General features: G+C 71.8%; 94 protein-coding genes and 1 pseudogene. 48 read left to right on the forward strand and 47 right to left on the reverse strand.

Going from position 1 to position 114,613, the window contains the following annotated elements:
* Positions 1-573 precede the first annotated feature (573 nt).
* Positions 574-1,698, reverse strand: a complete 1,125-nt coding sequence (locus AB0B58_RS28710; protein ID WP_360229823.1) for a hypothetical protein — start codon at positions 1,696-1,698, stop codon at positions 574-576.
* A 319-nt stretch (positions 1,699-2,017) separates the two neighbouring features.
* On the opposite strand from AB0B58_RS28710, the pseudogene AB0B58_RS28715 reads away from it, so the two are divergent.
* Both AB0B58_RS28715 and AB0B58_RS28720 read left to right on the forward strand, forming a co-directional pair.
* A pseudogene (locus tag AB0B58_RS28715) lies at positions 2,018-3,259 on the forward strand (IS256 family transposase).
* Positions 3,256-3,456 carry a hypothetical protein gene (locus AB0B58_RS28720; protein ID WP_360229825.1) on the forward strand — a complete coding sequence of 67 codons (201 nt, stop codon included), beginning with the start codon at positions 3,256-3,258 and terminating at the stop codon, positions 3,454-3,456. The pseudogene AB0B58_RS28715 and the gene AB0B58_RS28720 overlap by 4 nt, the downstream one beginning before the upstream one ends.
* A 294-nt stretch (positions 3,457-3,750) precedes the next feature.
* On the opposite strand, the gene glpK (AB0B58_RS28725) is transcribed toward AB0B58_RS28720, so the two are convergent.
* Together glpK (AB0B58_RS28725) and AB0B58_RS28730 are read right to left on the reverse strand one after the other, a co-directional pair.
* Positions 3,751-5,244, reverse strand: a complete 1,494-nt coding sequence (glpK, locus tag AB0B58_RS28725) for a glycerol kinase GlpK (protein ID WP_360229827.1) — start codon at positions 5,242-5,244, stop codon at positions 3,751-3,753.
* A 20-nt stretch (positions 5,245-5,264) separates the two neighbouring features.
* A complete protein-coding gene (locus AB0B58_RS28730; protein WP_360229829.1) occupies positions 5,265-6,020 on the reverse strand; it encodes an IclR family transcriptional regulator in 756 nt (251 codons plus the stop codon).
* A 126-nt stretch (positions 6,021-6,146) separates the two neighbouring features.
* Between AB0B58_RS28730 and AB0B58_RS28735 the strand changes: the two genes are divergently transcribed.
* From AB0B58_RS28735 to AB0B58_RS28760, 6 genes are read left to right on the forward strand one after another with little or no spacing between them, the layout of a single operon-like run.
* Positions 6,147-6,986, forward strand: coding sequence for an MIP/aquaporin family protein (locus tag AB0B58_RS28735; protein WP_360229831.1), 840 nt, complete (start codon positions 6,147-6,149; stop codon positions 6,984-6,986).
* A complete protein-coding gene (gene glpK, locus AB0B58_RS28740) occupies positions 6,979-8,496 on the forward strand; it encodes a glycerol kinase GlpK (protein WP_360229833.1) in 1,518 nt (505 codons plus the stop codon). The genes AB0B58_RS28735 and glpK (AB0B58_RS28740) overlap by 8 nt, the downstream gene beginning before the upstream one ends.
* A gap of 41 nt (positions 8,497-8,537) precedes the next feature.
* On the forward strand, positions 8,538-10,235 hold the full coding sequence (locus tag AB0B58_RS28745; protein WP_360229835.1) for a glycerol-3-phosphate dehydrogenase/oxidase: 1,698 nt from the start codon (positions 8,538-8,540) through the stop codon (positions 10,233-10,235).
* Complete coding sequence (locus AB0B58_RS28750; protein WP_360229837.1) at positions 10,210-11,286, forward strand: alpha/beta fold hydrolase; 1,077 nt, start codon at positions 10,210-10,212, stop codon at positions 11,284-11,286. The genes AB0B58_RS28745 and AB0B58_RS28750 overlap by 26 nt, the downstream gene beginning before the upstream one ends.
* A gap of 60 nt (positions 11,287-11,346) precedes the next feature.
* Entirely contained in the window at positions 11,347-11,871 is a 525-nt protein-coding gene (locus tag AB0B58_RS28755; protein WP_360229839.1) for a cysteine dioxygenase family protein, read from the forward strand.
* A gap of 33 nt (positions 11,872-11,904) precedes the next feature.
* A complete protein-coding gene (locus AB0B58_RS28760) occupies positions 11,905-13,158 on the forward strand; it encodes a hypothetical protein (protein ID WP_360229841.1) in 1,254 nt (417 codons plus the stop codon).
* Here AB0B58_RS28760 and AB0B58_RS28765 read toward each other — a convergent pair.
* From AB0B58_RS28765 to AB0B58_RS28800, 8 genes are all read right to left on the reverse strand, one after another.
* Positions 13,064-14,302, reverse strand: a complete 1,239-nt coding sequence (locus tag AB0B58_RS28765) for a glycoside hydrolase family 3 N-terminal domain-containing protein (protein WP_360229843.1) — start codon at positions 14,300-14,302, stop codon at positions 13,064-13,066. The genes AB0B58_RS28760 and AB0B58_RS28765 overlap by 95 nt on opposite strands.
* Before the next feature lie 72 nt (positions 14,303-14,374).
* On the reverse strand, positions 14,375-15,529 hold the full coding sequence (locus AB0B58_RS28770) for a hypothetical protein (protein ID WP_360229845.1): 1,155 nt from the start codon (positions 15,527-15,529) through the stop codon (positions 14,375-14,377).
* Positions 15,530-15,627: 98 nt separating this feature from the next.
* The gene (locus AB0B58_RS28775; protein ID WP_360229847.1) at positions 15,628-16,044 is read right to left on the reverse strand and encodes a DUF1801 domain-containing protein; all 417 of its coding nucleotides are present in this window, start codon (positions 16,042-16,044) and stop codon (positions 15,628-15,630) included.
* Between the two features lie 93 nt (positions 16,045-16,137).
* Positions 16,138-16,467: a DUF3349 domain-containing protein gene (locus tag AB0B58_RS28780; protein ID WP_360229849.1), complete on the reverse strand. Its 330-nt coding sequence runs from the start codon at positions 16,465-16,467 to the stop codon at positions 16,138-16,140.
* Positions 16,468-16,475: 8 nt separating this feature from the next.
* Entirely contained in the window at positions 16,476-16,778 is a 303-nt protein-coding gene (locus AB0B58_RS28785) for a hypothetical protein (protein WP_360229851.1), read from the reverse strand.
* An 11-nt stretch (positions 16,779-16,789) separates the two neighbouring features.
* Positions 16,790-18,052, reverse strand: a complete 1,263-nt coding sequence (locus tag AB0B58_RS28790; RefSeq protein WP_360229853.1) for an inorganic phosphate transporter — start codon at positions 18,050-18,052, stop codon at positions 16,790-16,792.
* Positions 18,053-18,185: 133 nt separating this feature from the next.
* Positions 18,186-19,487, reverse strand: a complete 1,302-nt coding sequence (locus AB0B58_RS28795) for an aspartate aminotransferase family protein (RefSeq protein WP_360229855.1) — start codon at positions 19,485-19,487, stop codon at positions 18,186-18,188.
* Between the two features lie 17 nt (positions 19,488-19,504).
* Positions 19,505-20,899, reverse strand: coding sequence for a PLP-dependent aminotransferase family protein (locus AB0B58_RS28800; protein WP_360229857.1), 1,395 nt, complete (start codon positions 20,897-20,899; stop codon positions 19,505-19,507).
* 262 nt (positions 20,900-21,161) lie between these two features.
* Between AB0B58_RS28800 and AB0B58_RS28805 the strand changes: the two genes are divergently transcribed.
* The 8 genes from AB0B58_RS28805 to AB0B58_RS28840 are packed head-to-tail and all read left to right on the forward strand — an operon-like array spanning position 21,162 to position 29,530.
* Positions 21,162-22,001, forward strand: coding sequence for a nitrilase-related carbon-nitrogen hydrolase (locus tag AB0B58_RS28805; protein ID WP_360229859.1), 840 nt, complete (start codon positions 21,162-21,164; stop codon positions 21,999-22,001).
* On the forward strand, positions 22,001-23,404 hold the full coding sequence (hydA, locus tag AB0B58_RS28810; protein ID WP_360229861.1) for a dihydropyrimidinase: 1,404 nt from the start codon (positions 22,001-22,003) through the stop codon (positions 23,402-23,404). The genes AB0B58_RS28805 and hydA overlap by 1 nt, the downstream gene beginning before the upstream one ends.
* 8 nt (positions 23,405-23,412) lie before the next feature.
* On the forward strand, positions 23,413-24,897 hold the full coding sequence (locus AB0B58_RS28815; RefSeq protein WP_360229863.1) for a CoA-acylating methylmalonate-semialdehyde dehydrogenase: 1,485 nt from the start codon (positions 23,413-23,415) through the stop codon (positions 24,895-24,897).
* Positions 24,898-24,902: 5 nt separating this feature from the next.
* Complete coding sequence (locus tag AB0B58_RS28820; protein ID WP_360229865.1) at positions 24,903-25,913, forward strand: TIGR03842 family LLM class F420-dependent oxidoreductase; 1,011 nt, start codon at positions 24,903-24,905, stop codon at positions 25,911-25,913.
* On the forward strand, positions 25,910-26,770 hold the full coding sequence (locus AB0B58_RS28825) for an ABC transporter permease subunit (protein ID WP_360229867.1): 861 nt from the start codon (positions 25,910-25,912) through the stop codon (positions 26,768-26,770). The genes AB0B58_RS28820 and AB0B58_RS28825 overlap by 4 nt, the downstream gene beginning before the upstream one ends.
* Complete coding sequence (locus AB0B58_RS28830) at positions 26,767-27,579, forward strand: ABC transporter ATP-binding protein (RefSeq protein WP_360229869.1); 813 nt, start codon at positions 26,767-26,769, stop codon at positions 27,577-27,579. Before AB0B58_RS28825 ends, AB0B58_RS28830 begins: the two co-directional genes overlap by 4 nt.
* Entirely contained in the window at positions 27,576-28,340 is a 765-nt protein-coding gene (locus AB0B58_RS28835) for an ABC transporter permease (protein ID WP_360229871.1), read from the forward strand. Before AB0B58_RS28830 ends, AB0B58_RS28835 begins: the two co-directional genes overlap by 4 nt.
* Positions 28,341-28,390: 50 nt before the next feature.
* A complete protein-coding gene (locus tag AB0B58_RS28840; RefSeq protein ID WP_360229873.1) occupies positions 28,391-29,530 on the forward strand; it encodes an ABC transporter substrate-binding protein in 1,140 nt (379 codons plus the stop codon).
* A 56-nt stretch (positions 29,531-29,586) separates the two neighbouring features.
* Here AB0B58_RS28840 and AB0B58_RS28845 read toward each other — a convergent pair whose 3' ends face one another.
* From AB0B58_RS28845 to AB0B58_RS28865, 5 genes are all read right to left on the reverse strand, one after another.
* Positions 29,587-30,363: a hypothetical protein gene (locus AB0B58_RS28845; RefSeq protein ID WP_360229875.1), complete on the reverse strand. Its 777-nt coding sequence runs from the start codon at positions 30,361-30,363 to the stop codon at positions 29,587-29,589.
* A gap of 92 nt (positions 30,364-30,455) precedes the next feature.
* Positions 30,456-31,223 (reverse strand): hypothetical protein, encoded by a 768-nt coding sequence (locus AB0B58_RS28850; protein ID WP_360229877.1) that lies wholly within the window; start codon positions 31,221-31,223, stop codon positions 30,456-30,458.
* Positions 31,224-31,319: 96 nt separating this feature from the next.
* Positions 31,320-33,398, reverse strand: a complete 2,079-nt coding sequence (locus AB0B58_RS28855; RefSeq protein ID WP_360229879.1) for a PQQ-dependent sugar dehydrogenase — start codon at positions 33,396-33,398, stop codon at positions 31,320-31,322.
* Between the two features lie 12 nt (positions 33,399-33,410).
* Positions 33,411-34,334, reverse strand: a complete 924-nt coding sequence (locus AB0B58_RS28860; protein WP_360229881.1) for a sugar phosphate isomerase/epimerase — start codon at positions 34,332-34,334, stop codon at positions 33,411-33,413.
* Between the two features lie 351 nt (positions 34,335-34,685).
* Positions 34,686-37,004 carry an EAL domain-containing protein gene (locus AB0B58_RS28865; RefSeq protein ID WP_360229883.1) on the reverse strand — a complete coding sequence of 773 codons (2,319 nt, stop codon included), beginning with the start codon at positions 37,002-37,004 and terminating at the stop codon, positions 34,686-34,688.
* A 211-nt stretch (positions 37,005-37,215) separates the two neighbouring features.
* Here AB0B58_RS28865 and AB0B58_RS28870 point away from each other — a divergent pair, with 211 nt between their 5' ends.
* Positions 37,216-37,839 (forward strand): HAAS signaling domain-containing protein, encoded by a 624-nt coding sequence (locus AB0B58_RS28870; protein WP_360229885.1) that lies wholly within the window; start codon positions 37,216-37,218, stop codon positions 37,837-37,839.
* Between the two features lie 22 nt (positions 37,840-37,861).
* Here AB0B58_RS28870 and AB0B58_RS28875 read toward each other — a convergent pair whose 3' ends face one another.
* The 8 genes from AB0B58_RS28875 to AB0B58_RS28910 all read right to left on the reverse strand — a co-directional run bounded on the left by AB0B58_RS28875 (position 37,862) and on the right by AB0B58_RS28910 (position 47,101).
* Entirely contained in the window at positions 37,862-38,263 is a 402-nt protein-coding gene (locus tag AB0B58_RS28875; protein WP_360229887.1) for a hypothetical protein, read from the reverse strand.
* Positions 38,260-39,519, reverse strand: a complete 1,260-nt coding sequence (locus tag AB0B58_RS28880; RefSeq protein ID WP_360229889.1) for an ROK family transcriptional regulator — start codon at positions 39,517-39,519, stop codon at positions 38,260-38,262. Before AB0B58_RS28880 ends, AB0B58_RS28875 begins: the two co-directional genes overlap by 4 nt.
* Positions 39,520-39,664: 145 nt before the next feature.
* Positions 39,665-40,762, reverse strand: coding sequence for a sugar-binding protein (locus AB0B58_RS28885; protein ID WP_360229891.1), 1,098 nt, complete (start codon positions 40,760-40,762; stop codon positions 39,665-39,667).
* Positions 40,763-40,837: 75 nt separating this feature from the next.
* On the reverse strand, positions 40,838-42,136 hold the full coding sequence (mmsB, locus tag AB0B58_RS28890) for a multiple monosaccharide ABC transporter permease (RefSeq protein ID WP_360229893.1): 1,299 nt from the start codon (positions 42,134-42,136) through the stop codon (positions 40,838-40,840).
* Positions 42,133-43,680 carry a multiple monosaccharide ABC transporter ATP-binding protein gene (gene mmsA, locus AB0B58_RS28895; protein WP_360229895.1) on the reverse strand — a complete coding sequence of 516 codons (1,548 nt, stop codon included), beginning with the start codon at positions 43,678-43,680 and terminating at the stop codon, positions 42,133-42,135. Before mmsA ends, mmsB begins: the two co-directional genes overlap by 4 nt.
* Before the next feature lie 197 nt (positions 43,681-43,877).
* Positions 43,878-46,058, reverse strand: a complete 2,181-nt coding sequence (locus AB0B58_RS28900) for an MMPL family transporter (RefSeq protein WP_360229897.1) — start codon at positions 46,056-46,058, stop codon at positions 43,878-43,880.
* A 1-nt stretch (position 46,059) separates the two neighbouring features.
* On the reverse strand, positions 46,060-46,599 hold the full coding sequence (locus AB0B58_RS28905) for a helix-turn-helix domain-containing protein (protein ID WP_360229899.1): 540 nt from the start codon (positions 46,597-46,599) through the stop codon (positions 46,060-46,062).
* Between the two features lie 82 nt (positions 46,600-46,681).
* The gene (locus tag AB0B58_RS28910) at positions 46,682-47,101 is read right to left on the reverse strand and encodes a MarR family transcriptional regulator (RefSeq protein ID WP_360229901.1); all 420 of its coding nucleotides are present in this window, start codon (positions 47,099-47,101) and stop codon (positions 46,682-46,684) included.
* Positions 47,102-47,186: 85 nt separating this feature from the next.
* Here AB0B58_RS28910 and AB0B58_RS28915 point away from each other — a divergent pair, with 85 nt between their 5' ends.
* From AB0B58_RS28915 to AB0B58_RS28930, 4 genes are all read left to right on the forward strand, one after another.
* Positions 47,187-48,983, forward strand: a complete 1,797-nt coding sequence (locus AB0B58_RS28915; protein WP_360229903.1) for an ABC transporter ATP-binding protein — start codon at positions 47,187-47,189, stop codon at positions 48,981-48,983.
* 131 nt (positions 48,984-49,114) lie between these two features.
* Positions 49,115-49,438 (forward strand): hypothetical protein, encoded by a 324-nt coding sequence (locus tag AB0B58_RS28920; RefSeq protein WP_360229905.1) that lies wholly within the window; start codon positions 49,115-49,117, stop codon positions 49,436-49,438.
* Between the two features lie 10 nt (positions 49,439-49,448).
* On the forward strand, positions 49,449-49,610 hold the full coding sequence (locus tag AB0B58_RS28925) for a nucleotidyl transferase AbiEii/AbiGii toxin family protein (RefSeq protein ID WP_360229907.1): 162 nt from the start codon (positions 49,449-49,451) through the stop codon (positions 49,608-49,610).
* Complete coding sequence (locus tag AB0B58_RS28930) at positions 49,607-50,140, forward strand: nucleotidyl transferase AbiEii/AbiGii toxin family protein (RefSeq protein ID WP_360229909.1); 534 nt, start codon at positions 49,607-49,609, stop codon at positions 50,138-50,140. The genes AB0B58_RS28925 and AB0B58_RS28930 overlap by 4 nt, the downstream gene beginning before the upstream one ends.
* 31 nt (positions 50,141-50,171) lie before the next feature.
* Here AB0B58_RS28930 and AB0B58_RS28935 read toward each other — a convergent pair whose 3' ends face one another.
* Positions 50,172-50,540, reverse strand: coding sequence for a CU044_2847 family protein (locus tag AB0B58_RS28935; RefSeq protein ID WP_360229912.1), 369 nt, complete (start codon positions 50,538-50,540; stop codon positions 50,172-50,174).
* 133 nt (positions 50,541-50,673) lie between these two features.
* Between AB0B58_RS28935 and AB0B58_RS28940 the strand changes: the two genes are divergently transcribed.
* Complete coding sequence (locus tag AB0B58_RS28940; RefSeq protein WP_360229914.1) at positions 50,674-52,596, forward strand: peptide deformylase; 1,923 nt, start codon at positions 50,674-50,676, stop codon at positions 52,594-52,596.
* Between the two features lie 61 nt (positions 52,597-52,657).
* Here AB0B58_RS28940 and AB0B58_RS28945 read toward each other — a convergent pair whose 3' ends face one another.
* The 5 genes from AB0B58_RS28945 to AB0B58_RS28965 form a co-directional block, all read right to left on the reverse strand.
* Positions 52,658-53,617 (reverse strand): helix-turn-helix transcriptional regulator, encoded by a 960-nt coding sequence (locus AB0B58_RS28945; RefSeq protein WP_360229916.1) that lies wholly within the window; start codon positions 53,615-53,617, stop codon positions 52,658-52,660.
* Between the two features lie 102 nt (positions 53,618-53,719).
* Positions 53,720-55,045, reverse strand: coding sequence for an NAD(P)/FAD-dependent oxidoreductase (locus AB0B58_RS28950; RefSeq protein WP_360229918.1), 1,326 nt, complete (start codon positions 55,043-55,045; stop codon positions 53,720-53,722).
* Between the two features lie 10 nt (positions 55,046-55,055).
* The gene (locus AB0B58_RS28955) at positions 55,056-56,999 is read right to left on the reverse strand and encodes a propionyl-CoA synthetase (protein WP_360229920.1); all 1,944 of its coding nucleotides are present in this window, start codon (positions 56,997-56,999) and stop codon (positions 55,056-55,058) included.
* A 50-nt stretch (positions 57,000-57,049) separates the two neighbouring features.
* The gene (gene pulA / locus AB0B58_RS28960; RefSeq protein WP_360229922.1) at positions 57,050-62,428 is read right to left on the reverse strand and encodes a pullulanase-type alpha-1,6-glucosidase; all 5,379 of its coding nucleotides are present in this window, start codon (positions 62,426-62,428) and stop codon (positions 57,050-57,052) included.
* A 194-nt stretch (positions 62,429-62,622) separates the two neighbouring features.
* Entirely contained in the window at positions 62,623-63,459 is an 837-nt protein-coding gene (locus AB0B58_RS28965; protein ID WP_360229924.1) for a siderophore-interacting protein, read from the reverse strand.
* Positions 63,460-63,670: 211 nt separating this feature from the next.
* Here AB0B58_RS28965 and AB0B58_RS28970 point away from each other — a divergent pair, with 211 nt between their 5' ends.
* Entirely contained in the window at positions 63,671-64,912 is a 1,242-nt protein-coding gene (locus AB0B58_RS28970) for an FAD-dependent oxidoreductase (RefSeq protein WP_360229926.1), read from the forward strand.
* Positions 64,909-65,109, forward strand: coding sequence for a hypothetical protein (locus AB0B58_RS28975; RefSeq protein WP_360229928.1), 201 nt, complete (start codon positions 64,909-64,911; stop codon positions 65,107-65,109). Before AB0B58_RS28970 ends, AB0B58_RS28975 begins: the two co-directional genes overlap by 4 nt.
* Before the next feature lie 6 nt (positions 65,110-65,115).
* Here AB0B58_RS28975 and AB0B58_RS28980 read toward each other — a convergent pair whose 3' ends face one another.
* Positions 65,116-67,455 carry an FdhF/YdeP family oxidoreductase gene (locus AB0B58_RS28980; protein WP_360229930.1) on the reverse strand — a complete coding sequence of 780 codons (2,340 nt, stop codon included), beginning with the start codon at positions 67,453-67,455 and terminating at the stop codon, positions 65,116-65,118.
* Positions 67,456-67,626: 171 nt separating this feature from the next.
* Here AB0B58_RS28980 and AB0B58_RS28985 point away from each other — a divergent pair, with 171 nt between their 5' ends.
* Together AB0B58_RS28985 and gabT are read left to right on the forward strand one after the other, a co-directional pair.
* On the forward strand, positions 67,627-69,063 hold the full coding sequence (locus AB0B58_RS28985; protein WP_360229932.1) for a gamma-aminobutyraldehyde dehydrogenase: 1,437 nt from the start codon (positions 67,627-67,629) through the stop codon (positions 69,061-69,063).
* Between the two features lie 2 nt (positions 69,064-69,065).
* Positions 69,066-70,349 carry a 4-aminobutyrate--2-oxoglutarate transaminase gene (gene gabT / locus AB0B58_RS28990; protein ID WP_360229934.1) on the forward strand — a complete coding sequence of 428 codons (1,284 nt, stop codon included), beginning with the start codon at positions 69,066-69,068 and terminating at the stop codon, positions 70,347-70,349.
* Here gabT and AB0B58_RS28995 read toward each other — a convergent pair.
* Positions 70,323-71,528, reverse strand: a complete 1,206-nt coding sequence (locus AB0B58_RS28995; RefSeq protein WP_360229936.1) for a saccharopine dehydrogenase C-terminal domain-containing protein — start codon at positions 71,526-71,528, stop codon at positions 70,323-70,325. The two genes, gabT and AB0B58_RS28995, sit on opposite strands and share 27 nt — an antisense overlap.
* Positions 71,529-71,763: 235 nt before the next feature.
* On the opposite strand from AB0B58_RS28995, the gene AB0B58_RS29000 reads away from it, so the two are divergent.
* The 7 genes from AB0B58_RS29000 (at position 71,764) to AB0B58_RS29030 (ending at position 78,647) form a co-directional block, all read left to right on the forward strand.
* A complete protein-coding gene (locus AB0B58_RS29000; protein WP_360229938.1) occupies positions 71,764-72,219 on the forward strand; it encodes an Lrp/AsnC family transcriptional regulator in 456 nt (151 codons plus the stop codon).
* Entirely contained in the window at positions 72,216-73,586 is a 1,371-nt protein-coding gene (locus AB0B58_RS29005; protein WP_360229940.1) for an aspartate aminotransferase family protein, read from the forward strand. Before AB0B58_RS29000 ends, AB0B58_RS29005 begins: the two co-directional genes overlap by 4 nt.
* Positions 73,571-74,884, forward strand: coding sequence for an FAD-dependent oxidoreductase (locus AB0B58_RS29010; protein WP_360230013.1), 1,314 nt, complete (start codon positions 73,571-73,573; stop codon positions 74,882-74,884). Before AB0B58_RS29005 ends, AB0B58_RS29010 begins: the two co-directional genes overlap by 16 nt.
* A 96-nt stretch (positions 74,885-74,980) precedes the next feature.
* Positions 74,981-75,190 carry a hypothetical protein gene (locus tag AB0B58_RS29015; RefSeq protein WP_360229942.1) on the forward strand — a complete coding sequence of 70 codons (210 nt, stop codon included), beginning with the start codon at positions 74,981-74,983 and terminating at the stop codon, positions 75,188-75,190.
* Entirely contained in the window at positions 75,183-75,902 is a 720-nt protein-coding gene (locus tag AB0B58_RS29020) for a BNR repeat-containing protein (RefSeq protein WP_360229944.1), read from the forward strand. The genes AB0B58_RS29015 and AB0B58_RS29020 overlap by 8 nt, the downstream gene beginning before the upstream one ends.
* Before the next feature lie 121 nt (positions 75,903-76,023).
* Positions 76,024-77,379: a glycoside hydrolase family 43 protein gene (locus AB0B58_RS29025; RefSeq protein ID WP_360229946.1), complete on the forward strand. Its 1,356-nt coding sequence runs from the start codon at positions 76,024-76,026 to the stop codon at positions 77,377-77,379.
* 173 nt (positions 77,380-77,552) lie between these two features.
* On the forward strand, positions 77,553-78,647 hold the full coding sequence (locus AB0B58_RS29030; RefSeq protein WP_360229948.1) for a methyl-accepting chemotaxis protein: 1,095 nt from the start codon (positions 77,553-77,555) through the stop codon (positions 78,645-78,647).
* 23 nt (positions 78,648-78,670) lie between these two features.
* On the opposite strand, the gene AB0B58_RS29035 is transcribed toward AB0B58_RS29030, so the two are convergent.
* Both AB0B58_RS29035 and AB0B58_RS29040 read right to left on the reverse strand, forming a co-directional pair.
* Positions 78,671-79,093, reverse strand: a complete 423-nt coding sequence (locus tag AB0B58_RS29035; RefSeq protein ID WP_360229950.1) for a hypothetical protein — start codon at positions 79,091-79,093, stop codon at positions 78,671-78,673.
* Positions 79,094-79,141: 48 nt separating this feature from the next.
* Positions 79,142-81,529, reverse strand: a complete 2,388-nt coding sequence (locus tag AB0B58_RS29040; protein ID WP_360229952.1) for an alpha-amylase family glycosyl hydrolase — start codon at positions 81,527-81,529, stop codon at positions 79,142-79,144.
* 327 nt (positions 81,530-81,856) lie between these two features.
* On the opposite strand from AB0B58_RS29040, the gene AB0B58_RS29045 reads away from it, so the two are divergent.
* Entirely contained in the window at positions 81,857-82,258 is a 402-nt protein-coding gene (locus tag AB0B58_RS29045; protein ID WP_360229954.1) for a hypothetical protein, read from the forward strand.
* A gap of 10 nt (positions 82,259-82,268) precedes the next feature.
* Here the strand turns inward: AB0B58_RS29045 and AB0B58_RS29050 are convergent, their stop codons facing one another.
* Positions 82,269-82,682 carry a hypothetical protein gene (locus tag AB0B58_RS29050; protein WP_360229956.1) on the reverse strand — a complete coding sequence of 138 codons (414 nt, stop codon included), beginning with the start codon at positions 82,680-82,682 and terminating at the stop codon, positions 82,269-82,271.
* Between the two features lie 391 nt (positions 82,683-83,073).
* Between AB0B58_RS29050 and AB0B58_RS29055 the strand changes: the two genes are divergently transcribed.
* Entirely contained in the window at positions 83,074-84,186 is a 1,113-nt protein-coding gene (locus tag AB0B58_RS29055) for a glycosyltransferase (RefSeq protein ID WP_360229958.1), read from the forward strand.
* Positions 84,183-85,262 carry a glycosyltransferase gene (locus tag AB0B58_RS29060; protein WP_360229960.1) on the forward strand — a complete coding sequence of 360 codons (1,080 nt, stop codon included), beginning with the start codon at positions 84,183-84,185 and terminating at the stop codon, positions 85,260-85,262. The genes AB0B58_RS29055 and AB0B58_RS29060 overlap by 4 nt, the downstream gene beginning before the upstream one ends.
* A 20-nt stretch (positions 85,263-85,282) precedes the next feature.
* On the opposite strand, the gene AB0B58_RS29065 is transcribed toward AB0B58_RS29060, so the two are convergent.
* The gene (locus tag AB0B58_RS29065; RefSeq protein ID WP_360229962.1) at positions 85,283-86,398 is read right to left on the reverse strand and encodes a CaiB/BaiF CoA-transferase family protein; all 1,116 of its coding nucleotides are present in this window, start codon (positions 86,396-86,398) and stop codon (positions 85,283-85,285) included.
* 70 nt (positions 86,399-86,468) lie between these two features.
* Between AB0B58_RS29065 and AB0B58_RS29070 the strand changes: the two genes are divergently transcribed.
* Entirely contained in the window at positions 86,469-87,119 is a 651-nt protein-coding gene (locus AB0B58_RS29070) for an acetoacetate decarboxylase family protein (protein WP_360229964.1), read from the forward strand.
* Positions 87,120-87,129: 10 nt separating this feature from the next.
* On the opposite strand, the gene AB0B58_RS29075 is transcribed toward AB0B58_RS29070, so the two are convergent.
* The 3 genes from AB0B58_RS29075 to AB0B58_RS29085 all read right to left on the reverse strand — a co-directional run bounded on the left by AB0B58_RS29075 (position 87,130) and on the right by AB0B58_RS29085 (position 91,035).
* On the reverse strand, positions 87,130-88,572 hold the full coding sequence (locus AB0B58_RS29075) for an NAD(P)/FAD-dependent oxidoreductase (RefSeq protein ID WP_360229966.1): 1,443 nt from the start codon (positions 88,570-88,572) through the stop codon (positions 87,130-87,132).
* Between the two features lie 98 nt (positions 88,573-88,670).
* Complete coding sequence (locus AB0B58_RS29080; protein WP_360229968.1) at positions 88,671-89,294, reverse strand: helix-turn-helix domain-containing protein; 624 nt, start codon at positions 89,292-89,294, stop codon at positions 88,671-88,673.
* A gap of 64 nt (positions 89,295-89,358) precedes the next feature.
* A complete protein-coding gene (locus tag AB0B58_RS29085) occupies positions 89,359-91,035 on the reverse strand; it encodes a GMC family oxidoreductase (protein ID WP_360229970.1) in 1,677 nt (558 codons plus the stop codon).
* Positions 91,036-91,084: 49 nt separating this feature from the next.
* Here AB0B58_RS29085 and AB0B58_RS29090 point away from each other — a divergent pair, with 49 nt between their 5' ends.
* Genes AB0B58_RS29090 through AB0B58_RS29105 form a run of 4 tightly spaced genes read left to right on the forward strand, consistent with a single transcriptional unit; the run spans position 91,085 to position 96,412 of the window.
* Entirely contained in the window at positions 91,085-91,885 is an 801-nt protein-coding gene (locus AB0B58_RS29090) for an alpha/beta fold hydrolase (protein ID WP_360229972.1), read from the forward strand.
* A gap of 18 nt (positions 91,886-91,903) precedes the next feature.
* Complete coding sequence (locus AB0B58_RS29095; protein ID WP_360229973.1) at positions 91,904-93,058, forward strand: acyl-CoA dehydrogenase family protein; 1,155 nt, start codon at positions 91,904-91,906, stop codon at positions 93,056-93,058.
* Positions 93,048-94,271 carry an acetyl-CoA C-acetyltransferase gene (locus AB0B58_RS29100; protein ID WP_360229975.1) on the forward strand — a complete coding sequence of 408 codons (1,224 nt, stop codon included), beginning with the start codon at positions 93,048-93,050 and terminating at the stop codon, positions 94,269-94,271. Before AB0B58_RS29095 ends, AB0B58_RS29100 begins: the two co-directional genes overlap by 11 nt.
* 35 nt (positions 94,272-94,306) lie before the next feature.
* Entirely contained in the window at positions 94,307-96,412 is a 2,106-nt protein-coding gene (locus tag AB0B58_RS29105) for a 3-hydroxyacyl-CoA dehydrogenase NAD-binding domain-containing protein (protein WP_360229977.1), read from the forward strand.
* A 126-nt stretch (positions 96,413-96,538) separates the two neighbouring features.
* Here AB0B58_RS29105 and AB0B58_RS29110 read toward each other — a convergent pair whose 3' ends face one another.
* Positions 96,539-97,444, reverse strand: coding sequence for a formylglycine-generating enzyme family protein (locus tag AB0B58_RS29110; RefSeq protein WP_360230015.1), 906 nt, complete (start codon positions 97,442-97,444; stop codon positions 96,539-96,541).
* Positions 97,445-97,642: 198 nt separating this feature from the next.
* Here AB0B58_RS29110 and AB0B58_RS29115 point away from each other — a divergent pair, with 198 nt between their 5' ends.
* Positions 97,643-99,037: an acyl-CoA synthetase gene (locus AB0B58_RS29115; protein ID WP_360229979.1), complete on the forward strand. Its 1,395-nt coding sequence runs from the start codon at positions 97,643-97,645 to the stop codon at positions 99,035-99,037.
* 7 nt (positions 99,038-99,044) lie between these two features.
* On the opposite strand, the gene AB0B58_RS29120 is transcribed toward AB0B58_RS29115, so the two are convergent.
* From AB0B58_RS29120 to AB0B58_RS29130, 3 genes are all read right to left on the reverse strand, one after another.
* On the reverse strand, positions 99,045-99,809 hold the full coding sequence (locus tag AB0B58_RS29120; RefSeq protein ID WP_360229981.1) for a hypothetical protein: 765 nt from the start codon (positions 99,807-99,809) through the stop codon (positions 99,045-99,047).
* Positions 99,810-100,046: 237 nt separating this feature from the next.
* The gene (locus AB0B58_RS29125; RefSeq protein ID WP_360229983.1) at positions 100,047-100,868 is read right to left on the reverse strand and encodes an SAM-dependent methyltransferase; all 822 of its coding nucleotides are present in this window, start codon (positions 100,866-100,868) and stop codon (positions 100,047-100,049) included.
* Between the two features lie 111 nt (positions 100,869-100,979).
* Positions 100,980-102,185, reverse strand: coding sequence for a cytochrome P450 (locus AB0B58_RS29130; RefSeq protein WP_360229985.1), 1,206 nt, complete (start codon positions 102,183-102,185; stop codon positions 100,980-100,982).
* Positions 102,186-102,389: 204 nt separating this feature from the next.
* Between AB0B58_RS29130 and AB0B58_RS29135 the strand changes: the two genes are divergently transcribed.
* On the forward strand, positions 102,390-103,139 hold the full coding sequence (locus AB0B58_RS29135) for a laminin G domain-containing protein (protein WP_360229987.1): 750 nt from the start codon (positions 102,390-102,392) through the stop codon (positions 103,137-103,139).
* Positions 103,140-103,141: 2 nt separating this feature from the next.
* Here the strand turns inward: AB0B58_RS29135 and AB0B58_RS29140 are convergent, their stop codons facing one another.
* Both AB0B58_RS29140 and AB0B58_RS29145 read right to left on the reverse strand, forming a co-directional pair.
* The gene (locus AB0B58_RS29140) at positions 103,142-103,339 is read right to left on the reverse strand and encodes a hypothetical protein (RefSeq protein WP_360229989.1); all 198 of its coding nucleotides are present in this window, start codon (positions 103,337-103,339) and stop codon (positions 103,142-103,144) included.
* Positions 103,340-103,406: 67 nt separating this feature from the next.
* Positions 103,407-105,623 (reverse strand): MMPL family transporter, encoded by a 2,217-nt coding sequence (locus AB0B58_RS29145; RefSeq protein ID WP_360229991.1) that lies wholly within the window; start codon positions 105,621-105,623, stop codon positions 103,407-103,409.
* 310 nt (positions 105,624-105,933) lie between these two features.
* On the opposite strand from AB0B58_RS29145, the gene AB0B58_RS29150 reads away from it, so the two are divergent.
* The 5 genes from AB0B58_RS29150 to AB0B58_RS29170 all read left to right on the forward strand — a co-directional run bounded on the left by AB0B58_RS29150 (position 105,934) and on the right by AB0B58_RS29170 (position 110,960).
* Positions 105,934-106,953 carry an SMP-30/gluconolactonase/LRE family protein gene (locus AB0B58_RS29150; RefSeq protein WP_360229993.1) on the forward strand — a complete coding sequence of 340 codons (1,020 nt, stop codon included), beginning with the start codon at positions 105,934-105,936 and terminating at the stop codon, positions 106,951-106,953.
* 132 nt (positions 106,954-107,085) lie between these two features.
* The gene (locus AB0B58_RS29155; RefSeq protein WP_360229995.1) at positions 107,086-108,027 is read left to right on the forward strand and encodes a hypothetical protein; all 942 of its coding nucleotides are present in this window, start codon (positions 107,086-107,088) and stop codon (positions 108,025-108,027) included.
* A complete protein-coding gene (locus tag AB0B58_RS29160; RefSeq protein ID WP_360229997.1) occupies positions 108,024-109,205 on the forward strand; it encodes a serine hydrolase in 1,182 nt (393 codons plus the stop codon). Before AB0B58_RS29155 ends, AB0B58_RS29160 begins: the two co-directional genes overlap by 4 nt.
* A gap of 78 nt (positions 109,206-109,283) precedes the next feature.
* Positions 109,284-110,399 (forward strand): alpha/beta fold hydrolase, encoded by a 1,116-nt coding sequence (locus AB0B58_RS29165; protein WP_360229999.1) that lies wholly within the window; start codon positions 109,284-109,286, stop codon positions 110,397-110,399.
* A gap of 225 nt (positions 110,400-110,624) precedes the next feature.
* A complete protein-coding gene (locus tag AB0B58_RS29170) occupies positions 110,625-110,960 on the forward strand; it encodes a hypothetical protein (protein ID WP_360230001.1) in 336 nt (111 codons plus the stop codon).
* Between the two features lie 10 nt (positions 110,961-110,970).
* On the opposite strand, the gene AB0B58_RS29175 is transcribed toward AB0B58_RS29170, so the two are convergent.
* Both AB0B58_RS29175 and AB0B58_RS29180 read right to left on the reverse strand, forming a co-directional pair.
* The gene (locus AB0B58_RS29175) at positions 110,971-111,504 is read right to left on the reverse strand and encodes a hypothetical protein (RefSeq protein ID WP_360230003.1); all 534 of its coding nucleotides are present in this window, start codon (positions 111,502-111,504) and stop codon (positions 110,971-110,973) included.
* Positions 111,505-111,568: 64 nt separating this feature from the next.
* Positions 111,569-114,121, reverse strand: coding sequence for a M14 family zinc carboxypeptidase (locus tag AB0B58_RS29180; protein WP_360230005.1), 2,553 nt, complete (start codon positions 114,119-114,121; stop codon positions 111,569-111,571).
* Positions 114,122-114,613 lie beyond the last annotated feature (492 nt).

Raw genomic sequence — 114,613 nt, forward strand, 5'->3', positions numbered from 1 at the left:
GCAGGCGTAATCCGCGGCAGCGCAGGCGATATCCGCGGCAGCGCCCAGCGGCGCCGGCGTATCCACGGCAGCTCCAGGCGGCGCAGACAACGCAGGCGGTGCAGGCGTAATCCGCGGCAGCGCAGGCGATATCCGCGGCAGCGCCCAGCGGCGCCGGCGTATCCACGGCAGCTCCAGGCGGCGCAGACAACGCAGGCGTAATCCGCGGCAGCGCAGGCGATATCCGCGGCAGCGCCCAGCGGCGGCGTCCGCGGCAAGCCTGGATCCCTTCCGCAGTCGGCGGCCGACGGGCGCGATCTGAAGAACTCGTCCTGATTGGCTTTCCTGCCACCACCACGCCCCAGCCGCACAGAGGGGCCGACGATCGCGTTCGGCGGCGGGCGCCGTGGCCAGATCAGGCCGCCATCCATCCGATTCCCCCGACGAACCACGCGGCGGCGGCCGACCGTGAGCCGCGCACTCTCGATCCGCCCGGCAGAAGCCGCGCCACGGCCATCACCGCCGCCTGCACGCCGAGCCCTCGCCCAGCCGGGCTGCGCGCACGGAGATGAACCCCGCGGATCTCCGAAATGTCTACCGGGGACCTCCCGCTCTCGACATCCACCCGCGTGGCACCACTCCCGGTGTGCATTGATCTGACGAGGCGAATGCGCACATCTGGCCGCACCGGAAATAGATCGTGTTCTTGCGCAGAACCACACGGCGCAATGGGTCAACGGCAAGGTTCGGGTGAGTCTGAGTTCGACCCCTGTGGGTCCGGAGGAGATCTCGCATTCCCTTGATTGCAGTCCGGGCCGATTTCGCGATGAGGTCCGATGGTCGTGAATTTAGGGATTTCGAAATGGCGTCGATTCGTCGGGCTGATCTCGGATCGGGGCGGCCTGGCCGGCACCGAACTGCTGGCGCGATGCCGCCTGTCCGGGTGCGAATATCGCCCGCGGCTGGGTATGCGGTGTTGGCCGGAGGCGGCCTGTCCGCGGGATGCGGGCCGTGGCCGACGTCTATCGCCAGGGTCCGCCCGGCCGGCAGGTTGTGGACCGTCGCCGACAGATCCCACCCGACCAGCAGATCCCACCCGACCAGCAGGCCCCACCCGACCAGCAGGCCCCACCCGACCAGCAGGCCCCACCCGACCAGCAGGCCCCACCCGACCAGCAGGCCCCACCCGACCAGCAGGTTGTAGACCTTGACCAGCAGGTGCAGAGCGTTGCCCGAGCGTCCCGGCGCGTTCGGCTTGGTCGCCAGGTCCGGCTGCCTGGTCGGTCCCCCGCCTGCCGTGGCGCTGCGACAGGCCCGGGCGGGTGGGGGTGTTGCGGCCCGGTGTGGCGGGCGGCATCTGCTCGACGCGAGCAGGCTCGACGCGAGCAGGCTCGACGCGAGCAGGCTCGACGCGAGCAGGCTCGCCCGCCCGCGTCGGCTGGAGAGTCTGGCGATGCTGCCCGCCCGGGCCTGCCGCGCCGGCGTCACCAGATCGGTCACGGGCGTGACGCAGCCGCTCGGCGTGGCGCCGTGCCAAGCCCCAGCTGCGATGGCGGGCATGGTCGCGGCGGAATTCGTCGCCCGCAGGAGAATGATTTCGGGATGCGGTCCGGTCACGCATTGAGGCAAGCTCACGGGTGCTGAACAACTGAAGCTGCCGCATGTATCCATTATTCCGGAACCCGGCGAGGATTTCGATTCCCACCAGCGATCGATCATGCCAATTTCTTGGTGACCACCACGGGAATGGGCGGTCACATACCGTCGCGAAGCGGGGAGTCCGACTCGTTGCCTTTAGACGCCGGAAGCGGAAACGTTGCCGATTCCGCACGGCCCACTTGGATGTCGATCCACAGCACCCGGCGTCGTGCCGCCGCGCCCGCCGGGACGCCACTGACCCGAACGCCACAGTGGAGTCCCTGATAGTTGTGTAACGCGGTTGGCGTGATCGTCGGACAATCCGTCCGGCATAGAGCGCGGCCATCGCGTGATCTTTCGAGCGAACGTCTCACGGAACTCTCGAAAGGGAATCATCACGATGGCCGCACCTCACATCATCGACCCTGCCGGCCTTCTCGGCCAAGCGCTGACCGACGCGTCACCGGATCTGATGCGTCACCTGCTGTCCACCATCATCAACTCCCTGCTGTCGGCCGAGGCCGACGCGATCTGCGGCGCCGAATACGGCATGGCCAGCCCGGAACGGGTGAACTCCCGCAACGGCTACCGCCACCGCGAGTTCGACACCCGCGCCGGCACTATCGATGTGGCCATCCCGAAGCTGCGGTCGGGCACGTACTTCCCGGAATGGCTGCTCGAGCGGCGCAAACGGGCCGAGGCTGCCCTGGTCAGCGTGGTCGCGACCTGCTACCTGCTCGGCGTCTCCACCCGCCGGATGGACAAACTCGTGCAATCGCTGGGGATCACCAGCCTGTCCAAGTCGCAGGGTCTCCCGGATGGCCGCCGACCTCGACGCCCAGGTCGCGGCGTTCCGCACCCGGCCCCTGAACGAGTCCGGGCCGTTCACGTTCGTGGCCGCCGACGCGCTGACCATGAAGGTCCGGGAGCAGGGCCGGGTCGCCAACGCCGTCGTGCTGGTCGCGACCGGCGTGAATGCCGACGGCCACCGCGAGGTCCTGGGCGTCAAGGTCGCCACCAGCGAGACCAGACAGGCGTGGAACGCGTTCTTCGCCGACCTGGTCGCCCGCGGCCTGACCGGCACCCTGCTGGTCACCTCCGACGCGCACGCCGGCCTGGTCGACGCGATCGCGGCGACCAGGCCGGCGCGTCGTGGCAGCGATGCCGCACCCACTTCGCGGCAAACCTCATGGGGATTTGTCCGAAGTCGGCGTGGCCGGCGGTCAAGACCATGCTGCATTCGGTCTACGACCAGCCCGACCCGGACTCCGTCCACGCCCAGTTCGACAGACTGCTCGACTCCGTCGGCAGATCATTGCCGCAGGTGGCCGCCTACCTCGACGCCCGCGCCGACCTGCTCGCCTTCACCGGCTTCCCGCAGCAGATCTGGCGCCAGATCTGGTCCAACAATCCCAACGAACGCCTGAACAAGGAAATCCGCCGCCGCACCGACGTCGTCGGGATCTTCCCCGACCGCGGCGGCGTCATCCGCCTCGTCGGCGCGGTCCTGGCCGAACAACACGACGAATGGACCGAAGGCCGCCGCTACTTCGCCCTCGACGTCCTCGAACGCGCCCGCAAGGCCCCAGCCGCAGCCACCGCCACCACAGCGGACCTGCCCGAACTGGAGACCACCGCATGACCCACCCAACCGGCGACCCGGCCATCCCCGACCACGCCGAACGCGCCAGGCGCAACGCCGCCCTGCACGCCGACAACACCGAAACCGGCTTCTTCGACGAGCACGGCACCCCCGCGCCCTGGCCCGACGACATCGACCAACGGCAGCCCTACACCGGCGGACCCGCCACCCGCCAGCCCGGAGAACAACCCTTCTGACCAGCACGACTCGAAAGATCAGCCGTTACACCACTTCCAGGGGCTTGACCAACGCCACCCGACCGGCGTCGTGGCTACCGATCACCCCCGAAAACGCACGCCCACCGAAACCCCGCCAACCCCAACACCGCCCGACCGGCATCGCTGCTGGTCGATGTCGACGCTTCATCTGCCGAAGTCCTGGACCGACGAGCTGGCCCGCCGCACTGCGGCAGGCGCTCGGGACGGCGGCGGGTTCGCGGTCGGGTTCGGGCTTGATCGGGAGCGCGGTGAGTGGCGGCCCGGGCCGGCCGGTCAGGCGGGTTTGATCCAGTCGAAGGTGCGTTCGACGGCCCGGCGCCAGTTGTCGTACTCGCGGTCGCGCAGCACCGGGTCCATCGCCGGCATCCACTGTGCCGCGCGGTGCCAGTTGCGCCGGAGGTCCTCCAGGTCCGGCCAGTAGCCGACCGCGAGGCCCGCCGCGTACGCGGCGCCGAGCGACACCGTCTCGCTGGCCAGCGGGCGGACCACCGGCACGTCCAGCACGTCCGCGATGAACTGCATCAGCAGGTTGTCCGCGGTCATCCCGCCGTCGACCTTGAGGGTCTTGAGGGTCAGGCCGGAGTTGGCGTTCATCGCGTCGACGACCTCGCGGGTCTGCCAGGCGGTCGCCTCCAGCACCGCCCGGGCCAGGTGGCCCTTGGTGATGTACGAGGTCAGCCCCACGATCACGCCGCGGGCCTCGCTGCGCCAGTGTGGCGCGTACAGGCCGGAGAAGGCCGGGACGATGTAGCAGCCGCCGTTGTCGTTGACCGTGCGGGCGAGGGTCTCGATCTCCGGCGCGCTGGCGATCAGTTCGAGCTGGTCGCGGAACCACTGGACGAGCGAGCCGGTGATCGCGATCGAGCCCTCGAGGGCGTACTGCGCGGGTTCGCCGGCGAGCTGGTATGCGACGGTGCTGAGCAGCCCGTGTGTCGAGCGGACCAGCTCCGTACCCGTGTTGAGCAGCAGGAAGCTCCCGGTGCCGTACGTGCATTTGGCCTCGCCGGGCGTGAAGCAGGTCTGGCCGAAGAGGGCGGCCTGCTGGTCACCGAGCGCGGCGCCGATCCGCACGCCCGGGAACGCGGCCGCCGCATTGCCGAAGACCGCGACCGACGCCCGCACCTCCGGCAGCATCGCCGGGGGGATGCCGAAGAACTCGCAGGCCTGCGGCGACCAGCGCAGGCTGCGCACGTCCAGCAGCATGGTGCGGCTGGCGTTGGTGACGTCGGTGACGTGCAGGCCGCCGGTGAGGTTCCAGATCAGCCAGGTCTCCATCGTGCCGAAGAGGACCTCGCCGCGTTCGGCGCGTTCGCGCAGCCCGGGCGTGTGGTCGAGCATCCAGCTCATCCGCGGGCCGGAGAAGTAGGTGGCCAGCGGCAGGCCGCAGCGCTCCTGTACCTCGTCGGCGCCGGGCGCGGCCAGCATCGAGTTGACAAGCGCGTCGGTGCGGGTGTCCTGCCAGACGATGGCCCGGCCGACCGGCGCGCCGGTGCGACGGTCCCAGAGGACGGTGGTCTCCCGCTGGTTGGCGATGCCGACGGCGGCGACCTGCTCGGTGGTGATACCGGCCCGGCTCAGCGCGAGGGGCCCGAGCCGTTCGACGTTGCGCCAGATCTCGGCCGCGTCGTGCTCGACCCAGCCGGGCCGCGGGAAGTACTGCTTGTGCTCCTGCTGGGCGAGGGAGACGAGCTGGCCGGAGCGGTCGAACACGATGCACCTCGTCGAGGTGGTGCCCTGGTCGATGGCGACCACGTAGCGCTCGGTCATGGGTGCCTCCCCCTGAGTTCTCAGCGCCGGGCGCCCCCGAGATCCCGGGAGACCGCGCGGGCGGCGTCCCGGACGTAACCGACCAGTCGCGGGTGCGGCCGATACCTGGTGTCGCACATGCGCTCGACGAGCCCGGAGACGCCGATCGCGCCGACGACCAGGCCGCCGTACCCCCGGATCGGCGCGGCGATCGCCGCCTCGCCGAGGGTGAGCTCCTCGATCTCGGCGCCCCACCCCGCCAGCCGTACCTGTTCGAGGGCCGCGGCGAGTTCGCGGGGCGACACGACCGTGCGCCGGGTGAACCGTTCGAGCTCCGCGGGGGGCAGCGCGGACCGGTACGCGAGCAGCACCTTGCCCAGTGCGGTGGCGTGCAGCGGCAGGAGCGTGCCGACCTCCAGTGTCTGGAACGTGTCGTCGGGACGGAACACGTGGTGCACGACCAGCACCCGGCCCTCGAGGACGGTGCCGATCCGGACGGCCTCGCCGCTGCGCGCGGCGAGCGGGTCCGCCCAGTTGATCGATCGGGAGCGCAGTTCGTTGATGTCGAGATAGCTGGTGCCGAGGTGCAGCAGGGCCGCGCCGAGCTGGTACCGGCCGGACACCCGGTCCTGTTCGACGAACCCGACGTGTTGCAGCGTGCGCAGGATGCCGTGCGTCGTTCCCTTGGCGAGATCGAGGGATTTCGCGATCTCGCCGAGGCCCAGCCGTCCCGTGCCACCGGCGAGCATCCGCAGGATCGCGGCCGCTCGCTCGATCGACTGCACCGTGCCGGGCACGTTTCGGATGCTATGCCAATCCGTTACGACCTGCGCACGCTGAGCGTTCGACAATGCCGAACGCCGTTCATTGCCGGTGCCCCGGAGCGTCCATAGCGTCGGGTCACATCGGACCCTGGAGGGCACATGGCAGCACGATTGAAGATCCCGGGAATGCTCGGCGAACTCGCCGCCGAGTTCGCCGGGACCATGATCCTCATCCTCTTCGGCGTCGGCGTCGTCGCGCAGGTCGTGGCCGGCGGCTTCGGCGACCACGACAGCATCGCCTGGGCCTGGGGCCTGGGCGTCACGTTCGGCGTGTACGTCGCGGGCCGGATCAGCGGCGCGCACCTCAACCCCGCGGTCACCATCGCGCTCGCGGTCTTCAAGGGCTTCGAGTGGCGCAAGGTGGCACCCTACTGCGGCGCCCAGTTCCTCGGCGCGTTCGCCGCCGCGCTGTTGGTGCGCTGGAACTACACCGAGGCGCTGCACGCGACGGACCCCGGCCTGACCATCAAGACCCAGGGCGTCTTCTCCACCCTGCCGGGCAACGGCGCACTGCCGGTCGACGAGTGGGGCGCGCTGCGCGACCAGGTCATCGGCACCGCCATCCTGCTGTTCCTCATCCTGGCGGTCACCGACGCCGCGGCGACTCCGCCGGGCGCCAACCTGGCGCCGTTCATCATCGGCCTGATCGTCGTGGCGATCGGCATGGCGTGGGGCACCAACGCCGGCTACGCGATCAACCCGGCGCGTGACTTCGGGCCGCGACTCGCCAGTTTCCTGACCGGATACGGTGGCGCATTCCGGGACCAGACGGGTTATCTGTACTTCTGGGTTCCGATCATCGGCCCGATCGTCGGCGGAATCGTGGGCGCCGGTCTCTACCAGGTACTGGTAGGACGGTTCCTTCCGACCGCCGGCCCGCAGGAACCCGGCAGACTTCCGACCCCGGCAACCGAGAACGTGGAGGCAAACCGTGGCTGACTTCGTCGCCGCTGTAGACCAGGGCACGACCAGCACCCGATTCATGATCTTCGACCACGGTGGGAACGAGGTCGGCCGCCACCAGCTCGAGCACCAGCAGATCCTGCCGCAGGCCGGCTGGGTGGAGCACAACCCGATCGAGATCTGGGACCGGACCGTCTCGGTCATCCGTACCGCGATGCAGCAGGCCAACCTGCAGGCGAGCGACCTGGCCGCGCTGGGCGTCACCAACCAGCGCGAGACGACGGTCGTGTGGGACCGGCGCACCGGGCGCCCGTACTACAACGCGATCGTCTGGCAGGACACCCGCACCGACCGGATCGCCTCGGCGCTGGACCGCGACGGGCGCGGCGACGTCATCCGCCGTAAGGCCGGACTGCCGCCGGCCACCTACTTCTCCGGCGGCAAGATCCAGTGGATCCTGGAGAACGTCGACGGGGTCCGCGCGGCGGCCGAGCGCGGCGACGCCGTCTTCGGCAACACCGACAGCTGGCTGCTCTGGCACCTGACCGGCGGCGTCGACGGCGGCAACCACATCACGGACGTGACCAACGCCAGCCGCACGATGCTGATGAACCTCGAGACGCTGGACTGGGACGACGAGCTGCTCTCGTTCTTCGGCATCCCCCGGCAGATGCTGCCGGAGATCCGGCCGTCGTCGGACCCGAACACCTACGGCGTGGCACACGCGCCCGGCCCGCTGGGCGGCGACGTCCCGCTCACCGGCGACCTCGGTGACCAGCAGGCGGCCACGGTCGGCCAGGTGTGCTTCGCGCCGGGCGAGGCCAAGAACACCTACGGTACGGGCAACTTCATGCTGCTCAACACGGGTACGGAGCTGGTGCGCTCGAACAACGGCCTGCTCACCACGGTCTGCTACAAGCTCGGCGACGCCGCACCGGTCTACGCCCTGGAGGGCTCGATCGCGGTCACCGGCTCGGCCGTGCAGTGGCTGCGCGACCAGCTGCACATCATCAACGAGGCCGCGGAGAGCGAGGCCCTCGCCGCGACGGTGCCGGACACCGGCGGCGTCTACTTCGTGCCGGCGTTCTCCGGGCTGTTCGCTCCCTACTGGCGCTCCGACGCCCGCGGGGCGATCGTCGGGCTGTCGCGCTTCAACACCGGCGCGCACATCGCCCGGGCCGCCCTGGAGTCCATCTGCTACCAGAGCCGCGACGTGGTCGAGGCGATGGCGCAGGACTCCGGCGTCACCCTGGACGTGCTCAAGGTGGACGGCGGCATCACGGCCAACTCGCTGTGCATGCAGATCCAGGCGGACGTGCTCGGCGTCCCGGTGAGCCGGCCGGTCGTGGCCGAGACCACCGCGCTCGGCGCGGCCTACGCGGCCGGGCTCGCGGTCGGCTTCTGGAAGTCGACCGACGAGCTGCGGGACAACTGGAACGAGTCGCAGCGCTGGCAGCCCGCATGGACGCCGGAACAACGGGAACAGGGATACGGCCGGTGGAAGAAGGCCGTGCAGCGAACTCTCGATTGGGTCGACGTTGACTGAACTCACCCGCGGCGGAAAACCCATGTAAAGGTCGTGATGGCATGACTCTCTCTCCGGCCGGCCGGGAGGCGGCGCTGTCCGCGCTGGCCCGCAGTGAGGTCGACGTGCTCGTCGTGGGTGGCGGTGTGGTGGGCGCGGGCTGCGCCCTCGACGCCGCCACCCGCGGCCTTTCCGTCGGCCTGCTCGAGGCCCGCGACTTCGCCTCGGGCACGTCCAGCCGCTCCAGCAAGCTCATCCACGGCGGCCTGCGCTACCTGGAGATGCTGGACTTCGCCCTGGTACGGGAGGCGCTGCGGGAACGCGGCCTGATCCTCACCCGGCTCGCGCCGCACCTGGCCCGGCCCGTCCCGTTCCTCTACCCCCTGCAGCACCGCGGCTGGGAGCGGCTCTACGCGGGTGCCGGGGTGCTGCTCTACGACGTGATGGCCGCGGCCGCGCCCGGCCTGCCGCGCCACCGGCACCTGTCGCGGCGCGGCGCCCTGCGGGTCTGCCCGGCGCTGCGGCGCGACGCGCTGGTCGGCGCGCTGCAGTACTACGACGCGCAGCTGGACGACGCCCGGCACACCATGTTCCTGGCCCGCACGGCAGCGGCGTACGGCGCGCACGTCGCGTCCCGCAGCGAGGTGGTGGGCTTCCTGCGCGAGGGCGAGCGCGTCACCGGCGTGCGGGTGCACGACCTCGAACACGACAAGATCTTCGAGGTACGGGCCCAGCAGATCATCAACGCGACGGGCGTGTGGACCGACGACACCCAGGCGCTGGTCGGCGAGCGCGGCCAGTTCCACGTGCGGGCGTCGAAGGGCATCCACCTGATCGTGCCCCGCGACCGCATCCAGTCCTCGACGGGCCTGATCAGCCGCACCCCGACCAGTGTGCTGTTCATCATCCCGTGGGGCCGGCACTGGATCATCGGCACCACCGACACCGACTGGACCCTGGACAAGGCGCACCCGGCCGCGTCCAGCACCGACATCGACTACCTGCTCGACCAGGTCAACCGGGTGCTGGCGACGCCGCTGAGCCGGACCGACGTGCAGGGCGTCTACGCCGGGCTGCGCCCGCTGCTCTCCGGCGAGTCGGAGTCCACGTCGAAGCTGTCCCGCGAGCACACCGTCGCCAGCCCGACCCCGGGCGTGGTCGTGGTGGCGGGCGGCAAGTACACGACGTACCGGGTGATGGCCCGCGACGCGGTGGACGCGGCGGTGCACGGCCTCGGCCGCTCGGTGCCGCGCTCGTGCACGGAACGCGTGCCGCTGCTGGGCGCCGAGGGATACACCGCACTGTGGAACCGCCGCCGGCTGCTGGCGGACTCCTCCGGCCTGCACGTCGCCCGGGTGGAACATCTGCTCGGCCGGTACGGCTCCCTGATCAACGAGCTTCTCGACCTGATCCGGGCCGATCCGGGCCTGGGCAGACCGGTCGAGGGCGCGGAGGACCACCTGCGCGCGGAGCTGGTGTACGCGGCCAGCCACGAGGGCGCCCGGCACCTGGAGGACGCGCTCACCCGGCGTACCCGGATCTCGATCGGGACGTTCGACCGCGGTATCGCCGCCGCGCCGGTGGCGGCGGAGCTGATGGGCCCGGTCCTGGGCTGGACCGCCGAGCAGACCGAACGGGAGGTGCGGCACTACCGGCTGCGGGTGGAGGCGGAACGCGCGTCGCAGGAGCAGCCGGACGACGAGACCGCCGACGCCACACGCCTCGGGGCCCCGGATGTCGTACCGCTCCGGACGCCCTGACCTGCCCCCGCCGGTGCGGTACGCCCGCAACGGCGGGCTCAGCATCGCGTACCAGGTGCTGGACGGTCCCGGCCCGGACCTGGTCTTCGTGCCGGGCTTCGTCACGCACCTGGACCTGGCGTGGGAGGAGCCGTTCCTCGCGCGGTTCCTGCGCGGGCTGGCCGGCTTCAGCCGGCTGATCTGGTTCGACCGGCGCGGCACCGGCCTGTCGGATCCCACGCCGGCCGGCCTGACCCTCGACGACGCGATCGAGGACGTGCGGGTCGTGCTGCGGGCGGCGGGATCCGGCCCGGCGGTGCTGTTCGGCGTGGCGGTCGGCGCCGCCATCTGCACCGCGTACGCGCTGCGGCACCCGGCGGACGTCCGCTCGCTGGTGCTCTGGGCCGGGCACGCCCGGCTGCTGCGCGCACCGGGTTACCCGGCCGGCTGGTCGGCGGAGTTCCTGGCCGGGGTGCTGGCGGGTATCGACGCCGACTGGGCGCAGGGCGCGGGCGTCGCCACGATGAACCCGAGCCTGGCCGGCGACGAGCGCTACCGGGCCTGGTTCGTCCGCAACGCCCGGGCGGCCGCGAGCCCGGCGCAGGCGCGCGAGCTGTTCGCGTTGTGCGCGGCGTCGGACTTCCGCGACGACCTGGCCGGCATCTCCGTGCCGACCCTGGCGGTGCAGCGCGCCGACGACCCCTGGCTGTCGGCCGAGCACTCCCGCTACGTGGCCGCGCGCATCCCGGAGGCCGAGCTGGTGGTGCTGCCGGGTGCGGACCACTGGCCGTGGATCGGCGACGCGGACGCGGTGCTGGCCGAGATCGAGGCGTTCCTGACGGGGGTGCGGCGCGGTCGCCGCGACCGGCCGGCGTGGGGCCCGGAGGCGCTGACCCGCCGGGAGCGGGAGGTGGCCGCCCTCGCGGTGCAGGGGCTGAGCGCGGCGCAGATCGGCGCCCGCCTGCACATCAGCGAACGCACGGCCGAGTCACACATCGCCGGCGCCTACCGCAAGCTGGGCGTCGGCTCCCGCGTGGAGCTCGTGCGGCGCGCGACCGAGTGGGGACTCTGACCGGCGAAATTCGGTACCGGTACGGAGGCGCCGGGCCTGCGACCCTCCTACCGTCACGCCATGGACACCACGACACTGGTACGCACGATCGCGGCAGCGGACCCGGAACGGGTCCCCGAGGTGCTGGCGGCCGCGCTGGCCGGGCCCGGCGACTGGCTCGACGAGGAGTACCGACGGCGCCCGGCCGACCGCGACTGGATGCTCTATCCGCTGTACCGGGCCGGGGACGGCCGCCGCTCGGTGGTGGTCGCGGTCTTCCGCCCGGGTGCGCAGGCCCCGATCCACGACCACGGATCGTGGGCGGCGATCGGCATCTACCGGGGCCGGGAACGCGAGACCTGGTACCGCCTGAACGCCGAGGAGCGCCTGGAGCAGGTCCGCAGCTTCGTCAACGACACCGGCGCGGTGAGCGTGATCCCGGACGGCGTGATCCACACCGTCCAGGCCCTGGACGACACCGACGCCATCTCGATCCACGTCTACGGCACGGACATCGTCACGCAGGAGCGGAACATGTTCGACCCGCACACCCACCAGGCGTCGCGCTATCTGCCGCCGTTCACCGAAACCGCTTCGAAACATTGACTGTCACAAATATGTCTCATTAGGCTCCCGGGAATGGGGGCAATCTTGCACACCTGGATGCGCCGGATCGCCGGCGCGGGCCTGGCGGCTGCGATGATCCTGACCGGGCCGGCCACCGCGGCCTCGGCGGCGGCGCCGGTGCTCTTCAGCGACGACTTCTCCGACGGCGACGCCGCCGGCTGGCGCACGTCCGGCGGCCGCTGGTCGGTCGCCGAGCAGAGCCTGCGCCAGGAGGAGACCGGCGCCCGGGCGGTCGCCCGGGTCGGTGAGGCGTCGTGGACCGACTACGCGGTCGCCGTCCGGGTCCGGCCCGCCGCCTACCGTGACGCGGGCTCCTCGGTCGGCGTGCAGGCCCGGGTGCAGGGCGACGGCAGCCACTACTACCTGGCGACCCGCGCCGACGGCACCGTCGAGCTCGGCCGGGTGCTCGGCGGCCGGTCGACGACCCTCGCCACCGCGGCCTACCCGGCCGCCACGCAGATCTGGCGGTACCTGACCCTGGTCGTCAAGGGCACGACCGTGCTCGGCGTGGTCAACGGCGAGCCGCTGCTGCGCGCCACCGACACCCGGCTCGCCCGCGGTCGGGCCGGGCTCGCCACGACCAACACCGACGCCACATTCGACGACGTCTCGGTCGGGTCGTACGCCGCCACCACACCGGACACCCAGGCGCCGCTCACCCCGGGGCGGCCCCGCGTCGTCGAGGTCACGCCGACCACGGTGACGCTCTCCTGGCTGCCGACGATCGACAACGTCGGCGTGGTCGACTACGTCCTCTACCAGGGCGAGCAGTTCTACCAGCAGTACCCGGTCCGCACGGTCACCGGCACCGGGCCGGTCACCCTGCCGATCAGCCCGACGGCGGCGACCATCCACTACGCGCTCGCGGCGCGCGACGCCGCCGGCAACCTCTCGCCGATCTCGGGGCGGACCAGCATCCCGCAGCCGCCGAGCTTCCCCCGCTCCGGCGACGACGCGGTGGCGCCGACGAGGCCGGGCAACCCGGCGCTGACCGGACAGACCACCGACGGCCGGGGGATCCTGAGCTGGACCCCCGCGACCGACAACGTCGGCGTGGTCGAGTACCACGTGCTGCTGACCGTCAACATCGACGAGGTCCGGGTGCTCGCCAAGGTCGCCGAGCCGACCGCGACGGTCTCCGTGAACAGCGGCGGCGGCCCGATGGTCCGGGTCATCGCTTACGACGCGGCGTGGAACGCGAGTTATAGCGCGATGGTTCCGTACGGGCCGGCGCCGGCGCCGACGCCGACAGCGCCGGGCAGCTGAGCAGTCCGGCGCGGTACTTGGCGTGCAGGACGTGGCCGGCCGCGTCGGCTACCCGGGCGGCGAAGACCGGGGACCGGCGCGCGGCGGCGAGCAGCGCCGCGGTCATCACGCCGACGTTCTGCGGCCGGATCGTCAGCACCAGGTCGCCGCCCGCGTCCACGAAGCGCACCGCCCGGTCGCCGGTGGGCACCGACTCGACGGCGTCCGCGGCGCCCAGATCGTCGGACATGACCAGGCCGGCGTAGCCCAGGCGCTCGCGCAGCAGGCCCGTGACGATCGGCCGCGAGAACGCCGCGATGGTCGCCGGATCCAGCCGCGGATACGACGCCAGCGAGATCATCACCCCGGCCGAGCCGGCGTCGATGCCGGCCACGAACGGCTCGAGGTACTCGTCGTCGACGGTCGCCGCGCGGTCGACCGCCCTCGTGGACGTGTCGGTGTTGGCACGCACCCGGCCCAGACCCGGGAAGTGCTTGAGGATCGTCAGGACACCCGCGCCCTGCGACGCCGGCACGACCGCACGGATGTCGTCGGCGACCCGGCCCGGGTCGGAGCCGTACTCCCGGCCGAACGCCCCGATGGGCGGATTGCCCTCACCCAGTCCCGCCGGCACCGTGTCCGCCACCGGCGCGAGGTTGACCGTGACACCGATCCCCGAGAGCCGCCGCGCACTGTCGCGCACGGCGTCGCGCAGCAACGCCTGCGAGGACCCGCCGAGCCGCCGCGCCGACGGGATCAGCGGGAAGTCGGGCCCCTTGAGGGCCTGCACGCTGCCGCCCTCCTGATCGACGGCGACGAGCAGGGGCAGCGCGGAGCCGCCCTGCAACGCCGCGACGTCCGCCCGGAGGTCGGCGGCGGGACGCACGCTGCGCCCGGACAGGAAGGCGCCGCCCAGGTGGTAGCGGGCCACCAGGCCGTCGAGCCCGCGCGGCGCGTTCGCCGGCACGCCCACCATCAGCAGCTGACCGACGCGCTCCTCGAGCGACAGCGCCCCGACGGCCGCCACCACGCACGGCGGAAAGCTTCCGGCGGGCCCCGGCCGCGAGGAGGTGGCGGGCGGACGCTCCGCGACGGGCGTCTCCGCGCCGACGACCGCGAACGGGACGAGCGCGGCCACCGCGAGGCACCACCGCATGATCGTCATCGGGGTCGAATGTAGGTGGCCGGGACAACGACGGACGGGGCCACCGAGGTGGCCCCGTCCGGTCGGCGGAAGTTACCCGTTCAGCCCGCAGGGTGCGAACCGCTCCAGGCCTTCGGGCCGGGCGGCGGCGCGGCCGATCGCCGTCTCGATGCGGTTCAGCGTCGCGACCCGCTTGTCCTCCAGCGGGCCGAGGATCGCGTTCCGGATGAAGTTCGGGCCGCCCTCGCCCGCGCTCGACGCCAGCCGCCGGTTCGCCTCGGCGATCTGGGTGTCGAGCAGCTCCAGGTTGCGGTTGACCTCGGCCGCCGCCTGCGCCGGGATGGCCGGCAGGCCGGTCACGTCGGGGCAGTTCACGGTGGGTGCCGCGCCCGCACCCGCGGCGCCGGCGTCGCCGGCCCCGCCGGCGGCCGGTGCCGCGGTCGGCTCGGGAGCCGCGTCGCCGCCGCCGTTCGCGTTGAGCGAGCAGGTGGCCAGGCCGTCGACGTCCAGGACCGGCTTCGCCGCGTTGCGCCCGATCGCCGTCGCCATCCGGTTGATGGTCGCGACCCGCTTGTCCTTCAGCGGACCGAGGATCGCGTTCTGGATGAAGTTCGGGCCGCCCTCGCCCACGCTTGACGCCAGCCGCCGGTTGGCCTCGGCGATCTGGGTGTTCAGCAGTGCCAGGTTGCGCTCGATCTCGGCGGCGGCCTGCGCCGGGACCGCGCCGAGCGCGCCGGCGACCGCCGGGCAGTTCACCGTCGGGGCGGCGCCCGCGGCTCCCGGCTCGGCCGAGTCCGCGGCCGGCACCGCGGTCGGCTCGGGGGCGGCGACGCCGCCGCCGTTCGAGTTCAGCGAGCAGGTCGCCAGGGCCTGCACGTCGAGGTCCGGCTTCGGGGCGCTGCGCCCGATGGCCGTGGCCATCCGGTTGATGGTCGCGACCCGCTTGTCCTTCAGAGGTCCGAGGATGGCGTTCTGGATGAAGTTCGGGCCGCCCTCGCCGGCGCTGGTGACCAGCCGCCGGTTCGCCTCAGCGATCTGCGTGTTGAGCAGGGCGAGGTTGCGGGCGATCTCCGCGCTCGCGCGGGCCGGTACGGCGCCGAGTTCACCGGCGACGGCCGGGCAGTTCACCGTGGGGGCGGCGGTCTCGTCGGCGGACGCGACACCCAGGCCGACGCCGGCGAGTGCCACGGCGACCGCGCCGACGCCAGCGATCTGCCAGCGACGGGCGGTGGTACGGGAGGAAATCATTCTTCGCCTGAGCCTTCCTGTCGTAGGACCTCGCCCCCTTGTACGGAAGCGCTCCCACAACAGATCAAGATCTGGCGAATCTCGAGAGAATTCGCCGCTCAGGGCGCCAGCGTCTTGCCGTCCAGCTTGCGGAAACCGTCCGCGACCAGCTCGCGGAGCACGTCGGTGTCGACGTCCGCGAGCCGCCGGAGGTACAGGCACGACCTGCCGAGCCGATGCGGCCCGAGCCGGTCGAGCATCTCCTGCTCGAAGCCCGCCGAGACGTAGATCGTCATGGCGCTCTTGCGCGGCGACAGCCCCACCGGCGGCCAGTCGCCCTCCTGCCCGGAGGCGTACCGGTAGTGGTAGGTGCCGAAGCCCACGATGGCGGGGCCCCACATCTCCGGTGCCACACCGGTGACCTCCGCCATCAGCCCGCAGACGGCCTGTGCGTCGGCGCGGCGCTTCGGATCCGGTACGGCGGCCAGGAAATCGCCGACGCTGGCACCGGTGCGTACGGTCTTGGGGCCGGACATGATCAGCTCACGATCTCCAGGGTGATACCCGGCGAGCCTAACCCGCCGGTTGTGACCGCCGCCACATCAGGGCGAAACCGGCGGCGGATTGCGTCACCGCCAGTCGGCGGCGGGCGGGTCCGCCAGCGGCCAGCCGCCGGCCGCGAGCCGGGCCGAGACCCGGACCACGTCCTCCGGGGTCGCCTCCTGCAGCAGCGACGCGCTGATCATGTGCTCGATGTCCTCGGTGCTGATCGGGTCGTCGCCGGCCATCACCGACTGGTCGGCGAGGTCCACCGCGATCTGCCGGACCTCGTCCTCGGTCATCCTGCGGCGCAGCACGCCGAGCAGCGCCACGTAGTCCTGGCGTGGGATGCCCGCCGGATAGCCGGCCCGCAGCCACTCGACGGCCCGGGTCACGAAGTTGGAACGCAGGTCGGTCATGTGCGCCGCTACTTGTCCACGATCGCCGGATAGACGTGCTGGAAGCTCAGCGTCTTGCCGAAACCGCCGGCCACGATGAAGGCGATACCCAGCAGGACGCCCAGCACCACGATCCCGAACAGCAGGTAACCGGCCGCCGTACCGATCGGGCGGGCCGCCCGGCCGGGCGCGCCCGGCTCGGCGTCGCCGCCCGCGCCGTACGCCAGCGCCCGGACGCCGAGCGCGAACAGGATCGGCAGGCCGGCGCCGAGCAGGACGCCCGCGAGCAGGACCTTCCAGGCGCCTTCGAGGGCGAATCCCAGGTTGTGCATGCCGGTTCCTCTCAGCTCGCCGCGCGGGCGGGCACGGACTCGACGGCGACCGGCGCCGGTTCGCCGGCCGGCGCCGGCTCGGCGGCCGGGGCGCCGTCCCAGTCGTCGTTGACGTTGTGGTGGTCCACCCGGACCCGGCGCGACCGCAGGTACATCGACGCCGCCAGGACCAGCAGGATCACGAAGACGACCGTCGACCCGACCAGGCCGCCGCCGAGCAGGTTGCCGATCCACCACATCAGGGCGCCGACGATCGCGGCCGCGGGCAGCGTGATCAGCCACGCCGCGAACATGCGGCCGGCCACCCGCCAGCGCACCTGGGCGCCGGGGCGCCCGACGCCCGAGCCCAGGATCGAGCCGGTCGCGACGTGCGTGGTGGAGAGCGCGAAGCCGAGGTGGCTCGAGGCGAGGATCACGGTCGCCGACGCGGAGTCGGCGGCGAGACCCTGCCGCGGGGTGATCTCGACCAGGCCCTTTCCGAGGGAACGGATGATCCGCCAGCCGCCGAGATAGGTGCCGAGCCCGATCGCCACGGCGCAGGCGGCCTTCACCCAGAACGGGATGTTCCCGGTGTCGGTCCAGTCGCCCGCCGCGATCAGCGCGAGCGTGATGACGCCCATCGTCTTCTGCGCGTCGTTGGTGCCGTGCGCGAGCGAGATCAGCGAGGCGCCGCCGATCTGCCCCCAGCGGAAGCCGTGCCGGGTGTACCGCTGTGCGACCCCGACCGTGACCCGGTAGATCAGCCAGGTACCGGACGCGGCGACGACGCCGGCGATGACCGGCGACATGAGTGCCGGCAGGATCACCTTGCCGACGACGCCGTCGAGCTTGCTGCCGTCGCCGTTCCAGTTGACGCCGGCCCAGCCCAGGCCGGCGACGGTGGCGCCGATCAGGCCGCCGAAGAGGGCGTGCGAGGAGCTGGAGGGCAGCCCGAGCAGCCAGGTCAGCAGGTTCCAGACGATGCCGCCGACCAGGCCAGCGAGCACGATCAGCAGGAGCGCGGACCCGCCGTCGGCGAGCAGTTCGGGCCGGGGGGCGCCGCTCGAGCTCTGGATCTTCACGACGGCGTTCGTGACGGTCAGCGCGACCTCGACGGACAGGAACGCCCCGATGAGATTGAGGATGCCGGAGAGGGCGACGGCGGCCTTCGGCCTGAGTGCGCCGGTGGCGATGGAGGTCGCCATCGCGTTGGCGGTGTCGTGGAACCCGTTCGTGAAATCGAACCCGAGCGCGGTGACGACCACGAGGGCGAGAACCACGGAAGTGTCTGTCACACGCAGATAGTGGCTGGCGCGATCAAGCAGAAAAAGAGGCTACGGGTAACACATCGGAATCACCGCCGACATCACAGGTGAGGCTGGCCGAAGGTCACCGCGGGGTCACTCCGCGGTGACACCGCAAGTCCACTCAGAACGCCTCGGCGTCCGCCGCGCGGATCGCGTCGACCAGGATCGCCAGGCCCTCGCGGGCCTCGTCGTCGGTCAGCGTCAGCGGCGGGCCCATGCGCAGGACGTTGCCGTACAGGCCGCCCTTGCCGACCAGCAGGCCTCCCCGGCGGCACCCGTCGAACACGCGCATCGTCGCCGCCGGGTCCGGGTCGGTAGTGCCCGGGTGTACGAACTCGACGCCGATCATCAGGCCGCGGCCGCGTACCTCCGCGACGATCTTCGTGTCCGCCACCGCCTCGCGCAGGCCGTCGAGCAGGATCGCGCCCGTACGCTTGGCGTTGGCCTGCAGGTCGTGGTCAAGGACGTAGTCGAGGACCGCGTTGCCCGCCGCCGTCGAGACCGGGTTGCCGCCGAAGGTGGAGAAGCTCGTCGCCGGGACCGCGTTCACGAGCTCCGCGCGGCCGACGACGCCGGCCAGGGCGAAGCCGTTGCCGATGCCCTTGGCGAAGGTGATCAGGTCCGGCTGCACGTCGTGTGCCTGGTAGCCCCAGAAGTGGTCGCCGGTGCGGCCCCAGCCGGTCTGCACCTCGTCGGCGATGAGCAGGATGCCGTGGTTGTCGAGCTCCTTCTTCAGCGCGCCGAGCAGGCCGTCGGGCGCGTGCACGAAGCCGCCGACGCCCTGGATCGGCTCCGCGATCAGCGCGGCCACGTCGCCCGAGGTCGTGGTGGCGAGGACCTCGCGCAGATCCTCGACCGCCGCCTCGATGTGGTCGGCGTCGGACAGGCCCTTCATCCGGCCGCGGAGCCGGTCGCCCGAGTTGAGCCAGGACACCGTCACCGGGCTGAGCGCGCTCGCCGACCAGCTGCGGTGCCCGGTGATCGCCATCGCCGCGAACGAGCGGCCGTGGTAGCTGTTGCGAATCGCCAGGATCTGGTTGGAGCGGCGGTGGTTGGTGGTGAACAGCAGCGCCGCCTCGTTCGCCTCGGTGCCCGAGTTGGTGAAGAAGACCCGCGGGTCCGGGATGCCGGAGACCCGGGCGATCTTCTCGGCGAGTTCGACCTGCCGGCGGATCAGGTAGAGCGTGGAGCTGTGCACGATGCCGGTGGCGATCTGCCGCTCGACCGCCTCGCGCACCTCGGCGATGTCGTAGCCGAGCATGTTGGTCAGCACGCCGCCGAAGAAGTCCAGGTAGGTGCGCCCGTTCGCGTCGGTCACGCGCCGGCCGGAGCCGCTCACCAGCTCGATCGCGTCGTCGCCGTAGTAGGTCGTCACCCAGGAGGGCAGCACGGCCTGGTGCCGGGCGAGCAGGTCATCGGTCACGGAGTCCTCCAAGTGAGCTAGCGCCAGCCCAGCGGGTGCGGGCGGGAACGGTGGCCGCTGCCGCGCGAGGTCGCGCCGGCGGCGGAGGCGAGAATCTCGGCCAGGGAGTCGAAGTCGTCGCGGATCAGGCCGACGGTCACCCGTACGTGCTCGGTGCCGCGCGGGGTGACCTCGAAGGGCGCGCCGGGCGCGACGGCGATGCCGTGCGCGGCGAGCGCGAGCATCGCCATCTGCTGGTCCTCGACGGTCAGCCAGAGGTTGATGCCGTCCGCGGCGACGGCGGTGGCGCCGCGGGCGGCAAGCGCGGACAGCATCGCGGCGCGGCGCCGGGCGTAGACGTCGCGGGCCGCGGCGACCTGGGCGATCGCGGGGGCGGACGTGAGCAGGTCGAGCAGGACGGCCTGCAGCAGCCGGCTGGACCAGCCCGGTCCCAGCAGCCGGCGGTCGGCCACCGCGGTGATCAGCGCGGCCGGGCCGCCGAGGGCGGCCAGCCGCAGGTCGGGGCCGTGGCTCTTGGAGAAGCCGGCCACGTGCACGGTCCGGTCCGGCAGCCGGGTGCCGAGGCTGACGGGGGGCGCGGTCGCGATGTCGCCGGCGTGGTCGTCCTCGACGATCGTGACCTCCGGGTACGCGGCGAGCGCGTCCGCGAGCTCGCCGACGCGCCGCGCGCTCAGGCTGGCCCCGGTCGGGTTCTGCGCCCGCGGCTGCAGGTAGACCGCCACCGGGTCGTAGTCGCGCAGCGCCTCGCCGAGCGCCTGCGGGCACATGCCCTGTTCGTCGACCGGCACGCCGACCACGGTCGCGCCGACGGCCTCCAGCAGGTCGAGCACCGGCGGGAAGGCCGGGCTCTCGACCAGGACGTGGTCGCCGAAGCGGACCAGGTGCGCGGTAACCCGGTCGATCGCGTCGAGCGCGCCGTCGACCACGGTCAGCTGCTCCACCGGGTACGGCCACCGCTGCCGCAGCACCGTCTCCAGCGGCGGCAGCACTGGCCCCTCGAGGTAACTCGTGGTGAGCCTGGCGTCGCCTACGCGCTTCAGCGCCTCGGCGAGGCTCGGTAACATATCGTAGTCGGGTACGCCGGTGGAGTAGTCCCGGACGACCCCGGGCAGCAGGCCGCCCAGCTGTGCGTACCGGAGACGCTGGCGGGGCAGGACCGGAACGGTGACGAAGGAGCCGGACCGGCCGCGGGTCTGGATCGCCCCGGCCCGGGCCAGGCTGCGCCAGGCCTCACTCACCGTGGTCGGACTGACCCCGAGCGCCCGGGCGACGTCGCGCACCGTTGGCAGCCGCGCCCCGACCGGCAGGTCACCCGCGGTGACGAGACGGCTGACGGCCGCGGCTATCCCCCGGGCGCTGCGGTCGTCGACCGCCCCCGCGACGAGCCCGAGCACGCCGTCCGAACGCCCCACCGACGCCCCTGACCGGACTGAAGGCAAATTACGTCTCCGAAACATTTGATAACAGGCGAGTGATTGTCCGCCTGAAGCTGTGTCATTAGTGTGCTACGGCATCGGCCTCTGATGTCAAGCGATGAGCTGGGGACGATGACAGACGGTGGACGGACGATCACAATCGTGGGGTGACCCACGCCACCACCGAACCGGGACGCGCGCACAGACCCCTCGCGAGCTGCGGCGAGGGCCGGGAGAGCACGACTGAGGAGGCAAACCCATGAGCAATGTCATCCGGGCCGCCCTCGTCCAGACCAACTGGACGGGCGACAAGGAATCGATGATCAAGGCCCACGAGGCTTACGCTCGCGAAGCCGCGGCCCAGGGTGCGAAGGTGATCTGCTTCCAGGAGCTGTTCTACGGCCCCTACTTCTGCCAGGTGCAGGACCCGGCGTACTACGAGTACGCGGAGTCGATCCCCGGGCCGACCACCGAGCGCTTCCAGGCGCTCGCGGCCGAGCTCGGCATGGTGATGATCCTGCCGATGTACGAGCAGGAGCAGCCCGGCGTCCTCTACAACACCGCCGCCGTGCTCGACGCGGACGGCAGCTACCTCGGCAAGTACCGCAAGAACCACATCCCGCAGGTCAAGGGCTTCTGGGAGAAGTTCTACTTCCGCCCGGGCAACCTGGGCTATCCGGTGTTCGACACCGCGGTCGGCAAGGTCGGCGTCTACATCTGCTACGACCGGCACTTCCCCGAGGGCTGGCGCGCGCTGGGCCTGGGCGGCGCGCAGATCGTCTTCAACCCGTCGGCGACCAGCCGCGGCCTGTCGTCGTACCTGTGGCAGCTCGAGCAGCCGGCCAGCGCGGTGGCGAACGAGTACTTCGTCGGCGCGATCAACCGGACCGGCATCGAGGAGCTCGGCGACAACGACTTCTACGGCCAGTCGTACTTCGTCGACCCGGAGGGCAAGTTCGTCGGCGAGGTCGCAGACACGCACAACCCGGAGCTGATCGTCCGCGACCTGGACCTGGACCTGCTGGCCACGGTCCGCGACCGGTGGGCGTTCTACCGCGACCGCCGCCCCGACAGCTACGACGGTCTGGTGGCCCCGTGATGACGAGCTACCTGATCAAGGGCGGGACGGTCGTCGGACCGACCGGCGCCGCCGCGGCGGACGTGCTGGTCGACGGCGAGACCATCGCGGCGGTCTTCGCACCGGGCCGCGGGCCGGAGGGCGTCGAGACGATCGACGCCACCGGCCGGTACGTGATCCCCGGCGCGGTCGACGCGCACACCCACATGGAGCTGCCGTTCGGCGGCACGGCCGCCAGCGACACCTTCGACACCGGCACCCGGGCGGCGGCGTTCGGCGGGGTCACCACAATCGTCGACTTCGCCGTGCAGCGCTACGGCGAGGTGGTGCAGGACGGCCTGGCCGCGTGGCACGCCAAGGCCGAGGGCAACTGCCACATCGACTACGGCTTCCACATGATCCTCGGCGGGGTGACGGACGAGGCGCTCAAGGCCATGGACCAGCTGGTCGCCGACGAGGGCGTCACCAGCTTCAAGCTCTTCATGGCGTACCCCGGGGTGTTCTACAGCGACGACGGGCAGATCCTGCGGGCGATGCAGAAGGCGCGCGACAACGGCGCCATGATCATGATGCACGCGGAGAACGGTCCGGCGATCGACGTCCTGGTCAAGCAGGCCCTGGAGCGCGGCGAGACCGACCCGTACTACCACGGCGTGACCCGGCCGCAGGAGCTGGAGGCCGAGGCGACCAGCCGGGCGATCTGGCTGGCCAGCGTGGCCTCGGACTGCCCGCTCTACATCGTGCACCTGTCCGCCAGCAAGGCGCTCGAACAGGTCGCGGCCGCCCGGGACGCCGGCCGCAACGTCTTCGCCGAGACCTGCCCGCAGTACCTGTACCTGACGCTCGAGGACCAGCTCGGCGCGCCCGGCTTCGAGGGCGCCAAGTGGGTCTGCTCGACGCCGCTGCGCAGCAAGTACGAGAGCCACCGCGCCGACCTGTGGCGGGGCCTGCGCACCAACGACCTCGCCGTCGTCTCCACCGACCACTGCCCCTTCTGCATGAAGGACCAGAAGGAGCTGGGGCTCGGCGACTTCTCCAAGATCCCGAACGGCATCGGCAGCGTCGAGCACCGCGTCGACCTGCTGTACCAGGGCGTGGTCGACGGGAAGCTGTCGCTGGCCCGCTGGGTCGAGACGATCGCGACGACCCCGGCGCGGATGTTCGGCATGTACCCGAAGAAGGGCATCATCGCGCCCGGCTCCGACGCCGACATCGTGCTCTACGACCCGAACGGCCGGACCCGGATCAGCGCGTCCACCCACCACATGAACATGGACTACTCGGCATGGGAGGGCTGGGAGATCGCCGGGAAGGTCGACACGGTCATCTCCCGCGGCGCCGTCGTCGTGCAGGGCAATGAGTACAAGGGACGAAAGGGTCACGGCCGGTACGTCCGCCGCGGACTTTCGGACTACCTGGTCTAGGGGGCCACATGCGTGAGATCAAACATTGGCTCGACGGCGCCGCCGTTTCCGGCGGCGGCGGGCGGCGGTTACCGGTCTGGGACCCGGCCACCGGCGAGCAGCAGGCGTACGTCGTGGCGGCGACCGCTGACGAGACCGCGAGGGCCGTCGCCTCCGCCGCGAGGGCCTTCCCCGAGTGGCGGGCGGCGTCGCTGTCCCGCCGCTCCGAGGTCATGTTCCGCTTCCGGGAACTGGTCGACGCGAACCGCAAGGAGATCGCGTCGCTGGTCAGCCAGGAACACGGAAAGACCGTCGCGGACGCGGGCGGCGAACTCGCCCGGGGGCTGGAGAACATCGAGTTCGCCGCGGGCGCGCCGCACCTGCTCAAGGGCGGCTACAGCGAGCAGGCCTCCTCCGGGGTCGACGTCTACTCGATCCGCCAGCCGCTCGGGGTGGTCGCCGGCATCACGCCGTTCAACTTCCCGGCCATGGTGCCGATGTGGATGTTCTGCAACGCGCTGGTCTGCGGCAACACGTTCGTGCTCAAGCCGAGCGAGAAGGACCCGTCCGTCTCGCTGATGCTTGCCGACCTGCTGCGCCAGGCCGGGCTGCCGGACGGCGCGTTCAACGTCGTGCAGGGCGACCGGGAGGCCGTCGAGACGCTGATCGCCCACCCGGACGTGCAGGCGCTGAGCTTCGTCGGCTCGACGCCGGTCGCCAAGAGCATCTACGAGCAGGGCACCCGGGCCGGCAAGCGGGTACAGGCGCTCGGCGGCGCGAAGAACCACATGGTCGTGCTCCCGGACGCGGACGTCGACTCGGCCGCGGACGCCGCGGTCAGCGCCGGCTACGGCTCGGCGGGCGAGCGCTGCATGGCGGTCTCGGTCGTGGTGGCCGTCGGCGCGGTCGGCGATCCGCTCGTCGCGGCGATCCGTGACCGGATCGGCCGGATCGCGGTCGGCCCGGCAAGCGACCCGTCCGCCGAGATGGGCCCGCTGATCAGCCGCGAGCACCGCGACAAGGTGGCGGGTTACCTGGCCGCCGCCGGCACCGCCGACGTCGTCGTCGACGGCCGGGAGGCCCCGATCAGCGACGGCCCGGGCTTCTTCCTGGGCGCGTCGCTTGTCGACAAGGTGCCGACGGACTCGCCGCTGTACACCGACGAGATCTTCGGCCCGGTGCTGTCGGTGGTCCGCACCGACACCTACGAGGAGGCGCTCGAACTGGTCAACGACAACGAGTTCGGCAACGGGACGGCGATCTTCACCCGCGACGGCGGCGCCGCCCGGCGGTTCCAGTACGACGTCAACTGCGGCATGGTCGGCGTCAACGTGCCGGTGCCGGTGCCGGTGGCGTACTACAGCTTCGGCGGCTGGAAGTCCTCGCTCTTCGGCGACCTGCACATGTACGGCCCGGAGGGCATCCAGTTCTACACCCGGAGCAAGGTCGTCACCTCCCGCTGGCCGGACCCGGCCACCTCGGAGGTCGACCTCGGCTTCCCGAAGGTGCGGTGAGCGGCATGGACATCGGAGTCGTTCTGCAGTGCGACCCGCCCGCGACCGAAGTGGTCGAGTGGGCGAAGAAGGCGGAGGACCTGGGCTACAGCCACGTGTGGACGTTCGACTCACACGTGCTGTGGCAGGAGCCGTTCGTCATCTACAGCAAGATCCTCGCCGACACCCGGCGGGTGATGGTCGGTCCGATGGTCACCAACCCGGGCACCCGGGACTGGACGGTCATCGCGTCGCAGTTCGCCACCCTCAACGAGATGTACGGCAACCGCACGATCTGCGGCATCGGGCGCGGCGACTCGGCGCTGCGGGTGCTGGGCCTGCAGCCGAACTCCCTCGCCCAGCTGCGGGAGAGCATCGGCGTCATCAAGGGCCTGGCCGGCGGCGAGGCGGTCTCGGTTCGCGGGCAGGAGCTCCAGTTCACCTGGGCCCCCGAGAGCCGGCTCGACGTGTGGGTGGCGGCGTACGGCCCGAAGGCCCTGGCGCTGGCCGGCGAGGTGGGCGACGGCTACATCCTGCAGCTGGCCGACCCGGACATCGCGGCCTGGATGATCAGGACGGTCCGGGACGCCGCCGCCCGTGCGGGGCGCGACCCGGACGCCATCAAGTTCTGCGTCGCGGCGCCGGCGTACGTCGGCGACGACATCGCCCACCAGCGCGACCAGACCCGGTGGTTCGGCGGCATGGTCGGCAACCACGTCGCCGACATCGTCGCGCGGTACGGCGCCGACGGTGCCGTACCGCAGGTGCTTACCGACTACATCAAGGGCCGGCAGGACTACGACTACGCCGAGCACGGCCGGGCCGGCAACACGCACACCGCGTTCGTGCCGGACGAGGTGGTCGACCGGTTCTGCATCCTCGGCCCGATCGAGAACCACCTGAAGCGGCTCGAGGAGCTGCGCGCCCTCGGCGTCGACCAGTTCGCGGTGTATCTGCAGCACGACGACAAGGAGGGAACGCTGCGCGCCTACGGCGAGAAGATCATTCCGGCGATGTCGGTTGCCGGGGTCTCGTGAGACGGCTGCTGAGCGCCCTGATCGGCCTGGTCGCGCTGGCGGCCCTCTGGGAGGGCTACAAGGCGGTCGGCAACCCGGACGGGACCGTGCTGTTCGGGGTCCGGATCCTGCCCCGGGCCGACGACCTGTCGATGCCGCATGTGTGGGACATGCTCGGCCGGCTCGGCCGCCCGGAGATCACCGGCGGGCGGCCGGTCTGGCAGGTGGTGCTGAGCGCGAGCCTCTTCACGCTCGGCATCACCGCCGTCGGCTTCGTCGCGGGCACGGCGATCGGCCTGCTGCTGGCGGTCGCCATGCAGCGGTTCCGGATCGTCGAGCGCGGCCTGCTCCCCTACGTGATCCTGTCGCAGACGGTGCCGCTGGTCGCCCTCGCGCCCCTGATCGCCGGCTGGAGCGGGAACCTCTCGTTCGGACCGTATCCCTGGGAGGACTGGATGACGGTGGCGGTCATCGCCGCGTACCTGGCATTCTTCCCCGTCGCCGTCGGCATGCTGCGCGGCCTGCAGTCGCCGCCGGCGGCCGGGGTCGAGCTGATGCGCAGCTACGCCGCCGGCTGGTGGCGCACCCTGGTCAAGCTCCGCCTGCCGGCGTCGCTGCCCTATCTCTTCCCCGCGCTGCGGCTCGCCGGCGCGGCCGCCGTCGTGGGCGCGGTGGTCGGCGAGATCTCCACCGGTACGCGCGGAGGCATCGGCCGGCTCATCATCGAGTACTCCCGGGAGGCCACCTCGGATCCCGCGAAGGTGTACACCGCCATGTTCGGCGCGGCCCTGCTCGGCCTCGTCGTCGCCGCCCTGGTCAGCCTGCTGGAGCTGCCGCTCATGCGGAACCGGCACCACGTCCGGGTGGTGACGATGTGACCGCCGTGTCGCTCGCCGGAGTCACCAAGGTCTTCAACTCCGGCCGGCCCGACGAGGTCACCGCCCTGTCCGACATCGACCTGGTCATCGGCAACGGCGAGTTCGTCTCGCTGATCGGCCCGTCCGGCTGCGGCAAGAGCACCCTGCTGCGGCTGATCGCCGACCTGATCCCGGCGTCGCAGGGCACGGTCGAGGTCGCCGGCAAGCCGGCCGCGAAGGCCCGGCTCGACCAGGAGTACGGCATCGCGTTCCAGCAGGCCGGGCTCTTCGAGTGGCGGACCGTGCAGCGCAACGTGGAGCTTCCGCTGGAGCTGCGCGGCGCCTCTCGGGCGCAACGCCGGGCGCGGGCCGCCGAGATGCTGGCGCTGGTCGGGCTGGCCGACTTCGCCCGGCACTATCCGGCGCAGCTCTCCGGCGGCATGCAGCAGCGCGTCGCCATCGCCCGGGCACTCGCCGTGCACCCGCCGCTGCTGCTGATGGACGAGCCGTTCGGCGGGCTGGACGAGATGACCCGCGAGCGGCTCCAGTCGGAGCTGCTGGCGATCTGCGCGAAGACGGGCACCAGCACGGTCTTCGTCACGCACTCCATCTCGGAGGCGGTCTTCCTGTCCGACCGGGTCGTGGTGATGTCGCCGCGGCCGGGCCGGATCGCCGCCACCGTCGACATCGAACTGCCCGCGCGCGACGACGCGGCCCGGCAGTCGCCGGCCTACTTCGAGGCGATCACGACGGTCCGCCGCGTCCTGCGGGGACTCGGACCGGCCCCGGCGCCACGCGCCGCGGGGATCTCCCCGGCGGCGACGCCGTGAGGCAGGTGCTGCGCGTCGCCCCGCCCGTCGTGCTGGGCATCGTCGCCCTGGTCGCCTGGGAGCTGGTGGTCTCGCTCGGCCGGATCGCACCGTTCATCCTGCCGGCGCCGTCCGCGATCTACCAGGAGCTGGTCGCCCAGCGCGGCAACGTCTGGGACGCGGCGATGGCCAGCGGCCTCAACGCGCTCATCGGCCTGGCCTGGGGCACGGTCGCCGGGGTGCTCGCGGCGATGGCCGCGAGCCGCTTCCGGCTGATGTCCGAGGTCTCCATCCCCCTCGCGGCGGTGCTCAACGCGTTGCCGATCATTGCGCTCGCCCCGATCCTCAACAACATGTTCGAGTCCACCTCGAGCGTGCCGCGCCGCCTGGTCGCCGGGATCATCGTGTTCTTCCCGGTCTTCATCAACACGCTGCGCGGGCTGCGCGAGATCGACCCGACCCACCGGGAGCTGATGACCAGCTACGCCGCGGGCGGCTGGACGTTCACCCGGCTGGTCCGGCTGCCGGGCGCGCTGCCCTTCGTCTTCACCGGCCTGCGACAGGCGTCGTCGCTGGCCGTCATCGCCGCGGTCGTCGCCGAGTACTTCGGCGGCCTGCAGAACGGGCTCGGCTCGCGGATCACCTCCGCCGCCGCGTTCACCGCCTACTCCCGTGCCTGGGCCTTCGTGGTCGGCGCCTGCCTGCTCGGACTCGTCTTCTACCTATCGACGCTCCTGCTGGAGCGGCTCGCGATGCCCTGGAGAACCCGGCTCATCTCCTGACGCTCCCTTCCGTCCTCACCCTGTCCGCCATGTCATTCGGAGGATCCACAGTGAGAAGATTCCGCCTGCTGTCCGCCGCCGCGCTCGCCTCGGTGCTGGTCGTCTCGGGGTGCGGCACCGCCGACACCCCGTCGACCCCCGCGCCCGGCGCGAGCGGCGCGCTCACCCCGATCAAGCTGCAGCTGCAGTGGTTCTACCAGGCCCAGTTCGCCGGCTACATCGCCGCCGTCGACCGGGGCTTCTACTCCGAGCAGGGCCTCAACGTGCAACTGCTCGAGGGCGGCGTGGACATCGTGCCGCAGACCGTGCTGGCACAGGGCAAGGCCGACTACGCGGTGGCCTGGGTGCCCAAGGCGCTGGCCTCGCGCGAGCAGGGCGCGGCGATCACCGACGTAGGCCAGATCTTCGCCCGCTCCGGCACGTACCAGGTGGCCTTCAAGGACAGCGGGATCACCGGCCCGGAGGACTTCAAGGGCAAGAAGGTCGGCAACTGGGGTTTCGGCAACGAGTTCGAGCTCTTCGCGGGCATGACCAAGGCCGGGCTCAACCCGGGCCGGGACGTCACGCTGGTGCAGCAGCAGTTCGACATGCAGGCGCTGCTCAAGAAGGAGATCGACCTCGCACAGGCGATGAGCTACAACGAGTACGCCCAGCTGCTGGAGGCCACGAACCCCGCGACGGGCCAGCTGTACACGCCGGAGGACTTCACCGTCATCGACTGGAAGAAGGTCGGCACGTCGATGCTGCAGGACGCGGTGTGGGCCAACACCGGCAAGCTCAGCGACCCTGCGTACCAGGAGCAGACGGTGCGGTTCCTGCTCGGCACGATCAAGGGCTGGGCGTACTGCCGCGACAACGCGGAGGCGTGCCGCGACCTGGTGGTGAAGAAGGGCTCGAAGCTCGGCAAGAGCCACCAGCTCTGGCAGATGAACGAGGTCAACAAGCTGATCTGGCCGGTGGCCGGCGGCATCGGCCTGATCAACGAGGGTGACTGGGATCGGACGATCGACCTGTCGATGAGAACGAAGAACCAGACCGGCGACACCGTGCTGACCAAGCAGCCGGAGGGACAGGCCTACACGAACGACTACATCCAGCAGGCGTTGAGCCGGGCGAGGTCGGCGGGTGTTGAGGTCACCGGAGCGGCGTTCCAGCCGCAGACCGTGACGCTGACGAAGGGCGGCGCGTAGCCATCCGGGTGGCTCGATCAACGGGCCCGGCCGTCCCGCGACGGCCGGGCCCGTGCCTACTGTCCGCCCTGAAACCTGGCGATGGCCTCGATCGCCCCGACGGTCGTGGTCGTCGCGCCGGCGATGCTCTCCGCGCCCTGCGCCGCGAGGACCAGCCTCTGGAAAAACGTATTGATCTTTCCCAGCAGCCCCGGTTCCCTAATATCCTCGCGCCGCACGAATGCGCCGGTAAGGCAATCCAGCGCGTCTTCAAGATCGACTGATCCGGTGATGCGCGACCCGAGGAGCGCGGTTTCTATGTCCCGGAGGCGGCGGACGAGAAACGTCTTTGCCTCCGCGGAGAGCGTCGGGCTGCCGGTGACCGCATCAATCAATTCCCGGACATCATGGATCAGTGAATCCAGATGCTCGGGACCGATCGCCGGTTCCGGGCAGCATCGGTGCAGAGCCCTCGAGGCCGCTTCCAGTCCGAACAGCGCCGCGCCGTCCAACGGCACCGGAATAATGAATTTGGCGGCGAAAAGGTCGGTCGCCGCATAGGTGGCCGCCCCCTTCACCACGTCGTCGGTCAGCCGCTTGACGAGAGTCTCTACCTGGTGGAAGTGTTGCAGCAGGAAGGCCGGATCCTCCTCGTCGGGCAGGCCCTCCACCGCCGACCGGGTCGCCTGCGCCAGGCGCCCGATCTCCAGAATTCTCAGTGCTACCGCTAATGGTTCGTCGGCGTCCTCCGCCAATCCCAGCACTTCTCCGATGGTCTTGTCGCCGTTTCGACTGTGCAACAGTTCAAGGAATGCACCCAGCCGCCCAGCGGGATTATCCATCCATCTCGGCATGCCCGACACTGTAACAACAGCAATACTCTGAGTCACAAACACGCACGCCACCGCTGCGGTAGGCCATTCGGCCGATACCCGTCCTACTTACGTCAGCTGGAAATGAGGCGAGCGGCCAATGCGACCGCATTGATGTCGCCTTTACGGAGGGCGGCCGCCGCATCCGGCTCGCCCAGTGCGACCATTCGCTGCGCCGCGGTGTCGATGAGGGATTCGTTGCCGCCGAGCAGTTTGCGGGCCAGGTTCGCCTGCAGCGGGTTGAGCTCCGCGTACGCGCACCGGTCCAGCGCAACGACCGTCTGCTCGTCCAGCGCTCCCGCGAGGGCCCGCTCGGTGACGACCCGCAGCAGCCAGGAGGGCCACCACCCGTACTTGCCGAGCAGGTGCCCCGAGCGCACCGCGTCCTCGGGGTTCTGGCCGCCGTCCAGCAGGCGCAGGGTCATCGGGATGTCGAAGCGCTCCAGGCGCAGCGCCGTCACGAACAGCCGCTGCAGCTTCGCGGTGCCGACCACCGGCTCGGCCGCCGCGGCCGCCGCGGCGTACTCGCCGCGCAGGGCCAGTGCGACGATGGCCGCCTCGTCCGTGGCGATCTCCGAGCCCGTCGCGCTGTCCCTGATCCGCTCGAGGGTCCGGATCAGGCGCTTGGTGGCCTCCTCGGCCGCCTCAGCCCGTTCGGCGATGGCGGGGCGTTCCAGGTGACGGACCACGCTGTCCGCGGCGATCTGCACCTCGCGGCGCAGCAACGGGGCACCGATGTGCGGGCCGACCAGGTCGCTGATGCCCTCCACCAGGTACGCGGCGTCGAAATGGTCGGACGCTCGGAGGAACTGCGCCCACCACTGCTCCAGGTGCGTCCCCACGACCACCAGCGTGGCGCAATCCACGGCCCGGCGGGCGGCAAACGGCCGAGGTCACCGTCGTGAGTGACGACGGTGACCCCGGCCAGTTACCGAGCCTCAATCCTCGGCCGGGGTCAGGACGACCTGGTCCGAGCCGCTCTGCGGCGGGGTGCCGGAGTCGGTGTACTCCGCCACGAACACCGCGGTCAGGCCCTCGGCGCCGCTGTGGCCGCCGTCGATGAACGTGGTGATCGAGCCGGTGCAGCCGGCCGCCGTGGACAGCGGGTGGCCGTGCTGTGCGTGGCCCAGGATGAAGGTGACCGTGACCTTCGAGCAGTCGACCGGCTGGTCGTCGACCACGTTGACCTCGAAGTTCACCGTGTCACCGAACTCGAACGGCTGTCCCTCGCTCGGTGACACGAGGGTGACGACCGGCGCCAGGGTCCCGACCGGAAGAATGACCTCCGCCGAAGCCCAGCGACCCGTCGGATCCGTGACCTTGAGCGTCGGCCGATAGTTGCCGTTCTCGGTGAACGTGTACACCGCATTCGGCGATCGGGAGTCGACCACGCCGTCGCCGTTGAAGTCCCACGCGTACCGCAGGCTGTCACCGTCCGGGTCGGTCGTGCCGGCGCTGGAGAAGGTGACCGTCAGCGGCGCCGCGCCGCTGGTCGGCGTCGCCGAGACGCGCGGGATCGGGGTCCGGTTGCCGCGCACGTAGTCGATGCGGGCGAGCTGGGCGTCCGGGTTCTCGGAGAAGAAGCCGTCGCCGTACTCGAGCACGTAGAGCGAGCCGTCCGGGCCGAACTCGAGGTCCATCGGGTTGTCGAAGACGAACGACGGCAGCACGGGCTCGATCGAGGTGACCTGATTGGCCGGGCCGAGGGTGAAGCCCTTGACGTAGTCGCGGGTCCACTCGTAGAACAGCGGCTTGCCGTCGTAGTACCTCGGCCACTTCGTGGCCGATCTGTTCCGCGCGTCGAAGTCGTACGCCGGGCCGCCCATCGGCCCGATGCCGCCGGTGCCGAGCTCGGGGAACGCGGGCGTGGCGCCGTACGAGTAGATGACCTCGGCCTTCTCGACCGGCGGGAGCCTGCGCCTGCCGGTGTTGTTCGGCGAGTCGTTGACCGGCGCCGCGCAGTCGAAGGGCGCGCCCGAGGTCCGGGTCGCGAAGTCGAAGTCGACGTACGGCAGGCCGGGAGCGACGCAGTATGGCCAGCCGTAGTTGGCGGGCTTGTCGACGGCCATCCAGCGACCCTGCCCGGCAGGGCCGCGGGCCGGGTTCGGCGAGTTCGCGTCCGGCGAGTAGTCGCCGACGTAGACCACGCCGGTGTTCCTGTCCACCGCGAAGCGGAACGGGTTTCGCAGCCCCATCGCGTAGATCTCCGGGCGGGTGTACGCGGTGCCCGGCTTGAAGAGGTTGCCCTTCGGGATCGTGTAGCCGCCGTTGCCGCCGACCTTGATCCGCAGCAGCTTGCCGCGCAGGTCGTTGGTGTTGGCGGCGGTGCGCTGCGCGTCGAAGGCCGGGTTGCGGTCGGGCCGCTCGTCGATCGGCACGTAGCCGTCGGAGGCGAACGGGTTGGTGTCGTCACCCGTCGACAGGTACAGGTTGCCCCGCGCGTCAAAGTCGATCTTGCCGCCGACGTGGCAGCAGATGCCGCGGTCGGTGCCGACCTCGATGATCTTCTGCTCGGTGGCGAGCGAGAGCGTGTTGCCGTTGAGCTTGAACCGCGACAGCCGCATCACGCCCTTGAAGCGGGCGAAGTCCGCGGCGGTGCCCTGCTCCGGAGCGTTGCCCTCGTTGACCGACGGCGTCGCCGGGTCGTCGGCCGGCGTGTTCAGCGGCGGCGAGTAGTAGATGTAGACCCACCTGTTCTGCGTGAACCTCGGGTCGATCGCGACGCCCTGCACGCCCTCCTCGTCGTGCTGGTAGACGGGAATCGTGGCGGCGAGGATGTTGCGGCCGCTCCTCGGGTCGTTGATGCGTACCTCGCCCTTGCGCGAGGTGTGCAAAACGCGCTTGTCGGGCAGCACGGCAAGGGCGATCGGCTCGCCCGGGAAGTCGTTGAGGGTCACCTTCTGGAAGGCGGAGTCCGGCGGCGGCGCGGCGGCCCGCGCGGTGGCCGGCGCCGACGGCACCGTCAGCGCCGTCGCGACCAGCGCCAGAACGGCTGCGGCGGTCGGCAGTCTCTTCATTCGCCTCTCCCCTTAGAACCGGAGGGTGTCGAGGTAGCGGAAGCCGACCTCGGCCGTGGTCAGGGCGTCGGCGGGGGTGCGCGGCGGGGTGCCGGCGTCGTCGCGCTCCACGATGTACTCGACCAGGCCGGCCTCGCGGGAGTGCTCGAAGATGCGCCCGAAGTCGATCAGGCCCTGGCCCGGGTCGGCGAAGCTGCCGGAGGGAGCCAGGTCCTTGACGTGCACCTGCCGGATCCGGCCGCGGTGCCGATGTATCAGGTCCACCGGGTCGCTCGCGCCGCGGAACGCCCAGAAGAGGTCGACCTCGAGGTGCACGAGCCCGGGATCGGTCTCGCTGGTCAGGATGTCGAAGCCGGTCCGGTTGCCGCCGTCCTGGCGGGCGAACTCGTTGTGGTGGTTGTGGTACCCGAAGCTGAGCCCGGCCCGGCGGGCGAGCGCGCCCGCCTTGTTCAGGTCCTTGGCGAACGCCCGGTACACCGAGCCGTCGCGGATCGGCGCGCCGCCGGCGCCGACGCCGAAGAACGGGTGCACGATGTACTTGTTGCCGACGATGTGCGCGTTCTCGAGCGCCGCCTGCCAGGCCGAGGCGTCGAACGGCTGCGGGATCCCGACGTGCCCGGAGGTCGCCCTGAGGCCGGCCCGGTCGAGCGCGGCGCGGAACTGCGCCGCCGTGCGCCCGACGAAGCCGGCATGCTCGACCCGCTGGTAGCCGATCTCGGCCAGCTCGGCGAGGCTGCCGTCGAGGTCGATGTTGAGCTGGTCGCGCAGGGTGTAGAGCTGCACGCTGATCCTGTCGCGGGGCACCCGGGACGGCCCGCGGCCGCCCTTCGCCGCGCTGGCCGGCGAGGCGAGGACGGCGGAGGTGCCGATCACGGCGGCACCGGCCGCCGCGGCGCCCATCAGGTTTCGGCGGCTGACTGTTGACTCGTTCTGCATCGCTTGCACTGCCTCCCGGTCGGTGGTGCGGGATTGACGTGGGCGCGCGGAAGCGGCCGATCAGGCGGCGGCTTTCCAGCCGTGCGCCACGCCGGAGCACTTTTGTTGCATCGAAGTCGTTCGCTTGCTGATGTTAATGGCTTGTTTCGCCTGAGTGGCGAAAAGAATCTTCGAAATATGCAAAAGTTTGATTGGGAGCCTGCATAAGTCCCCGTCAATGCCGTGAGTCTGGCCGATGTGGACACGCCGGACATCGCCCGCTCCGGAGTGCTTCGCGCAGCTCACCTGCCGCGTCGAGGCGGCGCGCCGAGCATATGTCCGCAACGGACTGTCCGCCCGCCGAGAGGTGTCTCAGGCGGTGACGGCCTTGTGCTGTGCCGCCAGGTGCTGCGCCGCCAGCAGGGCGGTGAAGTCCCCCGCGGCCATCGGCCGGGCCAGGTGATACCCCTGACCCAGGGTGTAGCCCAGGGCGCGCAGCTGCTCCACCTGAGCCTCGTTCTCGATCCCCTCGGCCACCGCCTCCAGCCCCAGCGCGTTCGCCAGCTGGACGACCGCGCGGGCGACCGCCTGGCGGGCGTCGCGCGCCGACGGGTTCGCGTCGTCGATCTCGATGCCGTCGACGAACGACTTGTCCAGCTTGACGATCGCGGCCGGGAACGCGCGCAGCAGGCTCAGCGACGACTCCCCCGTGCCGAAGTCGTCCAGGGCCAGCTTGATGCCGAGGCGGGCGAGCTCGTGCAGGGTCTGCGACACCTGGCTGCCGCGCAGCACGGCCGACTCCGTCAGCTCGAGCACCATGCGGTCGGTGGACAGGCCGTTGTCGGCGAGCGCCGCCAGCACGTCGGCGACGAAGTCCGGGTCGTGCAGCTGCCGGGCGGAGACGTTGACGGCCGGACGCTGCAGCGCGTCGGGGCCGAACTCGGCCAGCCAGGCCGCGGTCTGCCGGCAGGTCTCGCGCAGCACGAAGCGGCCCAGCTCGACGATCAGGCCGGTCCGCTCGGCGGCCGGGATGAACTCGATCGGCGGCACGGTGCCGCGGATCGGGTGGTCCCAGCGCACCAGCGCCTCGACGCCGACGATCCGGCCGGTGTCCAGCGCCAGCAGCGGCTGGTAGACGACCCGGAACTCGCCCGCGTCGAGGCCCCGGCGGATCTCGCCGCCGAGCTGGATGTGGGCCAGCACCGGCTCCTCCATGCCGGGTGCGTAGCGCACGTGGCCCGCCTTGCCGCGCTGCTTGGCCGCGTACATGGCGATGTCGGCGTCGCGCAGCACGCCGTCCACCGTCGCGCCCGGCACGACCGTCGTGATGCCGATGCTGGCCTGCACGAGCAGCCGGTGTTCGCTGATCGGCCGGCTCAGCGCGTCGAGGATGCGCTGGGCGACGGTCTCGCCTACCGTCGTCCCGCCGACGAGCAGCACGGCGAACTCGTCGCCGCCGATGCGCACCGGCAGGGCGTCGGCGCCGCACTGGTCGGCGAGCACCCGGGCCACCGCGACGAGCAGGTGGTCGCCGACGTCGTGGCCGAGCGAGTCGTTGACGGTCTTGAAGTCGTCCAGGTCGACGAGCAGCACGGTCGCGGGCCGCTCGGCCACGAGCGCGGCGTGCAGGGCGTCGCGGAACCGGGCCCGGTTCGCCAGGCCGGTGAGGCCGTCGTGGCTGACCTCGTGCTGCAGCCTCACCTCCTGGCCGCGGATGTCGCGCAGCAGCAGCCGGTTGTCGCGGAAGACCACGAACTGGCGGATCGCGACCAGGATGCTGATCAGCACCGCGGCGACCAGCGAGACCCGCCCGGGCCAGCGCAGGGGTCCCGCGGCGACCGCGATCAACGGCAGGTCCACCGCCGCGATCGCGAGGTAGGGAAGCAGCGTCGAGGACCGGCGCGACATGCGGCGGTGGCCGAGGGCCGCCTTGGCCTGCACCCGGACCGCGAGGACCAGCAGCACCGGTCCCAGCGGCAGCACCACGGCCTGCGCCGGAACCCCGCCGTCGTGCCCGAAGGTGGCGGCGAGCACGGCCACGCCGGCGGCGGTCAGGCCCACGGCGGCGACCATCCGGATCGCCGTGCGGTCGACCGCGCCGTCGCCGAGGTAGGAGACCTTGGTGACGCCGCCGATGGACAGCAGGAACGCGAGGCCGATCAGGGACAGGGTCTGCGTACTCCACCGCTCGTCCGCGGTCAGCATCGGTGCGAGCCCGAAGTGCCAGAGCACCGTCGCGCAGCCCAGGCAGGCGACCATCCGGTCCAGGTTCATGCGCCAGCGCTCGGCGGCGCCGGAGGTGCCGACCGGCACCCGGCCGACGGCCCACATGGCGAGGGTGAAGCCGAGGGCGATGGCCGCGGCGGCCACGAGCGGCATGTCCGGCGGCATGCCGCGGACGGAGTAGAACGCCGCGTGGACCCCCATCACCAGGTAGCCGAGGGTCATGGAGACGGCGGCGGCCAGCAGGGCGCCCCAGAACCGCCGGGCGACCGGGTTGCCGCGCACCGTACGCCAGAGGCCGAACAGGGCGGCGACGGCGACGCAGCCCTCGAGCGGCGCGGCCGCGTAGGCGATGGCCACGTGTCCCGCACCGACCGTGCTGTACAGCACGTACCAGAGCAGACTCGTGGCGGCGAGACCCGCGTTGATCCACACATAGCGCGTGAATGAACGCGTGTCGTCGGCCATGGTGTGTGCATCGGCCGCGGGGATATCGGGTGAAGGGAAACCCTGCCCTGTGGGTCAGATCACAACATGTCGTCGCTCACGGACGCCGGCACGGCGGATCAGCCGAAAGGCAGAGGGCGCCGGGGCTTCTCCGTCCCCGGTCGGATGTGTACCGGGGCGGCGCGGCGGAATGCTGACTGCACTGCCGCGCTCGAGCTCAGGGGGAAACCGGATGACGTCCGTACCGCACCACTACGACACGGCGCCGCTCGTGCACACGGACGTCCTCGTCCTCGACTACCTGGCCGCGCTCTGGGCCGCCAGCGAGGACCTCGAGCCGGGGTTGCGCGACGAGTTGATGGCCACGGTCGCCGACTACATCGCGATGCGCCGGACCTCCGCCGCCGATCCGATCGAGGACCCTCAGCTGATCCTGCACCGGCTGGGCCCTCCTGAGTCGCTCGCGGCCGCCGCCCGCCGCGGGCGGGTCCCGGCCCACCTGCGGCGGCCTGCCCTGCCCGCGCCGGCGCCGCCGGCCGGGCCGGCACCCTCCGGTCATCTCGAGTACGCGGGGATAGCGCTGCTCACCGTCGGATCCGTGGTGCTGCCGGTGATCTGCCCCCTCGCCGGGCTGCTGCTGGTCTCCGGCTCGCCGCGGTGGAGCCCGGCGCAGAAGACGGCGGCCTGGGTGCTCACCGCGCTGCCCGCGCTGCTCACCTTCGTGCTGGTGCTGGGCGCGCTGGCCTTCGGCGGCGGACCCGAGGTCCTGGTCCTCGGCTATCTGGCGATGGTCGCGGGCGCCGTCATCGCGGGTCTCTCCCTGCTGCCCGGCCTGACGGCGCGGCGGCGGTACTGACGCCGCGGCGGTACCCGGGGGGTCAGGCCTCGGCCGGGCGGCGCAGCGTGGCGCGGGCCAGCATCGCGATGGAGAACGCGGAGTGCGCCAGCAGCAGGCCCAGCACCCGGAACACGCCGCCGGCCAGGAAGCCCGCGCCGACCGCGGCGACCGCGCCGGCGGCCACCGAGAGCACTCCCCCGATCGCCGCCTGCGTCACGCCGGCCGTGCCCCGCACGACGGCCACGAAACCGCACACCGCGGCGGCGAGGGCGAGCAGCAGCACCACCTGGGTGGCGGGCGAGCCGAAGGCCGCCTGGTGCGCCACCTCGGGAACGCCGGAGCAGAGCGCGACCGCGACCGGGAGCTCGAGCAGCGGCGGCAGCAGCCACATCAGCTGGGCCGACCAGCGGTCGGTCGCCGCGCTCGCCGTCGATCCGGTCATGGAACGCCTCCGTCGGTAGATCCGTGTCCAGTCTCCTCCTGCACCGCAACCCCGGCGTTCAGCGGGTCCGCGAGCAGTTGGTCGAAGGCCAGTTCCGCCGCGCCGATCAGGGCGGCGTCGCGGCCGAGCGCCGCCGCACGCAGCCGAACGCGCTCGCGGGAGGCGGGCAGCGCGCTCCCGTCGAGGCGGCCCCGCACCACGCCGGCGCCGGCGGCGTAGACCTCCCGCAGCGAGCCGCCGAAGACCACCAGGCCGGGATTGACCACGTTGACCAGGTTGGCCACGCCGAGGCCCAGCCAGTCGGCGACCCGATCGACCGCCGCGCGGGCCGTACGCTCGCCGCGCGCGGCGGCGCGCAGCACCTCACCCACCGCGCCGGGCTCCGCGGGCTCCCGGCCGGCGTGCCGCAGCAGGGCGGCCGCGGAGATCTCGGTCTCCCAGCAGCCGCGCGAACCGCAGCCGCACGGCAGGCCGTTCGGGTTCACGACCATGTGGCCGACCTTGCCGCTGTGCCGGCGATGGCCGGAGACGAGCCGGCCGCCGGCGATGATGCCGGCGCTGACGCCGAGGTCGCCGTGCAGGTAGACGACGTCCTCGAGGCCCACCGCGACTCCGCGGACGTGCTCGGCCAGGGCGGCGATGTCGGCCAGGTCCCCGGCGACGAAGCCCGGCCCGGGCGGGAACTCGGCGTGCAGGGCGGCGCCCAGCCCCGCGTCGGCGCGACCGATCCGGATCCGGCCGTCGGCGTCACGGGTCGTGTCCGCCACGGCCACGGCGCCGCCCGCGCACCGGGCGCCCTCGGCGAGGCCGCGTTCCATGTCACGCACGAGGGCGGCCAGCGGGCCGACCGCGTCGGCGGGCGGCATCCCCGGCGGGCGGCCGACCTCGCGCAGGTCCAGGAGGCGACCGCCGAGGCCGACGCAGGCGGCGCGGAGCCGGTCGGACTCGATGCTCAGCGCCTGCGCGTAGACGCCGCCGGAGCGGGGGCTGACCACCAGCGAGGGCCGGCCGGCCCGGCGCGCGGTGGTCGGCGCCTCCTCGGTGACCAGCCCGGTGGCCGCCAGGTCGGCGGCGAGCGCCCCGATGGTGCTGCGGTTGAGTCCGAGGCGGATGGTCAGCTCGGCGCGGGAGGTCGGGCCTCGCAGGTGGACGTAGCGCAGCACGGCGCCGAGGTTCTGCCGGCGGATCTCCTCCTGGCCGGCGCCGGGCGCCGCGGGCGCCTCCGGATGCGGTCCGGACCGCGCGGGTGTCGGCACGGTCGGGACCTGCCTTCCGGATCGGTACCGCGGTACGGGCCTGTGTGCTTCCCGCCGACCTTGTCGGCGTCTCGACGACGAAGGGTCCCCGGAGACGAGCTCCGGGGACCCAAGGGTCGTCAGTTACTACCCTGCGTTGCGTTGATTACTTGGTGAGCGGCGCGAGCTTCGGGTCGTTCGCGTACGCCTCGGCCGCGTTCGCCTTGGTGACGGCGACCGGGGGGAGCAGGTACGTGTCGACGACCTTGCTGCCGTTGTTGTAGGACTTCTGGTCGTTCACCTGCGGGGTGCCACCGGTCTGGAGCGCCTTGACCATGTTGATGGTCTCCTTGACCAGGGTCCGGGTGTCCTTGTTGATGGTCATGTACTGCTCGCCGGCCATGATCGACTTGATCGACTCGACCTCGGAGTCCTGGCCGGTGACGACCGGGACGGGCTTGCCGGCACCCTTGATCGAGGTGATGATCGCGCGGGCCAGCGTGTCGTTCGGGGAGAGGACGCCGTCCAGCGTCTTGCTGCCGTAGGCGGCGGTCAGCAGCTGGTCCATGCGGGCCTGCGCACCCTCGGCCTTCCAGCCCTGGATGGCGGTCTGCTTGACGTCAGTCTGCTTCGAGGCGACGACGAGGTTGCCCTTGTCGATCTCCGGCTTGAGGACGTCCATCGCACCGTTGAAGAAGACACCGGCGTTGTTGTCGTCCGGCGAGCCCGAGAAGAGCTCGATGTTGTACGGGCCGGTCGCCTTCTTGGCCTTGAGGCCGTCCAGCAGGGCCTGGCCCTGGAGCTGGCCGACCTTGAAGTTGTCGAACGCGACGTAGTAGTCGAGGTCCGGCGTGTTGGTGATGAGGCGGTCGTACGCGATGACCTTCGCGCCGGCCTTGTGCGCCGCGGCGACCTGGGTCGACAGCTGCGCGGCGTCGGTCGCGCCGATGACGATGACCTTCGCGCCCTTGGTCACCATGGCGGTGATCTGCGCCTGCTGGTCGGCGACCGTGGTCGACGCGCCGGCGTACTGCACGTCGCTCTGGAAGCCGGCCTCCTTCAGGCCGTTGGTGAACAGGTCACCGGCGAGGACCCAGTTCTCCGAGGTCTTGGCCGGCAGAGCCACACCGATCAGGGAGTTGGCCGCGAAGCCCTTGGCCGGGGCCTCCGTGCCGGACTCGTCGTCACGACCGCCGCCGCAGGCCGTGAGGGCCAGCATCGAGATGGCGCCGATGGCCACCGTCTTGGCAAAGAAAGTACGCATGAGGGGGTGATGCCCTTCTTCAGAGAGGTGATACGGGTGATGGGTGTTGCGGGTGGTGAGAGGGGTCGGTGACCGTCAGCCGGACACCGTCGTCTTGGCGGGTTCGTGGCCCGCGGTCGACGATGTTGCCGGTACGGCGGGCGCCTCCCGGCGGAACGGGCGCATGATGCTTCCGATGATGGAGAAGCGCCCCTGGCTCTTGTTGTAGACGTCGAGCGCGACGGCCAGCAGCAGGACCAGACCCTTGATGACCTGGACCTGGTCGGAGCCGACGCCCAGGAGCTGCAGGCCGTTGTTGAGCACGGCCATGACGAGACCACCGACGATGGAGCCGCTGATGGTGCCGATGCCGCCGGATACCGCCGCGCCACCGATGAAGACCGCGGCGATCGCGTCCAGCTCCCAGCCGATGCCGTCCTGCGGGCCGGAGGCCTGTGAACGCGCCACGAAGATCATGCCGGCCAGGGCGGCCAGGACGGACATGTTCATCATGACCAGGAAGTTGACCCGGCGGAGCTTGACGCCGGACAGCTCGGCGGCGCGCGAGTTGCCGCCGACCGCGTAGATGTGCCGGCCGCCGGCCGTGTTGCGGGTGTAGAACGAGTACAGGATCACCAGCGCCACCAGGATGATGCCGGAGATCGGGAAGCTGGTGCCGACGCGGCCGCTGGCGAAGCGCAGGGTGGCGAAGAGGATCACGCCGACCATGACGGCGATGCGCAGGACCGAGATCCACATCGGAGCGGTGTCGGCGTCCATCGCGTGGCGGGTCCGGCGGGACTGCACCTCGCGCCACACGACGGCCAGGCAGGCCGCAACGCCGAGCAGCAGCGTCAGGTTGTTGTAACCGGTCTTCGGGCCGACCTCGGGCAGGTAGCCCGAGCCGATCGACCAGAAGCCCTCGGGCACCGGGACGGTGCTCGCGTTACCGATCCACTGGTTACCGCCACGGAAGATCAGCATGCCGGCCAGCGTCACGATGAACGCCGGCACCCCGATGTAGGCGACCCAGAAGCCCTGCCAGGCTCCGATGGCCGCGCCGACCAGGAGGCCGAAGACGATGGCCAGGGGCCAGGGGAGGTCCCATTCCGCCATGGACTTGGCGACCAGGATGCCGGCGAAGGCGGCGACCGAGCCGACCGAGAGGTCGATGTGCCCGGCCACGATGACCATCAGCATGCCGATCGCGAGGATCAGGATGTAGGAGTTCTGCTGGAACAACGCGATCAGGTTGTCCGAGCGCAGGGTCAGGCCGTCGGTCAGGATCTGGAACAGGACGACGATCGCCACGAGGGTGAAGATCATCCCGAACTGACGGGCGTTGGAGGTGGTGCCTCCGAAGAGGTTCTTCTGAAGGTCCTTGAATCGGCTCATCGCGTCTGCATCTTCTTCGTCGAGGTCATCTGCTTCATGAGGGTCTCCGGGTCCGCGTCCTGCCGGGGGATGTCGCCGGTTATGGAGCCTTCGAACACGGTGTAGATGCGGTCGCAGAGCCCGATCAGCTCAGGCAGCTCCGAGGAGATGACGATGACGCCCTTCCCCTGGTCGGCGAGCCGCTGGATGATGCCGTAAATCTCGTACTTCGCGCCCACGTCGATGCCGCGGGTCGGCTCGTCGAGGATCAGCAGGTCGGGGTCCGTGAACATCCACTTCGCCAGGACGACCTTCTGCTGGTTGCCGCCGGAGAGCTTGGAGACTCCCTCGTCGACGGTGGGCGCCTTGGTGCGCAGTTCCCTGCGGTAGCCCTCGGCCGCCTTGTACTCCGCGACCTCGTCGATGACGCCGCGGCGGGTGATCTTGGAGAGCTTGGCGGCCACCGTCGACGTCTTGATGTCGTCGAGCAGGTTGAGGCCGATCGCCTTGCGGTCCTCGCTGACGTACGCGAGGCCGTGCGCGATGGCGTCCGCCACCGACTTGAGCACGATCTCCCTGCCGTCCTTGATGATCGTGCCCGACTCCCAGACGCCGTAGGACCGGCCGAAGACGCTCATCGCGAGCTCGGTGCGGCCGGCGCCCATCAGGCCGGCGAAGCCGACGATCTCGCCGCGGCGCACCACGAAGTTCTCGTTCTTGCAGACCTGGCGCTCGGCGGAGATCGGGTGCCGCACGTTCCAGTTGCGCACCTCGAAGAAGACCTCGCCGATCTTCGGCGTGTGGTCCGGGAACCGGCTGCTCAGCTCGCGGCCGACCATGCCACGCACGATGCGGTCCTCGTCGACGCCGTCCGCCTTGATGTCCAGCGTCTCGACGGTCCGGCCGTCGCGCAGGATCGTGATCTGGTCGGAGATCGCCTCGATCTCGTTCAGCTTGTGCGAGATCATGATCGAGGTGATGCCCCGCTCGCGGAAGCCGCGCAGCAGGTCGAGCAGGTGCCGGGAGTCGGCCTCGTTCAGCGCGGCGGTCGGCTCGTCCAGGATGAGCAGCTTGACGTCCTTGGCGAACGCCTTGGCGATCTCCACGAGCTGCTGCTTGCCGACGCCGATGTCCTTGATCAGGGTGTCGGGGTCCTCCTGCAGGCCGACCCGCGCCATCAGGTCCAGCGCCATCCGGTTGGCGGCCTTCCAGTCGATCGCGCCGCGCCGGCGGGGCTCGTTACCGAGGAAGATGTTCTCGGTGATCGACATGTCCGGGATGAGCGCGAGCTCCTGGTGGATGATCACGATGCCCGCGTGCTCGCTGCCGCGGATGTCGTGGAAGCGGGTCTCGGCACCCTGGTAAACGATGTCACCGTCGTACGTGCCGTACGGGTAGACGCCGCTGAGCACCTTCATCAGCGTCGACTTGCCGGCGCCGTTCTCGCCGCAGATGGCGTGGATCTCTCCGGCGCGCACGACGAGGTTGACGTCGGAGAGGGCCTTGACCCCGGGAAACTCCTTGGTGATGGAGCGCATCTCCAGGAGGATGGGCGCGTCGCTCATAGGTCGCACCACCTCGCCAATGTCATGGATGCCTCCGGGAGGGTCTCGCTCGTCACATGGTTTTGTTGCCGAAGGCAACCTATTCAGAGCGGAAGATGATTCGCAAGTTTTCTAGATCACCGTTCCGGTAACAATCCGGCAATGAAGAGCCGGGGCGTGCTATCGCACGCCCCGGCTCGGGTGGTTCCACGGTTGGTTCAGACGGTCACAGGTTCCCGTTCGGGCTGCTCAGTGAGGTGATCGCGGAGCCGCTCCCCCTCGATGTCGACGTTCGGCAGACCCCGGTCCAGCCAGCGCGGCAGCCACCAGGCCGCGCGTCCGAGCAGTGAGATGACCGCCGGCACGATGGTCATCCGGACGACGAACGCGTCGATCGCGACACCGATCGCGAGCGCGAAGCCCATCGACTTGATCACCGGGTCGTCGAGCAGCACGAAGCCGGCGAAGACCGAGGTCATGATCAGCGCGGCGGCGGTGACCACCCGGGCGCCGTGTCCCATGCCGCTGATCGTGGCCGCCTGCGCGTCGGCGCCGTGCACGTAGTCCTCGCGCATCCGCGAAACCAGGAACACCTCGTAGTCCATCGCGAGGCCGAACAGGATGCCGATCAGCAGGATCGGCAGGAAGCTGATCAGCGGGCCCGGGGTGTCCAGGCCGACCAGGTCGCTCAGGTGCCCCTCCTGGAACACCAGCACCGTGACCCCGAAGGTCGCGCCGACGGTCAGCAGGAAGCCGAGCGCGGCCTTGAGCGGCACCAGCACCGAGCGGAACACCAGCATCAGCAGCAGCACCGACAGCCCGACCACCAGCAGCAGGTAGACCGGCATCGCGTCGGACAGCTTCTCCGACACGTCGATGCCGACGGCGGTCTGCCCGGTCAGGGCCACGTCCGCGCCGCTCACCCCGGCGACCCGGTCGCGCACCTCGTGCACCAGGTCCTCGGTGGCGGCATCGAGCGGGCCGGTCGTCGGAATGACCGCCAGCAGGGCCGTGAGCTTGTCGCCGCTGAGGTTCGGCGGGGTGACCGCGAGCAGGTCCGGCGTGCCCTGCAGCACCTGGTTGACCTGCTGGACGGCGGCGGCCGTCCGCTCCGGGGAGTCGCTCGAGACGACCAGCGCGAGGCGGCCGTTGAAGCCCGGGCCGAAGCCCGCGGTGATCAGGTCGGCGGCGTCGCGGGCCGCCGTACCGGCGGGCGCCGCGGTCGCGTCGGGCAGCGCGACCCGCATGTCCATGGCCGGCACGGCCAGGGCGCCGAGGCCCAGGACCCCGACCAGGATCACCGGCACGCGCAGCCGGGTCACGATCCGCGCCCAGCGGAAGCCGAAGGCCTCCTTGGCGGTGTTCGAGGCCGGGCCGCCCCGGCCCGACCGCAGCCGGCGCGGCAGCACCCGCTCGCCGGCGAAGCCGAGCAGCGCGGGCAGCAGCGTGATGGCGACCAGCACCGCGACCGCGACGGTGCCGGCCGCGGCCAGGCCCATGACGGTCAGGAACGGGATGCCGACGACGGCGAGCCCGGCGAGGGCGATGACGACGGTGACGCCGGCGAAGACGACCGCGGAGCCGGCCGTGCCGACCGCGCGGGCGACCGCCTCCTCGCTCGCCAGACCGTCGACCAGGTTCTGCCGGTGCCGCGACGTGATGAACAGCGAGTAGTCGATGCCGACCGCGAGGCCGAGCATCAGCGCCAGCACGGGAGCGGTGCTGGTGAGGTCGACGACGCCGCTCAGCGCGAAGAGGCCGGCCATGCCCGCGCCGACGCCGATCAGCGCGTTGAGCATGGTCATCCCCGCGGCCACCAGCGAGCCGAACGTGACGACCAGGACGACCAGGGCGATGAGGACGCCGATGCCCTCGGTGCCGCCGACCTCGGGCTCGGAGTTCATCACCTCGCCGCCGTGCTCGACCCGCAGGCCGGCCGCCTCGGCGGCGGCGCCGCTCGCCTCGTACGCGGCGCGCTGCTCCTTGGTGATGGCGTCGACCCGCCCGGCGAACTGCACCTGGACCAGGGCGTGGCGGCCGTCCCGCGAGAGGGCCTTGACCGCGTACGGGTCGACCGCGCCGATCGCGCCCGGCAGCTGCGAGGCCTCCTTGACCAGGCCCTGCACCGCCGGCATGAGCTTCGGATCGGTGAGCGTCGCGCCCTGCGGCGCGGCGACGACGATGGTGCCGGTGGCGCCGCTGGCCTCGGGGAACTCCCGCTGCAGGGCGTCGATCGCGCGCTGCGACTCGGTACCCGGCATGGTGAAGTTGCTCGCGGTCGGGCCCTTGAACGCCAGCGCCGCGCCGCCGAGCGCGGCCAGCAGCACGAGCCAGAGGACTACCACGAGTTTGCGTCGCCGGAACGAGGCCCGGCCGAGTCGGTACAGCAGGGTTGCCATCTCAGTCCTTGTCGTGAGGGGTGATCAGGGCACGTTTGGCCACGGCGACGAGCGCTTCGCGCATGTCCTCCCCGGCCTTGTCGATGACGACGCCGGCGATGCCGCCGAGCAGCACCTCCGCGGCGAGGCAGTCGACCGGTTCGAGGGACCGGCCGGCGAGCGCGGCGCACAGGTTGTCGATGTGCGGGCGGAGGAAGGCGAACGCGGGCTCCTGCAGGAACCGCGCCGCGTCGCCGTAGATGAGGGCCGCCTCCTGGCGGTACCGCAGCACCAGGTCCACGAAGCCCTCGATCGCGGCCACCTGGACGGCGGGTCCGTCGAGGGCGGAGAGCCGTTCGTCGAGGGCGGCGAGCTCTTGCGCGGCCGGGGCGATCAGGGCGGCGAGGATCGCGTCCTTGCCGGCGAAGTGGTAGAGCAGCGTCGCCTTGGAGCAGCCGACCTCGGCTGCGATCTCCTGCAACGAGGTGCCCTTGAAACCGACGTGGGCGAACTGCGCGGCGGCGACGGCGAGGATCTCGTCACGGGTACTCCTGCGGGGCATGCGTTCCAGCATGCCTGACCGATCGGTCAGATCCTGTCCGATCGGTCAGGAAAGTGACGGAGGCAACTGGGCGCCGCCGGGATCAGTCGCGCAGCTCCCGCAGGATCCGGGCCAGCTCGGCGCGGTCGCTCCCGCTGAGGCCGGCGAAGAAGCGCTCCGCCGCGGCCTGCCGGGCCGCCTTGATCGCCGCGCCGGTCGCCGTGCCCGCCTCGGTGAGCGTCACCAGGGTGGCGCGCCGGTCGGCCGGGTCCGGCCCGCGGGCGACGAGCCCGCGCTCCTGCAGGTCGTCGACGACCTCGGTGGCCGAGCGGGCCGCGATCCGCAGGTGCTCGGCGAGCGCGCCCGGGCGCATCGGCCCGTGGCGCCACAGGACGTTGAGCGCCCGGCCGTGCGACGGCGAGACGTTCAGCGGCTCGAGGGTCTCGCGGTTGAGGTGCCGCAGGTTGCGGGCGACGGACCAGAACAGCTCGGACAGGTTGTCGTCGGCGGCGGCGCGGTCCACCGGAATACCGTACCAGCGATTGCGGTTGTAACCTCATGTTGAGGTAACCTCAGCTAATCCCCGTACCGGAAGAAGGTTGTCGCTCTTGGAATCGCCACCCGCGGAAGGCGGCCGGAAAGGCCGCGCCCACACCGTCACCGCCGCCGAGAAGAAGCAGGCCAGAGAGGTCTCGCTGCGCCGCATCGGCCGGCTCTTCACCGCACACCGACTCCAGCTCGCCGTCGTCACCGCGATCATCGTGGCGTCCTCCGTCATCGCCATGGCCGCGCCCTTCCTGCTCCGCGAGGTCATCGACCGCGCGCTGCCCCGGCAGGACCTGGGGCTGCTGGTCGCCCTGGTCGCCGGCATGGTCGCCGTCGCCGCCGTGACCTCCGCGCTCGGCGTCGTGCAGACCTGGATCTCGACCACCGTCGGCCAGCGGGTCATGCACCGGCTGCGCACGGACGTCTTCACCCACCTGCACCGCCAGTCCGTGGCGTTCTTCACCCGGACCCGGACCGGCGAGGTGCAGTCGCGGATCACCAACGACATCGGCGGCATGCAGTCGGTGGTCACCTCGACCGCGACCTCGATCGCCTCGAACCTCACCACCGCGGTCGCCACCGCGGTCGCCATGGCCGCCCTGTCCTGGCAGCTCTCCCTCGTGTCGCTGGTCGTGCTCCCGCCGGCGATCCACCTGACCCGTCGCGTGGCGCGGATGCGCAAGGAGATCACCGCGCGGCGCCAGCGCGAGCTCGCCGACCTCAACGTGACCGTCGAGGAGGGCCTGTCGATCAGCGGCGTGCAGCTGAGCAAGACCATGGGCACCGGCCCCGCGCTGGTCGAGCGCTTCACCGCCTCGTCCGCCCGGCTCATCGACCTGGAACTGCGCTCCGAACTGGCCGGCCGCTGGCGGATGGCCGCGATGAGCATCGTCTTCGCCGCCATTCCGGCGCTCATCTACCTCAGCGCCGGGCTGCCGCTGACCGCCGGCACGCTGAGCATCGGCACCCTGGTCGCGTTCACCGCCCTGCAGGCCGGGCTGTTCCGGCCGCTGATGGGGCTGCTGGGCGTCGGGGTCTCGCTGACCAGTTCGCTCGCCCTCTTCGCGCGCATCTTCGAATACCTGGACCTGCCGGTCGAGGTGGACGATCCCGCCGAGCCCGTGGTCCCGGACCGGCCCGTACGCGGGCACCTGCGCTTCGAGGACGTCACGTTCGCGTACCCGGGCAGCGCGACCGCCGCGGTCGCCGGCCTCACCCTCGACGTCCCGGCCGGCACGTCGCTCGCCCTCGTCGGCGCGACCGGCTCCGGCAAGAGCACCGTCGCCGCGCTGATCGCCCGGCTCTACGACCCCGACGCCGGCCGGATCACCGTCGACGGAATCGACATCCGTGACCTGCGGCTGGCCGACCTCGCCGGCATCGTCGGCGTGGTCAGCCAGGAGACCTACCTGCTGCACACGACCGTGCGGGAGAACCTGCGCTACGCCCGGCCGGACGCGACCGACGAGCAGATCGAGCAGGCCGCGCGGGCCGCGCAGGTCCACGACCTGATCGCGGGCCTGCCGGACGGCTACGACACCGTCGTCGGCTCGCGCGGGCACCGCTTCTCCGGCGGCGAGAAGCAGCGCATCGCCATCGCCCGGACCCTGCTACGCGACCCGCGGATCCTCGTCCTGGACGAGGCGACCAGCGCGCTCGACACCTCGACCGAACGGGCCGTGCAACGCGCGTTCGACGAACTGGCCCGCGGCCGGACCACCGTGACGATCGCGCACCGGCTGTCGACGGTCCGCGACGCCGACCAGATCGTGGTCGTCGACCGCGGCCGGATCCTCGAGTCCGGCGACCACGACAGCCTGGTGTCGGTCGGCGGCCGCTACGCCGCCCTGGCCGCCTGACCCGGGCCGCGGCGCCCGGGCGGTTGCGCGACCGCGGTCGACGATGACGCACGTCAGGGCGTACGGGGCCGCCCTGCCGCTCGGACTCCGGGACTCGGGCCGGGCACCGCGGCGGGGCTACGATGGTCGCCATGACCAGCGAGGTACTCCCCTCACGGTTCAGCACCGCGGCGGAGCGCATCCCCCACTGGGACGAGCTGTGCGGGCCCACCGCCGGCGTCGTGGTGCTGCCGAACCGGTTGTGCTGGTCCGGACCGGACGACTTCGATGTCACCGATCCCGCCGAGCGACTCACTCTCTACACCCTGCTGATGAGCTGTGGGCAGCGCGCCGACGTCGCCGCCTATGTCAACGGGGCACTGCTGCGCCGTGATTGGCAGAAGGTCAAACGGCTTACCACCCGGGAGCTGACCGACGTGTGGGAGCAGCGGTTGCCCCAGCTCGCGCAGGCGTGACCACGGCGCGGTGGACGGCTTTCATCGGGCGCTGACCGAGATCGTGTTCCACGCCGGCGACGATCTGGGCCTCGTCCTCGCCGGCGGGTACGCGATCAGCGCGCACAATCTGACCAGCCGGCCGTCCCAGGACGTCGACTTCGCAACCGCGGCGGCCGTGCCGAGCCGGTGATCGTCGACCGGCTGTCGGCCGCATTTCGCGACGCAGGACTGACCGTCACCGTCGCCGACCTCGCCCCGCGGATGGCCCGGCTGACCGTGACCGCCGGAACTCAGTCGTGCGAGGTCGACCTGCTCAAGGAAGCGATCGGCCCGCCGGTCCGGATGGACATCGGGCCCGTCCTGGCGCTGGACGACGCGGTCGGGATGAAGGTCGCGGCGTTGCACGACCGGGCCACACACCGCGACTTCATCGACGTGCACGCCGCGGCGACGCGCGGCGGATACCCGCTGCGTGACCTGGAACGTCTCGGCCGTGTTCACCAGCCGGCGCTGGCCCTCACCGACCTGGCGAGCCGCCTCGCCTCGATCGAGCTGCGAGACACTCGCCGCTTCCTGGACTACGGGCTGAGCCGCGAGGACCTGGCCGGCCTGATTCGGTGGGCACACCGGTGGGCGGACGACATCGAGTCACGCGTACCCCAGGAGCACGATCCGGGGAACCGCAGCGGTACCGACTGGGACAACTACCTCGACACGTGAGTGAACGCCACGAACCATATCGTTCACTCGCCTAGCCGGCTTCCACCTCGACCTCGTCGGGGAAGGTGGCCGGGCCGGAGCGCCATTTGACGGTGAGTTTGATATTCGCCTCGGCGGTGCCCTTCGTGAGGATGATTCCGTGTTCGCCGCCGATCTTGAGTCCGAACTCGAGGGCGATTTCGTCGGGCGACAGACGGCTTTCGCGAACCCGGCTCAGAATTGTGTCGAGTGTCGGAATCACCTGCTGCAGCGCGGAGTTCAGCGAGTACGTCAGTCGCGCGGCGCGCCCGGTGGCGGCCGCGAGCTGGACTCCCTCGTCCTGTTCGTCGAGCGTCGCCTCGACACTGATCCGATCGTCGCTTCCGTCGCCGATGGGAATACTGAGGACGACGTCCGTCAAGGTCTCTCCTCCGGGGCTCGCTTGCCGGTCCTGCCGTTCCGACTAGGCTACTGTCCAGAGTCGCCTCCGGCGGAGGCGGAGGTCTGGAGGGGCGTTGGCCAGGGCTGAATACGCGGTCGCACAGGTTCTCGACATGAATGGCGATCGCGTCGGACTGGGCTTCCTCGTTGCGGACCGCCTCCTTCTGACGTGCGCCCATGTCGTCAACGCGGCGCTGGGCCGGGAACTGCGCTCCCTCGATCGGCCCAGTTCGGGAGCCTCGGTCTACCTTCGGTTCCCGTTCATCGGCGCCGCCAACGAGCAGACCGAGCGAAGGTCGGTGTTGGCCGACTGGCTACCGGTCGCGGACGCGTTCGACCAGACCGACGTCGCCCTGCTGCACCTGGCCGAGCATGTCGAGGCCGATCCGCTGCGGCTGGTCGAGTTCCACGAGCGGGTCGAGGTCCAGATGATGGGCCCGGCGCCGAACCGCGCGCACGACGGGTACGCCTCCGGGGTCGTCATGGGGTCGACCGACAAGGCGCGGCTACAGGTCGACGAGCAGGTGAGGGGCGTGTTCCGCGCGCGGCCGGGCTTCAGCGGCGGCCCCGCCTGGCGCCCGGGGACCCGTGACGTCGTCGGCATGCTCCAGTCGGTGGGCCGGGGCGACTCCGCCGTGGACGTCTACGTCATCAACTCCAGCATTCTCACCCCCATCGTGCAGGGGTCGGGAATGGACCGCAGCACCCAGCTCGTGCGGGAACCGTCGCCGGACGCCGGCGAGCTCGTGGTGGAGAAGGATCATGCCACGCTGCGATTTGACGGCGAGGTCTACACGCTCACCCAGCGCCGGCTGCTCCTCAACGCGTCCTCCCAGCCGGTGACCCAGTACCTGATGCGTATCCACGTGGAGCGGTTCCCGTACGACCCGATCCGGAGTCATCTCTTTCATCTCGACAATCCGCTGAACCTGGCGTCGGTGAATCTGAAGGCGTGGTCGATTTTCGAGAACAACCGGCGCGAGACGATGCGCGCCGAACGGCTGTTCAAGCAGGACCCGGCCACGCTGGAGGTCTGGCTCGAGTTCCACAACCGGATCAGCGAGAACTTCTCGACCGAGTTCCCGGTCTACTCGGGCGAGCGGCGCTGGATCGAGTACTCCTATCAGATGCCCGACTTTCAATGGGGCCCGTGGTTCCAGCGCAATGTGCGGCTGAAGACGGAGGTGTTGTCGGTCGAGCTCGATTTCCCGCTGTCGCTGCGGCCCGAATGCCGTGGGCGTGAGATCTCCGTCTACGGCGATCAACCGTTGCCGACGCCGATCGTCCGCCGCGAGGCCGGCGATCGGATCCTCTTCGACTGGTCCACGAACTCCACCGGCTCGAGTCCCCGCGTCAACCACCGATATCGCTTCGACTGGTATTTCAAGAACGACCGGCGTACGGCCGAGTCGCCCGAGAGCCTCAGCGAGCTGATGCAGGAGGTCGGCATCGTGCAGCGCGGCGATCCCATACTCGGCCCCTCCGGCAAGGCCTCGGCGGAGCCGCCGTTGCTGACCCCGGCGATGCTCGCCGAGCGCCGCCTGCGCGCCTCGACCCAGTTCGATCTTCCGGGTGAGGCGGACGCGGCACGCTGGGTGATCGACAGCCTCTACGCGGCGATCCACCGCGCTATCGAGCGCTACACCTATCAACGCGGGCGGGGCATCACGGGGATCGCGGCGCCGCAGATCGGGATCGACCGTGCGGCCGTGATCGTGCGCGAGCCCGGCGCCACCAAGTTCGTGGAGTTGCTCAACCCGAGGGTGCTCCGGGTCGCGGACGAGACGCAGAACTACGAGGGCTGCCTGAGCATGTTCGACTGGCGCGGCATCGTGGCCCGGCCGAACTTCGTCGAGGTGGAGTACGAGGACCTCGCCGGCATCCGGCGCATCACCCAGTTCAGCCAGAACATGGCGCGGTCGGTCATGCACGAGATCGACCACCTGAACAAGGCGCTCTTCGACGAGGTGCGGGTGCCCGGGACCCGGCTCATCCCGGTGGACGAGTACCGGTCGGTCACCCGGGAGAAGGGTTGAGGTGGGCACCCAGCTCGCCGGGTGCTGTTCGAGCTGCGCCGGGTGCGGTCCCTCGCCGAGGTCAGCGTCGGCCTGCTACCGGCTCTCGTGACGAGGCGTGCTCGAAGAGCGGGGAAATGATCTTCCAGTCGAAGCGGTACTGGTTGGTCAGGGCCGGCCTGGCCGTGCTCCAGCTGTAGTACCTGACGCCGTCCAGGATCCAGGACTTGATCTCGGTGGGAAGGACACGGTCGCCGCTCCAGGTCACCTCGCGGGCGGTCAGCCGGACGCCCAGCCGCTCCGGGAAGTTGAGCGAGACGGACAGCCGCTCGGTCGGCCACCGGACCTCCCGCTCGAACCAGTCTCCCCACTTCGTGAGGGGTACCCGGTACTCGCAGTTGACGATCGCCGACTCGCCCGGGTAGACGGGCTTGAGGAGCCCGTGCGGCTCGAACCGGATGTAGATCTTCTTGTAGGCGTCGCGGTCGTGCAGTACGTCCCAGGTGGTCGGCTCGCCGTTGAAGGTGGCCTGGAAGTCGATCTCGTCCAGGGTGACCGGGTTGTTGCGGTAGAAGAGCCTGGACTGCGACGAGTCGGTCGGGTGGGCGTCGACCTCGATCCGCACCGGGAACCTCGTCACCGGCTGCCCGGTGCCGTTGTGGAGCTCCCGCTGGATGGTGATCTGGTAGAAGCCGTCGTCGCTGCGGGTGAGGTGGGCCTGCTCCGACCGGACCACGAGGCCCGGCGACATGCCGGCCGAGAAGTACCGGTCGGCGGGTACCGCCCGGGAGTGCCGGTTGGAGGAGGCACAGAACTCGTCGAAGGCGGCGATCAGCTCGCCGTCGGCACGCAGGACCGCGTCGGCGCGCGCCGCGAACTCGTACGTCGGCCGGTGGCGCCCGTTCTCCATGTGGCTCACATAGGACGGGTCGAAGTCGATCAGCCGGGCCAGTTCCTTCTTGTTCAGGTGCTGAGCCTCACGAAGGCGAGCCAGCGTCGTGGCGAACGGTGTCGCGATCTCCTCGGCCCGATCGTCATTCATGTGTGTGTCACCTCTTCGCGGGAGCTCAAGTATCCATGGCTTGCGCTCCACAACGCAATGTGATGCGGGATGTGCGGAGCGTTCGGACTCGGCCGGGCGCGATCAGGAGGGCCGGGACCGGTCCGGCCCGCGGCGGTCGAAGGGGTCGCCGTACTCGCGGACCGCGGCCCGGGCGAAGGCCTGCTGGAACGTCGACACCCGCTCCGAGCGCCCCCGGCCCAGGAAGCTCACCGCCCAGTGCAGCACCGCCGTGAGCCGGTTCTTGAAGCCGACCAGGTACAGCAGGTGCACGGCGAGCCACATCAGCCAGCCGAGGAAGCCGGACACCCGCACCCGGCCGACGCTCGCCACCGCCGAGAAGCGGGAGATCGTCGCCATGCTGCCCTTGTCGAAGTACCTGAACGCCGCGCCGGTCTCGCGGCCGCCGAGGCGGCGCTTGATCTGGTCGGCGACGTGCCGCCCACTCTGGATCGCCACCTGCGCGACGCCGGGCAGCGCGTCGAGCGACATCATGTCGCCGACCGCGTAGATCTCGGGGTGCCCGGGCAGCGAGCAGTCCGGGTTCACCTGGAGCCGGCCCGCCCGGTCCGTGCCGGCGCCGGTCGCCGCGGCGATCCGGGCGGCCAGCGGGGGCGCGGCCACGCCGGCGGCCCACATCTTGGTCATCGACTCGATGCGCTGGCGTCCCCGCGCGGTCTCCACCTCGATGCCGGTCGCGTCGACGCCGACCACCCGGGTCTCCAGCTCGACCTCGACGCCGAGCAGGTGCAGCCGGCGCAGGGCGCGGGTGGACAGGTGGTCGCCGAAGGTGTTGAGCACCGCGGGAAGCGCGTCGACCAGGATGATCCGGGCCCGGCGCGGGTCGATGTGCCGGTACTGCCCCGGCAGGTTGCGGTGGGCCAGCTCGGCGATCTGGCCGGCCATCTCGACGCCGGTCGGCCCGGCGCCGACGACCACGAAGGTCAGCCACCGCTCGGCGTCGGCGGGGTCCTCCTGCAGATCCGCCAGCTCGAACGCGCCGAAGATGCGGGCCCGCAGCTCGAGCGCGTCGTCGATGCTCTTCATGCCGGGTGCGTGGTCGGCGTAGCCGTCGTTGCCGAAATAGGACTGCGACGCGCCCGCGGCGACGATCAGCGTGTCGTACCCGACGGTGTAGTCGATGCCGGGAGCCTCGACCGCCAGGGTCTTCGCCGCGACGTCGATGTCGGTGACCGTGCCGAGCTTCACGTCCACGTTCTGCTGGCGCCTGAGGATCTCCCGGATCGGCGGGGCGATCTCCCCCTCCGACAGGATCCCGGTCGCCACCTGGTAGAGCAGCGGCTGGAACAGGTGGTACGCCGTGCTGTTGATCAGTGTGACGTCCACCGGGGCCTTGCGCAGGGACTTCGTGGCAAAGAGTCCGCCGAAGCCGGCTCCGACGACCACCACTCGGTGCCGATCAGGTCCTTGAGGCATCAGGCGTCTCCGATGGTCGTTGATCGTCCTGCGCCAACGCTATCAACGGCCGGCCGGTGAGGATCGGCCGCAGGGCGTCCAGGACCGCGGGATCCTCGATGGTCGAGGGCACCGGCACCGGTGTGCCGTCGGCGATGCCGCGCATCGTGCGGCGCAGTATCTTCCCGGAGCGGGTCTTCGGCAGCCCCGGCACGACGTCGACCCGGCGGAACGCGGCCACCGGGCCGATCCGGTCGCGGACCATTGCGACCAGTTCGGCCGCCAGCCGCTCCGGCTCGGCGCCCGCGCCCGCCTTCAGCACGACGAAGCCGCGCGGCGCCTGGCCCTTCAGCGGGTCGCTGACGCCGATCACCGCGCACTCGGCGACCGCCGGATGCGCGGCGAGCACCTCCTCCATCGCGCCCGTCGACAGGCGGTGGCCGGCGACGTTGATGACGTCGTCGGTGCGGCCCATCACGTACAGGTAGCCGTCCGCGTCGAAGCGGCCGCCGTCGCCGGTCAGGTAGTTGCCGGGGAACGCCGACAGGTAGTCGCGCCGGTAGCGCTCGTCGTCGCCCCACAGGGTCGGCAGGCAGCCGGGCGGCAGCGGCAGGCCGATCACGATCGCGCCGTCCTCGCCCGGCGGCACCTCGGCGCCGTCCGGGTCCACCACCCGCACCCGGTATCCGGGCACCGGGACCGACGGCGTGCCGGGCCTGGTCGGCAGGGCCTCCAGGCCGCGCGGGCTGGCGGCGATCGGCCAGCCCGTCTCGGTCTGCCACCAGTTGTCGATCACGGGTACGCCTAGCCGCTCCCCCGCCCACGCGTACGTCTGCGGGTCGAGGCGCTCGCCGGCGAGGAACAGCAGGCGCAGGGCGGACAGGTCGTAGCCCCCGATCAGCCCGCCGTCGGGGTCCTCCTTCTTCACCGCCCGGATGGCCGTCGGCGCCGTGAACATGACGTTGACCCGGTGCTGCGCCGCCACCCGCCAGAACGCGCCGGCGTCGGGGGTGCCGACCGGCTTGCCCTCGTAGAGGACCGTCGTCGCACCGGTCAGCAGCGGTGCGTACACGATGTAGGAGTGTCCGACGACCCAGCCCACGTCGGACGCCGCCCAGAAGACGTCGCCCGGGCCGCATGCGTAGATCGCGCTCATCGACCAGCGCAGCGCGACGGCGTGGCCGCCGTTGTCGCGGACCACGCCCTTGGGGCGCCCGGTCGTGCCGGAGGTGTAGAGGATGTAGAGCGGGTCGGTCGCCGCGACCGGCACGCACCCGGCGGGCTCGGCGCCGTCGACGGCGTCGTCCCAGGTCAGGTCGCGCCCGGGCACCAGGTCGGCCAGCAGCTGCGGGCGCTGGAGGATCACGCAGTGCCGGGGCTTGTGCTCCGCGAGGTCGATCGCCCGGTCGAGCAGCGACTTGTACCCGACCACGCGGGCCGCCTCGACGCCGCAGGAGCTCGCCACGATCACCCGGGGTCGGGCGTCGTCGATGCGCGCCGCCAGCTCCGGTGCGCCGAAGCCGCCGAAGACCACCGAGTGGACCGCGCCGAGCCGGGCGCAGGCCAGCATCGCGACGACGGCCTCGGGGACCATCGCCATGTAGATCACGACCCGGTCGCCGCGCTCGACGCCGAGCCGCCGCAGGGCGCCGGCGAAGAGCGCGACCCGGTCGCGCAGCTCGGCGTACGTGTAGGTGCGCACGCTCCCCGTCACCGGGCTGTCGTGTATCAGCGCCGGCTGGTCGCCCCGGCCCGCGGCGACGTGCCGGTCGAGCGCGTTGTGGCAGGTGTTGAGCCGCGCGCCGGGGAACCAGTGGTACAGCGGGGCGGCGCTGTCGTCGAGGATGCGCCCGGGCGGGACGTCCCAGTCGATCGCCTCGGCGGCGTCGCGCCAGAAGCCCTCGGGGTCGCGGAGACTGCGGTCGTACGCCTGCCGGTAGTCACCCATGTTGCGATGGTGACCACCGGCAGGCCGCTACGTCCACCGGACGCGCCCGCTCAGTTCTGCACGAAGACCGCCGTCGTGCGGGCCGGCACCCGGAAGGTGCCGGTGGCCCGGTCGAACGAGGCCGGCTCGTGCTGTGCCGGGTGCAGTCCCACAGCCGCGCTCCGCAGCGCCGGCACGGTCTGCGTCGCCTGCGCCGCGGTGGCGTTGAAGACCACCGTGACCGACTTCCAGCGGCGGTCCAGCCCGCGGCCGTCCAGGTGCATCGTGATCACACCCGGGGTCTCGGCCGTGCCCGACAGCGGGAACGACAGCCGCTTCTGCACCTCCGCCGCCGTCGGCAGCCCGAAGACCGGCGACGACTTACGGATCTCCAGCAGCTCGCGGTAGCGGGCGTCGGCGAGGTTCACCGCGTCGCAGCCCGGCACCAGCTTCGCGTCGGCCAGCAGCGGCTTGGCGTACGACCACTTGGGCTCGTTGTCCGCCGCCGGCGGCAGGCCGCGGCCGAAGCCGTTGCCCTTGGTGCAGTCCCACCCGATCTGGTTGAACCAGTCGCCGGAGTTGAACGAGTTGCGGTCGAGCGACTTCGAGCGCAGCCGTTCGCTGCCCGCGGTGACGAAGCCGGCGCCCTGGCCGAGCGCCGTGGTCGCCAGCGCCACGGACTGCATCTTCGCGCGGTCCAGCGCCGGCGTGGCCTGCGGCAGTTTGTACGCCAGCGCGTCGTACAGGATCTCGTTGTCGTGCGCGTCCACGTAGGTGATCGCCTCGCCCGGCGCGGCGGTGTAGCCCGCCGGTGACCCGTTGTAGTCGACCTGCGCGCCGGTGACCGGCTTGCCCGCGCTCGAGGTGAACCGGTACCCCGCCAGGTTGCCGCTCAGGCCCACCTTGATCTGGTCCTGGTAGCGCAGCAGCCGGGCCTTCTGCTCCGCGGGTGTGCCGTTGACCGGGTCACCGTTGGGCTCGGTGAACAGGCCGGAGGCGAAGCCCTGGATGCGCGGGTTGCCGTCGAACGGGCCGCCGCCGCGTACGGCGTCGCGGAGCCGGTCGTTGAACGTTCCGACGCCGGTGCCGGCCATGTTGGCCTGGGTGGCCTGCACGAAGCGGGCGTCGCCGGCGACCTCGCCGAAGTCCCAGCCCTCGCCGTACAGGTAGATCTTCCGGCCGTCGACGCCGTCACGCGCCGGCGTGAGCTTGTCGAGCGCGGCCCGCACGGCCAGGATGTTCGCCTTCGGGTGGTGGCCCATCAGGTCGAAGCGGAAACCGTCGACCTTGTACGCCTTCGCCCAGGTGACGATCGAGTCGACGACGAGCTTGCCCATCATCGTGTTCTCGGGCGCGGTGTTGGCGCAGCAGGTCGAGTTCGCCACCGTGCCGTCCTCCAGCAGGCGCTGGTAGTAGCCGGGGACGATCTGGTCGAGCACCGAGTGCGGGTCGGTGCCGGCCGCCGACGTGTGGTTGTAGACGACGTCCATGACCGTGCGCAGGCCGGTGCCGTTGAGCCCGGCGACCATCTGCCGGAACTCTCTCGTACGCGCGGCCGGGTCGACGGCGTAGCCGCCCTCGGGCGCGGTGTAGTGCAGCGGGTCGTAACCCCAGTTGAAGCCGTCCTGCGCGGCGACCGCCGCGACGCACTTCTGCTGCTCGTCGGAGTCTGGCGGCAGCTTCGCGAGGTCGCAGGCCGGCTGCTTCTGGTCGGCCCGCCGCTCGGGAATGGTGGCGAAGTCGAACACCGGCAGCAGGTGCACGTGGGTGGTGCCCGCCGCCGCCAGCGACTTCAGCTGCTTCATGCCCGCGGTCCGGGGGTCGGTGAAGGCGCCGTAGGTGCCGCGCCGCGCCGCCGGGACCGTGTCGTCCGCGATGGAGAAGTCCCGGACGCTCAGCTCCGAGATCTGAATCCGTCCCGGGGTGTACGCGGGCTTGCGCAGCCCGGACCAGCCGGCCGGGGCGAGCACCGGGTCGGTCAGATCGGTGATCCGGCTGTGCGTCGAGTCGGCCGACAGGTCGACCGAGTACGGGTCGGTCACCGACGCCGTCACGACCTTGCCCGCCGCCGGCTGCCACGCGGTGACCCGGTACCGGTAGTACTTGCCCTTCCAGCCCTTCGGTCCGGTCGCCGACCACACGCCGGTCGCGGCGTCGCGGGTCATCGGCACCGGCTTCGCGGTCGCCGCCGGGTCGTCGAAGATCTCCAGAGCGACGGTACGGGCGGTGGGTGCCCAGACGGCGAGCGTCGGCCGCCCGCCGCTGAAGGTCGGCCCGAGGTCCGCCTTGGCCGCCTTGGCGTACACGTCGTCGAGGGCGCCCGCGAGCTGCACGCCGGTGGCGGAGAGCAGCTTGCCCTCGGCGTCGCGTTCGGTGACCGCGACCTGGCCGCGCAGCACGTCCTTGAGCCCGGGCACGTCGTCGAGCCGGAACGCCGGGTACTGCCACAGGTGCGGGTTCTTCGCGCGCTGCGCCTCGGTGAGGCCGTTGCGCCGGGCGCCGAGCCGGATGCTGCGGTGCGCGCCGGCCAGGTCGCCGTCGACGATGCTCAGGCCGCCCTCGGGGGCGTACACCAGGTCGTAGACGCGGCCGTCGGTGCCCGCGCCGACCGGCTCGAGCGTCGTGCCGGTGCCGGTCCTCCAGGCGATCGTCTCCCGGTCGATCCAGACGGCGTTCGACTTGCTCAGGTCGGCGACGCCGCCGCCGGCCTTGCGCACCACCGGCAGCAGCCGGTCCGGTACGCCGGCGAGCAGCCACACCTCGCGCCCGGCGGCGGCGAAGTCGAGCCGCTGGTCGTCGGGCAGGTCCTTGGTGTCGCCCTTGTGGATGATGTAGTTCAGCCCGGTGGCGCCGGCCGCCAGCGGCACCCGGAACGTCACGCCGAACTCGTCGGTCGAGGCGGGCTGCAGCGGCGAGGCCCAGTCGGTCGGGCTGGCCGCGCCGGACCAGACGTGCATCCCCCAGCCGGCGTGGTCGCCGTCGGCGCGCCGGTAGTGGATGACCGCCGTGTTCGGGTCCTGCTCGGCGGCGGGCCCGGTGGTGACGATCGCCGGATCGCCCTGCTTGAGCCAGATCTCGGGCGTCTTGGCCGGGTCGAGGAAGCGGTCCGCCTCGACGTCCTTGACGCCGTTCTTGTCCACCACGATGAACCCGACGTTCTTGGCGCCGGGCTTCAACTTCACCCAGGCGAAGCGCCCGTACGCGTCCACGCCGTCGAACGGCTGCCCGGCGGGCCAGGTGGTGGCGGCCGACGGGTCGATGTCGCCGAAGGCGTACAGGCCCCAGTCGTCGTAGTCGCCCGCGGGACGCTGGTAGTGCACGATCGCGTAGTCCGGCCCGGCGGTGGTCGCCGGCGTGCCGACCTTGATCTGCGTCGAGGTGGTGGCGAGGCGGCCCCTGCTGTCGCGCACCACCGCCTTGTACTTCACCGCGGTGCCGCCGGCCAGGCCGGTCAGGTCGTGGTAGATCCGGTACGGCGCGCGGTCGGCGGTGCCGAGTGGCTTCCACGGCCCGTTGCCGACCTGCGCGGCGAAGGTGACCGTCGAGCGGGGGTCGCCGGTGGTCTCGGCGGTGAGCTCGGCGCGGGTGGGCACCAGCGCACCGGCCGCGGGCGCCGTGAACTTCACGGTCGGCGCCGCGGAAGGCGCGACGATCGGCTTTCCGGCCTTGAGCACGACCGCCGACAGCGCGGGGACCCGGACCGTCAGCTTGCCGTCCGCGCCGGTGGCGGCCGGGGCCGCGCCGCCGTAGATGCCCTGGAAGGAGGCGTTCGGCGTCCAGGTGTCGACGGTGACGGTCTGCGCGGTGGTCGCGTTGTTGGCCGCGACCACGTACTCGGTGTGGTTGCGGCGGTCGATCCGCGAGGTGGCGAAGACGCCGGGGCCGTCGGCCGCGTACCGGGTGACCTGCAGCCCGTCGACGAGCGCGGGGTGGCCCTTGCGCACCTCGCCGAGCGACCTGATGGTCTGGTAGATCGGGTGGACGCTCTCGTAGTTGGCCACCGCGTGGGTACGGTCGGTGCCGATCAGGTCGTCGTCGAGGTACTCGGCCGTCTTCGTCGCGAACATGTCCTGCCGGGCGTCCTTGTCACCGCCCGGGCCGGTGAAGCCCTGCTCGTCGCCGGAGTAGACGACCGGCTGGCCGCGGGTCAGGAACATCAGCTCGTGTGCGAGCTGGTCGCGGCGCAGGTAGGTGGCGGGGTCGGCGGAGCCGCCCTGCACGAAGGAGCCGATCCGGCCCATGTCGTGGTTGCCGAGGAACGTCGGCAGCCGGTCCGCGCCGGTGTCGGGTGCGGTGTAGAGGTCGTCCTTCGCGTAGAGGTCGGACAGCGCCTTCGCCGGGCCGCCGTCCGCGGCGAACGACTTCGCGGCCGCCTGGAAGGAGAAGTCGAGGGTCGCCGGCAGGCCGCCGCGGCGCACGTAGGTCGACTCGACCTCCTGGTCGGCGCTGTACACCTCGCCGAACATGAAGAAGTCCTTCTTGCCGGCCTTGCGGGCGGCGGCGTCGATGCCGTCGGCGAACCGCGGCCAGAAGTCGAGGTTGGTGTGCTTGACCGTGTCGAGGCGGTACCCGTCGATGCCGGTCTTCGCGATCCAGTCGCCGTAGATCTTCGTCATGCCCTGTAGGACCTCGGGCCGCTCGGTGAACAGGTCGTCGAGGCCGAAGAAGTCGCCGTACTCGCTGTCCTCGCCGACGAAGGTCGAGTCGCCGCGGTTGTGGTACATCGCCGGGTCGTTGAGCCAGGACGGCGACTTGACCCGCGCGTCCTTCGCCTCGATCACCGGCGTGTACGGGTACGACGCGTCGTTCAGCTTCGGGAAGGCCCGGGTGCCGTCGGCGTAGTTGCGGTCCTCGAACGGGCGCCCCTGCGCGTCGGCGTACGGCGAGGTCGGCTTGTCGATGTAGTCGTACTTGTCCTCCGCGTACTTGATGACGTCCGCGGTGTGGTTGACGATGATGTCGAGGTAGATCTTCATCCCGCGCTTGTGCGCGAGCTTGACCAGCCGCTCGAGGTCCGCGTTCGTGCCGAAGTGCGGGTCGACCTGGGTGAAGTCGGTGATCCAGTAGCCGTGGTAGCCGGCCGAGATGTCGGAGCCGCGGCCCTGCACGGGACGGTTCTTGAAGACCGGCGCGAGCCAGATCGCGGTGGTGCCCATCCCCTGGATGTAGTCCAGGCGGTCGATGATGCCCTGCAGGTCGCCACCGTGGTAGAAGCCCTTGTCGGCGGGGTCGTAGCCGGTCGAGAGCCGGTCGCCGGACAGCCCGCCGTTGTCGTTGGCGGGGTTACCGTTGGCGAACCGGTCCGGCAGGACGAAATAGAACTGCTCGGTTGGTCCGGGCCGCTGGTCGAAGCCCCAGCTCGCGAGCGCCGCCGCGGTCGGCTCGGCGCCGCTCGCCGCGCGCGCGGGCACGGCGGAGGCCACCGGGAGCAGCACCGCGAGGATCAGCATGACGACGAGGCTCAGACGACGTCTGAGCAGCAAAATTTCCACATTGAGGCCTTCCGATGGGTGGCGACGGACGCACGCTAACCCCCGGCGGATGACCCTTGCAAGACTTTGCAGCAACTGTCGCGTAATTACATCGCATCGCCACGGAAACAATATGGACAACTTGGTCGGATCCCACGGCGGCCCGCCGCCGGCTACGCCGCCCCGGCCTCCTGCTCGGCCTCGACCTGCTGGTTCCATTCACGCTTGGTGGACTGCCAGCCGTCCTCGTTCAGGCCGCGCCGCCAGTAGCCGGAGATGGACAACCGGGACATCGGCAGGCCGCGCTCGACCCGCAGCAGTGCGCGCAGGTCCTTCACGAAGGTCGCCTCGCCGTGCACGAACGCCTGCACCTCGCCGGCCGGGAAGTCCAGCGCGCGCACGGCCGGCACCAGCAGCTCCCCGTGCGGCCGGGCGCCGCGGTGCAGCCAGGTGATCTCGGCGTCGGCGGCCGTCTCCAGCTTCTGCTCCTCCGCCGGGTCCTCGACCTCGATGAACGCCTTGACCCGGGCGCCGGCGGGCATGCCCTCGAGGGCGGCGGCGATCGCCGGCAGCGCGCTCTCGTCGCCGGCAAGCAGGTGCCAGCCGGCGTCCGGGTCGGGCGCGTAGCCACCGCCGGGTCCCATGAAGCGGACCGGGTCGCCGGGCCGCGCCCGGGCCGCCCACGGTCCGGCGATGCCGGCGTCGCCGTGCACGACGAAGTCGATCCACAGCTCCGGCACCTCCGGCAGCCAGCGGCGGACCGTGTACGTCCGCACCACCGGCTGCTGCTCACGCGGCACCGTCTCGCGGATCACGGCCAGGTCGAACGGCTCCGGGTAGGTGACGCCGGGAGGCGGGAAGTACAGCTTGACGTAGTGGTCGGTGAACTCGCCGGCGCTCATCGCGGCGAGGCCGGCCCCGCCGACCACGATCCGGACCATGTGCGGGGTGAGCGGCTCGACGCGGGTGACTTCCCCGATCCTCGCTGCCCGGAGCGGCCTGTTCGCCATGAGAACACTTCCCTACTGGGTGTCGGTCCGGGTAAGGCTACCCTTACGAAACCGCGAGCAAGGCGAAGAACCCCCCGACCGCCCGCCGGGCCTGGAACCGTCGATTCCTGCCCCTACGGGCAACCCGCCCGTACGCACCATCCGGGCACATCGGGAATGACCCGGACGCGACCGCGCAAGTCGTGGGATGGTGTCCGGATAGGAGGGTGCCATGACCGTGGACCGCACGTTCGTCATCGCCGGCGCCGGACTCGCCGGCGCGAAGGCCGCCGAGACCCTGCGCACCGAGGGCTTCACCGGCCGGATCGCGCTGATCGGCACCGAGGACGAGCCGCCGTACGAACGGCCGCCCCTGTCCAAGGGACTGCTGCTCGGCACGGCCGAACGCGCCGACGCCTACGTGCACGACCCCGCCTGGTACGCCGAGAACGACGTGGAGCTGCGGACCGGGACCACCGTCGGCGCCATCGACCCCGAGAAGCGCCGGGTACGCCTCTCCGACGGCGACGACCTCGCCTACGACCGGCTGCTGCTGACCACCGGCGCCTCGCCCCGGCCGCTGGCCGTGCCCGGCGTGGGGCTGGGCAACGTGCTCACCCTGCGTACGCTCGCCGACTCGGACCGGATCTCCGCCGCCGTACGCGCGGGCACCCGGCTGGTCATCGTGGGATCCGGCTGGATCGGCCTCGAGGTGGCCGCGGCCGCCCGCGGCCGCGGCGCCGAGGTGACCGTGGTGACGCCCGACGCCCTGCCGCTGCTCAACGTCCTCGGCGACCGCCTCGCGGAGGTGTTCGCCCGGCTGCACCGCGCGCAGGGCGTCGACTTCCGCTTCGGCACGCAGGTCCGCGAGCTGCGCGGCGGCACCGACGTCTCGCAGGTGGTGCTGACCGACGGCACGGCCGTTCCCGCGGACGTGGTGCTGGTGGCGATCGGCGTCGCCCCGAACACCGGCCTCGCCGACCAGGCCCGGCTCCCGGTCGACAACGGCGTGCTCGTCGACCGGCAGCTGCGCACCGCCGACCCGGACATCTTCGCCGCCGGGGACGTCGCCAACATCGACCATCCGCTGCTGCACACCCGGATCCGCGTCGAGCACTGGGCCACGGCGCTGAACACCGGCCCGGTGGCGGCCCGCGCGATGCTCGGCCAGGACGTGGAGTGGGACCACCTGCCGTACTTCTTCACCGACCAGTACGACCTGGGCATGGAGTACGCCGGCTGGGTGCCGCCCGGCGCCGGCGCCGAGGTGGTCGTCCGCGGCGACGAGCAGGGAGCCGAGTTCATCGCCTTCTGGACCGTCGGCGGCCGGGTCGCGGCCGGCATGAACGTCAACGTGTGGGATGTGACCGACCAGATCCAGGACCTGGTCCGGGCGGGCCTGCGGGGCGAGCGGGTCGACCCGGCCCGGCTGGCCGACCCGGACGTGCCGCTGGCGGAGGTGTCGGTGTCATGAGCGAGGCGCTTACCCGGCTGCTGCGGTGGGAGGAGTCCGGCGGGAACTGGCGGGTCCTCGTGCGCACCCCGGACGCGGTCGAACTGGCCCTGCTCACCTGCGACGCGGGTGAGGAGGTCGACCGGCTGCTCACCGCCGACCCGGCCGTGCTCGAACACCTCGGCGACCGTACCCGCTCGGAGCAGGAGGCGGGCTGACCGCGGCTACGGCGCGGGCGCGGACGCCGTGACCTCGACGATCAGGTGCTTGGTCAGCGGCTGGTCGCTCTGCGGGCTGTTGTCGGTCAGCGCGCACAGCACGTTCAGCTCCGGCATGTATCCGGTGACGCTGCCCCTCGGGGTGTCGTAGCCGACCGCCCGGTAGCCCCAGACCGTCCGGGTGCTGCCGTCGCGGGCGTGGCTGGTGATGTCGATCAGGTCGAACTCGCCCAGGCCACGCTCCGCCATGTCCTCGCGGTTCATGAACAGCAGCGTGCGTAGGTTCTTGACGCCCCGGTAGCGGTCGTTGTCCGAGTAGATCGTGGTGTTCCACTGGTCGTGTGAGCGGACCGTGGACAGCATCAGCCGCCCCGCCGGGGGCACCACGTCCGGCATCGGCGACGGGTGGAACTCCGCCTTGCCCGAGGCGGTGAGCCAGACCCGCTCGCGGGCGGGCTGGGCCAGCCGGAAGCCGAGCGGCTCGCGGACCCGGCGGTTGAAGTCCTCGAAGCCGGTCAGCGCCCGGGACATCACGTCGCGGATCCGGTCGTAGTCCTCGGCGTACAGCTCCCACGGCGTCGCCGAGGCGGGCAGCGTGGCCCGGGCCATGCCGCACAGGATCGCGCACTCGGAGCGCAACCGCGGCGACGCGGGCTTGCGCTTGCCGTACGACAGGTGCACGTAGCTCATCGAGTCCTCGACCGTGACGCCCTGCTCGCCGGTCGCCCGCACGTCCTTCTCCGTGCGGCCCAGGCACGGCAGGATCAGCGCGCGGCGCCCGTGCACCAGGTGGCTGCGGTTGAGCTTGGTGCTCACCTGCACGGTCAGGTCGGTGTTGCGCAGGGCCGCGAAGGTGGCCGCGGTGTCCGGCGCCGCCAGGGCGAAGTTGCCGCCGAGGCTGACGAAGACCTGCACCGCGCCGGACGCCATCGCCTCGATGGTGGCGACCGTGCCGAGCCCGTGCTCGCGCGGCGAGACGATGCCGGTGGCCGCGTCGTGCTTGGCCAGCCACTCCTCGGTCGGGTGGTGGTTGACCCCGCAGGTGCGGTTGCCCTGCACGTTGCTGTGCCCGCGGATCGGCGACGGCCCGGCGCCGCGGCGCCCGATGTTGCCGCGCAGCAGGAGCAGGTTGATGATCTCGCGCATCGTGTCGACGCTGTGCTCCTGCTGGGTCAGGCCCAGGCACCAGGCGATGATCGTGCGCTGCGACGCGATGTACCGGCCGGCCAGGTCCCGGATGACCTCCTCGGCCACCCCGGACTGGTGGACGATCTCGTCCCACCCGGTGTCGTCGACCAGCTTGCGGTAAGCCTCATAGGCGTCGGTGTGCCGGTCGATGAAGTCCTGGTCGACGGCGTCCTGCTCCAGCACCACCTTGGCCAGGCCGCGCAGCAGGGCCAAGTCGCCGCCGATGCGCGGCTGGACGTTCATGGTGCCGGTCTTCGTGGCACGCAGGGTGCCCATCGAGACGAAGTCGTGCGGCACGATGGTGCGCTTGCTCGCCGCCTCGATCAGCGGGTTGACGTGCACGATCTCGGCGCCGCGCCGGGCCGCCGCGGCCAGCGAGGTGAGCATCCGGGGCGCGTTCGAGGCGGCGTTGACCGCCATCAGGATCAGCAGGTCCGCCGACTCCCAGTCGTCGAGGTCGCAGGTGCCCTTGCCGGTGCCGATCGCCGCGGTCAACGCCCGGCCGCTCGCCTCGTGGCACATGTTGGAGCAGTCGGGCATGTTGTTGGTGCCGAACTCGCGCACCCACAGCTGGTAGAGGAACGTGGCCTCGTTGCTGAGCCGGCCGGAGGTGTAGAAGGCCGCCTCGTGCGGGCCGGCGAGGCCGCGCAGGGCGTCACCGACCAGGGCGTACGCGTCCTCCCAGGAGATCGGCACGTACCTGTCGGTCGCCGGGTCGTAGCTCAGCGGCTCGGTGAGCCGGCCCTGGTTCTCCAGGTCGAAGTCGTTCCAGCCGTTGAGCTCGGTGACCGTGTGCTCGGCGAAGAACCCGCCGTCGACCTTCTTGCCGGTCATCTCCCACGTCACGTGCTTGATGCCGTTCTCGCAGACGTCCAGGTGCAGGCCGGCCCGGTCGTCCGGCCAGGCACAGCCGGGACAGTCGAAGCCGTCCTTGCGCCCGCTGAGCTTCAACTGGTTCATCTTGAGGATCGCGCGCGGGGCGGCGAGCGGCTCGCGGGCGGCGGCGACGACGCGGCCGACGCTGCGGGTGGCGCCCCAGCCGGCCGACGGGTGGTCGTCGTCGCGCCGGGAGTAGTCGCCGCCGCGGCCGGGCCCCCGCCCGGTCGCGGGCGTACCCGGGGAACCCTGACCCAACCGGTCTCCAGGAATCTCCGTCATGACTGCTCCTTTCGGCCCCGGCGGACGCGTCTGCCACCACGCTTGCACGCCCGCCGCAAGATAGCCAACCGCGCTCGGCCGGCGACGGAAACAGTTGTCTTTGGGTCTTGTCTGCTGCGGATTCGGTGAAAAGATGTCTCCGCGAGGCGTGATATCTCTGCGGGAGGCCGGATGACCACGAAGAGCGTGCTGACCAACTTCATCGGCGGGGCCGCGGTCGAGCCGGTCGAGGGGCGCTACGAGGACCTGATCGACCCGTCGACCGGCGAGGTGTTCGCCGCCGCGCCGGTCTCCGGGCGGGCCGACGTCGACAGGGCCATGGAGGCGGCCGCCGCCGCGTTCGGCAAGTGGCGGGACACGACCCCCGCCGAGCGCCAGCGCGCCCTGCTGCGCTTCGCCGACGCCGTCGAGGCCCGCGCCGACGACCTCGTGGCCGCGGAGTCGCGGAACACCGGCAAGCCGCTCGGGCTCACCGCCAGCGAGGAGCTGCCGCCCGCGATCGACCAGATCCGGTTCTTCGCGGGCGCGGCGCGGCTGCTCGAGGGCCGCTCCGCCGGTGAGTACCTGACCGGCTACGAGAGCTACGTGCGGCGCGAGCCGGTCGGCGTGTGCGCGCAGGTCACGCCCTGGAACTATCCGCTGATGATGGCGGTGTGGAAGCTGGCGCCCGCCATCGCGGCCGGCAACTCGGTGGTGCTCAAGCCCTCCGACACCACGCCGGTCACCACGATCATGCTGGCCGAGATCGCCGCCGAGTTCCTGCCGCCGGGCGTGCTCAACGTCGTGGCCGGCGACCGCGACACCGGCCGGGCGCTGGTGTCGCACCGGACCCCGGCGATGGTCTCCATCACCGGATCGGTGCGGGCCGGCATGGAGGTCGCCGCCGCGGCCGCCGCCGACCTCAAGCGCACCCACCTCGAACTGGGCGGCAAGGCCCCGGTGGTGATCTTCGACGACGCGGACGTCGAGGCGGCGGCCGCGGCCATCGCCGAGGCCGGCTACTTCAACGCCGGCCAGGACTGCACCGCCGCCACCCGGGTGCTGGCCGCACCGGGCGTGTACACCGACTTCGTCGCGGCCCTGGCCGAGCAGGCCCGCGGCACGCGCACGGGCCCGCCGAGCGACGCGGACGTGCTCTACGGCCCGCTGAACAACGCCCGGCAGCTGGACCGGGTCGGCGGCTTCATCGACCGGCTGCCCGATCACGCCAGCCTCGACGCGGGCGGCGCCCGGGTGGGCGAGCGGGGCTACTTCTATTCGCCCACCGTCGTGTCGGGGCTGCGGCAGAGCGACGAGATCGTCCAGGACGAGGTCTTCGGCCCGGTGATCACCGTCCAGCGGTTCACCGACGAGGACGAGGCGGTGCGCTGGGCCAACGGCGTCGAGTACGGCCTGGCCTCCTCGGTCTGGACCGCCGACCACGGCCGGGCGATGCGGATGACCCGGCGCCTCGACTTCGGCTGCGTCTGGGTCAACTGCCACATACCCTTGGTCGCGGAGATGCCGCACGGCGGGTTCAAGCACTCCGGCCACGGCAAGGACCTCTCCGTGTACGGCCTGGAGGACTACACCCGAATCAAGCACGTCATGCACAGTCTCGGGGGCTGACGATGACCTCAGCGGAGCTGCACAAGCGCCGCGGCGCCGCCGTCGCCCGCGGGGTCACCTCCGTGATCCCGTCCTACGTGGACCACGCGGCCGGCGGCAGCCTGCACGACGTCGACGGCCGGGAGTGGATCGACTTCGGCTCCGGCATCGCGGTGACCAGCGTCGGCAACTCGGCGCCCCGGGTCGTCGCCGCCGTGCGCGAACAGGTCGAGCGGTTCACGCACACCTGCTTCATGGTCGCGCCCTACGAGTCCTACATCGCCGTCTGCGAGCAGCTCGCCGCGCTGACACCGGGCACCTTCGACAAGCGGGCGGCGCTGTTCAACTCCGGCGCCGAGGCGGTGGAGAACGCGGTCAAGATCGCCCGGCATGCGACCGGGCGGCAGGCCGTGGTGGTGTTCGACCACGCGTACCACGGGCGTACCAACCTGACGATGGCGCTGACCGCCAAGTCGATGCCGTACAAGCACCGGTTCGGACCGTTCGCACCGGAGGTGTACCGGGCGCCGATGTCGTACCCGCTGCGCGACGGCGGCCTGTCCGGTGCGCAGGCGGCGGCGCGGGCGATCGACGTGATCGAGAAGCAGGTCGGCGCCGCCAACGTGGCGGCGGTGCTGATCGAGCCGATACAGGGCGAGGGCGGCTTCGTGGTGCCGGCGCCCGGCTTCCTGCCGGCGCTGGCCGCCTGGGCACGCGACGCCGGCGCGGCGTTCATCGCCGACGAGATCCAGACCGGCTTCTGCCGCACCGGCTCGTGGTTCGCCTGCGATCACGAGGGGGTCGAGCCCGACCTGGTGACGACAGCCAAGGGCATGGCCGGCGGGCTGCCGCTGGCCGGCGTGGTGGGCCGCGCCGAGCTCATGGACGCGGTGCACCCCGGCGGGCTGGGCGGCACGTACGGCGGCAACCCGATCGCCTGCGCGGCGGCCCTGGCGGCCATCGAGACGATGCGCGAGCTCGACCTGAACGCCGCGGCGGCGCGGATCGAGGGCTGGTTCCGGCCCCGGCTGACCGCCCTCGCCGCGGACGACCCGGGCATCGGCGAGGTCCGCGGCCGCGGCGCGATGCTGGCGGTCGAGCTGGTCAAGCCCGGCTCGATCGACCCGGACCCGCTGCGCACCGCGGCGGTGGCCCGGGCCTGCCACGCCGCCGGGCTGCTGGTGCTGACCTGCGGCACCTATGCGAACGTGCTGCGCTTCCTGCCGCCGCTGGTGATCTCCGCCGACGACGTGGCCCGGGGGCTCGACATCCTCGCCGGATCACTGCTCGCGCATGGCCCAGGGTGAGCCGTACTCGACCAGCTTGTCGAGGAAGGGCACGGCGTCGAAGGCCTCCGGGCCCAGGACGCCGGCGCCCCGCCACACCCCGGCGGCGAGCAGTTCGAGGGCGATGACCGGGTTGACGGCCGTCTGCCAGACGACGGCCTGCGACCCGTACTCCCGCATGGACCATTCGTTGTCGACGACGTGGTAGAGGTACACGGTCAGCGGAGCGCCGTCGCGGTCCACGCCGGTGACCAGCGTGCCCGCGCAGGTGCTGCCGGTCATCCGGTGCCCGAGCGCCGCCGGGTCGGGCAGGCAGGCCGCCACCACGTCGCGCGGCGACACCGAGACGCCGCCGACCCGGACCGGCGCCGTGCGGTCCAGCCCGAGCTTGCGCAGGGTCTTCAGGACGTCGATGAACTCCTTGCCCAGCCCGTACTTGAAGGTGACCCGCCGCGCGTCCACCCAGCGCGGGATGAGCAGCACCTCCTCGTGCTCGACGTGCACGCACTCGACCTCGCCGATGCCGCCGGGGAAGTCGAAGACCTCCGGCTCGCTCAGCGGCTCGGTGGTGAACCACCCGCGGTCCGCCTCCCAGATCACCGGCGGGTTGAGGCACTCCTCGATCGTGGTCCACACCGAGAACGAGGGCGCGAAGTCGTAGCCCTCGACGACCAGGTTGCCGCCGTCGCGGATGCCGATCTCGTCGATGCGGGAGAAGAGGTGATCGGCCGCGTACCGGGCGAAGACGTCGGACAGGCCCGGCTCCACCCCCATGCCGACCAGCGCCAGCCGGCCCTCGTCCAGCCACCGGCCGGCCGCGGCGAACTGCTCGTCGCCCAGCTTGACGCCCGTCCGGGAGTACGGCTCGTCGGCGTGCGGGCGCGACAGCGACATGGCCATGTCGAGGTAGTGCGCGCCGGCCGCGTACGCGCCGTCGAAGATCGGCATGACGAAGCGCGGGTCGACGGCGTTGAGCACGTGGGTGATGCCGTGTTCCCGGCAGAGCGCGGCGACGGCCGGCGCGGACGACGCGTCGAGCCGCGCGGCGGCGAAGCCCCGCGATTCCAGGCCGGCGACGGCCGCCTGCGCGCGGGAGAGGTCGTAGTCGGCGACGACGAAGCGCTCGAAGAAGTCGCGGCGCGCGGCGATGCCGACGGCGGCGGCACCCACGCCGCCGGCGCCTACGAGCAGTACACGCATGACAACGCCCCTCCGCGCAACAAGCACCGAAAACGTGTTACGAGCACGTTAGCGCAACGGAAACACTTGTCAACCGGCCGAAAATCTGCGATAAACGTAGTTCCGAGGCGCCTCGGCGCCCGCCTCGGGACTCGACGCCACGCCGAGGAGGTCATCGCGACGGAATCACGGGAGTGACCGGAACCCGCCAACGGATTCCGTTGCCATTCCCCTCCCCACAGGCCAGAATCGCTGCGTGACGGACCTGGCCCTGGACGATGTCAACAAGCAGATCATCGAGCACCTGCAGCGCGACGGACGCATGTCCTACGCCGGGCTCGCCAAGATCATCGGGTTGTCGGAGGCCGCCGTCCGGCAGCGCGTCCAACGCCTGCTGGACGGAGGCATGATGCAGATCGTCGCGGTCACCGACCCGCTGATGCTGGGCTTCGCCCGGCAGGCGATGGTCGGCGTCCGGGTGACCGGTGACCTGCGCCCGGTGGCCGACGCCCTCGCCCAGATACCGGAGGTCGACTACGTCGTCTACTGCGCCGGCGGCTACGACCTGCTCGTCGAGCTCGTCTGCACCGACGACGAGCACCTGCTGACGCTGCTCAACGACTCCATCCGTGCGGTGCCGGGCGTCACCGGCACGGAGACCTTCATGTACCTCAAGCTCGCCAAGCAGACCTACGCGTGGGGGACCCGATGACCGACGAACTCTCCGCCTCCGCCCGGGACCACCTGTGGATGCACTTCACCCGGATGTCCTCGTACACCGGCGCCGGCGCCGCCGAGGTGCCCGTCATCGTGCGCGGCTCGGGACCGTACATCTGGGACCAGCAGGGCCGGCGCTACCTGGACGGGCTCTCCGGCCTGTTCGTCGTGCAGGCCGGGCACGGCCGCACCGAGCTCGCCGAGGCGGCGTCCAAACAGGCCTCGGAGCTCGCCTACTTCCCGCTCTGGTCCTACGCGCACCCCACCGCGGTCGAGCTGGCCGAGCGGCTCGCCGCGCTGGCACCCGGCGACCTGAACCGGGTCTTCTTCACCACCGGCGGTTCCGAGGCCGTCGAGAGCGCGTGGAAGCTGGCCCGCAGCTACTTCAAGCTGGCCGGCAAGCCGATGAAGACCAAGGCGATCTCGCGGACCATCGCGTACCACGGCACCACCATGGGCGCGCTGTCGCTCACCGGCCTGCCGCTGATCAAGCAGGAGTTCGAGCCGCTCGTGCCGGGCGCGCTGAAGGTGCCGAACACCAACTACTACCGGCGCCCCGACCCCTCGATGAGCGAGGAGCAGTTCGGCGTCTGGGCCGCGGACCGCATCGCCGAAGCCATCGAGTTCGAGGGCCCGGACACGGTGGCCTGCGTGTTCCTCGAGCCGGTGCAGAACGCCGGCGGCTGCTTCCCGCCGCCGCCCGGCTACTTCCAGCGGGTCCGCGAGATCTGCGACCGCTACGACGTGCTGCTCGTCTCCGACGAGGTGATCTGCGCGTTCGGCCGGCTCGGCGAGTACTTCGGCTCCGCCCGGTACGGCTACACCCCCGACATCATCACCTGCGCCAAGGGCCTGACCTCCGGGTACGTCCCGCTGGGCGCGATGATCGCCTCCGAGCGCCTGGTCGAGCCGTTCCTGACCGGTGCGAACTCGTTCTCGCACGGCGTCACCTTCGGCGGGCACCCGGTGGCGTCCGCGGTCGCCCTGGCCAACCTCGACATCTTCGAGCGCGAGGACCTCAACGGCCATGTCCGGGCCAACTCGGCGCTGTTCCGGTCGTACCTGGAACGGCTGACCGACCTGCCGATCGTCGGCGACGTCCGCGGCGACGGCTACTTCTTCGGCATCGAACTGGTCAAGGACAAGGACACCAAGGCGACGTTCGACGCCGACGAGTCCGAGCGGCTGCTGCGCGGCTTCCTGTCCCGCGCGCTGTTCGAAAGCGGTCTGTACTGCCGCGCCGACGACCGGGGCGACCCGGTCATCCAGCTCGCTCCCCCGCTGATCTGCGAGGAGGAGCACTTCGCCGAGATCGAGCAGGCGCTGCGCTCGGTGCTCACCGAGGCCTGGACCCGACTCTGAGCGAGTCCTACTGGCTGGCCGCGGCGCGGGAGCCGGCCGCCGCCCGGGCGCCGCTGCCCGGCGACCGCGACGTGGACGTCGCGATCGTCGGCGGCGGGTACACCGGGCTGTGGACCGCGTACTACCTGGCGCGGGCCGATCCCGGCCTGCGGATCGCGGTGCTGGAGGCCGAGTACGCGGGCTTCGGCGCGTCGGGCCGCAACGGCGGCTGGTGCTCCGGGCTGTTCCCGGTGCCCGCCGGCGCGCTGGCCCGCCGGCACGGACGCGCCGCGGCGACGGAGATGCACCGCGCGCTCGCCGCGAGCGTGGACGAGGTGGGCCGGGCCGCCGCGGCCGAGGGCATCGACTGCTCCTTCGCCAAGGGCGGGACCGTGGCGCTCGCCCGTTCGGCCGCCCAGCTGCGCCGCGCCGAGGCGCAGGCGCGGGAGGCCGCGGAGTTCGGCCTGGACGTGCGGCTGCTCGACGCCGCCGCGGCGACCCGGATCTGCGGCGCGTCCGGCGTCCGCGGCGCCGCCTTCAGCCCGGACTGCGCCTCGCTGCAGCCCGCGGCCCTGGTCCGCGGCCTGGCCACGGCGGTCGAGCGCGGCGGCGTCGCGATCTACGAGGGCACCCGGGCGCTGCGGCTGTCGCGCGGGTCGGTGGTCACCGACCGCGGCACGGTACGCGCGGACGTCGTGCTCCGTGCCCTGGAGGGCTACACGTCCGGGCTGGCCGGCCACCGCAGGGCGCTGGCACCGGTGTACTCGCTGATGATCGCCACCGAGCCGCTGCCGCCCTCGGCGTGGGAACGGATCGGGCTGGCCCGGCGGGAGACGTTCACCGACCACCGGCACCTGATCGTCTACGGTCAGCGCACCGCCGATGACCGTCTCGCGTTCGGCGGGCGCGGCGCGCCGTACCACTTCGGTTCGCGGGTGCGCCCGGCGTACGACCGGGAGCCGGCGGTCTTCGACGCGTTGCGCCGGGCCCTCACCGACCTGTTCGGCATCGACCCGCCGGTCGCGTACCGGTGGGGCGGCCCGCTCGGCATCCCCCGGGACTGGATGCCCTCGGCCGGGCTGCGCGACGGCCTCGCCTGGGCGGGCGGCTACGTCGGCGACGGCGTCGCGGCGGCCAACCTGGCCGGCCGGACGCTCGCCGACCTGATCACCGGCGCCGAGAGCGACCTGACCCGGCTGCCCTGGGTCGGGCACCGGTCCCGGCGCTGGGAACCGGAGCCGCTGCGCTGGCTCGGCATCAACTCCGCCCGGCGCGCGACCGCGCTGCGGGACCGGTGGGAACGCGCCGGCGGCAGCTGACCCCCGCGCTTGAGGTTTCCGGCGAATAAAGGTGCAGATGGCGGGCGACCGGCCGATGGAAGGGCCGAGAGTAGATCATCTGGACAGGAGTACAGCATGGCGGTAGACAACATCGGCCCGGCGAATTCGACTGGTTCCGCCGCGCGCGTCGAGTTTCAGCGGTTCCAGCAGAAGCTGGCCTCCGACCTCGCCGAGAAGGCCGCCCAGAAGGTCGCCGCCGCGGACAAGGAAGCGGTCACCAAGACCGACCTGAAGGCGCTGGAGGAGCGGCAGGAGAAGACGGGCACGCTGGACATGCTTGTCTGACCCGCCGGGTACACCCCGCGCGGCGCGCCCGCGCGGGGTCGGCGTGTCCCGGGGCAAGCTGCCGTCCGGCCCCTGGCAGAACCTGCGGCTCACCGACTACGCGACCACCTCGACGGACTCCCACAACACCATCAGCATCGGCGTCTCCCGGCAGGACGGCACGGTGAACCTCGCCTTCGACATGCACTCCTCGGCGCTGCGGTACCGCAGATCCGTCGCCGGGCTGGCCACCTCGCCCGACACCGCGGCCTGGCAGGCGAGCGGTTTCGGCGCGGTGCAGTCGACCCTGACCGGGGCGGGCATGCCGACGCTGACCTACCCGCAGTTCCTCACCACCCCCGCCGGCGCCCTGCAACTCGCGCTGCGGACCGGCACCAGCGGCGCCGGCGACGAGGTCCTCTACGAGTACGCGTCCGGGGCGTGGACGTCCGTCGGCCGGTTCATCGACGGCACCACGGCGAACAACAACGCTTACCTGTTCGGCATCGAGTACGACTCGACCGGGCTGTTGCACGCGACGTGGACGGTGCGCGAGACCTCGAACGTCAGCACCAACCACGACCTGTTCTACGCGTACAGCAGGGACAACGGGCGCACCTGGCGGAACAACGCCGGGTCGGTGGTCGCGACGACCGGCGGCGTGCTGAGCATCTTCGCGCCGCGCTACGGCGGCAGCCGGATCGACGTGCAGGACTGGGCGGTCCGCCCCTGACGGCACCGGGCCACATCTTGACGTGGATCGATGTAATGCGCTGAGATGAACGCCATCAACCGCACGGCACGACCCCGGCAGTTCGCGGCCGCGATTGTTAGCGGTCACATCAGGAGGAAACGTGAGGAACGTCAGCCTGCACCGACGAGTCCTGGCCGCCGCGCTGAGCGGCCTGGCGGCCGGCACTGCCTGGGTCGGGCTGGGCGAAAACCCCGCCGGCGCGGCCGGGCCGGCACCGCACTACCTGATGACCGCGTTCACCAACTCCAGCGAGTCCAACATGTACGTCTACGACTCGCCGAACGCCACGGACTACAGCCTGATCCGGGCGAACGCGTACACGCCGCCGTCCGGGCTGATCCGCGACCCGAGCATCATGCGGCACACCGACGGCTACTACTACATCGTCTACACCACGAACTGGACCGGGAACACGATCGGCTTCGCCCGCAGCACCGACCACGTGAACTGGACCTTCCTGCGCAACGTCACCGTCGGGCTCAACGGCTCGACGGGCAGCACCTGGGCGCCGGAGTGGTTCAAGGACACCGACGGCAGCGTCCACGTCATCTTCTCCGCGTCGACCGCGGGCACGGCGGGACAGTTCCAGCCGTACCGGATCACCGCGACCAGCGGGGACCTCTCCACGTGGAGCGCGCGGGCCGCGATCGGCATCCCGGCCAACCACATCGACACCTTCGTCGTGCGGTCCGGCGGCACCTACCACGCGTTCCTCAAGAACGAGACCACCAAGTACATCGAGCACGCGACGGCGGCGTCGCTCACCGGGCCGTGGACCTTCACCGGCACGGGCAACTGGGCGGGCTGGGGCTCCGGGCTCGAGGGCCCGGCGCTGGTGCAACTCCCGTCGGGCGCCTGGCGGCTCTACTTCGACCAGTACGGTGCGGGCCACTACTACTACGCGGACAGCACCGACCTGAACACCTGGTCGGCGAAGACCGAGCTGCCCGGGCTCTCCGGCACCGTCCGGCACTTCACCGTGCTGCGCGAGAACGTCGGCGACAGCACCGCCGTGCCGACCGGGAACCGGTCGCTGCGCTCGGCGAACTTCCCCGACCGGTACGTGCGGCACCGCGACGGCCTGGGCTACCTCGACCCGCTGAGCGCGGCGAGCGGCGCCGCCGACCGGCAGGCCGCCACCTTCACGATCGGCGCCGGGCTGGCCAACGGCAGCTGCTACTCGTTGCAGTCGATCAACCCGGCCGGCCGCTACCTGCGCCACTACGACAACCGCCTGGTGCTGGCGGCGAACGACGGCACGGCGAACTTCCGCAACGACGCCACCTTCTGCGGCCGCGCCGGGCTCTCCGGCACCGGTACGACCTCGTTCGAGTCGTACAACTACCCCGGCTTCTACCTCCGCCACTACAACTACGAGCTGCGCATCGACCGCAACGACGGCGGAGCCACCCTCAGGGCGGACGCGTCCTTCACCGTGACGGCGCCGCTCGGGTAGCGGCGCGCCCCAACGTCCGGCCGCAACCGTGCGCGCCCCCACGCGCCCGGTTGCGGCCGGCGTCCGGCCGGTCCGCCGCGCCGCGCGTCACAGAAATTGTGCGGAATTTGCTTTTGCCGGTCCCGAGCCGGTCGATGAGGGTCCCAGACTGATCACAGGGATGGGGAAACACCGTGGCGAGGTTCGGATCTTTCGGCAAGGGCGAATCGGTGCACCCGTTGGTGGACAGCGCCGAGGCGCTGCGCGCCGCGCTCTCGGCGCTCCCGGTCGTGATGGTCATCGTCGACGACAACGGCGACGTCGTCTGGCGTAACGAGGCCGGCGTCGCGATGATGAACCGCGTCGTCGCGGAGCGGGGACCGGCCGCGCTGCAGGCCGTGCGCGACTCGTGCAAGGAGATCATCGCCACCGTCAGGGAGTACCCGCACGTCCGGGCCCGCAAGCTCGGCGGCGGCGAGAACGACGTCTACGCCGAGACCGTCGTCAACCGCATCCCCGGCGGCGGGTACGTCGCGACCTGGGCGGACGTGACCGCCAGGGTGACCTCGGCGGACGTCGCCGGCGAGCTCGCCGCGGACCTCGACTCGGCGGTGCACTCGCTCAACGACCTCGGCGACCACCTGACCACCACCTCCGGCGGCGCGGCCGACCAGGCTCAGCTGATCTCGCAGGGCTCCGCGGAGATGACCGCGAGCATCAGCGAGATCTCCGACCGGGTCATCGCCGCGTCCGCGGACACCGGCGCGGCCGTGGCCTCGGCCCGGGACGCGGCGCAGACCATGGTCCGGCTGCAGGAGTCCAGCCGGCAGATCAGCGACGTCACCAAGCTGATCACCTCCATCGCCGACCAGACCAAGCTGCTGGCGCTCAACGCGACAATCGAGGCGGCCCGGGCCGGGGAGAGCGGCAAGGGCTTCGCCGTCGTCGCCGGCGAGGTCAAGGACCTCGCCGCGCGCACCGCCGAGGCGACTCAGCAGATCATCGCGATGGCCGACGCCATCCAGGGCGAGAGCTCACAGGTCGACGGCGCGATCGCCGGGATCGTCGAGCTGATCGACCGGGTGGCCGAGCAGCAGACCATGATCGCCGGCGCCGTGGAGGAGCAGACCGCCACCACCGCGCAGATGTCCGGCGGCGTGCGCTCGGTCGCGGACTCGGTGCAGGCGTCCGCGCAGGCGGCGCAGACCGTCCGCACGGCTGCCGAGGCGATCAGCGGCCAGGTCGAGCGGCTCAACCAGCTCATCGCAGTCCAGCGCCGGCACGCCTGACCCGCCCGACCCCCGGGACCCCGTCAGGCGGCGAGTACGCCGGCGGCGGTCACGGGCGGCCGGCACCCGGCGAGGGTGGCCGAGATCGTCTCGGGCTCGATCGGCAGCTCCGCCGCGCCCGCGCCCGACACCGGCCGCGGCCGGCGCGGCCGCACCCGGCCCGAGCTGCCGCCGCGACCCGGGTAGACCATCAGGCCGTTGACAGGGTCGGGCACCGCGTCCAGCGCGGCGCGCACGGCCGGCAGCTCCCGGAACACGGACCACCGCTCGTCGCCGCGGAAGCCGATCTCGAACAGCACGCCCCAGGTGTGCCGGTGCCAGTGCCACTCGTAGGCCCCGTGGGTGATGGCGGCCTCGGTGAGGGCGTTGCCGTGCGCGTCCTGCCAGCGCGCCGCCGAGAGCGCCGCGCCGTCGAAGACCTCGATCGACCACCAGTGCAGGTCCATGGTGAGCCCGATGCTACGCCGCCCTCGCGTTCCGGGGGGATCACGTGACTACCTCAGGTAGGGTCCCGCCGTGCCGATCCGGCCCGGCGCGGGGTTGCCCGGCAGGCTCAGCACGTAGACCCGCAGGTTGCCCTTGCCGGAGGCGGCCGCGGTCAGCGTGCCGTCGCCGACGGTCCGGGTGTCGCCGGTGACCGCGTCGACGTAGGTGCCGTTCGGTATGCCGGTGAACGTGGCCGTGCCGGAGAGCGCGACCAGCGCGAAGCTGTCGACGCCGCCGGCGGTGAAGCGGCGCTTGAACGCCATCGTCCCGGAGATGCCCTCGGTGGAGTACTGCCCCTTCTGCAGGGCGGGTATCGCCCGGCGGATCTGGTTGAGCCGCTGCACGTGCTTGACCAGCGGCTGGGCCAGGGTCGTCGCCACCGCGCCGGAGGCGCTCGCGACCACGCCGAAATCCGTGGCGGTCACCGAGCCGGCCAGGTGATCGCCGAAGTACGCCCGGCCGGTCGTGGCGAGGGGGCAGGACGGCCCGCAGTCGATCGGTCTGCCGGCCTGGAACTCGATCTCCGAGCCGTAGTAGAGCGTCGGTATGCCGCGGAACGTCCACATCAGGCTCATGTTCTCGGCCCAGGCGTCGGTGCCGCCGGCGTAGCGGACCGAGGACTTGTTCGGGCCGTAGTCGTGACTGTCGACGTAGACGGCGTTGTAGGTGGCGTCGTTGTAGCTGTCGTCGGAGTCCCTGCCGTTGTGGAAGGCGTTGCCGGCCTCGCCGAAGTTCATGTGCATGCGCATGTCGATCACGTTCATGCCGGAGAACCTGCTGTGGTCGGGCTCGTGGTACGTGTTGCCGTCGAGAAACGCGTTGGTGCTGGTCGGCTGGTTGCCCGGGCCCATGAGGTTCTCGTACTCGAACTGTTCCGCGGCCGCCCGGATGTCGTCGGCGCTGTACTCCCGGCGCTCCTTCCAGGTGAAGAACTGTGCGGAGTGGTTGACCGAGCCCCGGTTCCACTTGTCGTGCACGAACGCGGCGACCTCGCCGAAGACGTAGAAGTCCCGGCCCTTGTCGCCGTGGGTGGCGATCGCATGCTGCCGGATGGCCGGCAGGAACCGCCGGTTCCAGGTGTTGCGCGGGATGTGCACGGCCGTGTCCACCCGGAAGCCGTCGACGCCCATGTCGATGTACCTGTTGTACGCGTTGATCAGGTGGCTCTGCACGACCGCGCTCTCGGTGTTGAGGTCGGCCAGGTCCTCGTGGGTCCAGCAGCTGCGGGCGTCCTCGCCCTCCCAGTTGCCGATCCAGCAGCGGTGGTAGTACTCGGCGGGGAACATGCCCGAGGTCGGGCTGGGCCACTGGCAGTTGTAGAGGGTGTAGCCCTCGGCGCTCCTCCCACCGGTCGGCCTGCCCCAGTTGAGGCAGGTGTTGCCGACCGGCTCGGTCGTCGACCAGATGTCGCCGTTGTAGTACGACCGGCCCGAGGTGGGCTCGACGGTCAGGCCGTCGTAGGCGAAGCCCGCGTTCGGCTGGTCGTAGTACCAGCTCCACTGGGAGTCGCGGACGCCGTACACGGTCGGGGTGAAGAGGCCCTTGGCGCCCCAGCGGGAGCTGTGGTTGTAGACCACGTCCTGATAGATCTTGATGCCCTTGGCGTGCGCCTTGTCGATGAGGTCCTGGTAGGTGTTGCCGGCCGTCTCGAGGCGGCCGTCGATCCGGTAGAAGTCCCAGCCGTGGTAGCCGTGGTAGTCGTAGTCCGAGCGGTTGAGCACCACCGGCGTGATCCAGATGGCCGAGAAGCCGAGGCCCTTGATGTAGTCGAGCTTGTCGATCAGTCCCTCGAAGTCGCCGCGGAACATCGGGTCGCCGTTGGCCGCGTTGCCCGACTTCACGTGCTGGCTGCCGCCGCGGTTGTTGGCGCTGTCGCCGTCGTTGAAGCGGGCGGTCATGACGAAGTAGATGGTGTCCTCGCGCGGGTCGCCGCCGAGCGGGCTGCCGGTCGGGGTGCCGGGCGTGCTGGTCGGGGTGGGTGTCGCCGTCGGCGAGCCGCTGGGCGACGGCGTCGGCGTCGCGCACGGGTTCCCGGTGCCGGGCCGGCCGGCCGCCACCGTGACGTCGCCGGTGCCGAGGCGGTAGTCGGCGCCGTTGTTGTTGTCCCAGACGCCGCTGCCGTTGTTGAACACGACCTGCAGACCGGCGGCGTCGCCGAGGTCGATGGTGCGCGACAGCCAGCCCGTGCAGGCCGGCTGCATCGCCACGCCCGGCACCGGCGTCCAGCTACCGCCGTACGGCGCATAGTGGATGTTGACCGTGGTCCAGCCGGACGGGCGCTGGTAGTAGACGGTCACGCTGCTCGCGGCGGACGCGGCGGCGACGAAGCCGAACGTCGCGACGGCCAGGGCCGACGCCATCGCCAGGCCGAGACGTCTTCTGATGCTCACCTTCACCGAGGGCTCCTCAGGGGTGCGTGGAAGCCCCGCGGCGGGGGCACCGCAGGGTCACGATCGAGCCTGTTCTTGGAACGCCTTGCGGATAGCTGCCCTGCACCGGGGCGTATACGCCGCCGGACCATGCAAGACCTTGCAAGTTGTTTCAGGAAGTTACCAAGCCATGACGATGACGTAAAGAGGCGTTCACATATATCGATGAAAGGTCCCGCACCGGGTGGAGTCACACTCCGGGCGGTACGCTCATCCCGACCCGGGAAGAGGCATCATGAGCGCACGATCGCCACGACGCCAACGCCGTCCGCACGTGCACCCGGGGCGGCGCTGATGAACACGGTGGTGTTCCTGACCGAGTACCGCAGGGAACCCGCCCGGTTGCTCATGCTGCTCCGGCGGTCGGCGGCCGCCGACCGGGACGCCTTCACCCGGCTCTACCACGCGCTCGCTCCGGACGTGCACGCGACCGTGCGCGAGGTGCTCGACGGCGACCGCGCCCGCGAGGTGGCCGCCGCCGCCTTCCTGGAGGCGTGGCACTCCGCGGAGCTGCACACCGCGCCGGGCACGGACGTGGCGGGCTGGATCATCGGCATCGCCGCGCGGCGCGCGGAGGAGCAGGACGATCCCCGCACCGGGACACACCCCTCACACGGCGCGCGCTCGCACGGCGAGACCCTGGCCGGGCTGCTGCACCGGCGGTCCATGCGCCGCAGCCCGTTCCGCCGCGGCTGAACCTTTCCGCCTACACCGGGACGTCGATGCCCACGTGCTCCGGGCCGGCCGGGGCGATGCCGGGGCAGTCCGCGCCGAAGGGGCCGTCCGCGACGTCCGGGCGGCCCCGCGGGCCGTCCGCGAGGGAGGCGGCGCACTGCTCGTCGAACGCCTCACCGGGCAGGCCGACGGCGTTGCCGGTCGTCCACAGGAACGGCGCCTGCCCGGCCTTCGCCAGCGCGCCGGAGCGGGAGGCCCGGGTGGAACGGCCGTGCCCGCGGCGGTCGTGCGTGATGCAGCGGTGGCCGGTGGGTGCCGGCACGAGCAGCTGGGCCTCCCAGCTGTCGGGCTGCGGGCTGAGGCCGTGGCCGGGCACGAGCGGATCACCGGCGCTCAGCTCCTGGCGGAGCAGTTCCGCGTCGTCGTGGTCGGCGAACGTGTTCATCGTGTGCTCCCTCCTCGGGTCCGGCCGGGTCGCGAGGGGGGAGAGTGACCTGCGAATACCCCGAATCTACTCCCCGGCACAGGGCGGCAGGCGCCCTTCACCCCGGGTACCCCGCACCGGACGTGACGAAGCCGTCAGCCTGCGCGCGCCGATGGCGCGTAGGCTGACGGAACCCGGAACGACGACGTCGCCCCTTCGAGGTGACGGCCACGCCGGCTCGTCGCCGGGTTCCACGATCGGCACCAGCAGCTCCGGGCACGCCCAGCCGGAGTTTCCGCCAGTCAGGCTCCCCGGCACCACCGATTCGACGCACGGCCCCAGACCGCGGCCCGGCCGCGGCCACCCGGGTGTGCCCGCGCGGATCGAGCACCCACTACGGAAAGCAGGCCCCGTGGCCACCAGGTACGGCTTCCTCAGCACCCACCCGCCGACCCGTTGCGGCCTCGCCACCTTCAACGCCGCCCTCGCCGCGAGCCTCCTGGCCGGCACCGGCTCCGGCGGCGTGGTCCGTGTCACCACGGGCGGCGCCGAGGGACCGCCGGGACCCGACGTCGCGCACACCTGGCAGGCGCGGGAGGCCGGCGGCTGGCGCGCCGCCGCCGACGCCCTCAACGGCTACGACGTCGCGATCATCCAGCACGAGTACGGCATCTATCCCGGCGTCGACGGAGCGGACGTGCTGCGACTGATGCGGCGGCTGATGGTGCCCAGCATCGTCGTGCTGCACACCGTGCTCAGCCGCCCCACCGCCGGGCAGAAGTCGCTGCTGGAGCAGATCGTGGCCGCGGCCGGGTCCGTCGTCACCATGACCGGCACCGCGTACGAGAGGCTCGTCGTCGGCTACGACGTCGACCCGGCGAAGATCTCGGCCATCCCGCACGGCACCGCCGACCACACCGGCACGCCGGTGGTCCGCGGGCCGCGGCCGCACCTGCTCACCTGGGGACTGCTCGGACCCGGCAAGGGCATCGAATGGGCCATCCGCGCCCTGCCCCACCTTCGCCGGCTCGACCCGGTGTACACCGTGGCCGGCCGGACCCATCCCAGGGTGATCGAGCGGCACGGCGAGGCGTACCGGACCGGTCTGCATCAGCTCGGCGCCGAACTCGGCGTCGCCCACGCGGTGGAGTACCGGTCGAACTATCTCGACGACGCCGCGCTGGGCGGCCTCATCCGCTCCGCCGATGTCGTCGTCCTGCCGTACGACTCCGTCGAGCAGGTCACGTCCGGCGTGCTGGTCGAGGCGGTCGCCGCCGGCGTACCGGTGGTGGCCACCGCCTTCCCGCACGCCGTCGAACTGCTCACCGACGGGCCGGGGCTGCTCGTGCCGCACCGCAACCCGCGGGCGCTCGCCGCCGCCGTCCGCAAGGTGCTGGCCCGGCCCGGCGCCGCCGCGCGTACCGGCGAGGTCGCCGCCACGATGAGATGGCCCGAGGTCGCGACCCGCTACGAGGTGCTCGCCGACCGGCTCCTCGCCACCCACGCGGCAGCCGCGCCGGCATGACCGCCACCCTGGGCACGCCGGCGCGGCTGCGCCAGGCGCCGCCGCCCAGCTTCGCCCACCTGTCCCGGCTGACCGACGACACCGGGCTGCTGGAGCACGCGCGGCACGCCCTGGCCCGGCGGGAGCACGGCTACTGCACCGACGACGTGGCGCGCGGGCTGGTCGTCGCCGCCCGCGAGGCCGAGCCGTCGCCCGCGGTGCTGCGCCTGGCCGAGATCTACCTGGGTTTCCTGACGCACGCGCAGCACGGCAGCGGCGCCTTCCACAACCGGCTCGGCTACGACCGGCGCTGGACCGACGATCCGGGGCTCGGGGACTGGTGGGGTCGCGCGCTGTGGGGCCTGGGGACGGCGGCGGCCCGGAGCCCGGCGCCCTGGATCCGGCAGGAGGCCATGGTCGCCTTCACCCTGGGCGCGGCGCGCCGCTCGGTGTCACCGCACGCCATGGCCTTCGCCGGTCTCGGCGCCGCGGAGGTGCTGCGCCGGGAGCCCGGCAACGCCCTGGCGGCGGCCCTGCTCGCCGACGCGGCCAAGGCCGTCGGCTGGCCCGATTCCGATCCGGACTGGTCCTGGCCCGGGCATCACCTCGCGTACGCGAGTGCGGCGCTGGCCGAGGTCGTCATCGCGGCCGGCCGGTTCCAACAGGACGTCGCGCTGCGGGCGTCCGGGCTTCGCATGCTGACCTGGCTGCGCGACATCCAGCTCCGCGACGGGCGGCTGTCCGTGCTGCCGGCGTCCGGTTGGCGGCGCGGCAGCGTGCGGCAGCGCTACGACCAGCAGCCGATCGAGGTCGCGGCCCTGGCCGACGCCTGCGCCACCGCGGCGGCGGCGACCGGGGACGCGAGCTGGCACGACGGCGTCCGGCAGGCGATCGGCTGGTTCCTCGGCGACAACGACCGCGGCGCGGTGATGTGGGACCCGGAGACCGGCGGCGGCTTCGACGGGCTGACCCCGCACGGCCCGAACCTGAACCAGGGCGCGGAGTCCACCCTGGCGCTGATCGCCACCCTCCAGCACGCGCGGCGGACGCCACCCTCCCAGCGCCACGGAGATGTCGCGGACCCCACGTCGCGGTAGGTTCGCGCCACTCGCCCGGTTCAGCCCCGGTCGTCCGGTTTCCAGTCCGCGAGCACCTCGGTGTTGTGCTCGCCCGGCAGCGCCGGCCGTCCCACCGGACCGGCCGGGGTCAGGGAGAACCGGGGCGCCGCGGCCGGTTGCCGCACGCCGCCCGGGCTCTCGAAGGTGCCGCGCCGCACGAGGTGCGGATGCCGGGCGGCGTCGGCGAACGACAGCACCGGCGCCACGCACGCCTCGGTGCCCTCGAAGATCGCGGCCCACTCCGCCTGGGTGCGGGTCTCGAAGGCCGCCGCGATCCGGGCACGCAGCTGCGGCCAACGGCCGCGGTCGTACTGGGCGGGCAGGCCGTCGCCGGGGGCGAGCAGCCGGATGAACTCGGCGTAGAACTGTGGCTCCAGGGCGCCGACCGCGAGGTATCCGCCGTCCGACGCCGGGTAGACGTCGTAGAACGGCGCCCCGGTGTCGAGGGTGTTCACGCCGCGGACGTCGCGCCACCGGCCCTCGGCGGCGAGGCCGTACAGCAGGGTGGTCAGGTGGGCGGTGCCGTCGGTGATCGCGGCGTCGACCACCTGGCCCCGGCCGGTGCGCTCGGCCTCGCGCAGCGCGGCGAGCACGCCCACCACCAGGTAGAGGGCGCCGCCGCCGAAGTCGCCGAGCAGGTTCACCGGCACCTGCGGCGGCCCGCCGGCGCGGCCGATCGCATGCAGCGCCCCGGTGATCGCGAGGTAGGTGATGTCGTGCCCGGCGCTGGCGGCGAGCGGGCCGTCCTGGCCCCAGCCGGTCATCCGCCCGTAGACCAGGGCGGGGTTGCGCGCGAGCACCGCCTCGGGACCGACACCGAGCCGCTCGGCGACGCCGGGCCGGTAGCCCTCGATGAGGACGGCGGCCCGGTCGGCGAGGGACAGCACGAGTTCGCGGTCGCCGTCCTGCTTGAGGTCGGCCGCGATCGAACGCTTGCCCCGGTTCAGCAGGTCGTACCGGGGGTCGCCGGCGAGCGGCGAGCCGGATCCGACCCGGTCCACCCGCACCACGTCGGCGCCGAGGTCGGCGAGCAGCATCCCGGCGAACGGCGCCGGACCGATCCCCGCCAGCTCGATCACCTTGAGGCCGCGCAGCGGCCCTCGATCACCAGACACGTCTGCCTCCTAGTACCGGATCCGAATAGGATGAAACCCGTCTGTCCCACCGACCGGGAGGCCGTCTGCCATGTATCCGCCGGAGCCGTGGGACCTGCGCGGTCAGCTGTACCTGTCGGTCTTCGCCGTGCCGCGCGCCGACCTGCCCGCGCTGCCTGATCCTCTCGCCGCGGCGGTACGACCGCTGCCGTTCGGGCGGCGTGCGCTCGTCGGTGCCGCGTGGGTGCGTTACGAGCCGGGCGGCGTCCTGCAGTACCGGGAGCTGCTGTCCGCGGTCCTGGTGCACGAGGGTCGGCGGCCCCGGGTCAGCATCACTGAGATCTGGGTGGACAGCGTGGAGTCCCGCGACGGCGGCCGCGAGCTCTGGGGCATACCCAAGGACCTGGCCGAGCTGGACGTGCGCACCGCGCCCGACGGCCGCACGGAGGGGGCCGCGAGCACCGGGAGCGGCCGGATCGCCGCGGCGTCGTTCGGGGCCGGGCTGCGCCTGCCCGGCCGCTGGCCGGCGCCGATGTCCGTGGCGCAGGCGCTCGACGGCGCGGTCAAGCGCACGGCGGTGCGCGGCCGGGCCGGGCTGCGACTCGGCGGCTCCACCTGGCGGGTCGAGCCGGACGGGCCACTGGGTCACCTCGCCGGGCGGCGCCCCCTGCTGACCGTCACCCTGGCCGACTTCCGGCTGCGCTTCGGCGCACCGGCCCCGGCCGCCGCGACCTCGCCCTGACACCGGCGGCTCAGCCGAAGTCGGCGGGGCGCAGCCGCGCGGTCCGGCGGCGGTACTCCCCCGCCATGCCCGGCCAGTTGGTGACGACGCGCCCGCTCGCGTTGCGGTACCAGCTCTGGCAGGCGGTCCAGACGCTGCCGGCGAGGCGGCCCTGCAGCTCCGCGTCGTAGGCGGCGGCCACCTCCGGGCGTACCTCCAGCGGCGCGGCGCCGGCCGCGAGCATCCGCACCACCTGGACGATGTAGCGGGCCTGCGCCTCGTGGAAGTAGACGACGGAGGTGTTGCCGGTGTTCGTGTTCGGCCCGTAGACCAGGAACATGTTCGGGAATCCGGGCACGGCCATGCCCAGGTACGCGAACGCGCCGTCGCGCCACACCCGCTCCAGCGGTACGCCGTCGCGGCCCGTGACGGCCATCGGCACCAGGAACTCGGTGGCGGCGAAGCCGGTGCCGTACACGAGCACGTCGCAGGCGTGCTCGACGCCGTCGGCGGTACGGATCCCGTCCGGCGTCACGCCCACGATCTTCTCGGTGACCAGGTCGACGTCGGGCCGGGCCAGGGCGGGCAGCCAGGAGCTGGTGAACAGCACCCGCTTGCAGCCCATCGGCTCGCCGGGCGTGACCCGGGCCCGTAGCCGCGGATCCCGGACCTGCCACCGGCGCTGGGCGCGCGAGGCGGCGCGCAGCGACGCCGCCGCGGCCCGGTTGCCGAGCAGGGCGGCGCCGGTGAACACGCTCATCGCCCAGGTGCCCGCGCGCGACGGCGCCATCAGCGCGGGAAGCCGCCGGTAGGCGGCCCGCCGCAGCCGGCCGTACCGGCGGTCGGGCTTGGGCAGCGTCCACGGCGCGCTGCGCTGGAAGACGATCACCCGCTCGGCGCGCCCGGCGATCGCCGGTACGAGCTGGATGGCGCTCGCGCCGGTCCCGACCACCGCCACCCGCCTGCCCTCGAGCCGCAGCGCCGGATCCCACCGCGCGGTGTGCATCGCCGGGCCGCGGAACAGCTCGGCGCCCGGGATCTCGGGGACGATCGGCCGGGAGAGCTGCCCGACCGCGGGTACCAGCACGTCGGCGACGATCTCCTCGCCCGCCGCGGTGCGCAGCCGCCAGCGGCGGTCGCCCGCGTCCCAGGTCGCGTCGGTGACCTCGGTGCCCAGCCGCAGGTTGTCACGCAGGCCGAAGCGGGTGACGCAGCGGTCCAGGTAGGCGAGGATCTCCCCGTGCGGCGGGAACCGGCGCGACCAGCCCGGATTCGGCGCGAAGGAGTAGGAGTACAGCGGCGCGGGCACGTCGCAGGCGCACCCGGGGTAGGCGTTGTCGCGCCACACGCCGCCGATCCGGTCCGCCTTCTCCAGCAGCACCACGTCGGTGAACCCCGCCTGGCGCAGGCCGACGGCGACCGCCACGCCGCCGAAGCCGGCGCCGATGATCGCCACGCGCGGCGGGGCCGTCATGCCCGCTCGGCGTTCTCGCCGCCGGCGTCCATGGTGGCTACCTCGCCGATCGTCATGGTGCCGAACGTTAGCAACCTGTTGACAGGTTGCCAATAGACTCAGCGAACCGGCGCCACGACGGTCGGGAAGACCTGCTCCACGATGGCCAGCAGCGTCGTCGCCAGCAGCAGGTGCACCTGCGCCCGGGTCAGCGCGGCGCGGTTGAGCCACTCCTTGGCCGTGGCGACGGCCAGGCCCAGGTAGGCGCGGATCATCCCGCGCAGCTCCTCGCGGTGCTCGGCCACCTCGGCGAGCCCGACGGCGACGAGCACGCTGTCCGCCGCGGCGTCCTCGGCCTCGGCCAGCACCCGCTCCACGTCGGCGTCGCGGGCCCCGCCGGCGTTCACCGCGGCCAGCCACGAGGTGCTGTGCCGGGAGACGACGTCGAGGAACCAGGACACGCTGGCGTCAACCCGGGTGTGCAGGTCGCCCTCCGGCAGCCGCTCGACGACCACCTCCGGGATGGTGACCATCACCCGGATGACCTCGAGGTACAGGTCCTTCTTGGTGCCGAAGTAGTGGTTGATCAGCCCCCGGGCCACACCGGCCGCGCGGGCGATGTCGGTGGTCGACACCTCGGCGTACGGGCGCTCGCCGAACAGGCGCACCGCGCAGGCCAGGATCTGCCCGCGCCGGACGTCCGGCTCCAGCCGTCTGCGCACCTGCGCCGCCTCGACAATCACCCACCGAGCCTATCCGCCGCCGGACCACAGGGCGGCCGCAGCCGGCGGGCCCGGCACGGGCACCTCACCCACCGGCCGGTCGGATGCCGAGCCGCAGGGCGGCCGGGGCGGCCGCCGGCACGGCCGGATGCCGGGGCGGCACCGGCGCGACCCGGGCATACGGCGCGTCCGGCGCCGGCCGCGGGTCCGGGTCGCCGGCGTTGGGCCAGAGCGCGACCGCCCGCTCGGCGAGCGCGGTGATGGTCAGCGACGGGTTGACGCCGAGGTTCGCGGCGACCACCGAACCGTCGATCACGTGCAGGCCGGGATGGCCGTAGAGCCGGTGGAACGCGTCGACCACGCCGGTGGCCGGGTCGGCGCCGATCGCGCAGCCGCCGATGAAGTGGCCGGTCACCGGCCGGCCGACGAGTTCGGTGACCGAGCCGAGCGGCACCCCGTCGATCTTCTCGGCGACGCGGCGGGCGACGTCGTGCGCGGCGGGCACCCAGGCCGGGTTCGGCTCGCCGACGCCCGGGCGGGTGGTCAGCCGGCCGCGCACGGTGTGGACGGTGACGGAGTTGTCGAGGGGCTGCATCGCCAGCAGCACGATGGTCTGCTGCGACCAGCGCCGCGGCGAGGCGAGCAGCCGCAGGTCGCGCCAGCTGCGGGCGAGTTCACGCAGGCCCGCCACCCAGCGCCGCCGCCCGCCGGTGTCGTCGACGAGCACGGTGGCCAGCAGGGCGAGCAGGTTGCTGCCACGGCCGTACCGCACCGGCTCGACGTGGGTGACGGGATCGGGGTGGATCGAGGAGGTGATGGCGACACCCCGGCTCACGTCGAGGTCCCGCCGCCGGGTGCGGGCGCCCAGGATGGACTCCGAGTTGGTCCGGCTCAGCTCGCCGAGCCGCGGCGAGACGGCGGGCAGCGTGCCGCGGTCACGCATCCGGTGCAGCAGCCGCTGGGTGCCGAGCGCACCGGCCGCGAAGATCACCTGTTCGGCCGTGAACGGGCGCCGGCGGCGCAGGCCGCCGGTGCTGCGGGTGCCGACCGCGTACCCGCCCCCGGCCAGCGGCGTCACCGAGGTCACCGTGGTCAGCGGGTGCACGACGGCGCCGGCAGCCTCGGCCAGGTACAGGTAGTTCTTCACGACGGTGTTCTTCGCACCGATCCGGCAACCGGTCATGCAGGCGCCGCACGCCGTGCAGGTCCGCCGGGCGGGCCCGGCGCCGCCGAAGAACGGGTCGGGAACCTCCGCGCCGGGCGCGTCGCCGAAGAGCACCCCCACCGGGGTACGCCGGTAGGTGTGCCCGACGCCGAGATCGTCGGCGACGGCGCGCAGGGCATCGTCGGCGACCGTCTCGACGGGGTTGGTCACGACGCCGAGCATCCGGGTCGCCTGGTCGTAGTAGGGCGCCAGCTCCGTCTTCCAGTCGGTGATCGACGCCCACTGCGGATCGGCGAAGAACGCGTCGGGCGGCTCGTAGAGGGTGTTGGCATAGCCGAGCGATCCACCGCCGACCCCGGCGCCGGACATCACCAGCACGTCGCGCAGCAGGGTCAGCCGCAGGATTCCGTAGCAGCCGAGCGCGGGCGCGTACACGTAGTCACGGATCCGCCAGGAGGTCCTGGCGAACTGCTCGTCGGTGAACCTGCGGCCGGCCTCGAGCACGCCGACCCGGTAACCCTTCTCGGTCAATCGCAACGCGCTGACCCCGCCGCCGAAGCCGGAGCCGATGATCAGGACGTCGTAGTCGTACGCCATGAGCTACCGTGGCCCCTTGTTGTCGGCCTGTCAACAAAGGGGTGGGGCGATGCTGGCCCACGAACGGCGCGGTAGCGGTCCCGTACTGGTGCTCATCCACGGCCTCGGCAGCCGGCGCCAGGTGTGGGCGCCGATGCTCGGCGCCCTGGCCCGGCACCGCGAGGTCATCGCGCTCGACCTGCCGGGCTTCGGCGAGTCCCCGGCCTGGGAGCCGCCGGGACCGGGCGTGGTGCCGGGATCGGTGGACCACCTCGCCGACGTGGTCGCACACTTCCTCGACACCCTCGGCGTCGAGTCGCCCGAACTCGCGGGCAGCTCCCTGGGCGGCGGCATCGCGCTGGAGCTGGGCCGGCGCGGACTGGCCCGGTCGGTCACCGCCTTCGCGCCGGTCGGCTTCTGGGGCCCGGCCGGCCGGCGCTGGTGCCAGGCGGTTCTCGGCGGTTCCCGGGCCCTGAGCAGGGCGCTCTCCCCCGCCCTGCCCCGGATCCTCGCGACCCGACCGGGCCGCATGGCGCTCTGCTCGATCTTCTACGGCCGCCCGGGCCGGCTGTCCGCCGTGGACTGCCTCGACTCCGCGCGGGCGCTGTCCGCCGCGCCGGGCTTCGCCGCGGCCCGCCGGGCGTTCGGCGTCTGGCGGCTGCCGGTCGGCGCCGACCCAGCCCGGCTGGCGGGCATCCCGGTCACGATCGTCTGGGGTACCCGCGACGCGGTGCTGCCGTACCGGCGCCAGGCGCGCCGGGCTCTCGAGGAACTGCCGGACGCCCGGCACGTGCTGCTGCCGGGCTGCGGCCACCTGCCGTTCGCGGACGATCCCGAGCGCTGCGCCGATCTATTGACAGTCCGCCAATAACTGACCAAGGTGAAAGCCATGCCGAAGCCCGGACCCACCTCGTGGCGCGAGCCCGAGCACGACGAGCTCGCCGATCTCGTCCGTGCCTTCTTCGCCAAGGAGGTGCTGCCGCACGCCGCCCGGGTGGCCGAACAGGGCCATCCCGACCGGGAGCACTACCGCCGGGCCGGCGAGCTCGGCCTGCTCGGCCTCTCGGTCCCCGCGGAGTACGGCGGCGGTGGTGGCGACTTCACCCACGAGGCGGTGATGCTGCACGAGCAGGCCCGCTCGGGCGACAACAGCCTCGGCCTCGCGGTGCACAGCGGCATCGTCACCGGCTACCTGGTCGCCTACGGCAGCGAGGAGCAGAAACGGCGCTGGCTGCCGGGGCTGTGCAGCGGCGAGCTGATCGGCGCCATCGCGATGACCGAGCCGGACGGCGGCTCCGACCTGCAGGCGATGCGGACCCGCGCGGTGCGCGACGGCGACGACTACGTGGTCAGCGGCGCGAAGACCTTCATCAGCAACGGCGGTCTGGCCGACATCGTCATCCTGGCCGCCAAGACCGACCCGTCCCAGCGCGCCGCCGGGGTCTCCCTGCTGGTCTGCGAGACCGGCGGCGATCAGCCGGGCTTCCGGCGCGGGCGGCTGATCTCCAAGATCGGCCTGCGCGGCAACGACACCGCGGAGCTGTTCTTCGACGGCCTGCGGGTGCCGGCCGCCAACCTGCTCGGCGAGGCCGAGGGCCTCGGTTTCGTCCAGCTGATGCGCCAGCTCCCGCAGGAGCGCCTGGTGATCGGGATCGGCGCGGTGGCGGCGATGGAGCGCGCCGTCGAGCTGACGGTCGCGTACACGAAGGAGCGCACCGCCTTCGGCAAGCCGCTCATCGGCCACCAGAACACCCGGATGGTCCTGGCCGAGTGCGCCACCAGGGCGCGCGCGAGCCGGATCTTCCTCGACGACTGCATCGCCCGCCACGTCAACGGCGATCTCGACGTGGCGACCGCCGCAATGGCGAAATACTGGCTGACCGACGGCCAGTGCGAGGTGGTCGACCGCTGCCTGCAGCTGTTCGGCGGCTACGGCTACACCACCGAGTTCCCCATCGCCCAGATGTACACCGATGCCCGCGCCCAGAAGATCTACGGCGGCACCAACGAGATCATGAAGGAGCTGATCGCCCGTGCCCTCTGACGGCCAGGCGTATGTCTACGACGCCGTCCGCACCCCGCGCGGCCGCGGCCGCGACAACGGTTCGCTGCACGGGGTCAAGCCCATCTCGCTGGTCACCGGCCTGATCGAGGCGCTGCGCGAGCGGCTCCCGGGCCTCGACACCGACCGGCTCGACGACCTCGTGATGGGGATCGTCTCGCCGGTCGGCGAGCAGGGCGGCGACCTCCCCCGCGCCGCGGCGCTGCTGGCCGGCCTGCCCGACCACGTCGGCGGCGTACAGCTGAACCGCTTCTGCGCCTCGGGGCTGGAGGCGGTCAACACCGCCGCGGCCCGGGTGCGCTCGGGCTGGGACAGCCTGATCCTGGCCGGCGGGGTGGAGGCGATGTCGCGGGTGCCGATGGGTTCCGACGGCGGCGCCTGGGCGATGGACCCGGAGACCGCCCTAGCGACGTCGTTCGTGCCGCAGGGCATCAGCGCGGACCTGATCGCCACCCTGGAGGGCTTCGGCCGCGACGACGTCGACGCGTACGCGATTCTCTCGCAGGAGCGGGCCGCCAAGGCCTGGGCCGGCGGGTACTTCGCCCGCTCGGTGGTCCCCGTGCGCGACCGGACGGGCGGGTTGATCCTCGCGACCGACGAGCACATGCGCCCGGACACCACCCGGGCCGGCCTCGGCAAGCTCAAGCCGTCCTTCGCGGGCATCGGCGACGCCGGCGGCTTCGACGCCGTTGCCCTGCAGAAGTTCCACTGGCTCGAGTCGGTCGAGCACGTGCACCACGCCGGGAACTCCTCGGGCATCGTGGACGGCGCGTCGCTGGTGCTTATCGGCTCCGACGCCGTCGGTCACGACCTCGGGCTCACCCCGCGCGGCCGGATCGTCTCGGCCGCGGTCAGCGGCGCCGACCCGACGCTGATGCTCACCGGCCCGATCCCGGCGACACACAAGGCCCTCGCGACCGCCGGGCTCACCGTCGCCGACATCGACCTCTTCGAGATCAACGAGGCCTTCGCGGCGGTGGTGCTCAAGTACATCCGCGACCTGCGCCTGGACCCGGAGCAGGTAAACGTCAACGGCGGGGCGATCGCGCTCGGCCACCCGCTCGGCGCCACCGGCGCCATGCTCGTCGGCACCGTCCTGGACGAGCTGGAACGCCGCGACCTGCGCCGGGCCCTGGTGACCCTCTGCATCGGCGGCGGCATGGGCGTCGCGACCATCATCGAGCGTGTGTCGTGACCGAGAGCAGCCGGCACGACGAAGGAGACACTGTCATGACCGCCACGATCGCGTATCACCGCGACCCGGACGGCGTCGTCACGCTCACCCTCGACGACCCCGATCAGTCCGCGAACACCATGAACCGCGCGTACGCGGCCTCGATGACCGCGGCCGTCGACCGGCTGGAGTCCGAACGCGACTCCGTCACCGGTGTCATCGTCACGAGCGCGAAGCAGACGTTCTTCGCCGGCGGCGACCTGCCCGAGATGATCAACGTGACGCCCGCGGACGCCCCCGCGGTCACCGCGCTGCTCGCCACCATCAAGGGCGACCTGCGCCGGCTGGAGACCCTGGGCCGCCCGGTGGTCGCGGCGATCAACGGCTCCGCGCTCGGCGGCGGCCTCGAGATCGCGCTGGCCTGCCACCACCGCGTCGCCCTCGACGCCGGCGGCTCGCGGCTGGGCTTCCCGGAGGTCACCCTCGGCCTGCTGCCGGGCGCGGGCGGCGTCACCCGGACCGTACGGATGATGGGCCTGGCCACGGCCCTGACCACCGTCCTGCTGACCGGGCGGCAGTTCCGTCCCGCCGACGCCCTCACGGCCGGGCTCGTCGACGCGGTCGTGGCCACCCCCGGCGAACTGCTCGCCGCGGCCCGCGCCTGGATCGCCGAGCACCCGGACGCGGCCCAGCCGTGGGACCGGCCCGGCTACCGGATGCCCGGCGGCACGCCCGCGAGCCCGTCGCTGGCCGCGCAGTTGCCGGCGTTCCCCGCGAACCTGCGCAAGCAGCTCAAGGGCAACCGGATGCCGGCACCCGAGGCGATCCTGGCCGCCGCGGTCGAGGGCGCGCAGGTCGACGTCGACACCGCGCTCACGATCGAGACCCGGCACCTGGTCACCCTGCTCACCGGCCAGGTCGCCAAGAACATGATCGGCGCGTTCTTCTTCGACCTGAAGACCGTCAACGGGGGTGCGGGCCGGCCGGACGTCGAGGTCGCCCCGACGACCCGGGTGGCGGTGCTCGGCGCGGGGATGATGGGCGCCGGTATCGCGTACGCGTGCGCCCGGGCCGGCCTCGACGTCGTGCTCAAGGACGTCACCGAGGAGGCGGCCGCGCGCGGCCGCGCCCACGCGGAGAAGCTGGTCAGCCGGCTCGCCCCGGAACGGGCCGCCGCGGTCCTGGCGCGGATCACGACCACCGCGGACGTGGCCGCGCTGGCGGGCTGCGACGCGGTCATCGAGGCGGTCTTCGAGGACCCCGAGCTCAAGCGCGCGGTGTTCGCCGAGATCGAGCCGGTGCTGGCGCCGGGCGCCCTGCTCGCGTCCAACACCTCGACGCTGCCGATCACCGGCCTGGCGGCGGGCGTCGCCCGGCCGGCGGACTTCATCGGCATGCACTTCTTCTCCCCGGTCGAGAAGATGCCGCTGCTGGAGATCGTGGTCGGCGGGCAGACCGGCGACGCGGCCCTGGCCCGCGCCTTCGACCTGGGCCGGCGGCTCGGCAAGACCCCGATCGTGGTCAACGACGGCCGCGGCTTCTTCACCAGCCGGGTGATCGGCCGCTTCCTGGACGAGGCGATCGGCATGCTGGCCGACGGCGTCCCGGCGCCGTCGATCGAGCAGGCGGCGCTGCAGGCGGGCTATCCGACCGGCCCGCTGGCGCTGGCCGACGAGGTCTCGCTGACCCTGATGAGGCGCATCCGCCGCCAGTTCGAGGCGGCGCAGGGCGCCGACTTCGTCGCCCTGCCGTCGCACGGCGTCGTCGACCTGCTGGACGGCCTCGGCCGCTCGGGCCGGGCGGCGGGCCGCGGCTTCTACGACTACGAGAACGGCCGGCGCGGCCGGCTCTGGAGCGGCCTGGCCGAGATGGCGACCGACGAGGGCCGCGCGGTACCCCTCGCCGACCTGCAGGAGAGGCTGCTGTTCGCCGAGTCGCTGGACGCACTGCGCTGCCTCGACGAGGGTGTGCTGCGCTCGGAGCCGGACGGCGACATCGGCTCGCTGCTCGGCATCGGCTTCCCGGCCTGGACGGGCGGGGTGCTGCGCTACGTCCGGCAGTATCCGGGAGGACCGGCGGGTTTCGCGGCCCGCGCGTGCGAGCTGGCCAAGCTCTACGGCGACCGCTTCACCCCGCCGGCCTCGGTGACCGCGGCGCGATAGGCGGGCGCCGCGTTCCGCGCGGCCCTGCCATCATCGTCGCCGCGGCCGGCCCTCACCGGCCGCGGCGGCGTGCACCGGCCTACCCGGGCCGGGCCGGCACCCGCCGTGACACGGTCGCCGTCGCCGCTAGCGCCTGACGATGCAGCGGAAGCCGAGGTGGGACGTGCCCGTGTCGATGGTCTGGGGCATCCGCGCGGCCGGGCGGTAGCGGCGGCAGTAGTTCGGCGCGCACAGATGCGAGCCGCCCTTCATCACCCTGCGGGGGATGCGGACGTGTGGCAGCCCGGGGTCGTGACTCCGCTCCCGGTCCCCGCCCCGCGGGCTCTCGCCGGTGCAGCAGGAGTGCGAGGACTCCGCATGGGACCGGTACCAGTCCGTGGTCCACTCCCAGACGTTGCCGATCATGTCCATCAGCCCATAGCCGTTCGGCGCGAACATGCCCACCGGCGCGGTCCCCTCGTACCCGTCCTGTTTGAGGTTCCGGACCGGGAAGTCGCCCTGCCAGGTGTTGGCCATCCAGACGCCGCCCGGGGTGAACTCGTCGCCCCACGCGAACTCGGCGCCGTCCAGCCCGCCGCGGGCGGCGAACTCCCACTCGGCCTCGGTCGGCAGCTCCTTTCCGGCCCACCGCGCGTACGCCTCGACGTCGTCCCAGGCGACGTGCACCACCGGGTGGTCCGGCCGCTTCCTGATCGAGCTGCCCGGCCCCTGCGGGTGCCGCCAGTCGGCACCGGGCACGTAGCTCCACCAGTTGTAGTGGTCGCGCAGGTCGACGGGGTGCGCCGGGGACCGGAACACGGTCGACGCCGGCACCAGCAGTTCCGGTTTCGCGCCGGGATAGTCGGCCGGGTCCGGTGCCTGCTCGGCGACGGTCACGTAGCCGGTCCTGGCGACGAAGCGGGCGAACTGGCGGTTGGTGACCGTGGTCCGGTCGATCCAGAAGCCGTCGACGCCGACCCGGTGTGCGGGCGCCTCCTCCGGATAGTGGTGGTCGGAGCCCATCAGGAACGTCCCGCCGGGTATCCAGACCATGCCGGGCGCGGGCGGGCGCCCGGCATCGGCCACGGCCGCGGCTTCTACTGACTCGGCCACCAAGGCCGCCTCCTAGATGTCCGGGGTTCACGGGCTACCTTCATCTGCCCGCCGCGGGCGAGCCTCATCCTCAGAGGATGATCCGGTGCGAGGCCGCGCGGTGCACGCCGGCATGCGCGCCGGGCGTAGCCTCGCGTCATGCGACTGATCGCCGGTCTGACCCGGCCCACGATGTCCGGCGGCGAGGCGATCCGGATCGGCACCCAGACGCTCTCCGCCGAACGGCTGCTCGCCACGGCGACGGCCGTCGCGGACGACGTCGCGGGCGCGCCGGTCGTCGCGGTGCACGCGACCGCGACCGCCGAGACGGTGGTGGCGATGGTCGGCGCGCTGCTCGGCGGCGCCGCCGTGGTGCCGCTGCCGCCCGACTCGGGTGAGGCGGAGACGGCACACATCCTGCGCGACTCCGGCGCCGAGCTGCTGCTCGCCGGCGCCGGCCACCGGCCGGCCGCCCTGCGCACGGTGCCGATCGACCTGCAACGCACCTCCGCCGGCAGCTATCCGGCGCCGCCGCCGGAGGCGACCGCACTGATCATGTACACCAGCGGGACCACCGGGGCGCCGAAGGGCGCGGTGCTCTCGCACCGGGCCGTCGAGGCCGGCCTCGACGCGCTCGCGGACGCCTGGGCCTGGCACCCCGACGACGTGCTCGTGCACGGCCTGCCCCTGTTCCACGTGCACGGGCTGGTGCTGGGCGTGTTCGGGGCCCTGCGGGTCGGCAACCGGCTGCGGCACACCGGACGGCCGAGCCCCGAGGCGTACGCGGCGGCGGGCGGGAGCCTCTACTTCGGCGTGCCGACGGTCTGGTCCCGGATCTGCGCACAGCCCGCGGCCGCCGCCCGGCTGTCCGGCGCGCGGCTGCTGGTGTCCGGCAGCGCGGCCCTGCCGGTACCGGTGTTCGAGCGGATGCGGGAACTCACGGGTCACCAGCCGGTGGAGCGGTACGGCATGACCGAGACCCTGATAACGGTGAGTAACCGGTCCGACGACCCCGATCGGCGTCCGGGGCAGGTCGGCACCGCGGTCGCGGGCGCCGGCACGCGCGTGGTCGACGAGGGTCGGGAGGTTCCGGCCGACGGCGAGTCCATCGGCGAGCTGTGGGTACGCGGCCCGATGCTGTTCGACGGCTACCTCGGCCAGAGCGAGGTCACCGCCCGGTCGTTGGGCGCCGACGGCTGGTTCCGCACCGGCGACATCGCCTGCGTCGCGCCGGACGGCCGGCACCGGATCGTCGGCCGCCGCTCGACCGACATGATCAAGAGCGGCGGCTACCGGATCGGCGCCGGCGAGGTCGAGGACGCGCTGCTCGCCCACCCGGGGGTACGGGAGGCCGCGGTGATCGGCACGCCGCACGACGACCTCGGCGAGCAGGTCACCGCGTACGTGGTGGGTGACGCGGTGAGCGCCGACGAGCTGATCGGTTTCGTCGCGCGCACGCTGTCGGCGCACAAGCGGCCCCGGGAGATCCGCTTCGTGCCGGAGCTGCCCCGAAACGCGATGGGAAAGGTCCAGAAGCGGCTGCTCTCCCGGTAGCGGTCGCCTACTCCTCCGCCTCGGGCTCCTCCCGGGCCTCAGCCTCAGCCTCGGGCTGGGGCTCGGTCACCGCTTCCTGGCGAAGCGCCGGAGCGGGCTCGTCGGTGCTCACCGTGCCGTGGCGACCCGGGCGGGAGTCCTCGGGGTTCTCCAGCTCGCCGGTCACCTGGGGCTGGTCGACCCAGAGCGCCCGCAGCTGGCCCTGCATGAACGAGGTGAGCCGGCCGCGGTACTCGCGGTCGAACTGCTCCAGCGCCTCGATCTGCTCCTGCAGCGCCTCGCGCTTGTTGCCGAGGCTGCCCACGACGTCGTCGTAGCGCTGCTGCGCCTGCACCCGCAGGTGCTCGGAGTTCGCCCGCGCCTCCGCGGCGATCCCGTCGGCCCGCGCCTGGGCCTCCGCGACGATCTTGTCGGCGTGGCGCTGCGCCTCCTCGGCGGCGGCCCGGGCCTCCCGCGCGTTCTGCTCCGAGGCCGCGCGGGCGTCGAAGAGCACCTTGTCCGCCTCGCGGCGCACGTTGTGCGCATGGATCTGCGCGTCCCGGGCGATCTGCTCGGCGGCGGCCAGCGCGTCCGTGCGTATCTTGTCGGCCTCCTGGTGCGCGGTGGCGACGTGCTCCTCGGCGGTGCGCTGGGCCATCGTGAGCACCTGCAGCGCCTGGTTCGGCAGGCCGGGCATCGGCGTGGCGGAAACCAGCGCGTGCTCCGAGGTTGCCCCGTCGGGCGACGTACCCAGCATCACTTTCACACGGTCCTTCATCCGATTGTCAGTCACAGGAGACCTCCGTTGGTACGGGTCGCCGCGGTGACTTCACGCCGACGGGATGTGGGTCCCGAGGCGTTCGGATGCACCGGCGATGTTGCTGACAGCCCGGCGTTCCCACCGAGCCCTGGCCACGATCCGCGGCATGTTACCAACCTGAACAGGCGATACGCGAGAGCTGTTCGGGGCAACGGATGCAGAGTCGGCCGATCGTGTCAAGTTCGCCGGCGCGGGAGCGGGACACGCGCCTTAAGGCTTGCGGGCGACCGCACCGAACTCGTCGACCTCGCGCAGGTCCTCCAGGGCGGCGTGTGCGCGGGGGCGCCAGCGGGCGCACGGGACCAGCCCCGGCTCGACGACCTCGAGCCCGGTGAGGAAGGTCGACAACTCCTCGGGCGTGCGCAGGTGGTACGAGAGTGGCGCGTTGGCGTTCCACACCCCGATGGCCTCCTCGAAGGCCTCCTTGTCGAGCACGTTGGTGCCGTCCGCGGTGACGAGGTAGCTGCCGGAGGGCAGGGCACCGACGAGGCGCGCCACGATCGACTGCGCCTCCGCCAGGTCGGAGACGTGGCCGAGGATGTTCATCAGGATCAGCCCGACCGGCTTCGAGAAGTCCAGCGTGGTACGCCCGGCCAGTTCGAGGATCTTGCCGGGGTCGTGCAGGTCGGCGTCGAGGTACTCGGTGGCGCCCTGCGGGGTGCCGGTCAGCAGCGCCCGGGCGTGCGCGAGGACCATGGGATCGTTGTCGACGTACACGATCCGGGCCTCGGGGGCCGCGGCCTGCGCGACCTGGTGGGTGTTGTCCACCGTCGGCAGGCCGGTGCCGATGTCGAGGAACTGCCGGACGCCGCACTCGGCGGCCAGGAACGTGACGGCCCGCGTCAGGAAGCCGCGCGAGCTGCGGGCCACCACCGTGATGTCGGGGTAGAGATCGGCGAACTGGTCGCCGACCTGGCGATCGGACTGGAAGTTGTCCTTGCCACCGAGCCAGTAGTTCCACACCCGGGCGGAGTGCGGCACCAGCTGGTCGATCTTCGCCACCGTGGCCTCGACGTCGTCTTCGCTGTTCATTGGGGCCGACTCCTCGTCACCGGGTGCTTCGTCGTACCGAACGGCTACCGACTCTACGGCACGGCGCCGCGCCGTCTCTGCACAGTGGACGGTCGACGGACCCGGGCACGATCACCACGTCACCGGAAGGGCGCGCAGACCCCGGACCAGCAGGCCGGACTTCCACTCCAGCTCCTTCTCGTCGACCGCGAGTGCCAGCGCGGGCGCGCGGCCGAGCAGCGTCTGCAGCGCAACCTGCAGCTCCATCCGGGCGAGCTGCGCGCCGATGCACTGGTGCACGCCGTGCCCGAAGCCGAAGTGCGGGTTGGCGCCGCGGGTGATGTCGAGGGCGTCCGGGTCCGCGAAGACCGCGCCGTCACGGTTCGCCGACGACAGCGCGCCGATCACCGGGTCGCCGGCGCGGATCCGCACCCCGCCGAGGGTCAGGTCCTCGGTGGCGTACCGGGCGAACGCCGCCGCGCCCAGCGGCACGTAGCGCAGCAGCTCCTCCACCGCCGCGGGTACCAGATCGGGGCGCGAGCGCAGCAGCGCGAGCTGCCCGGGGTTGGTGAGCAGCACGTAGACGAAGTTGGAGATCTGGGTGACCGTGGTCTCGTGGCCGGCGGCGAGCAGCCCGGCGGCGAGCTCGACCATCTCCGGCTCGCTGAGCCGGTCGTCGCCGGTGTCGCGGGCCTGCACCAGCGCGCCGATCAGGTCGCCGGTCGGCGCGTTGCGGCGCTGCGCGATCAGTCCCGCCAGGTAGGCGTGCAGGCTGCCCAGGTGTTCCATGACCCGGTCGGGCGGCAGCGACGTGGTCCAGACGGTCGCCTCGGACCAGGTGCCGAACAGACCCTGGTCGGCGTCGGGCACGCCGAACAGGCGGCAGATCACCCGTACCGCCAGCGGGGTGGAGAAGGCCCCGACCAGGTCGACCGGCGGCCCGGCCGCGGCCATGGCGTCGACGAGGTCGTTCGCGATCTCGGCGGTGGCGGGGCGCAGCTGCTCCACCCGGCGCGCGGTCAGGGCCTTGCCGGCCAGGCGCCGCAGCCGGCTGTGCGCGGGCGGATCCATCGCGAGGATGCCGGTGCCGACCCGCTGCGGGGTGGTGCGGGGCTCGTCGCGCACGACGCCGGCGGCGCGGCTGAACCGGGGGTCGCCGAGCACCGTCCTGACGTCGGCGTGACGGGTGGCGAGCCAGGCCTCCTCGCCGAACGGGAGCCGGACCCGGGTGATCGGTTCCTGCGTGCGCAGCCGCGCGTAGAGGGGGTCGAGATTGAGCCGGTCGGGAACGCCGAACGGATAGGACCGCGCCGTGCCGGACTGCCTGGTGTCTGCCATCGCCGCGCTCCCACCGGACTCTGAGCAACACAGAAGACACGGATAGTAGTGGCACCCGACCCTACGCAACACCCATCAATCCATATCTGTCGAATAATCATCGCGAATTCGTCCGCCCGTCCGGGCGATTCGTTATTCAATATGACCTTTGCCTGAACGATGCTGATTAGCATGATCTGATCTGCTTCGAAGGATGGGGTAACCGTGAAGAGTCGGCGCTCGTTGACCGTCGCGATGGCGGCGGTATCCGTGTTGGTGGGTACGGCGCCGACGGCTGACGCCGCCCGGAACCGGCCGGTGACCGCCGCGAACCGCCCGGCGGCCACGTGGAGCCGCCCGGTGGCCATGTGGAACATGAATGAGTGGTCCGGTTCCCGGACCATGGTGGACAGCAGCGGAAACCGGCTCAACGGCCGGATCGGCCTCGAGGTCGGCACGGGCATCCAGGTGCTGGGCGCGACCGGCTACCGATTCGACCGCCTGGAGCCCGACTCCCCGCCGACGCACCCCGGGCACCTGGTGACCGTCGGCGACTCCGCCAACCTGGATCCGGGCAACCGCGACTTCACCATGACGGTCCGGCTCCGCACCACGCACAAGTTCGGCAACATCGTCCAGAAGGGCCAGGCGACGGTCAGCGGCGGCAACTTCAAGATGCAGATCCCCGGTGGCATCGCGGAGTGCCTGTTCCGCGGCTCGTTCGACTCGGTCCTGGTGCGCTCGCCGACCCGGCTGAACGACGGCCGCTGGCACACGGTGCGCTGCAACCGCAACGGATCCGGGCTGACGATGACGGTCGACGGAACGGTCGTGGCGCGCAAGGCCGGCTGGACCGGCACGATCGCGAACTCGTGGCCGGTCACGATCGGCGGGAAGGCCGACTGCGACCAGATCGACGTCGGCTGCGACTACTACGCCGGCGACCTCGACTACATCCAGCTCGAGGCCGGCTAGGGTCACCCGCGGACGAAAACGCTGAACGCCACGTCGCTGCCGTCGCGCCGGGCCCAGCCCGCCGGGAACGACCGGACCAGCGACCCCGTCACGTGCTCGGGCAGCGTCGACACCACCACCCGCCCGGCCCGGTTGACCACCGTGGCCGGGCGCCCGCAGGCCCGCAGCGCCGGCAGCAGGAGCCGCTCGGCCCGGGCCACGTAGAAGTCCGACCCACCACGCGGCCGCCCCCGGGAACGTTCCCGGGGGCGGCCGTGGCCGGGCCGGTCAGCCGGCGCGGACCAGCTCCGGCTCCGGCATGCGGTCCCCGGCGCCGGGTACGCCCGGCGCGGCGTGCCGGCCGCGGCCCCGCAGGAAGCGCGGCGCCCACCAGTTCGCCGGGCCGAGCAGCGTCATCAGCGACGGCAGCACCACCGCCCGGATGATCGTCGCGTCGAGCAGGATCGCCGCGGCCAGGCCGACGCCGAGCTGCTTCATGTCGATAGTGCTCAGCGTGGCGAAGATCGAGAAGACCGCCACCATGACGATCGCGGCGCTGCTCACCACGCCGGCCGAGCCGGTGATGCCCTCGGCGACGGCCTGGCGGTTCGGCACGCCCCGCAGCACCGCCTCGCGGATCCGACTCACCACGAACACGTGGTAGTCCATGGACAGGCCGAACAGGACCACGAACAGGAACAGCGGCAGCCAGGTGACGATCGCGCCCATCGAGGTGAAGCCGAGCAGCCCCTCGGCCCAGGTGTGCTGGAAGACCAGGACCAGCAGGCCGTACGCGGCGGCGGCCGAGAGCAGGTTGAGCAGGATCGAGGTGAGCGCGACGACCACCGAGCGGAAGGTCCAGGCCATCACCAGGAACGTCAGCACCAGTACGAACAGGACGACGACCGGCAGCTTGCGCCAGATGTGCGCCGCGTAGTCCTCGCTCGCGGCGACGTCGCCGCCGACCGCGTAGGAGACGCCCGGTATGCCGGCCAGCGCGGCCGGCACCTCGTCGCGCAGCCGGTGCAGGGACCGGCCGGCCTCGTCGCTGCGCGAGGAGAACGGCGTGGCGATCGACAGGACGCTCACCCGCCGGTCGGGCGACACCTCGATCTCCGGTCCGGACTTCTCGACGGGCGCGAACAGCGGGTCGCCCCCGACGCGGGTGGCCAGGCCGCTCAGGGCCGCCCCGACGGCGGCGGCCTGCGCCGCGGGCGCCTGCACGGCGACGAGGTGGCTGGTGCCGTTGCTCGGGTACGCGGCGGCCAGCCGGTCGTAGGCCTGCATCGCCGGGGTGGTCCGGGGCAGGTCCTCGGTGCCGGGGAACTTGAGCTGCATGCCCAGCGCCGGTGCGGCCAGGGCGAGCAGCAGCCCGACGCTCACCAGCAGCGTCGGCAGCGGCCGGCGCAGCGCAGGGCGCAGCACGAACGGCCAGAACCATCCGGGGCCGGTGCGGCGGGCGGTGAGGCGCCACAGCAACGGGACGCGCGGCCGGTCCACCCAGCGCCCGAGCTTGGCTAGCAGGGCCGGCAGGACCGTGAGGGATCCGATCACCGCGACGGCGACGACGAGGATCGAGCCGACCGCGAGGGACGAGAAGATGGCGTCGCCCGCGAGGAAGAGGCCCGACATCGCGATGACGACCGCCGTACCGGAGACGACGACCGCGTGGCCGGAGGTCTCCGCCGCGATCTCCACGGCGTCGACGTGCCCGCGGCCCTTGGCGCGTTCCTCGCGTTCCCGCCGGACGTAGAAGAGCGAGTAGTCGATGCCGACGGCCATGCCGATGAGCAGGATGACGCTGCTGGTCGAGTCGCTGGCCGGCACCAGATGCGAGGCCAGGGTGGAGAGACCGATGGCGGCGGCCACGGACGAGAGCGCCAGCAGCACCGGCACGCCGGCGGCGATCAGCGCGCCGAACGCGATGATCAGGATGGCCAGGGTGACCGGCAGGCTGAGCAGCTCCGCGCGCTTGAAGTCGGCGCCGAGGGTGTCGTCGAGGGCCTTGCCGATCGACGGGCCGCCGACCTGCTCCACCCGCAGCGCGGGGTGCGCGGTCTGCACCTGGGCGGTGGCCGCGCGCAGCGGTTCGACGCGGTCGGACGCCGTGCCGGGGTCGCCGCTCATGGTGACCGGGAGCAGCAGCGCGGAGCCGTCGCGTGCCGGCACCGGGTCGCCGACCCCCGCCACCCCGGGCACGCCGCGCAGCCGCGTCGCCGCGTCCGTCGCGGCGGCCTTCGCGGCCGCGGAGTCGAGGGGTCCGGTCCTGGAGGTGATCAGGACGTTGTCGATCGCCGGCTCGTCGCCGAACGCGCCGTTCTCGATCAGCACGGAGGCCCGCCCGGATTCGCCGACCGCCATGTCCTCGGCGGTGGCCTCCTGCAGACCCGCGGCGTTGCCGCCGACGAAGCACACCGCCACGAAGACCACCCACAGCGCGAGTGCGCGCCACGGGTGTTCGGCGCTCCATCTCGCCACGCGTACGGTCACCGGTCGCCTGCCCATCACGGGCCTCCTACGGTCGCTGGTTTCTGGGTCGGACCTGAACGTAGGCAGCGCCCGGGCTGTGAACATCCGGGCTGTACCCGCGTGGACCCCTGATCCCGACGCCGGCGGACGGCGGACGGATAGGCGACAGCGGTATGCGGCAAAACGCACGTACCCGGCGCCGGCCCGGCGGGGCACCGGACATTCGGGGCGCGGGCCCCGACATTGCGATCAGGGTTTCCCCCGTCTTCTCCCCCGGGGAGCGGCCCGGGCGGCGCCACCGTCCGCCGATCATTGACGCCGGGGCGGGACAGGACAAAATGGTCGGATGACGATTCCGCGCCCGCCCGCGCCGTGGCTCATCCGGCCCGTGAAGCTGCCGGCCACCACCCCGCCGCCGCTCACCGGTGCGTGGGCGCCGGCGGACACCCGCCTCGACGACGTCGAGCTGCTGGCGGTGCCCGGTCACGGCCCGGAGGACGTGGCGGTCGGCCCCGAGGGCCACGTCTACTCCGGTACGGAGGACGGGCGCGTCTGGCGCTGGCAGCCCGACGCGCACGCCGGAGCCCAGCCCGAACTGCTCGCCGACACCGGCGGCCGGCCGCTGGGCATCGAGGTCGATCCGCGCGACGGCAGCCTGATCGTCTGCGACGCCTACCGGGGCCTGCTGCGGATCACCGGCGACGGCACCGTCACCGACCTGGCGCACCGGGCCGGCGACAGCCGCATCCTGCTGTGCAACAACGCCGCCGTCGCGGCCGACGGCGTCGTCTACTTCACCGACAGCTCGAACCGTTTCCCGGTCTCGCACTGGCGTCGCGACCTGCTGGAACACCGGCCCAACGGCCGCGTACTCGCCTACGACCCCGGTACCGGCCGCACGGCCGTGGTGGCCGAGGGCTTCCACTTCCCCAACGGGGTGGCTCTCACGCCGGACGAGGACGCGCTGCTCGTGTGCGAGACGGTGTCGCACCGGCTGGTGCGCCTCTCGCTGCCGGGCGGCGCCGTCCGGGACCTCGGCGACCTGCCCGCGTACCCGGACAACATGTCCTCGGTCGGCGACGGCACATATTGGATCGCGCTGGCCAGCCCGCGGGTCGCGATCGCCGAGAGGCTGCTGCCCCATCCGCACCTGCGGCGGATCGCGGCGGTGCTGCCGACCCGCCTGCAGCCCCAGCCGCTGCCGTACACGATCGCCGCCCTGGTCGACTCCGACGGCACCGTGCTGCGCACGTTGCACGGCCCGGCCGGCCGGTACGTGATGACGACCGGCGTCCGCCAGCATGGCGACACGCTCTGGCTCGGCAGCCTCACCGAGCGTGCGATCGCCCGCACATCGCTCGAATAAATGTCATCTCTCCGTCATAGCTTGCTCACTCGACGTCACAATTTCGCCCCTCGGCCAATTCACGAGGCCTAGACTCCGAGTACTACGCACGTGCGCACTTGAATCGGCCCCGAATCGGGCAACAATCGACTCATGACGTACGGCAAGAAGGATCTGCCCTTCCCCTATGATCAGGACTTTTCTGGCATCGTCACGCGGGTCAAGGGCATCCGGGAGGCGACCCGGGTCGCGCTCGTCAACTCGCCGAAGGTGGCCTCGTACCTCAAGGCGGGCGCCAACCTGATCGAGCAGCACTTCGGTGGCGACGACGCCGCCACGGCCGCCGCCGCCGAGAGCGGTCGTAAGCCGTACTGGTCCGGCATCCGCTTCCTCAGCGAGCGCGCGCTGTCGCGCGAGATGGAGAACCTGGAGCCGCCCTTCCTGCGCCAGAAGGGTGACGGGCCCTACCGCTCCACCTGGGCCTGCCACGACGACTACCTCAACGACCTGCTGGCCTTCCTCTTCCACGACATGAACTACGACCCGCAGTACAACGCGGAGTTCGAGACCCGGGGCACCTGGCTGATAGCCGACGGTTCCTTCACCGACGCGCTCGACCGGGCCATCTACCACGAACTGCAGGCGATCTGCCGCATGCCGCTGTTCCGGCTGCAGCTGCTGATGGTCGCCACCGCGCACCGCAACGACGGCATTCACGACGCGATCTCCAGCAACTACGACGGCGCCCTGGACCCGTGGAAGAAGATCTACGAGCAGACGATCGCGGCCCGCGGCTTCCAGCTGCGCAAGGGCGTGACCCTCGACCAGTTCGCCAACATGCTCGCCGCGATCACCGAGGGCTTCGCCATCCGCAATCTCGGCGATCCGAGCTCCGGCGTCGCCGGCGACGGGCCCGCGGGCAACCTGGCCGGCCTGGCCGTGATCGCCATCCTCAACAGCTGTCTGGAGCCGGCGGGCGCGCCCAGCGGCAAGACGCTCCGCGAGGCGTTCGAGGAGATCTCGGCGAGAGCGCGCCCGGCCGACCGCGACACGGAGGGCGAACACACCACAGACGAATTCGGGGGACCGACATGACGAGCACGACCGCACGACACGCGGTGGTGACCGCCGCGGAGCCCTCGTGGTGGGGCCGGCAGGGCGACCTGATCATGCGTCGGCCGTTCAACGAGTGGACGTTCACCCACATGAACTGGCTGATGCCGACCGAGCGCGTGGCACGCGGCGGCCCGCACCGCCCGCTGCCGCTGAGCCCCGACCCGCTGGACCTGACCTACCGCTTCGCCGACGCCGACCACACGCTGAGCGACCTGCACCGCCGCACGTTCACGACGGCGTTCGTCGTCCTGCACCACGGCGAGATCGTGCACGAGGCCTACCCCGGCGCGTTCGCCGGGCCGCGCACCCGCATGCAGCTGTTCAGCATCTCCAAGTCGGTGACCTCGATGCTGGTCGGCATCGCCCTGGCCGACGGCGCCATCGGCAGCATCAAGGACCGGGTCACCGACTACCGTCCCGACTTCCTCGGCACGGCATACGAGGAGACCACCCTGGCCGAGCTGCTCGACATGACCAGCGGCGTCGGCGACCCCGAGATGTGGGACGTGCCGGGCAGCGGCATCAAGCGCTTCGAGCAGGCCATCCTGGGCGGCGGCGACGTCGCCCAGGTGATCCGCTCGGCGACGCGCACGGCCGCGCCCGGCGAGCGCTTCAACTACTCGACGTTCGACGCACAGATCCTCGGCTGGGTGCTCGAGGCCGCGACCGGGACCACGCTGGCGGAGTACGCCGCCAAGCGCCTGTGGCGCTTCATCGGCGCCGACCGCGACGCCTACTACTGGCTCACCCGGGCGCACCCGCGCACGGCCATCGGCGCCGGCTCGTTCAACGCCACCGCGCGCGACGTCGCCCGCCTCGGCCTGCTCATGGCGAACGACGGGGTCGCCGACGGCATCCAGATCGTGCCCCGCGAGTGGGTCCGCCGCAGCCGCGGCAGCGACCTGCCCCAGGTCGCGGTCGGCTCGCTCGGCCCGAGCGGCTACCCGCACTACGGCTACTCCAACCAGTGGTGGACGCTGGGCGACAGCGCCTTCCAGGCCTTCACCGGGCTCGGCGTGCACGGCCAGTACCTCTTCGTCGACCCGAGCGCCGACATCGTGATCGTCAAGTGCAGCGCCTGGCCCACCCAGGACGACGAACGCCGCGATCTCGAGACCATCACCGCACTGCGGCGCATCGCCGATCATTTCGCCTGACCTGTTTTTTCACTCCATTTCGTCATTCCTTCCGGGCTGCCCCGTGCCCGAGAAACCCAGCCCTGAAAGGGACCGATAGTGAACTCTGCCCTGCTCAAATGGGTGGCCGCCATTAATGTCGCACTCGTCTGCGCCGCAATTCTCCTTTTCGTCGGCGGCCCGGCCGCCGCGGCCATCGCACCCGGCACCGTCCTCGTCGCCGGCACGGCGACCCTGCCGGCGGAGCTGTCGCCGCTGGCGACCGGCAAGCGCATCGCGTACACGACCACCGCCCTGGGCGGCGGAACGGCCACCGCCACCGGCCTGGTTCTGACGCCGAAGAACAACAGGAAGAACAAGACCGTGGTGTGGGGTCACGGCACGACCGGGCTGGCCGACAAGTGCGCGCCGTCGGCCAGCCAGGCCGTGTTCTGGCCCGAGGCGCGGGCGGCGATCGCGGCCCTGCTGGGCAAGGGCTGGACCGTCACGGCACCCGACTACCCGGGCCTGGGCACGCCGGGAGCACACCCGTACCTGGTCGGGCTGAGCGAGGCCCGCGCGATGATCGACAGCGTCAAGGCGGCGCGCAACCTCGACAGCAAGCTCACCACGCAGTACGCGGTCGACGGCCACTCGCAGGGCGGGCAGGGTGCCCTCTTCGCCGGCCAGATCGCCCCCGCCTACGACGGCGCCCTGGTGCTCAAGGGCGTGTCGGCGATCGCACCGGTGTCCAACGTGCAGATCTTCGCCCCGCTGATCCCGGGCACCCCGGGCCAGGGCTACCTGGTGATGGGCCTGTACGGGCTCAACGCCGTCAACCCGTCCTTCGACCCGAACTCCGTGCTGGCGGCGCCGGCCAAGCAGCGGACGGGTGTGCTGCAGAGCGGCTGCCTCTACGAGATCCTCGCCGCCTACGAGACCCTGACGGCGGAGGAGCTGCTGGTCGACGGCGCGTTGCCGCAGCCGGTGGTCGACCAGCTCGCCGCCAACGACGACCCGGCGCAGAGCGCGCCGACCGCGCCCGTCCTGCTGATCCAAGGCACCGACGACGAGGCCGTGCCGTACGGCCTCACCGCGGGACCGCTGCTGGACCAGCTCACCGGCTACCAGACCCAGCCCGTGGACTTCGTGGCGGTCGACGGGGCGAACCACGACCAGGCCGTCTTCGCCACGACCGGCCAGGTCGCCAACTGGATCGCCGCCCGCTTCGCCTGACGGCGAACCCGGAACCGACGGCACCCCGCGCGATCCACCCCCGTGCGGGGTGCCGTCACGACACGAGAACCCTGACCACACAGTGAGGCACGATCGATGAACTACACAGTGCGACCCCCCGCCTGTTCATTCGCCGCCCGTACCGGTGCACCGAGGGCTTCACGCCATCCCCGCAGGTGCGCGCGCACGACAATCGTCCGCTCCCCCGCGCCGCCGGTGCTCGACATGTCCGTGCCGGAGTTGACGGCCCTGGCCCGCGGCAACGACCCGCATCGCGCCCGGGCCCTGCTCGAGCTGATCCGCCGGGCCCGCACGGACGACGCCGCGACCGACGCGCTCGGCGAGCTGAGCCGCCTGCCGTCGCTCCGCGAGGACCGGATGTTCCACCTGGTCTCGCTGGCCTGGGCGGCGATCATCGGCCTGCTCGCCGCCGCGACCGAACGCTCCTGGGCGACCGCACACGCCGCCTTCGCCGACCTCGATCCCAACGACCGCGTGGCGCTGCTCAGCTACCTCGAGAGCACGACCGACGTCACCGGCGGCTCCGGCTCCCGCTCCTGATGAGCGCCCGTCAGCGAAGCAGCGACATCAGGGCGGCGACTACGGCCTGGAGGTCGCCGAGGGCGGGCAGGCCGTACGGGTCGTTCGAGCCGCTGCCGGCCATCGCGACGAGGAAGCCGCCGCAGACGCAGAGCAGCATCACGAGACTCACCACGAGCAGCACGATCGAGACGGCCATGCCGGGGTACTTCTGCGGCGGCGCGCCGAGCGCCCCGGCCATGAACGCGATCATCGGCGCCCGGTACTCGAGCTCGACGGTCTGCCCCGGGTGCACCGTCACGCCCAGGTCCGCGACGCCGATCCGGGGCGGGAGCAGGTACGGCACGTGCACGTGCAGGTGGTACTGGCCCGGCTGCACGGGCAGGACCGTGCGCGTCCAGCCGCCCTGTACCTGGTGTCCGTTGATCTCCACCCGCGGCTTGAAGAGCCCGAGCAGGAACGCGATCGGGTGGTACTTCAGCGTCAGCGCGATCGCGCCGCCGCCGTTGCCCTGCGGCGGGTGACCGGGCTGCTGCGGCTGGCCCCAGGGCTGCTGCTCATACATGACGATGTTCCTCCCGTGCGCGGGCTCGAAGAATAGCGTCCCGCGCACGGTGCGCGATCGGCGCCTACGACGCCGACCAGTAGAGGGCCCGGGCGAACTCGGCGTAGAGGCCCTTCGGATGCGCCCGGAACAGCGGCTCGGTGCCGAAGACGACCGCCCTGCCGCCCCTGGCCGTGGCGCCCGAGATCACCGCCGCCTGGTCCGCGGCCTGGCCCGGGCCGCCGGCGCCCGGCGCGGTCGGCAGCCAGTGCCCGGCGATCAGCGGTACGGCGTCGTAGCGCTGCTCCACCGTGAAGCCGGTGCCGGTGAACCAGATCGGCGAGTAGACGAAGGAGTGCGGCGGCGACCCGGCGCCGACGACCGCCCCGGTGTTGCGCACCGCGACGACCCCGTTGGCGTCGCCGCGGCCGGTCACCGCGGTCGCGGGCAGCAGCCCGGCCGCCGCGTTGAAGGCCGCGCCGGTCCGGCCCCGGGTGACCACGCCGCCGCGCGCGAGCAACTCGTCGACCTCGGCCTTGCCGGCCGCGTTGAGCTGGGCGTACGAGAGCCCCGAGGAGACCACGAGGGTGTCGACGTCGGACAGCTCCGCGCCCGCGTTGAGCAGGTCGGTCGAGACGGTGCGCACCTCGAAGCCCATCTCGCGCAGCGCGAACAGCTCGTCGGCCGAGACCGCGGCCGCGATCACCGGCGCCGTGAACGGGGTGCCCGTTGATCCGCGGGCCGCGGCGGTGAACCGTACGCCGTACCGGTCCGCCACGACCTCGGCCTCGCGGCGCGCACCGGCCGGCACCAGGACGGTGTCCGCGTCGGCGCGGCGCAGCTCGACGCCGAGGTCGAGCAGCGCGTTGACGGCGCGCACGTCGGCGCCGTCGCGCATGGTCAGGGCCAGGTCGCGGCCGCGAGCCGCGGAGACGGCGCCGGTCGGCGACGCCACCTTGACCCCGGTGGTGGCGACCCGTGGCAGGGCCGTGGCGCTGATGTCGACCGAGGCGCCCCAGAGCAGTCGGTGGCTCCAGCCGGAGATGTCGTACATCTGCGGTACCAGGGCCGAGATGTCCCGGCCCGCCTCGAGCAGCACGTTGGCCAGGCCGCGCTTGGGCTGGTGCATGTCGACGATGTACGAGCCCGCGCGGTAGGCGCGGCCGCCGAGGGCGAAGCCGCGGCGGGCCCTGCTCACCCGTACGTCGTGTGCGACCAGATGGTCGACCAGCCGGGCCGCGGCGGCCGGGGAACGCTGGGCGCCGCCGGCCGGGATGACGTACGCGCGCGGGAACACCGTCGAGTAGCGGTCCTCGGGGCCGAATCCCGCCACGAAGCCGTCCGGGATCCGCGGCGACGGCGCGCCCGCCCAGCCGCGGCGGAACTGCTCGATCTGGCCGGCGAGCAGGGCGGCGCGGTTGGCGTCGGCGTAGGTGAGCGCGGCCTCGATGGTCGCCGCGGCGACGTCGGTGTTCACCGAGGAGCGGCGGCGTAGCTCCTCGACCGGCAGCGTCTCGTACGCCTCGTGGTTGACCTGCAGGGGGATCTCCACCGTGTGCCCGACGGCGCCCTGGTAGATCGCGTACATCGGGGTGAAGACCGGCGGCCAGTCGTCCCAGTCCCCCGGCTCGTAGTCGCGGAACGGGATGTCGGCCCGCGCGGTCTCGGGGTGGCCGAGCCGCTGGATCGCGGCCTCCATGCCCTCGGCGTTCGGCAGCGCGTGCCTGATGTACAGGTCGTACTCGTAGTTCTGGCCGTGCGGCGGGGTCGCCGGCTCGATCAGGGTCGTGCCGGTGTAGCCGTGCTCGTCGAGCATCACGAACGGCTGGGTCGCGATCACCACGTCGCGCACGGCCCGGGACTCCGGCTGCGAGCTGGTCGCGTGGTCGCGGTTGATGTCGAAACCGGCGCCGTTGGCGCGGGTCCCGGCGATCCGCCCGTCCGGGTTGTTGGTCACGGTCACGTACACCCGGGTGCGGCTGAGCATGCGCCGGGTGGCGGAGTCGGTGGCGGCGGCGAGCCGTTCGATGACGCGCATGGCGCCGTCGGTGCCCTCCCACTCGTCGCCGTGGATGTTTGCGTTGATCCACACCGGGGTCTTGTAGCCGCGCCGAAGGGCCCGGTCACGCCGGGCGGCGCCCGGGTCGTCCTCGATCAGCGCACGCCAGCGGTCCTGGCGGGCCGCCTCGGCGGCGGACTCCGGTGCGGTCACCGTGACCAGGTACAGGTCGCGGCCCAGGGCGGAGTGACCGACCACCTCGGCGGAGACCCGGTCGGAGGCCGCCTGCAGCGCGTTCAACCGGGGCGCGATCGCGTGGTACGGAAGGAGTCCGAGCTTGATCGACTTGTCCGCGGGGTTCTCGGGGTAGACGCGCAGGTCGGTGTGCCGCGGGTAGCCCTGGCGCTTCGGCGTCCAGCGGCTGTCGGGCGGCGCGCCCAGCGGCGCGGACCTCGCGGACTCGGCGCTCGCCTCGGGTGCGGTCGCGGCGATCTCGTTGCGCTCGGGACCGTTGCCGAAGTCCCTCGTCGAGGGTGCGCCCGGCGGGGGGTCGGCGGGTGCGGCCGACGCCGGGTTCGAGACGAGCGCGGCGGCGAGCAGCACCGCGCCGAAGCCGGTCAGAGTCCGCGACAGATCCACAAGCACCTCCGTTGGCGTGACCCCGACCCTCTCGTGTAGACCCGTCGGCGCGCAACGATCCGCGCCGGTCTCGGGCATATCATTCTGCCCATTCCACCGATATCGAAGAGGGCCGTCGCGGCGGCCCGCGTGCCGGTACCCGCAGGTCAGCACGCGGCCGGACGCCCGGAACCCGCCCGCGGCGCCTCGGTTAACACTTATTGCACTCTGGTTAAACTCTCGCCGCGGCATTGACCACTGTGTCGAGACGCACCAATCTATGGCGGCGACTCGGCGGCTGTGCCGTACTCAGCCATCGAACCACCCCCACCTCAAGCTTTCACGCCGCACGCCTTCACCCTGCGAGGGAACCACCCCATGAGATATCGGCTTACCGCGGCCGTCGCCGTCCTCACGTTGAGCATCGCCGGTTGCGGCGGCGCCTCCTCCGACGCCGGCACCGACGACAAACCCGCCGCCGGCAGCAAAGGCACCGTGAAAATCGCCATCAAC

This window comes from Actinoplanes sp. NPDC049118, from assembly GCF_040648555.1.
Classification (GTDB): domain Bacteria; phylum Actinomycetota; class Actinomycetes; order Mycobacteriales; family Micromonosporaceae; genus Actinoplanes.

Excerpts from the sequence above, each read along its gene's own strand:
- AB0B58_RS29160 (WP_360229997.1), top strand. The coding sequence starts at position 108,024 with ATGACGAGCACGACCGCACGACACGCGGTGGTGACCGCCGCGGAGCCC.
- AB0B58_RS28750 (WP_360229837.1), top strand. The coding sequence starts at position 10,210 with ATGTCGTACCGCTCCGGACGCCCTGACCTGCCCCCGCCGGTGCGGTAC.
- AB0B58_RS29035 (WP_360229950.1), bottom strand. The coding sequence starts at position 79,093 with ATGGACCTGCACTGGTGGTCGATCGAGGTCTTCGACGGCGCGGCGCTC.
- AB0B58_RS28985 (WP_360229932.1), top strand. The coding sequence starts at position 67,627 with ATGACCACGAAGAGCGTGCTGACCAACTTCATCGGCGGGGCCGCGGTC.
- gabT (WP_360229934.1), top strand. The coding sequence starts at position 69,066 with ATGACCTCAGCGGAGCTGCACAAGCGCCGCGGCGCCGCCGTCGCCCGC.
- AB0B58_RS28905 (WP_360229899.1), bottom strand. The coding sequence starts at position 46,599 with ATGCCCCGCAGGAGTACCCGTGACGAGATCCTCGCCGTCGCCGCCGCG.
- AB0B58_RS29045 (WP_360229954.1), top strand. The coding sequence starts at position 81,857 with ATGAACACGGTGGTGTTCCTGACCGAGTACCGCAGGGAACCCGCCCGG.
- AB0B58_RS28955 (WP_360229920.1), bottom strand. The coding sequence starts at position 56,999 with ATGGGTGACTACCGGCAGGCGTACGACCGCAGTCTCCGCGACCCCGAG.
- AB0B58_RS28995 (WP_360229936.1), bottom strand. The coding sequence starts at position 71,528 with ATGCGTGTACTGCTCGTAGGCGCCGGCGGCGTGGGTGCCGCCGCCGTC.
- AB0B58_RS29005 (WP_360229940.1), top strand. The coding sequence starts at position 72,216 with ATGACCGACGAACTCTCCGCCTCCGCCCGGGACCACCTGTGGATGCAC.
- AB0B58_RS29015 (WP_360229942.1), top strand. The coding sequence starts at position 74,981 with ATGGCGGTAGACAACATCGGCCCGGCGAATTCGACTGGTTCCGCCGCG.
- AB0B58_RS28760 (WP_360229841.1), top strand. The coding sequence starts at position 11,905 with ATGGGGGCAATCTTGCACACCTGGATGCGCCGGATCGCCGGCGCGGGC.
- AB0B58_RS29155 (WP_360229995.1), top strand. The coding sequence starts at position 107,086 with ATGACGTACGGCAAGAAGGATCTGCCCTTCCCCTATGATCAGGACTTT.
- AB0B58_RS28765 (WP_360229843.1), bottom strand. The coding sequence starts at position 14,302 with ATGACGATCATGCGGTGGTGCCTCGCGGTGGCCGCGCTCGTCCCGTTC.
- AB0B58_RS29070 (WP_360229964.1), top strand. The coding sequence starts at position 86,469 with ATGTATCCGCCGGAGCCGTGGGACCTGCGCGGTCAGCTGTACCTGTCG.
- AB0B58_RS28815 (WP_360229863.1), top strand. The coding sequence starts at position 23,413 with ATGCGTGAGATCAAACATTGGCTCGACGGCGCCGCCGTTTCCGGCGGC.
- AB0B58_RS29145 (WP_360229991.1), bottom strand. The coding sequence starts at position 105,623 with ATGGGCAGGCGACCGGTGACCGTACGCGTGGCGAGATGGAGCGCCGAA.
- AB0B58_RS28945 (WP_360229916.1), bottom strand. The coding sequence starts at position 53,617 with ATGAATGACGATCGGGCCGAGGAGATCGCGACACCGTTCGCCACGACG.
- AB0B58_RS28875 (WP_360229887.1), bottom strand. The coding sequence starts at position 38,263 with ATGACCGGATCGACGGCGAGCGCGGCGACCGACCGCTGGTCGGCCCAG.
- AB0B58_RS29170 (WP_360230001.1), top strand. The coding sequence starts at position 110,625 with ATGTCCGTGCCGGAGTTGACGGCCCTGGCCCGCGGCAACGACCCGCAT.
- AB0B58_RS29060 (WP_360229960.1), top strand. The coding sequence starts at position 84,183 with ATGACCGCCACCCTGGGCACGCCGGCGCGGCTGCGCCAGGCGCCGCCG.
- hydA (WP_360229861.1), top strand. The coding sequence starts at position 22,001 with ATGACGAGCTACCTGATCAAGGGCGGGACGGTCGTCGGACCGACCGGC.
- AB0B58_RS29075 (WP_360229966.1), bottom strand. The coding sequence starts at position 88,572 with ATGACGGCCCCGCCGCGCGTGGCGATCATCGGCGCCGGCTTCGGCGGC.
- AB0B58_RS28855 (WP_360229879.1), bottom strand. The coding sequence starts at position 33,398 with ATGAAGAGACTGCCGACCGCCGCAGCCGTTCTGGCGCTGGTCGCGACG.
- AB0B58_RS28965 (WP_360229924.1), bottom strand. The coding sequence starts at position 63,459 with ATGGCGAACAGGCCGCTCCGGGCAGCGAGGATCGGGGAAGTCACCCGC.
- AB0B58_RS28770 (WP_360229845.1), bottom strand. The coding sequence starts at position 15,529 with ATGATTTCCTCCCGTACCACCGCCCGTCGCTGGCAGATCGCTGGCGTC.
- AB0B58_RS29175 (WP_360230003.1), bottom strand. The coding sequence starts at position 111,504 with ATGTATGAGCAGCAGCCCTGGGGCCAGCCGCAGCAGCCCGGTCACCCG.
- AB0B58_RS28775 (WP_360229847.1), bottom strand. The coding sequence starts at position 16,044 with ATGTCCGGCCCCAAGACCGTACGCACCGGTGCCAGCGTCGGCGATTTC.
- AB0B58_RS28820 (WP_360229865.1), top strand. The coding sequence starts at position 24,903 with ATGGACATCGGAGTCGTTCTGCAGTGCGACCCGCCCGCGACCGAAGTG.
- glpK (WP_360229827.1), bottom strand. The coding sequence starts at position 5,244 with ATGACCGAGCGCTACGTGGTCGCCATCGACCAGGGCACCACCTCGACG.
- AB0B58_RS29115 (WP_360229979.1), top strand. The coding sequence starts at position 97,643 with ATGCGACTGATCGCCGGTCTGACCCGGCCCACGATGTCCGGCGGCGAG.
- AB0B58_RS28755 (WP_360229839.1), top strand. The coding sequence starts at position 11,347 with ATGGACACCACGACACTGGTACGCACGATCGCGGCAGCGGACCCGGAA.
- AB0B58_RS28780 (WP_360229849.1), bottom strand. The coding sequence starts at position 16,467 with ATGACCGACCTGCGTTCCAACTTCGTGACCCGGGCCGTCGAGTGGCTG.
- AB0B58_RS28735 (WP_360229831.1), top strand. The coding sequence starts at position 6,147 with ATGGCAGCACGATTGAAGATCCCGGGAATGCTCGGCGAACTCGCCGCC.
- AB0B58_RS28970 (WP_360229926.1), top strand. The coding sequence starts at position 63,671 with ATGACCGTGGACCGCACGTTCGTCATCGCCGGCGCCGGACTCGCCGGC.
- AB0B58_RS28975 (WP_360229928.1), top strand. The coding sequence starts at position 64,909 with ATGAGCGAGGCGCTTACCCGGCTGCTGCGGTGGGAGGAGTCCGGCGGG.
- AB0B58_RS28885 (WP_360229891.1), bottom strand. The coding sequence starts at position 40,762 with ATGCGTACTTTCTTTGCCAAGACGGTGGCCATCGGCGCCATCTCGATG.
- AB0B58_RS28900 (WP_360229897.1), bottom strand. The coding sequence starts at position 46,058 with ATGGCAACCCTGCTGTACCGACTCGGCCGGGCCTCGTTCCGGCGACGC.
- AB0B58_RS29130 (WP_360229985.1), bottom strand. The coding sequence starts at position 102,185 with ATGGCAGACACCAGGCAGTCCGGCACGGCGCGGTCCTATCCGTTCGGC.
- AB0B58_RS28860 (WP_360229881.1), bottom strand. The coding sequence starts at position 34,334 with ATGCAGAACGAGTCAACAGTCAGCCGCCGAAACCTGATGGGCGCCGCG.
- AB0B58_RS28845 (WP_360229875.1), bottom strand. The coding sequence starts at position 30,363 with ATGCCGAGATGGATGGATAATCCCGCTGGGCGGCTGGGTGCATTCCTT.
- mmsB (WP_360229893.1), bottom strand. The coding sequence starts at position 42,136 with ATGAGCCGATTCAAGGACCTTCAGAAGAACCTCTTCGGAGGCACCACC.
- AB0B58_RS28745 (WP_360229835.1), top strand. The coding sequence starts at position 8,538 with ATGACTCTCTCTCCGGCCGGCCGGGAGGCGGCGCTGTCCGCGCTGGCC.
- AB0B58_RS28870 (WP_360229885.1), top strand. The coding sequence starts at position 37,216 with ATGACGTCCGTACCGCACCACTACGACACGGCGCCGCTCGTGCACACG.
- AB0B58_RS29050 (WP_360229956.1), bottom strand. The coding sequence starts at position 82,682 with ATGAACACGTTCGCCGACCACGACGACGCGGAACTGCTCCGCCAGGAG.
- AB0B58_RS29110 (WP_360230015.1), bottom strand. The coding sequence starts at position 97,444 with ATGGTCTGGATACCCGGCGGGACGTTCCTGATGGGCTCCGACCACCAC.
- AB0B58_RS28720 (WP_360229825.1), top strand. The coding sequence starts at position 3,256 with ATGACCCACCCAACCGGCGACCCGGCCATCCCCGACCACGCCGAACGC.
- AB0B58_RS29085 (WP_360229970.1), bottom strand. The coding sequence starts at position 91,035 with ATGGCGTACGACTACGACGTCCTGATCATCGGCTCCGGCTTCGGCGGC.
- AB0B58_RS28865 (WP_360229883.1), bottom strand. The coding sequence starts at position 37,004 with ATGGCCGACGACACGCGTTCATTCACGCGCTATGTGTGGATCAACGCG.
- AB0B58_RS28710 (WP_360229823.1), bottom strand. The coding sequence starts at position 1,698 with ATGATCGATCGCTGGTGGGAATCGAAATCCTCGCCGGGTTCCGGAATA.
- AB0B58_RS29090 (WP_360229972.1), top strand. The coding sequence starts at position 91,085 with ATGCTGGCCCACGAACGGCGCGGTAGCGGTCCCGTACTGGTGCTCATC.
- AB0B58_RS28920 (WP_360229905.1), top strand. The coding sequence starts at position 49,115 with ATGACCAGCGAGGTACTCCCCTCACGGTTCAGCACCGCGGCGGAGCGC.
- AB0B58_RS28940 (WP_360229914.1), top strand. The coding sequence starts at position 50,674 with ATGAATGGCGATCGCGTCGGACTGGGCTTCCTCGTTGCGGACCGCCTC.
- AB0B58_RS28980 (WP_360229930.1), bottom strand. The coding sequence starts at position 67,455 with ATGACGGAGATTCCTGGAGACCGGTTGGGTCAGGGTTCCCCGGGTACG.
- AB0B58_RS28785 (WP_360229851.1), bottom strand. The coding sequence starts at position 16,778 with ATGCACAACCTGGGATTCGCCCTCGAAGGCGCCTGGAAGGTCCTGCTC.
- AB0B58_RS29105 (WP_360229977.1), top strand. The coding sequence starts at position 94,307 with ATGACCGCCACGATCGCGTATCACCGCGACCCGGACGGCGTCGTCACG.
- AB0B58_RS29150 (WP_360229993.1), top strand. The coding sequence starts at position 105,934 with ATGACGATTCCGCGCCCGCCCGCGCCGTGGCTCATCCGGCCCGTGAAG.
- AB0B58_RS29095 (WP_360229973.1), top strand. The coding sequence starts at position 91,904 with ATGCCGAAGCCCGGACCCACCTCGTGGCGCGAGCCCGAGCACGACGAG.
- pulA (WP_360229922.1), bottom strand. The coding sequence starts at position 62,428 with ATGCTGATCCTCGCGGTGCTGCTCCCGGTGGCCTCCGCCGTGCCCGCG.
- mmsA (WP_360229895.1), bottom strand. The coding sequence starts at position 43,680 with ATGAGCGACGCGCCCATCCTCCTGGAGATGCGCTCCATCACCAAGGAG.
- AB0B58_RS28805 (WP_360229859.1), top strand. The coding sequence starts at position 21,162 with ATGAGCAATGTCATCCGGGCCGCCCTCGTCCAGACCAACTGGACGGGC.
- AB0B58_RS29125 (WP_360229983.1), bottom strand. The coding sequence starts at position 100,868 with ATGAACAGCGAAGACGACGTCGAGGCCACGGTGGCGAAGATCGACCAG.